Genomic DNA, 115343 nt, shown 5'->3' with positions numbered 1-115343 from the left:
GATGCTGGTGCTCTGGGAATGGCAGGCCACGCCCCCCGAGCTGCCGACGGTCAAGGCGCTGGGGGAACGCCTGGCGCTGGATTCCGGGACCCTGACGCCGTTGCTCAAGCGCCTTGAACAGCTGCAACTGGTGCAGCGCCAGCGATCGTCCCGCGACGAGCGCGAGGTGCACCTGAGCCTGAGCGCGGCCGGCCTGGCGCTGCGCGATCAGGTGCCGCCGCTCAAGGCGGCGCTGTTATGCGACAGCGGGGTCGACCTCGACAGCCTGAGCGAATTGCGCCATGGCCTGGACCGTCTGCTGGCCCAGGTCAAAGCGCTGTCGTAGTCGGCACCCAGAGGTCCAGCAGGGCAATCAGCTCTTCACGGCGGAAGGGCTTGGACAGGTAGTCGCTCATGCCCGCGGCCCGGCAGCGCTCGCGCTCTTCGGGCATGGCATTGGCGGTCAGGGCGACGATCGGCAGGTCCGGCCAGCGGCCGCTGCGGCGGATCTGCCGACTGGCCTCGTAGCCATCCATCACCGGCATGTTGCAGTCCATCAGCACCAGGTCGAAATGCTGGTGCTCCAGCACGTCCAGGGCCTCGGCACCCTGGGAGGCGACCGTCACCTCGCAGCCGAGCTTGCTCAACATGCCTTTGGCCACCAGTTGGTTCACCGGGTTGTCCTCCACCAGCAGGATAAAGGCGCGGCGCAGGGGCGCCAGGGTTTCCAACTGGGTTTCATTGATCACCGCGGTTTCGGCCAGCAGGGCCCGGCGCAGGGTCTGATACAGGGCGTTGCGCGCCAATGGCCGCGCCTGTTGCTGCAACGGCGCCAGGGCGCTGGCTTCTTCGCTGGGCAGGAAACTGCCGTAGGCGGTGACCAGCAGAATCGGCGCGCTGATGCTCGGGCGCAGGCCGAACAGGCATTCCGGGCAGTCGGTGATCAACAGGTCCGGCTTCTGCCCGAGCAGTGACTCATCGAGATCGCAGCGCCGATACTCTAGCCCCCAGAACGGCAACTGCACGCTCAACAGTTCGGCCAGGCCACTGCCTTCGGAGGTAATGGCCAGTACCTGGCCGTGCAGCGGCGGCGGTGGGCTGGCTGGCGTGTGGCAGGGCAGCGGCAGGTCGGCACAGAACTGGCTGCCGAAACCCACCTCCGAGCTGATGCTCAGGCGCCCCTGCATGGCTTCGCAGAGGTTGTAGGTCAGGGCCAGGCCCAGGCCGGTGCCGCCGTATTGCCGGGTGATCCCGGCACCGGCCTGGGTATAGGGCTGGAAGATCTTCACCTGGGCCTCGCGGGCGATCCCGATGCCGGTGTCGCAGACTTCGATCCTGACCCCGTCCTCGAACGTACGCAGGCGCACATCGACACGGCCGAAGCGGGTGAACTTGAGGGCGTTGGACAGCAGGTTGCTGACGATCTGCCGCACGCGCGTGGGGTCGCCGAGGACCAGGGCCGGAAACTCCGGCTCGATCAGGCAAGCCAGCTCGACGCTCGGCGCGGCGTTCTGCGACAGCAGGTTGGCGGTGTCTTCCACCAGTACCCCGAGGTCGAAGGGGATGCGCTCCAGCTCCAGCTGGCCGGCGTCGAACTTGGACATGTCGAGAATATCGTTGAGCAGTTCCACCAGCACTTTGCCGGAGTCGTGGGCGATCGACAGTTGCTGGCGTTGTTCGGCATTCAGCGGGCTGTCCAGCGACAGGGCGATCATGCCCAGCAGGCCGTTGAGCGGCGTGCGGATTTCATGGCTCATGTTGGCCAGGAAGGCGGCACGCGCCTGGGCCATGTCGAGGGCGGTGCTACGGGCGACTTCCAGTTCTTCGTTGGACTGGCTCAGCCGGTCGTTGATCGCCTTGAGCTCGGTGGTGCGCGCCGAGACGATGTTTTCCAGCTGGCCGAGATAGTCGGTCAGGCGGTTTTCGGCATTGCGCCGTTGCTGGATCTCGGTGGCCATGTTGTCGAACTGCTGGTTGGCGACCTTGACCAGCACGCCGATCTCGTCCTGTTCGTGGCTGGGCGGGAAGTCCAGCCGGGTCTGGTCGGGGCTGCGCGGATCGCGCCCGCTGAGTTCGCGAATGACGCCGACCAGGGGTTTGGTCAGCATCACGTAGAACAGCGCCAGGAGCAGCCCGGTGAGGATCAGGCTGCGCACGAAACCGTTGATCAGGGTGATTTCCGCACGGCGCAGGAAGCGGCTGCCGAATGAGTAGGTGTCGACTTCCAGGTGCAGGACGCCGAGGGATTCCGAGGGCAGGTGATCGAGGTACAGGCGGTCCTGGAACTCGCGCTTGGCGCCGAACAGGAAGTCGCTGAGCATCCGGTAGGAGCTTTGCTGGGCCGGCCGGGTGACGTTGGCCAGCAAAGTGTCGTTGTTGTCGACCAGCCGGGCGCGGATGATCGCCGGCGAGCGCAGCAGGCCGAGCGTCAGCTCCTGGGCGAGCTCGGCGTCGATGTTGTAGGCGATACGCGAGGCCGGATTGTGGCTGATTTCCAGGAGTGCGTTGATTTCCCGGTTGATGGAGGCATCTTCACTGGCATAATCGATGCCGATTTGCAGCAGACTGAGCGCCGTCCCCAGGACAAAACCGACCAGCACAGTGAGCCTGGCTTGCTTGTAAGACAGGCGGTTGGTGAACTTGATGTCCATGGGGTGTTGAACCAATTTCCGTTTCCCTTCGCTGGGCAAGCATAGCTGATCATCAGTGTGTGCCGGCAGGGCCCGGCGCCGTTCGCCTGCGGTAGACCTGGCATGCGCAAGGTCGTTGCGTCTGCGTGCCACATCATTACTGGGAACCTGCCCGAGGAGAAGTCGTGGAATCTCGATTGAATGCTTTTCTTGAGCGCGCCGATGCGGTTCTGGCGCGTATCGAGCCGCTGTTGCCCGCGCCGCGACAAGCCATCGACTGGACCCAATGCCTGGCCGCGCGCTGGCAGCGTGAGGGCCGCAGCGGTTTCCTGCTGCCGCTGGACGTCAGCCTGGACATGCGCCTGTCCGACCTGATCGGGGTCGATAACCAGCGCGACCAGCTGGGGCGCAATACCCGGCAGTTTCTCGACGGCCTGCCGGCCAACCACGCCTTGCTGTGGGGCTCGCGCGGCACCGGTAAATCGTCGCTGGTCCGCGCGCTGCTGGCCGAGCATGCCCAGCACGGCCTGCGCCTGATCGAGATCGAGCGCGATCACCTGGCCGACCTGCCGCGGGTGGTGGAGCAACTGGTCAAGCTGCCGCAGCGTTTCGTGCTGTTCTGCGACGACCTGTCGTTCGAGTCGGGCGAGGGCGACTACCGGGTCCTCAAGAGCGTGCTCGACGGCTCGCTGGAGCAGGCCCCGGACAATGTGCTGCTGTACGCCACGTCCAACCGCCGGCACCTGGTTCCGGAGAAGGAAAGCGACAACGAGAACTGGAAGCGCGTCGATGGCGAGCTGCACCCGAGCGAAGCGGTGGAAGACAAGATTGCCTTGTCGGACCGTTTTGGCCTGTGGTTGTCGTTCTACCCCTTCACCCAGGAGCACTACCTGAACGTGGTCGAGCACTGGATCGGCGAGTTGGGACGCAAGGCGGGCCTGCAATGGCAGCGTGATGAAGCCCTGGACATCCTCGCCGTGCGCTGGGCCACCGGCCGTGGCAATCGCAATGGTCGCTGCGCGTATCAGTTCGCGCGCTACTGGGTAGGTTTGAAGTTGTTGGAGCAAAAAGCATGATCGATCTGCAGAACACCGGCAAAGGCCTGGACGGCTATGCCTTGCTTTGCGCCCAGCTGGAATCGTTGCTGGCCGACGAGCGCGATTTCATCGCCAACGCCGCGCAATTCTCGGCGTTTCTATTCAACCAGCTGGACGACTTGAACTGGGCCGGGTTCTACCTCAATCGCAACGAGGAACTGGTGCTCGGCCCGTTCCAGGGCCAGATCGCCTGTGTGCGCATTCCCTTCGGTCGTGGTGTGTGCGGCGCGGCCGCGGCGAGCCTGCAGACCCAGCGGGTCGAGGATGTGCACGCGTTCCCCGGGCATATCGCCTGCGACAGCGCTTCCAACAGTGAGCTGGTGGTGCCCCTGGTCAAAGACGGGCGGCTGATCGGCGTGCTGGACCTGGACAGCCCGAAAATCGCCCGCTTCACCCTCGAGGACCAGGCCGGCATCGAGCGCCTGGCGGCGATCTTCCTGCGCCTGACCGACTGCTGAGCCTCGTCAGACCCTGAGCCCGGCCTTGCCCAGCACGGCCTCGGGGTCTACCCCGTCGATCTGCTGCGGTTCCATGAAGCGGTCAGCGTACTGCTGGTAGATCCCGGTCTGGATGAACAGCTCGAACAGTTCCGGATCGATATGGGCAGTGCGGCACATGGTTGCCATGATGCCCAGCGCTTCGCTCAGGGTCTTGCCTTTCTTGTAGGGACGGTCCGCCGCCGTCAGGGCTTCGAAGATATCGGCGATCGCCATCATCCGCGCCGGCAGGCTCATCTGCTCCCGTTTCAGCTGCTTGGGATAACCGCTGCCATCCATTTTCTCGTGATGGCCGCCGGCGATCTCGGGAATGCTGCTCAAGTGGCTGGGGAAGGGCAGATGGTTGAGCATCAGGATGGTCTGCACCATGTGATGGTTGATCACGTAGCGCTCTTCCCGGGTCAGCGTGCCTTTGCCAATGCTCAGGTTGTACAGCTCGCCACGGTTGTATTTGTAAGGCGGCACATCGAGCTTGAAGCCCCAGGGATTGTCCGCCGGGATCAGCTCGGCGGGGTTGCGTTCGATCAGTTGCTCGGGCTTGTCGGCCAGCAACTGTTCGGTGACCGGCAGGGTCGGCGCCGGTGTGCGTTGCTGGCGGTGGTTTTCTTCCCATGACACGCCCAGGCGGTCGTCCAGCGTCCGGCTCCAGGTGCGCTGGGCGATCCTCGCCAGCCGTTGCAGATCGGCCTCGCCCATGGCTTCGGTGCCCAGGTTGCAATGGGCGATAAAGGCAAAGTCGTCGTCCAGTTCCACCAGGCTTGCATCGCGGGTCGCGGCCAGGGAAACCTCATCGCCACCCTGGGCGCGAGCCTGCCAGTAGTCGATCCAGGCATCGCGCTTGAGTACCTCGACGCGGGTGCGGATTTCATGGATACGGTCGTTCAGGGTTTCCAGCTTGGTGGCCTTGTCGACCACGTACTCGGGGGTGGTGATCTTGCCGCAGTCGTGCAACCAGGCGGCGATATGCAAGGCCTCCCACTCATCTTCGCTGGGCTGGTAGGCGCTGAACGCCGGCTGCTGGCTGGCCGCGGCGGCCTGGGCGAGCATTAGTGTAAGCGCCGGCACCCGCTGGCAATGCCCGCCGGTGTACGGGCTCTTGGCGTCGATCGCGCCGGCCAGCAGTTGGATGAAGGCGTCGAGCAATTGTCTTTGCCGGTTCTGCAGGCGCTGGCTGTCGATGCTGACCGCCGCGGCGCCGGAAACCGCCTGCAGGAACGCGACGCGGTCCGGGCCGAGTTTTTTCAGGTCGGCTTCCTGGCCGCTGTCGGCCAGCAGCAGCACAAGGATGCCGACGGTTTCGTTGTGGCGATTGTGCAGGCGGATACCGATCAGGTGCACGCTGGGGCACTTCATCGCCAGCAACACGCCTTGCAGGTCGGCCGCCTGCTCGAACCCCAGGGTCGTGACCAGGCTCTCGCCGTTCGCCAGTTGCCGCAGCCATGCGGGGCTTGCCTCGTGCTGGATGTCCTGGCTGCGTACATCGAATGCCTGCAGGTCCTGGACAACATCGGCGATGATCAGGCCGTGGGGCTTGAGGTTCATGCCATCGTTTTCGCGCAGGTAGATCAGCCCGGCCTGGGCCTGGCCGATCTTCATGGTTTCAACCAGCACCCGTTGCAGCAGCGGGTCGAAGCGGGTTTCCGCGGAAAGGCTGGCGGTGATCTCGAAAAAGCTGGCCAGGGTGTCCTTCATGCGGGCCATCGACACGCTCAACTGGTCGATTTCCAGCACGGGCGAGCGGCGCGTCAGCGGGTAATCGAAATCGAAGCTGCGGATGGCATCGGCTTCCTGCACCAGGGCGCGCAGCGGCCTGACCAGAACGCGCGAGGTCAGCCAACCGAGCGGCAGGCACAACAGCAGAATGCCCAAGGTGATGAGTGCGCCTTGCCAGCGCAGGCGATAGGCGTCCGTCAGCAACTCGTCCTCGGGCACCAGCAGCGCCAGCTGCAACCCACCGGGTCCACCTTCCTGCAGGTGCCGGCTGGCAACTATCCATTGGCGATCCCCGAGCCGCAGGCGGTTGCCCTGGGCCTTGCCTTGCAGCAACGCGTCGAGAGCCGGGTTCAGGTCGTTGGCGCGGATCAGCCGGGCGCTCTGTTCTTCGACGATCAGGCGACGGCTGTCCGGGTAGGCCACGGCATCGCCGTGGCCATCCACCAGGGCGATTTCGGTGCTGGGCGTGACCCGATGCTTGGCCAGGGTCGCCGAGAGTTGTTCCAGGGTCAGGTCGGCCCCGATCACCGCCTGGTTGCCGCTGCGGCGGGCGAGGGTGGTGCCGACGTTGCGGGTCGAGAAAAAGACGTAGGGCTCGGTGGTGATCTGATCGGTGTTGTCCTTGGCGCCCGCAAACCAGTTGCGGGCGCTCGGGTCGTAGGATTCCTGGGGGTTGTCGCGGCGGCTGACGGGGTCGAGGCTGGCGTCGTAGAACAGCGACTGCGAATGCAGTTGCCCGGTGTGGCGGTCTCGCTCGATGCTCCAGACTTCGTAGGCCGCGGCTTCAGGGGCCTGGCGAGCTTGTTTCAAAGCCTGGGTGCGCAAGGGCCGGACCATGAAAAAATCCCCATCGGCATAACCCACATAGAGTGAGGCCAGGTCGGGGTTGTCCTTGAGCGATTGGCTGAAAGGCCCAAGCAGCGCCAGGCGTTGCTCGAGGTCGCCGGTCTGGATGGCCGGGTTGCCCACCAGCAGGCTGAGCAGATGGCGAATCGGTTCGTAGGTCGCTTTCAGGTCCAGTTGCACGTCCTGTTCGATGCGCTGGAACAGTTTTTCACTGCTGGAAAGGATGATGCGGGTGGTCTGCTGGTAATTGAAAAAGCCCAGCACCACGCCGGTCAGCAGAAGCAGACAGGTGAACATCACGCTGATATGCACATGGAGAGGAAATCGGCGTTTATCGAACGACAGCGTGCTTGGCATTGCAGCTCTCTCCAGGGGGCGCGTGATGCGCAACTCAACGTTTGAGCATAGTTAAGGCAGGTGCATTGCGCTCAGGGGAGGCAGCTCCGGGGGGCGTTGCGAATTGCATTGCCATGAGGCTTTTGGGGTCGACTGACAGGATAGTGGCTTTTTGATATTTGCCTGGCAACTAGCCGCACCACAAGTTGCTGCGCTGGTGATGGGGATCAGGTCGTAGCCGGGCTGTGCTGCTGATCGATTTGCCACAGCAGGGCCCGTTCGAGCTTGAGCATGGCCTGTTCCAGGGCGGTTCTGCGCTGCATCAGGGTTTGCCTGTCCGCGTCTTGCAAAACAGCCTGCTCAAGGGCTTCGCACTGCGTTTCAAGGTCTTTTGCCTGCACCATCAGGGCCGAGCCCTTGATCTTGTGGGCGAGTTCCGCCAGTGCCTGGGGCGGGGGCTCGCAGGGCAGGGCCATCAGTTGCTGGCGGTCCCGGTAGCTGCAATGCAGCAGTTCGGTAAGGATGCGCAGGGCGAACTGCGGTTTGCCGCGGGACAGGGTGCGCAGCGCCTTCAGGCTGAACACGCCATTCCAGGGCCGCGGTTGCAGGCCCGCCAGTTTATGGCCGAGGGTCGCCAGGCCGACAGGCTTGAACAGGCAGTCATCGATGCCGGCCTGTTCGCACTGCTGCCTCTCTCGCGGCCTGGGGCTGGCGGTCACCCCCAATACCCGGCAAGCCGCGCGGGACTCCAGGCGTTCATGCTCGCGGATGGCGCGGACCAGGTCGTAGCCGTGCATGCCCGGCATGTTGCAATCGACGATGAGCAAGTCAAAGAACCCCTTGCACCAGAGCTCGAAGCCTTGCTCGACGTCTTCGGCGGTGCGGCAACGGTGCCCGAGAAAGTGCAGTTGTTCGCTCAGCAGCAGGCGGTCCGCCGCATGGTCATCGATCACCAGTACGTTCAAGGCCCGGGTGGCAGGGGCAATGAGTGGTTCGACGAGGGGCGCGGGTTTTCGCGCTGGCTGACAGGCCAGCGGCAACAGGACCCGGACTTCCGTGCCTATGCCCGGCTGGCTGGTCAGTTGCAGCGTGCCCTGCATGAGCTCGCAGAGGTGGCGGCAAATAGTCAGGCCCAGCCCTGCGCCGTCAGGTCTGGATGGGGTGCGAGCCTGGGCCTGGAAGAAGGGTTCGAACAGCCTGTGCTGATCCTGCTCGTCGATGCCGATGCCGCTGTCCGTCACTTGCAGCATCAGCCGCACCTGTTGCGGCTGCGTGGCCGCTTGCAGGTCGAGATGGATTTTGACCTGACCCTGTTCGGTGAACTTGATCGCGTTGTGCAGCAGGTTGCCCAGAACCTGCTTGAAACGCAGTGGGTCGAGCAGCACATCGACCGGCTCGACGCTGGAGTGGAAGGTCGGTAGCAGCTTGAGGTGCTTCTCCCGGGCCTGGCTGTCGAACTCCCTGACGATGGATTCGACAAGGGCGCGCGGTTCGAGCCATTCGGGCGCCAGGTCCAGGCACCCCGATTCGATGCGGGCGATATCGAGGGTGCCGTCGACCAGGCCCTGCATCGCCCGGGCCGAGCGATAAGCCATTTCAATGACCGGACGATCCTGGGACTGGCTGTCGGAGCGCTGCCGCAGCAGTTCCAGCGCACCGATCAGGGCATTCATGGAGCGGCGCAGTTCGTGGCTGGTGCTGGCCAGGAAAGCGCTTTTCGCCAGGCTGGCCGCTTCGGCCTGTTGTTGGGCGGCCTTGAGGCTGTCGCTGAGCCGATGGCGTTCGCTGATATCGACCCAGCCGCCAATGATGCCCTGGACCTCGCCGTTCGCGTCCCGGTAGGGCAGGACCCAGTGCTGGACGGTCAGTTCCTCTGCGTTCAGGCGCAGTGGCCGGTCACGCAGCAGCGGACGGTCTTGCGCCATGACGCGCTGGTAGTCGGCATGATATTCGCGGGCCTGCTGGGGATCGTCCAAAAGTCCCTGCAACAGGCTTTTGCCGATGACCTCTTCGCGCCGGGCGGCGAAGCTTTCCAGGTAGCTGGCATTGCAGCTTTGCAGCAGGCCCTGGCGGTCGCGCACGTAAGTCGGATGCGGCACGCCGTCGATCCAGGCCTGCATGAATGCGAGCTGCTGCCTGAAGTCATGGGTGGCCTGTTGCTGCTGGGTCAGTCGCCGGTGCAGCCAGGCATTCCAGCCCAGGGACGCCAGCAGCGGCACGCCGAGCACCAGGCCTGCGAGCAGGAGCAGCCCGCGATGGCCGTTATCGAGAGGCGGGGCGGTGGCCGATTCAAGACAAGGCGCCGTGTCAGGGCACTGAGGGAGGGATGTCATTGCGGACTCTGGTTGCCCGGCCTCGACCAGGCCAAACAACAGGAACAGCGAAACTGCCGTGGCCGTCAGGGTTAAATAATAAAGAATGGGTTTGAACATCCTGTTTCTCACACCAGTTCGTGACGTTGTGCCAACTCGATAAGTTCCGCCATGGAAGTCGCGCGAAGTTTGTGCATGATTCTTTTTTTATAGGTACTGACGGTCTTGCCACTGAGAAATATGCTGTTGGCTATTTGCGTACTGGTGCTGCCCTTGGCAAAAAGTTGCAACACCATCAATTCCCGATCGCTGAGCAACATCAAGCGGCTCAGTTCGTTGTTTGCCGTTTCATCCTGACGCGGCGTTTGCAGGGCATGACTCGGAAAGTAGTTGTAACCACATAGCACCGCCTTCATGGCGCTGAGCACTTCGCTCAGGTCTTCCTGCTTGCACACATAGCCGCAGGCCCCGGCCTGCATGCAGCGCGCGGCGAACAGGGCCGGCGATTGCGCCGTCAGCACCAGCACCCGCAAGGACTTGTCCAGGGCGCCGAAACGCAGCAGCAGTTCCAGCCCGTCGAGCTTGGGGATGCTGATATCGAGCACGATCAGGTCCGGCATGCTGTCGCGAACCATTTGCAGGGCATCGACACCGTTATCGGTTTCGCCGACGACTTTATAACCCTCATGTTCCAGCAACATGCGGATGGCCAGTCGGATAACGGGATGGTCGTCGATGATGAAAACAGAACTCATGGTCAAACCCGTGGAAATAAATACAGGTCTGGACCTTAGCGCAGGCAGGACAGTGGATATATGCGGGTTAAGGCGGGGTTGGGGACAATAAGGCAGTTCTTACATGAAAGACGGTTTCGGATTACAGCAGTTTTTCAGTTGAAAGTAGGAATGAGTATCCAGCCATGTAAAAGGTAAGGAGATGTTGGAGGTTTAGTGCACTTTTTCGCAGGGCAATAAAGGGCGCTGAGAAGAGAAGGGAGCCAGGCAAGGCTGCCCCCCGTTCATGGGGGGCAGCCGCTCACGGAGCGCTTGCCTCAGGGCGCTTTCTGATCGATGCCGGCCTGCAGCAGCTGGCTGTCGCTATGGCCACCGACGCGCAGCGGCCCCAGGTTGAACGCCTGGTCGTTGCGGGTGGCGTCGTCCTGCTTGCGGGTCAGCTCATCCTTGGCGCCGAGGACCAGGTTGACCGGCGACTTCGACAGGTTGAGCCCGACGTCGGCGCGGTAATCCGTGCCCGCCAGTGCGGTGCTCTTGACGGTCGAGCCGCCGAGGTCGACCTTGCCTTCGCTGGCGCCGATCCGTGCACCGCTGAGCTGGGTTTCACCCGACACCTGCAGGTTGACCCCGCGGCTGCCACTGATGCCAGAAGCCTCTGCCACGCTGTCCTTGCTCTGACGGCTGACATTCAGGTTCAGGGTCGGCGTGTAGGAGGTGTTGCCGCTCTTGTCGCCGAACAGCACGCCTTGCGCGGTGTTGGTCAGCTTGCTGCCAGCGCCGGTTTTCTCGCTGACGGCGTAGCTGTCGCTGGTTTTCGGCCAGACCCGTTCCTTGAGGCTGGAGAAGCGATCGCCCAAGGCTTCGGTCTTGTCGGCGAGGTAGCTCTTGGCTTTGTCTACGCCGCGACCGAAGGCGCCCTTGGGTTCCGGGTTGACGTCATAGCTGCCGCTGCGGGTGAATTTCTCGCCCAGGCGTTCCTTGGCGATTTCGGCCTTGTTCACCAGGTTGTCCTTGGCCGCAGTCAGGCGTTCGGTGCCTTTGTCGACGACGTTTTCCAGCTTCTCGCGGTGCTTGTCGAAACCGCCTTCGGCCTTGGCCTGCAGCTTGTCCTTGAGCGGGCCGGTCTGTTTGGTCAGCTTATCGACCACGCCAGGCTGGTTTTTCTCGGCATCCAGGCGGGCGTCGAGGTTGACCGTGGTGCTGCTGAGTTGGTCCTTGCGGCTCTCTACCTTGAGATCGCCACCGATCCGCCCATCGACCTGATTGGCGTCGATGCGCGCCCCCGCCAGATGGGTGTCGCCGTTGCTATTGAGCGTCACCTGGTCGGCCTTGATCAGGCTGTTGTGCTGGGTGGTGCTGTGCAGTTGCTCGACATCGATCTTGGCCCGGGCGTGGATACCGCGATCGGTTTTCGGCGAGTCGTGTTCGCCGGCGTCGGCCCGGGTGGTCTTGCCGCCGTTGCCGCCGGCACCCAGGGTCAGGCCCCAGTTGTTGTGGGCCTGGGTGGACTGCGCCGACTCCTGGTAGATCCCGCCCTGGTCGGCGCTGAGGGTGACACCCTTGGCCTCGATCTGGGTGCCCTGCAGGTGCAGCGCGGTAGTGCTGTCGGAGCCGCTGGCGAGTGTTACCTGGCCATTGCTGTGCAGTTGCCCGCCGGTCTGGTTCTGGTCCTGTTCCGAGACCCGGCCGATGTTGAAGTTGGCGCTCAGGTTGGCGCTCTTGCCGCTGCTCTGCTCGCTGCTGGTCTTGCTGGCGCCGCCCGTCAGGCCGCCACCGAGGTTGCTGCCCTGGCTGCTATGGGTATCGACCGCGGCCTGCAGGTCGAGCTTGCCGCCGGCGTTCAGGTTGATGTCGCCGGTCTTGGCGGTCTTGCTGCCGATGGTGGTGCCCTGGAGGATCAGGTCGCCGCCGCTGGTCAGCTCGATCGGGCCCTTGCCCTGGATAGTCGCCACCCGCGCCTGGCTGTCCTGCTGATCCAGGCGCTTGTGGTCCAGTTGTACGCCGGCGCCGAGGTTGAGGTTATTGCCGTTGGCGCCCGGTGCGCTGCCGACGGTGAGCGAGGCATCGCCGCGCAGACTGGAGTCGCTGCTGTTCTGGCGGTCATTGGCCTGGTTCAGCGCCAGTTCGCCGCCGCTGTGCAGCTTGACGCCGGCGTCGCCGCCATCGAACCGGCTGCCTTCGTACTGGCCATCGCCGTTCAGCGCGATGTCCACACCCTGTTTGCCCACATAGCTGCCGACTACCGCCTTGCTGCTGTCGCTGCGCTTGTCGCTGCTGCCGCCGGCGCCGCTGCCACGCACGTTCACGTCCTCGCCAGTGGTGGTGTAGACCCGCACGCCGGCCTTGGCGTCCAGTGCCTGCTCGCTGCTGCTGTGGGTATCGCTGGCGGCCTTGGCCACCTGGCTGCCGGCGTCGATCTTCAGCGCACCTTGAGTCGCCTCGTAGCGGCTGCCTTCATCCTGCAGCTGGCCGGCGACCTTGACCTCGACCTGGCCACCCGTGAACTGGCTGACCACCGCGGTGCTGCCTTGCTCGGTGCGCTGTTTGTTCTGGTGGCCGACTTCCACGTCCAGGCCAACATTGGGTTGTTCCAGGGCATCGAGCAGGCCCGGTTGATGGAACTTGCGTTGGGCCACGCCTTCGATGGCTTTTTCCACCGGGCGGGTCAGGCCCTTGTATTCGACGTTGGCGCCGATATCGGCGCTCCAGGTGTTTTCCTTGTGGCTGGTGGACTCACTGTCGTGCGCCGCGCGGTTGTCGACCTGCTCGGCCTTCACCAGCAGCTTGTCGCCGGCCTTGACCTGTGCACCCTCGGTCACCAGGGCGTTGCCGGCCTTGATGGTCAGGTTGCCGGTGGCATTGATGCCGGTGGTGTTGGCGGTGCGGGTATCGCGGGTGTCCTGGGTACTGCTGTGGGCGAACTCCACACCGTTGCCGGCGCGGTCCAGGCCGCCGGTGTAGTAGAAGCCGCCGCCGGTGGTGCGGGTGTCGGTGCTGCTGCTCTTTTGGTCGTGATCGGCCAGCAGCTCGACCTGCTGGCCGCTGAGGCTGGCATCGCCGTGGGTGGCTTTCAGGTCGCCGCCCTTGACGCTCAGGTTGCCCCCCGCTGCGACTTGCAGGCTGCCGCCGCTGAGGCTCGAACCCTGTTGCTGGGTGTCGTCGGTCTTGACCGTTTTCTGCTGGTCTTCGTAACGCACGCCGGCGCGGTATTGCCGGGTGCCCGGGGCATTTTCCTTGGCATAGGCGTCGAAGCCACGGGTGTGGGTGGTGCTTTCGCTCTGCGAGCTGTTTTGCGCCGAGTCGATCTTGATGTCACCGCTGGCCTCGGCCTTGAGCTCGCCGGTCGCGGCCACGTACGCGCCGCTGATGGCGATGTCCTTGGCACTTTCGAGCTTGAGGTTGCTGTCCGAGCGCAGGTCGCTGGTGACGGTGGTGCTGTCTTTGCGGTTCTGCCGGCTTTCGTCCTTGGTGATACCGAAGAACTTGCTGTCCTTGCTGTAGCTGTTGTCGTGAGAGCGGTCCTGCACGCCGTCGATGGTCAGCGAGCCTTTTTCGCTGATCACGCTGGCCTGCTTGCCGCCGCGGGCCTGGCTGCCGCTGATGCGGACCTCGTCGGCCTTGACGATCAGGTCGCCCTTGGCATTGACCTTGCTGCCCTTGTTCAGGGTCTTGCCCTTGTCGCCGTCGCCGTTCTTGCCGAAGAAGCTGCCACCGACCAGGTCGCCGGAATAGGACTTGTCGCTGTTGCTCTGGGTGCGGCTGGCGCTGGTGATGTCCACCTGGCGCCCGGTCAGCTGGATATTGGTGCTGGCCAGTTCGGCGCCCTGCAGTTGCAGTTGCTTGCCGCTGGTCAGGTGCAGGTCGTCGCCAGCCTCCAGTTGGCTGGTGATGCTGCGTTGCTCGCTGCTGGACTTGTCCCAGTCGGCTTTCCACAGGTGCTTGCGGTGCCGGCCCTGATCGCGTTGTTCGTGGGTTTCGGTGGCGGCGGTCAGGCGCAGGTCGGCACCGCTGTCGACTGTCAGCTTGTTTTTGGCCTTGATCTGGCTGGCCTGGATTTCGGTGTTGGCGCGGGCCTTGAGCTCGGCATCGCGGCGGGCAGTCAGTTGGTTGCCGTGCTGACGGCTGTCGCTGTCGGTCAGGGTACGGTCGTAGGTTTCCCAGGTGATGCCGATGGTGCTGTTGTGCCACTGCTCGCGCTTTTCCTGGAGCTTGCGGCTTTCGATGGCGCTCAGGGTGAGGTTGCGCCCGGCGTCGAGCTTGATATCGCGAGCGCTGACATCGGTGGCGGCGAGGGTCAGGTCCTGGCCGCTGCGCAACTGCACGTCGCCCTGGCTGCTGTGCACGCCGGCACGGATGGCGTCGAGGCTGTCGGGCCTGGCCTGGCCGCTGATGTGCAGGTCGCCGGCGGAGGCGATATCCACCCCGTCGCGGCCTTTGACCTGCACCGCGCCGACCCGCACGCCCGCGCCTTCGGCGGTGCTGACAATGTTGATGCGTCCGGCCTGCATGGCGCCGAACAGGCTGGCGTCGATGCGCTGCTCCTGGGTGTTGCCGGCCGGGTCGGTGCTCAGCACCTTGCCGCTGGCCGGGTCCACGCGGTTGCGCCCGACGGTGAGGTTGAGCTGGTCGCCGGCCGTAAGGTCGCCCTGGCTGTCGATGCGTGGGGCGATCAGGTTGATGCTGCCCTTGGTGTTGCTCAGGCCTCGGCCCTCGACCGTCAACTGGCCCTTGGCGTCACGGGTGCTCAGGGCTTGCAGCTTGCCGTCGTTGAGCTCGGGGCGGCCGACCAGCAGGCTGGCGTTCGGCGTATTGATGAAGCTGCCGCCGTTGACCGAGATACCGTTGGGGTTGGCCAGCACATAGTCGGCGGCGCGGCCGAAGATCTCCTGGGTGCCGTTGAGCGCCGAGGCGTTGCGGCTGATCACCTCGTTGAGAATCACGCTGGCGTCCTGGCCGTGGAACTGCGGGTTGGCAGCCAGCTGCCCGGCCAGTTGCGAGGCGCCGGCTTGCAGGGAGTTGTTCAGCACCACGCCCTGGCGATCGACGTTGTAGTCGAGGAACTGGTTATGGGAGAGCCCGGCGCCATTGGGCGCGACGATGTTGACGATAGGCACGCCGTTCTGGTTCTGCAGCTGCGGGATGCCGCCCGGGCCCGGGGCCACGGTGATGCCGCCGGCCAGCGCCTGCGGCAGATGGGAGACCAGAAGCAGGCTGGCGATGGCCAGGCGCAGTTTGCCCCTGGGGGACAGGTGAAACACAGATGTGTTGTCGGGCATAAGAAGCTCTCTATGTGTGGGCCGAGTGGCAGTGCGCGTTGTTCGTTGCAACGCTGCTGTGGTGTTCAGGCTCGGCTGTTTTTTTCAGGCTGATGCACGGTTCGCGGAACCTCAGATCTGCACACTCAGGCGGGTCAGCCAGGTGGGCGATTCATGGTGGAAACGGTCGGGTGTTTCCAGGCTGTGCTGGTAGTCGACGTCGACTTGCACGTTCTTCCAGCTCAGGTTCAGGCCGATGCTGGCGCTGCTCAGGCGCTCGCTGCTGGCGCCCTCTTGCGCCTTGATCCGGCCGTGGTCGAAGGCCAGGCGCGGGGTCAGCTTGACCGGCAGGTCGTTCTGCAACGGCAGGCGCAGGGTGTTGCGCCAGATCCCGCCGATGGCGCCCGAGGCGCTGTTTTCGCGATAGCCGCGCACGGCGGAGTCGTCGGTGCCCAGCAGTTGTTCGATGGCCGGCAGCGGGTCGGGGCTGTACTGCAGCGACAGCTGGCTCTGCCACTGCCAGGGCTGGCTGCCGAAGCGGCCATTGCGCCATTGGCTGAGGCTGGCGCGGTACTTGCGGAACTGCGCCTGCGGCAGGTTTTTCTGCACCTGTTGCGAGTCGCGGTCGGCGCCGAACCAGGTCAGGCCCTGGGCATAATTGATGTCGAGGTTCCACACCGCGCTGTCGAGCCAGAACAGGTTGAGCCCGGCTTCGGCCACGGTCAGGGTCGGGCTCTGGATGCCCAGGCGGACCTTCTCCAGGTAGCTGTCGACATCCTTGTGGGCCAGTTGCAGGTTGGCGCTCAACTGGTGGCCCTGGTCGCGCCACAGCACGCGGTCGGCGCGCAGGCTGAGCAGGTCGGTGCGCCCGCTGTTGTAGAAGGTCACGCTGCTGAGCTTGAACGGCGCACGGTACTCGGCATGGCTGGCGAACAGGCTGTAGGTCCAGTAGCCGTAGGGGATCGAGTAGAAAACGCTGGCGCTGCGGCTGTAGCGCGGACCGTGATTGAGGGTGTCGCTGAAGTTCAGGTTGAGCGCGTCGTTGAGTTGCAGTGGGCTGTCGAGGCTCAGGTTGACGGAGTTGCGATCGCGCCCGGTACTGGCGCTGCCGAGGTTATCCACACCCAGCCCCAGGGCCCAGCGCGAAGCGCCGCTGCTGCGCGAGCGCAGGATGATCCGCGAGGCGCCGGGCTGGCTGCCGGGGGCGATATCGGCGGTCAGGTCGAGGGAGCGCAGGCGATTGAGCTGGTCCAGGCCCTGTTCCAGGTCGCGCAGGTTCAGCGGTTCGCCGAGCATGCCGGGAAAGGCCCCGGCCAGGGAAACCGGCAGGCTCTGGTCGGCCAGTTCGACGGCCTCGACATACCCTTCGTCGACCACGATGTCCAGCGAATGGCCGGCGGCGGGGGCGCTGCTCAGGTAAGGGCGGCTGGCGATGTAACCGGCCTCGACATAGATCCGGGTGATCTGCGCCAACAGGCGGTTGATCCCGTTCACGCCCATGCAGGGCGCGATATAGGGTTCGAGCTGGCGGTTCAGCCGGTCTTTCTTGAACAGCGTGACACCGGCGATCCGCGTGCCGCTCAGGGCCCAGCACTGTTCATCCTCGCTACCCTGGGCGGTTTCGGCGGGAGCCACCGCCGGCGTACCGAAGCTGCCGCGCTGCAACTGGCGCTGGCGCTGTTCCAGCTGCAGTTGTTGCAGGTCGCGCTGTTGCTGTTGCTGCAGGCGCAGGGCTTCCTGACCCGGTTGTGGCATATCGGCGGCCACCACGGGCAGGGCCCCGGCCAGCAGCGAGAGCAGCAACCAGCCGCGCAGGCCAGGGTGACAGCTTGGGTGACTTGAGGACGTATAGGGCACTCGACATCCTTAATAGTGGAAAACGGATGAGGAAGTGCGGGAACAACTTATCGACACGGATTCATTCCGTGTACTCACTTCCATTTTGACGCTTGAGTCCTGGGCGCGCTCTTTGTTACAGCGAGAGGTGAAATTATTTTGCAAATGCCTGCTGAACTAACAGGTGAAGCCGAAGTTTTAGTGTAGGTACTTAGTTCGCTTGCTATTTGTTTTTTGCACCGATCACTCGGGCAGGGTCATGAAAGGGGAACGATCTGTCGCGGAGTGAAATTAATCCTGGTTAACCCATTACGGTTCGAGACTAGCGGAAACGATAAAGTTGATTTGTACGGAATTTGTAATCGTGGTGGATCCGTAGGGGCCTTGTGCTGCAAGGGTTTCTGCCTGAAGGCTAGGCAGATGTATCGAAAGGTAAAGGTAGGATGTTTGGTTGTGGCGTTAACGATCTGTTTAATTCAGCCTAGTTGGCTTGCTTGTCGGGCGGCATGTATCGGTCAATATCGCTAGTTATAGAGCAAGTGCTCTAGCTGGGCGCGGTTGCGTGGAATATTGTCGATCTGGATGGTGTCTGGCGAACTTGCTGGAAGTGAACGGCACTCTCAATGCAGTGTGAAATGGCCGGGATCTCAAAGTTGAAGTAACGACGGTGTCCGGTTACTGCCTTACAACAGACTAGGGGAATCCCTTAGTTGTCGACTCACGAGAAACCGCCCGAACGGCCACCTCGATAACGCGAGGTAGCCGCTCGACGGCGGGTCATTGCGGGCTGGAACGCCCGGTCATTTCCCGGGCCATTTCGCTGGCGTAGCTGTCGGTCATGCCGGCGATGAAGTCGATCATGCGCAGGAAGGAGGCATGCAGCGAGCCGTTCGGATCCGGCGCGTTGTTGCCCAGCAGGTCGAGAATCCGCCGGTTCTTGAACGACGGCGTGCGTCCGCCGTGTTGTTCCAGCGCGGCGCCGCAGAACGAATTAAGGAGGATTTCCAGGGTGGTGTAGGCGCCGATCTCGTGCAGGGTCTTGCGCTTGTCCTGGAAGATCTTCTTGCGCGCAATGTCCTTGGCATTGAGCACGCAACGCTTGGCCGGGCCGTGCATATGCTCCACCAGATCGCCCGGCAGGGTGCCGCTGAGCAGGGCGTCCTGCTGTTCGACGAAGGCCCGGGCGGCGGCGTTGGTCAGGTGCTCGATGGCCTTGCCGCGCAGGATCGCCAGCTTGCGCCGGCGCGAGTCCCGCGGGCCGAGCTGGCGATAGGTTTCCGGCAGGTCGTCGCCCACCAGCCCGAGCAGCAGCGACTCGACTTCGGCATAGTCGAGCAGCTCCATCTCCAGCCCGTCCTCGAGGTCGATCAGGGCATAGCAGATGTCATCGGCGGCCTCCATCAGGTACACCAGCGGATGGCGGGCCCAGCGTTGTTCCTCGAGTTGCGGCAGGCCGAGCTTGGTGGCGATCTGTTCGAGCAACGGCAACTCGCTCTGGTAGCAGCCGAACTTGTGCTTCTTGTAGCCCAGGGAGTCGGCGTGGCGCGCGGTCCAGGGGTACTTCAGGTAGGTGCCGAGGGTGGCGTAGGTCAGCCGCGTGCCGCCGTCGAACTGGTGGTATTCCAGTTGGGTCAGCACCCGGAACCCCTGGGCATTGCCTTCGAAGTTGAGGAAGTCGTTGCGCTCGTTTTCGTGCATGGCGTCCAGCCAGCCGCGCCCGGCGGCCTGCTGGAACCAGTGGCGGATCGCATCTTCGCCGGAGTGGCCGAACGGCGGATTGCCGATGTCGTGGGCCAGGCAGGCCGATTGCACCACCATCCCCAGGTCGCTGGGTTCGCACCACTCGGGCAGGGCGTCGCGAATGGTCTCGCCGACCCGCATGCCCAGGGAGCGACCGACACAGCTGACTTCCAGGGAGTGGGTCAGGCGCGTGTGGATGTGGTCGTTGCTGGACACCGGGTGCACCTGGGTCTTGCGGCCCAGGCGGCGAAAGGCACCGGAGAAGATGATGCGGTCGTGGTCCTTGTGGAAGGGGCTGCGGCCCAGTTCTTCAGGGCTGTGCAGCGGCTTTCCGAGGCGTTCGCGGGTAAGCAGGGTATGCCAATCCAAGGCGGGGTCTCTCCGTCGAATGACTGATGGGCTAGCTTCCCGGTTCACGCCAGCGCCTGCAAGGGGAACAGGTTGAATAACGGGGCTGACCACGCACGCCACTAAAGCCCCGCGGCATCGATATCGATCAGCAGCAGGCGCTGGCCATTGTCGAAGAACTGCCCGGCGGTCAGGCAGTACTGGTTGCTGGTGGCGTCGCGGTAGGTGTTCGACAGGGTCAGCCGCCGCTCGTCCCAGCCCTCGGCCAGCAGGTGGTAGAAGTACGGACGCCACGACCAGTTGTGGCCGACGTAGCTGTGGTCGGCCTGCCAGCGGTCGTGGCGCCATTCCAGGTTCGGTGTCAGCTGGGTGCCGTGGCGATCGCATTGATAGAAGCGCAGCAACCAGGGAAAGGCATCCAGCTGGGGCAACCGTTCGATCGGGGCCCGGGCCTGGGCCCAGTCCTGCAGCAGGGTCATCAGCTCCGCGAGTTGCTGGCGCATCTGCATCAGGCGTCCGCGCTCGGCCAGTTTCTGTTGCACATAGCGCTGGCGCACCCGGGCAAAAGGCGCGACGAAAGCGTCGCTGGCGAAGAACGCCTGCTCGGCCCGGGCAAACAGGAAGCCCTGGACATACCGCGAGCCGCATTCCAGGGCGAAGTTGAGTTCGGTTTCGCTCTCGACCCCCTCGGCGATGATCCAGCAGCCGGTTTTCTCGGCCATTTGCGCCAGGGCCTTGACCACGTCGCTGCTGGGCCCGCCACGGGCCGCGGCCTGGAACAGGCGCATGTCGAGCTTGAGAATGTCCGGTTGCAGGGCCAGCACCCGGTCGAGCTGGGAGTAACCGGCACCGAAGTCGTCGATGGCGATCCGCACGCCGGCTTCGCGGTAGCGCGCCACCACTTCGCTCAGGCGCTGGCTGTTGCCGCTCAGTTCGGTGATTTCGAAGACCACGCGCCGCGGATCGACGCCCTGTTGCTGCAATTGCCTGAGGCTCGGCAAGGGCTGGCCGGCGCGCAGGCGGCTGATCCAGCGGGGCGAGATGTTGATGCTCAGGAACCAGTCGGCGGGCGCTTCATGCAGGCGGCCCAGGGCGTCGGCGCGAATCAGCCGGTCGAGCCGCCGCAGGGCACTCGAGGAGGTCCGGGGATCGTTGAACAATGGGCCGACCGATAGCAGCTGGCCGTTCGGTTGGCGCAGGCGGCCCAGGGCTTCGACACCGGCAATACGGCCGGTGGCGGTGTCGATGAAGGGTTGAAAGCAGGCAAGCGGTTGCCCGTCGATCACGGGGCCTCCTTGGTTGATCTTGTTGATTCTGGCGCTGCGCCGACGCAACAGGCAGGCACGACCCGACCTCTCGCGGGAGAGGTCGGGTGCGCAGCTATTGCGGGAATGATTGCAAGAATGCAGCCAGATGGCGCCGGCTCAGTGCTTGTTCGAAGAGCCTTGCATGACCAGCTTGATCAGCGGCAACAGGCCGGCGCTGAGCCGCACCAGCCGGGCGAAGCTTCTGACGCTGCCGCTCTTGGCGCCTTTGCCGGTGAGAAAACCCAACAGGGTCACGGCAGCCACGCCCCACAACGGCGCGTGCTTGATGCCCAAGCCCTGTTGCCAGCTCTGGCCAAGGCCACGGACCCGCTGCAAGGGTTGCAACAACTGTTGGGATTCGTGGCGGATTTCCTGGCGATGCATTTCCATGCGCAGGCGGATCAGCGCCTTGCGCATCTCGCGCCGGGAGTTGGTTTGCGGGATGTCAGGCAGGCTCATGGCAGCAGGCGCTCCCTGTCGTTGGCCAGCTCTTCAAGGGTGGCGTGGAAGGGCGAGGACTCGTCGAAAATCGCCGCCTTCAGGCGCAGGGCGCAGAACAGCGCCGCCAGCGTATAGAAGACGCACAGCCCGATGATGGCGGTCAGGCGATAGGTGTCCCAGAACAGGATCAGCACCAGCGCCGATAGTCCTATCAACAGCAGCAGGGCGAACACCAGGGCCAGCCCGGCGAACAGCAGCAGGCTGACGGTTCTGGCTTTCTGTTCCTGCAACTCGATGCCGAACAGTTCGACGTGGCTGTGCAACAAACCCAGGAAAGCAGCACCCAGGCGCCGCGTTGAAGAGCCTTGGCCCGCCGTGGAGCCGGATTCATCGATAGCCATATCAGCGCCGGGTCGCCAGCAGGCCGATCAGGAAGCCCACACCCGCCGCGATACCCACTGCTTGCCAGGGGTTGCTCTGCACATAGTCTTCGGTGGCGGTGACTGCCGCCTGGCCGCGTTCGCGCAGCGATTGTTCGGTCAGTTGCAGGGTCTCGCGGGCGCGCAGCAGGCTGTCGTGAATCTGTGTGCGTAATTGGTCTGCCTGGTCGCCAGCCAGGGTGGCGGTGTGTTCCAGCAGACGTTCCGTGTCACTGACCAGTGCCTGAAAGTCCGCCATCAGTGTTTCTTGAGCTGTCTTGGTGGTTTTGCTGGCCATGGTTATCTCCGTAGTGGCGTTCTGAAGGGTTCGAGTATGAGCCTTGCGCGAAGGTTCAGTGCAATTGTCTGGTACAGCTTTTGCTTTGTCCTGGTGCGTAAACACGGGTGGTTGCGCCGAAAGCGCGCAGGATGCGCTGCCTGGCAGCTAAAACCTTACCCTAAAAAATCAACACTTATGGAAACACCCCGAGCGATACATCCCTCTCGCAAAAGCGTCGCGCCAAAATGGGTCGTAATACCTGGGTCGACAGGACCTTCGGTGCCAAGTTGGTGCAAAAAAGCGTTCGAGCGGCTCGCGGCTTTTTCCTGAATATCAGGTCTGCCCATTCCATGGAAAATCTGCAAAGCGCTGTGGACACTCTGGTCCATGGTTCCAATACCCTGTTCATCCTTATCGGTGCGGTTATGGTCCTGGCCATGCATGCCGGCTTCGCCTTTCTCGAGGTGGGCACGGTGCGCCAGAAAAACCAGGTCAACGCCTTGTCGAAGATCCTCAGCGACTTCGCGGTCTCGACCCTGGCCTATTTCTTTATAGGCTATTGGATCTCCTACGGCGTCAGCTTCCTGCAACCGGCGGCGGTGATCAGCGCCGATCACGGCTACGGACTGGTGAAGTTCTTCTTCCTGCTGACGTTCGCCGCGGCCATCCCGGCGATCATTTCCGGCGGCATCGCCGAGCGTGCGCGGTTCGTCCCGCAGCTCTGCGCCACGGCGCTGATCGTGGCCTTTATCTATCCCTTCTTCGAAGGCCTGGTGTGGAACGGTAACTATGGCCTGCAAGCCTGGTTGCTGGCGAGCTTCGGCGCGAGCTTCCATGATTTCGCCGGCTCGGTGGTGGTGCATGCCATGGGCGGCTGGCTGGCGCTGGCCGCGGTGCTGTTGCTCGGGCCGCGCAACGGTCGTTATCGCGACGGCAAGCTGGTGGCGTTCGCGCCGTCGAGCATCCCGTTCCTGGCCTTGGGGTCGTGGATCCTGATTGTCGGCTGGTTCGGCTTCAACGTGATGAGCGCGCAGACCCTGCAGGCGGTCAGCGGGCTGGTGGCGGTGAATTCGCTGATGGCCATGGTCGGCGGCACCGTGGCGGCGCTGATCGTCGGGCGCAACGACCCGGGCTTCCTGCACAACGGCCCGCTGGCCGGGCTGGTGGCGATCTGCGCCGGCTCCGACCTGATGCACCCGGTGGGCGCGCTGATCACCGGGGCGATTGCCGGCGCGCTGTTCGTCTGGTGCTTTATCGCCACCCAGACCCGTTGGAAGATCGACGATGTGCTGGGTGTCTGGCCACTGCACGGGCTGTGCGGCGTGTGGGGCGGTATCGCCTGCGGGATCTTCGGCCAGAGCACCTTGGGCGGCCTGGGCGGCGTCAGCCTGGTCAGCCAGTTGATCGGTACCGGCCTGGGCGTGCTGGTGGCGCTGGTCGGCGGCTTTATGGTGTACGGCGCGATCAAGGCGCTCTGCGGCCTGCGCCTGACGCAGGAGCAGGAGTACTACGGCGCCGACCTGTCGCTGCACAAGATCGGCGCGGTCAGCCAGGACTGAGCCCATGCGGCCCTGGCTGGAGTACCCGGCCAGGGCTGCTTGCCGCTGATCATTGGCCGCCGAGCAGGCGCGCCTCCGACGCTTCGATGGCCGCCAGCGGGCCGGACATCAACACCGTATCACCGGCTTGCAGCAGGGTGCCGGCGGCCAGCTCCAGGTCGCGGCCATCGCGTTGCACGCCTTGCACATCCACGCCCAATTGCTCCAGCGCCAGCTCGCCGAGGGCCAGGTCGCAGGCGTGGGCCGCGCTGCCGAGATTGACCGCATGCATCAGCACCCGCGGCTGGCCGCGATTGTCCAGCAGGTCGGTCTGCGCCCCATGGTAGAAACCATGCAGCAGGCGATAGCGGTTGTGGCGAACCTCATCGACCTTGATCTGTACCTGGTGTTCCGGCAGCCCGAGCATCACCAGCGCATGGGACGCCAGCATCAGGCTCGACTCCAGTAGCTCCGGCACCACTTCGCTGGCACCGGCGGCTTTCAGTTCGGCCAGTTGGCTGTCGTCCCGGGTGCGCACCAGGATCGGCACTTCGCTGTTGATCCGGCGCGCGCTTTTCAGCACGTTGAGGGCGATGTCGGTCTTGTCCACGGCAATCACCAGCAGGCGCGCGCGTTCGAGGCCGACCGCCGCCAGCAGCTCGGCGCGGCGGGAGTCGCCGTAATGCACGCAGCTTTCGCCGGCCGCGGCTTCCTGGACCCGCACCGGGTCGTCGTCCAGGGCAATGAAGCGCTGCTGTTCGCGGCGCAGGAAACGGCCGATCGACTGGCCGACGCGGCCATATCCGCAGATCACCACATGGTCCTGCAATGTGGCGTTGAGGGCGCTGATTTCTTCCAGGTGGGCCTCCTGGTTCGGCTTGCGGTGCAGGTGCGCGGCAATCTCCGGCGCGGCGCGCAGCAGCAGGGGCGTCAGCAGCATCGAACAGAAGGTCGCGGCCAGCAGCAGGCCGCTCAGCTCGGCTGGCATCAACTGGCTCTGCTGCATCTGCGCCATCAGCGCAAAACAGAACTCGCCGCCCTGGGCCAGGGCCAGGCCACTGCGCCAGGCCGTCTCGCCGTCGCTGCCGCGCAGCTTGAGCAACAGTGCCACCACGGCGCCCTTGATCAGCATCAGGGCCAGGGTCAGGCCGATGACCAACAGGGCATGGCTGGCGAACAATTGCAGGTCGATCAGCATGCCGATGCTGACGAAAAACAGCCCCAGCAGAATGTCGCGGAACGGCCGGATATCGGCCTCGATCTGGTGCCGGTAACGGCTTTCCCCCAGCAGCATGCCGGCGAGGAACGCACCAAGGGCGGGGGACAGGCCGAGCAGGTGGGTCAGCCAGGCGGTCAGCAGGACGATGACCAGGGCCAGCAGCACGAACAGCTCGGCGGAATGGGAGGCGGCCACCTCGTGGAACAGCCGTGGCAGCAACCAGCGGCTGGCCAGCGCCAGGCCGATGAACAGCAGGGCGGTCTTGCCCAGCGTCAGGGGCAGGGCCCAGTACCAGGCCTGTTCGGTGTTGCCGGCGAATACCGGCACCAGGGTCAGCAACAGCACGGCCACCACGTCCTGGAACAGCAACACGCCGATCGCATTCTGCCCGTGGCTGCTGAAGATTTCCCCGAGGCTGCCCAGCTCCTTGCTGACAATGGCGGTGGAGGACAGCGCCAGGCCCGCGCCGAGCAGCAGCGCCGGGATCGGCGGCACACCGGCGAGGATCAGCAGGCCGCCGAGGATGGCGCCGCTGCATAGCACTTGCAGGCTGCCCAGGCCGAACACCACCTGGCGCAGGGCCAGCATTTTCGATACGGAAAACTCCAGTCCCAGGGAAAACAGCAGAAACACCACCCCCAGCTCCGCCAGATCAGGCAGGTTTTCGTTGTCGTTGACCCAGCCGAAGGCGGTCGGCCCCACCAGCAGGCCTACGCACAGGTAGCCCAGCACGGGCGGCAGGCGCAGGCGGCGGAACAGGGCGATCACCACCAGGGATGAAGCGAGGATGATCAACAGATTGGCGAACACAGACATCTCCGGGCGGCGGGTTGTAATGACAGAGCGTAGAGGCAAAAAAAGCCGCGAGGGTCGCTCAACCGCAAGTTGGCGGCGCTGACCTGCATCAGCTGTTTGGCAGAATGCTTGTCGATGATTGCTGCTGACCGCAGGGTGCTGCGTTCATCGGTCGACGGCTTTTTCCCGCGGGCCTAGAATAAGCGCCTGTCTCTTTTCGGTCTGTATGTCATGCCTCCTGAATGTCAGCTGTTCGGCACCCTGGGCTGCCACCTGTGCGAACTCGCCGAGGCGGAGTTGATGCCGCTGGTGGAGCACGGGCTGATGGTCGAGCTGGTGGATATCGCGGAAGACGAAGCCCTGTTCGAGGCGTATGGCCTGCGTATCCCGGTCCTGCGCCGGGTGGACAACGGCGCCGAGCTGGGCTGGCCGTTCGATGCCGAGCAGGTGGTGGCCTTCCTGCGCTGAGCCGGCCTGTCGCTGGCACGACCCTTTCCGTTTGTCGCCTGCGCTGCAATCCCTTGGCGGGATCCCGATTATTCGGTTACTGTATATGCGTACAGTTATCGGGATGGTTCGTCATGTCTCTCACAATCCTCGCCCGCGCCGAGCGTTTGCAACACCTGTCGCCCGAGCATGCAGGGCACGACGGATTTGCCGCCGGGCTCACGTTCGAAGGCGGTTTTTCCCTGGATCGTACCGTGGGGCTCGGAGCGCCGCAGATCCGCGCGGTGCTGGTGGATGACGACAGCCTGCTGGGCTTCGGGATCTACCCCGGCGACCGGCTGATCGTCGATCGTTCGGCGGCCCCGGCGGTGGATCAGTATGTGGTGGCCCATCTCGATGGCGAAGACGCCTATGGCGTGCGCCTGCTGGCGCCCGATCCCAAGGGTGGGCTGCTGCTCAAGGCGGCGCGACCTTCGATTGCACCGATCCCCCTGGACGATCGGGACTCGGCGCAAATCTGGGGCGTGGTGTTGTGGGTGGTCAGTTATGTCGGCCGTGGCTGATATCGATGCGCAGGGCGTGTGCTCAGTGGATGAATGAGAGGGTAGAAGGACTGATGATGGTCAATGTCGAACAATTGAAGAGCAGTGTGAACCGCATGTCCGCCGATGTGGTGCGCGAAGCGGTACTCGAACTGCGCCTGGACGGCCTGGTCACGGAAGGCAAGACGCCGTTCAACAAGCTGCATTTCAATACCTGCTTTGCCGAAATCGAAGCCCTGTTCCAGCGTGCGGGTTATCACCGGCAACTGGACGTGGTGGGGTACCAGGGGTTGTTGTATGCGCTGTATGACCCGGCTCGCTGGGAGGCGGTCGATGTGCTGCGCTGGCTGAAGGAGTTCACCGATGCCGCCGCGCAAGCCGGCGTGGCCCGGGCTTAGTCGCAGGTTCCGGAGGGGGAAACTCTCCTAGGCTCCCAGGGACCCATGTTGGATAATGCCGCTCTGCATTGTCCGCTCGAGCTTTTGTATGTCTTCCGTACCTTTTTTTGCCACACAGCATCAGGCCAGCACCCTGTACCTGCCCCCCGGTTCATGGCCAACCGTACTGGATTGCCTGTGTGACCATTTCAGCACTATCAGCCGCGAGCAGTGGCTGAGCCGGATCGCCCGTGGCCGGGTGCTCGATGGACAGGGACTACCGATCGGTGTCGACCTGGCGTACCGCGAAGGCCTGCGCATTCATTATTTTCGCGAAGTGCCCGACGAAAAGATCATCCCGGTGCAGGAGTCGATTCTTTACGTCGATGAGCACCTGGTAGTGGCGGACAAGCCGCATTTCCTGCCGGTCACCCCAGCGGGGGAGTATGTCGAGCAAACCTTGCTGCGCCGCTTGATCCGCAGCCTGGACAATCCCCACCTAGTGCCTCTGCATCGCATCGACCGGCATACGGCGGGCCTGGTGTTGTTTTCGGCCAATCCGCAAAGCCGCTCGGCCTATCAGTCGCTGTTCCCTACGCGCAGGATCGACAAGCGCTACGAGGCCATCGCACCGGCCTTGCCCGGTCTTGAGTTTCCACGGGTGCATAAAAGCCGCCTGGTCGATGGCGAGCCCTTTTTCCGCATGCAGGAAGGACCTGGTACGCCTAATACGGAAACGGCACTGGAGGTCCGGGAAAAGAACGGTGACCTCTGGCGTTATGGGCTGTATCCGGTGACCGGCAAAAAGCACCAGTTGCGGGTGCACATGAGTGCGCTGGGGGCGGCGATCTGCAACGACCCGTTTTATCCCAATGCGCTCAAGGATGTGGAGGACGATTACGCCAAGCCGCTCAAGCTGCTGGCCCAGGGCCTGCGTTTTACCGACCCGCTGACAGGGGAGGAGCGCGAGTTCGAGAGTCGGATCACCTTGCAGTGGTAATCCAGGCAACTGCTTGCTGCTGCCAGAAACGATAAAGCCCGCGAAAGCGGGCTTTATCGTTCGAGGCTGTAACGGTATGGATTACAGCTCTTTTACCGTACGAACCTGATCCTTGTTGATGCGGGTTTGTTTGCCGTCCAGTTGTTCGAACTCGTAGAAACCGGAATCCTCATCGTATTTCGGCGTATCGACGGCCTGGATTTCGCGACCGTCATTCAGGGTGATCACAGTAGGCGATGCGCAACCGGCGAGAGTGGCAAGGCCCAGTGCAAGCATGAGAGTGGCGAGAGTCCGCTGAATCATTATGTGTCTCCGAGATGAATACTTTTAGTTGCTGTGCTTGAGACGTATACAACGCCTGCAAGTTCCTTGAGTTAAGGGCATTCTGACACGCCGTGCTGCTGGCTTAACAGCTCTGGTGTATTCAGATTAGCCAATCGGGGATCGTTTGCCGGACATTGCAGGGCCTGAGCATCCAGCCCGCGCATGATACGTCCGGGGCTGCGCTCACCGTTCTGCCAGGCTCCGTCGAAGGTGCCGAGCAGCGTGCGCGGAATGATACACAGCAAGGGTTCCCAGTGCTCGCCATGGCGCAGCATCAGTGGTTTGTCCGGATGCAGGGCGGCGCTTTGCCGCATGGCGTCGATCAGTTGCGCATCGATGCGCGGCACGTCGCAAGGCAACACCAGCAGTCGGGCATGCCGGGCGACGGCCAATCCGGCACGAATACCTGCCAACGGCCCCGGGAAGTCATTGCTTTCGTCCTGCACCAGTTGGTCGGCATAAGGCGCGTACTGCCGGCGATTGCGGTTGCAGGAAATGATCAGGTCATCGCTCAGGCCGCGGGTCAGTCGATGCAGGTGGGCGATCAATGGCCGGCCCTGCCACTCGATCAGCCCCTTGTCCCTTCCGCCCATGCGTTGGCCGCGTCCACCGGCCAGGAGCAGAATGGAGCAGGGTGGCAAATCTGTGCGCGAGGTCATGGCACGTCTCCACAGGGGCGGTCAAAGAGAGCGCTGTGATATAACACCGGGCTGTTTCTCCTACAACTGGATCGAGCCTATGAAAGCCAAGGCTGATGTACCTTTTGCACCCTTGAATATCGCGGTGCTGACTGTCAGTGATACCCGGACCCTGGAGACCGACACCTCCGGCCAGGTCTTCGTCGATCGTCTGAGCGCTGCAGGCCATAACCTGGCCGCGCGCGTCCTGCTCAAGGACGATCTCTACAAGATTCGCGCACAAGTGGCGACCTGGATCGCTGACGACCTGGTCCAGGTGGTGCTGATCACTGGCGGCACCGGTTTTACCGGCCGCGACAGCACCCCGGAAGCTGTGTCTTGCCTGCTCGACAAACAGGTCGACGGTTTTGGCGAGTTGTTCCGTCAGATCTCGGTGGCCGACATCGGTACTTCCACCGTGCAGTCGCGGGCCCTGGCCGGGCTGGCCAACGGCACGCTGGTGTGCTGCCTGCCGGGCTCGACCAACGCGGTGCGTACCGGTTGGGACGGCATCCTCGCCGAGCAGCTGGACTCGCGGCACCGGCCGTGCAATTTCGTCACGCACCTGAAACAGGCGGCACCTTGTGAATCCCGTGGGTAAGCCGGGCAAGGCCGGTGCCTTGATGCCGGTCGAGGCCGCATTGGCCCGTTTGCTGGAGATGGCCGAGGCTACTCCCATTCTCGAGCACGAGCGGCTGCCGCTGGCGGCAGCTCAAGGCCGGGTCTTGGCCGACGATTTGATTTCCACCCTGGATCTTCCGCCCTGGCCCAACAGCGCCATGGATGGTTATGCCTTGCGTGCCGCGGATTGGAGTGGTGAGGCCCTTGTGGTCAGCCAGCGCATTTTCGCCGGCCAGGCGCCCGAGCCTTTGGCGCCTGGTACCTGCGCACGCATCTTCACCGGGGCGCGGGTCCCGGCGGGAGCCGACTGCGTGGAAATGCAGGAGAACGCCGAGGTTCAGGCCGATGGGCGGGTGTCCTTTACCGAGCCGCTCAGCGCCGGGCAGAACATTCGTCCCCAAGGCCAGGAAACCAAGGTCGGCGAGTGTGTATTGGTGGCCGGAACGCAGCTGGGGCCGATCGAGCTGGGGCTCGCTGCTTCCTTGGGGTGCGCGGAACTGGAGGTGGTGCGTCGAGTGCGGGTCGCCGTGCTTTCCACCGGCGACGAACTGGTAGAACCCGGGCAAGCGCTGGGTCCAGGGCAGATCTACAACAGCAACCGTGTCCTGCTGTGCAGTTGGTTGCAGCGGCTGGGCTGTGAAGTGGTCGACGGCGGGATCCTGCCCGACGATCTGCCCACGACCCGGCGGCGCCTTGCCGAACTGGCGGATGTGGACCTGATCCTGTCCACCGGTGGTGTATCGGTGGGCGAGGCGGATTTCCTGGGCATCGCCTTAAGGGAAGAGGGCGAGCTTGCGCTCTGGAAGCTGGCGATCAAGCCGGGCAAGCCATTGACCTTCGGGCATTTCCGCGGCGTGCCGGTGATCGGCCTGCCGGGTAACCCGGCCTCGACACTGGTGACCTTTGCCTTGCTGGCTCGCCCCTATATTTTGCGGCGCCAGGGAGTGAAGGAGCTGCAGCCCTTGCAGTTCCAGGTTCCAGCCGGGTTTGCCTGGTCGAAACCGGGGAATCGACGAGAGTATCTGCGTGGGCGTCTGGAGCAGGGCAGGGCAATCATCTACCGGAACCAGAGTTCCGGGGTCTTGCGCAGTGCCGCCTGGGCCGAGGGGCTGGTCGAGGTACTGGAAGAGCGAACGCTGGTTGAGGGCGATTGGGTCAACTTCATCCCATTGAGTGAAGTCCTGGGCTGACTCCAGGGGAGGCGGACCTGGTTGGCAGCGCCGGGTCCATCCTCCAGGGCCCTGCCTATCAACGCAGGAGTAAAAGGATCAGCAAGCCAAAACGGCTGTTCAGTCCCCAGGACAGCAGTGCCGATAGAAACCCGGCATAGGCCAACACCCACGCGAGCTTCTTGAGCAAGGCATGAAGCTTGCTGTCGGGCTTATGCTCGTGGTCACGGGTATGTACTTGATGGACACTCAGTTCCGGGTGTTTGCCTGTACTGAGCAGGATGCTCCCTTCCAGCCGAGTGAGCGCGGAGTTCGAGCGTTCAAAGCATTTCTTGTCATCCATGTGTTTCGCTTCCCTGTTTGAGGCGTCGTTCGCCTGCCATGAACATTCTCCGATTGTCTGTTTCGGGTCAATTCAGGTGATTCTCAATCTGCGGTCAGAAAAGTTACCGGTCAGCCAGCAGACGGCCTGACGGCGACAAATTGATTACATCCCGATCGGACTTTTTCTCATGGACCGAGGGTCAACATCCTTCAATGGCCCTCGAATGACAGGAGTGATGAGCGATGAGCGAACGCAAGGCGATGCTGATACTGCACGGCAAGCAGGCCCTCAACGAAGAGGTCCGCGACGCTGTCGAACGCAAGCGTGAAGAGGGTTGGGAGCTGGCGGTCCGCCTGACCTGGGAGGCGGGCGACGCCCAGCGCCTGGTGGATGAAGCCCTCGTGACTGGTTACACCCGCCTGATCGCGGGGGGCGGTGATGGCACTTTGCGTGATATCGCCGAGGCCATGGCGGCGCAGGCCAACGATGCCAGCCTGGTATTGCTGCCGCTGGGGACGGCCAATGATTTCGCGCGGGCGGCCGGCGTGTCGTTGCTGCCCCATGAGGCATTGAACCTGCTCGACGTGCCGGCACGGGCGATCGACCTCGGCGAGGTCGGTGGCCAGGTATTTCTCAACATGGCCACGGGCGGGTTCGGCAGCCAGGTGACGGCCAATACCTCCGAGGACCTGAAAAAGATTCTAGGGGGCGCGGCCTATCTGTTCACTGGTTTGTCTCGTTTCAACGAACTGCATGCGGCATACGGTGAACTGCAGGGGCCGGATTTCCATTGGCGCGGCGAGCTGTTGGCCCTGGGGATCGGCAACGGGCGCCAGGCCGGTGGTGGTCATCTGCTGTGCCCTGAGGCGATGGCCGATGACGGATTGCTGGATGTCAGTATCCTGCCGGCCCCCCAGGAGTTGGTGGGGACCTTGAAGGACCTGCTGGCCGGCGGCTGGGGGATCGACAACCTGTTTGTGCGCACGCGCCTGCCCTGGGTTGAAATCAAGGTGTCCGAGGGGCTGGATATCAATCTCGACGGTGAGCCCCTGCAAGGCGAAAACCTGCGTTTTCGCGCGCTCCCAGGGGCATTGCGGGTGCATTTGCCGGAAGACTCCCCGCTGTTGGCGGCTTCGGCGTCTTAATCGTCGAGGCTGATGATCTGTTCGCGGACGGCAAACAGGACCAGGCCGGCCACATCATAGATCTGCAGGCGTTTCATGATCTGCGAGCGGTGGGTTTCCACGGTCTTGATGCTCAGGCCAAGCCCATGAGCGATTTCGCGGGTCGATTTGCCGCGAACGATCAGGCGCAGGATCTCCAGCTGGCGTGCGGTCAGGTTATGGGTTTCGACGGGTTCCGGATGGGGCTTCTGCACGCGGATCAGCGCCTGGTTGATCACCGTGTGGGCAATGGCCGGACTGAGATAACGCTCGTTGTTGCGCAAGGCGTCGAGCGCGTGCTCGAGCTCGTTGGCGGTAGTGTCCTTGAGCAGATAACCATGAGCACCGGATTCCAGGGCCTGCATGATCAGCGCCGGATCGGTGTGCATCGAGAGAATCAGTACTTTGCTCTGCGGATGCACCACCTTGAGTCTCTTCAGGGCTTCAAGGCCGCTGATATCCTTCATGGAAATATCCAGAAGGATAATGTCCGGCGACAGCCTCTCGACCATTTCCAGTACTTGTGCGCCATCGTTGGCTTCGCCGATCACGGCATAGCCAGGAATGTCCATGACCAGGGCACGCACGCCAGCCCTGATGAGCGAGTGGTCATCCACCAGAAGTAAATTGCAGGTCAATGTAAAACCTTATTCGTACTGGCCCGTTCGAGTGCGCGAGGCGCCCAGGGGAAGAGTGCTTCGATTTGTGTGCCCTGGTCGGGCTGGCTGGAAACCTTCAGGGTGCCACCCAGTTGCGCGATTCTTTCCGCCATGCCCGCCATGCCGCGTTGTCCTTGCGCGCCAGGATTGGCCGCTGGGGAAAAGCCACAGCCATCATCGCTGATAAACAGCGAAAGGCCCTCGGGCAGGCGTTGCAGGCGTACCAGCAGGTTATCCGCCTGGGCGTGGCGCAGCATGTTGGTGACGGCTTCCTGAGTGATGCGAAAGGCGGCCACCGCCATCTCCTCGGGGATGCCTGCCAGGCGTTGCTTGCATTCCAGGCTCCAGTGCACGGAAGTGTTTTCCAGGGTCTTCAGCAAGTGTGCCCGCAGGCTGGCTTCCAGGCCCAGGCTGGCCAATTGCCGGGGATTAAGAATGGCCGATACATCGCGCACCTTGGCCAGGGTTTCTTCCAATGTGCTTTGAAGCGTCGTGCAATGCTGTTGCAGGTCTTCGGGCAGGCGGCGCTTGAGCCATTCGCTTTGCAGCTTGGCGGCAGTCAACAACTGACCAATATCATCATGCAATTCACGACTGAGGCGATGGCGCTCGTTTTCCTGGACTTCCAGCAAGCGATCCGCCAGTTCCTGAGGTTGGAACTTGATCGAATTGCGCGAATCGCCGTAATAGGCCCAGACACTGGCCAGGGCCGCCAGATTCAGGATCAGCAGGCTGAGGGGAAAGGTCGTCGACAGGCAATAGACGGCCAGACTTCCAAGTGCCGAGCATGAGCACAGCAACAGGTTGAGCCAGCGCAGGTTTATTCGAGAGAGAAGTCTGGTGGCAGTTGACTTGAGGCTGGCGTACATAGCGGATGGAGCCAATGAATGTTCGCTGCGGGGAGACCGGTCAAGTCGACTGACGGGCCCCGGTTTGGAAAACGGTATTATTTGAGTATGCGGCTTCAATTAACGCGGTCTATTCGTTGGGAGCAAGCCTTGCACTGATCAGGTGTGTAACAAGATCAATCTGAAATCACAGTGCCATTAAGGATATCGTTTAGTGGCTGGCATAGTATCAGCTTAGCTACCGTTGGTCGCGTCTCTATATATGTCCAGCGGGTCAGGAATATTGCCTTTTGGGACGTATGTTCCGATTCGCTTGTTTTAACTGGCTCCGCTCAAACAGTGACTGTATCTGGCCTTGGCGAACGGGTAGGCGAGATTCAGAACACTTGAAGTCTCGGGATTGGTTTTATTTAGTTGTGTTAGTTGGTTCTGTCGTTAACAGGCATGAAATATTGGATAACGACATGATGCTGGTCAATGTCACGACATATCTAACGACTGAAGTTAGGTATTAACGACAGGGTCTATGCGTTTCTCTTGGCGATCGAAAAAACTTTGAACGAATTTTGGTGGCAGGACAGGGGGGCGGGCAGAGGGTCGATTTGCACGGCGAGGGATTCGATGAGGGTGGCCTGTTCGTTGCCATCGAGGTTCAACTGCCCAGTCACCGGATCGACGAGTTCAAGCTGCCAGGCCATCAGGCTGAAGCATTCCCCGAGGGTGTCGAGGATCTGCTCGTTCATGTCCGGATGAGGATGGGAGTGATCCAGCAACGCATGAACCTGGCGCGAGAATTCGGCGGTGCTGCGCAGCGCCAGCCCGTCGGTTTTCTCGGCCAGTTTGAGCAGGGTGGACAACATGCAATCGATGGCGTCCTGATCGTTCCTGATCAGGTTGAGATGGTTCAGGCATTCAACAGACTTGGCCAATAGTGCTTCTGCCTCAAGCAGAAAGTCGGGTGACTGGTGCCACTCTTTATCGTCGATCAGCATGCTTGTCTCCACGACGCCACGTCAGATGATGGAATGGTCCGTTTTGTGAGCGGCTGTAAGGTATTACGTCGGTTATGCCGTGGGATATAGGACGAATCTGATTGGTTCTCAATGGACGAAGACGCTGTGCTGGTGTTTAGTCTGCAGGCGACAGACTGCCGAGCACGGTGTGTCGGCCACGCTTGGACAGCGGAGGCGGGGGGGCTCGAAGGGGCACCAGCCCATCTTCCTGCGATCACAAACAAAAGCCTGACTCCATTCATGCAATGAGAATGGCGTCACATTAATGGCTATTGGATATTGCGAATATCAGGTTGGTCCTGATTGCCGATAGGGGATTCCCTTATAAAGGGGAACCAAGCGCTGAAATAGAGGTCGCGGCGGGGAAGTTGTGTGAGTGAAATCGCGAAGCCAGTAAAGCATGATGTTAATGTGACATCAATGCCTTTGCATGGCATTTTGTATGCGGGTCAAGATTCGGTGAATTGCGCCGATAACCCACGTTAGTGAATTCATCAGAACAAGCCCAGGAGTCATTACATGGCCGGCATTCTCGACACGGTAGACCAACGCACACAACTGGTGGGTGAGAATCGCCTGGAAATCCTCATGTTCCGTCTGGCCGGGCGACAGTTGTTCGCGATCAACGTGTTCAAGGTGCAGGAAGTCCTGCAATTGCCGAAGCTGACGCTGATGCCCCAGCGCCATCCGTTCGTCTGTGGCGTGGTCAACCTGCGGGGGCAGACGCTGCCGGTCATCGACCTGTCCCAGGCGATCGGCATACGGCCGCTGGTGCCGGGTCCCAACAGCACCATCATCGTCACCGAGTACAACCGCTCGGTGCAGGCCTTCCTGGTGGGGGGGGTCGACCGCATCGTCAACATGAACTGGGAAGCCATCCTGCCGCCACCGACCAGTGCCGGGCGCCAGCATTACCTGACGGCGATCAGCAAGGTCGACGATCAACTGGTCGAGATCATCGACGTGGAAAAGGTCCTGGCCGAAATCGTTCCGTACAACGCCAAGGTGTCGCGCGACAAGCTCGACGATCCGGTCCTCGAACGTGCCCGCGGCCGTGAAGTGCTGTTGGTGGACGACTCCAACGTGGCGCTGTCGCAATTGCGCGACACCCTGGGTCAGTTGGGGGTGAAGATGCACATTGCCAGCGACGGCCTGAAGGCCCTGAAGATGCTCAAGGCCTGGGCCGATACCGGGGTCGACATGACCGACAAGCTGCTGATGGTGTTCACCGACGCCGAAATGCCGGAAATGGACGGCTATCGCCTGACCACCGAAATCCGCAACGATCCTCGTCTGCGCGGCCTTTATGTGGTGCTGCATACCTCCCTGTCCGGCAGCTTCAACGAGTCGATGGTGAAGAAGGTCGGTTGCGACAACTTCCTGTCCAAGTTCCAGCCGGACAAACTGGTCGACGTGGTGCGCCAGCGCCTGATGCTGGACGAAGTTCCCGCCTGACGGGAGCCGTGGCCGGAGCGACGCCTGCGCGGCAGCTGCTTCTTTGATTCGCGGGCCGGCTCGTATAAGGTTGCTTTTTTTGTCACCCGGGAGCTGGCCATGCGTCTCAGCGCGCTTTATCGATACCCCTTGAAATCCGGCAAGGGCGAGTCCCTGCAACAGGTCGCGCTGGACAGGCTGGGGCTGGAGGGAGACCGACGCTGGATGCTGGTCGATGAGCCCAGCGGACGCTTCCTGACCCAACGTGCGGTCCCGCACATGAGCCAGCTTTCGGCGCTCTGGAACGCCGAGGGAGGGCTGACCCTCAGTGCTCCCGGTTATCAATCCCTCGATGTGCCACTGCCTGGTGCGGATGCCCCGTTACGTGGCGTGACCATCTGGCGCGATACCCTGCGCGTACCGGATGCCGGCGACGAAGCCCATGCCTGGCTGAGCGATTTCATCGGCAAGCCGACCCGCCTGGTACAGGTCCCCCCGGAGCGTGCGCGCACCACTCAGGCCGGTTACGGCAAGGATGACGATCAGGTGGCCTTCGCCGACGGTTTTCCGCTGTTGCTGATTGGCGAGTCCTCCCGGGAAGACCTGTCCAGTCGTGTCGGCCGTCCCCTGGAAATGCTGCGCTTTCGCCCGAATCTGGTGATCGAGGGCTGCCCGGCCTTCGCCGAAGATGGCTGGAAACGCATCCGCATCGGCGATATCGAGTTTCGGGTGGTCAAGCCTTGTGCGCGTTGCATTCTCACCACCATCGATCCGCAGACCGGCGAGCGCAGCGCCGACCGTGAACCGCTGGCCACGCTGCAGCAGTACCGGGCGCAAGAAGGCGGGGCGATGTTCGGGCAGAACATGGTGAACGATGGCATTGGCCGCCTGGAAGTCGGCATGCCGGTCACGGTGCTGGAATAGTCGGTGGCGTAGAAACGAAAAATGCCCGTATCGCCAGATACGGGCATTTTTTATCGCCGACGATTAGTCCCCGGGAGTGGGATCAGCCGCGGTATTCGCACAGGTAGGCGGTGTCGACGGCCACCTTCAGCTGGAACTTGCTGTTGGCCGGTACGTTGAACTGGCTGCCGGCGGCAAAGGTTTCCCAGTCGTTGCTGTCAGGCAGCTTGACGGTCAGGGCGCCGGAAACCACGTGCATGATTTCCCGTTGAGCCGTGCCGAACTCGTATTCGCCCGGAGCCATGACGCCGATGGTGGCGGGACCTTCGGCCGTGCCGAAGGCAATCGACTTGACGGTGCCGTCGAAGTACTCGTTGACTTTAAACATGGGCGATTCCTCAAAAAGGGGTCAAAAAGGCCGGCCAGTATGCACAAGGCCTTCAGATGCGTCACCTGTTGCGCGGACGGATCAGCCGGGAAGAATCAGAGGCAATAAACGCGCCGTATTGCGGGCATCTTCCAGGGCGCGATGCTGCTGGCCGGTGAACTGCAGCCCGGCCAGTTGCAGCGCGCCGTTCAGACCCAGCGGTCGTTCGAGGCGGCGGGCCTTGGCGAAGCGTTGCTTGAGGTTCATGTGCGGCAGTTGGGCGAGGGCGCTATGCAGTTGCGAGCGTTGCCACTCCTGCAGCAGTTGCTTGCGATCGTAGTCGCCCCAGCTGGCCCAGCCCTCCAGGCGCGTGTGATGCTGTCCCAGCCAGCGTTCGAACAGCGGCCAGACTTCGCTCAACGGCTGGGCGCCGTCGATCTGGGCCTGGGTGATGTGGGTCAGTTCACGGCAGAACGGTGTCAGCATCGGCCGCCGCAGCGGGCGCACGAAGCGTTGGAAATGGTCCAGTTCACGCCCTTCGCGGTTCACCAGGGTGGCGCCGATCTCGATGATTTCCATGTCGGTCAGCGGCCAGCCTCCTTCGTCCGTGGTGGCTTCCAGATCAATTACCAACCAGTGGGGCATCACAGGCTCCAGCTTCAACATCCCGATGAGGCTTGAGCGTAGCCAAACCCGACGTCTGCGCCTAGCGGCTTATTCCACCTCCAGCAGAATCTGGCGGTTTTTCACCTGATCGCCGAGATTGACCTGCAGCCGCTTGATCACGCCATCGATCCCGGCCTTCAGCGGATGCTCCATTTTCATCGCCTCCAGCACCAGCAGCAATTGCCCCTTGCTGACGGTCGCGCCCTCGCTGACCAGTACGTCGACTATGGCGCCGTCCATGGGCGCCTTGAGCATGCCGCTGTGGGCGCCGTCCTGGCTGGCGACCGGCGCGTGGCTCAGGTCTTGAAGGTGCAGGCTGCCAGGACGGGTGAACAGCCAGAGCTGCCCGGCTTCCAGGGTGTAGGCGTAGCGGCGGCGGATACCGTCGATGGTCGCGCAGGCCCAGCGGCCATCCGTCTCCAGCAGCTGTACCTCGAAGCCTTGGTCGGCGTGTTGAATCCGCAGCGTTCCGGCCTGGTTATTCAGTTCAAGGTTCCACAGGGTTTCACCCGAGCCCAGGCGATAGTGCAGCGGCACACTGGCGTTGTTGCGCCAACCGGCCAGCGCCGCGCCATGACGCTGGGCCGCGTGCTGATAAAACAGTGCCGCGGCCAGGGCCAGTTCAGCGCCGCTTGGCGGTTGCGGGCGCAGGCTTGGATCGTCGGTGAAATGTTCGGCGATAAAGGCGGTGCTGAATTCGCCGCTGGCAAAGCCAGGGTGGCGAAGCAGGTTCGCCAACAGCTTCTGGTTGCTCGCCACGCCGGTCAGCACCGAGTCCTCGACCGCGCGCAACAGCTTGCGGCGCGCCTCTTCGCGGGTGGCGCCGTGGGCGATGAGCTTGCCCAGCATCGGGTCATAGAACGGGCTGACGCTCTGGCCTTCCAGCAGGCCGTGATCGATACGCACATCGGCACCCAGCGCCGGTTCCCAGCGCCGTACCTGGCCGGTTTGCGGCAGGAAATCCTGCGCCGGGTCCTCGGCATACAGCCGCACTTCGATGGCATGGCCCTTGAGTTCGACCTGTTCCTGGTGCAGTGGTAACGGTTGACCGGCCGCCACCTGCAGTTGCAGGGCCACCAGGTCCAGGCCGGTGATCATTTCGGTGACCGGGTGTTCGACCTGCAGCCGGGTGTTCATTTCCAGAAAGTAGAATTGCCCCCGTGCATCGAGGAGAAATTCCACGGTGCCGGCGCCGACATAATTCACCGCCTGGCCGGCCTTGAGGGCGGCCTCGCCCATGGCCTGGCGCAGCTCGGCGGTCATCACCGGGCAGGGCGCTTCCTCGACGACTTTCTGATGACGGCGCTGGATCGAGCAATCGCGCTCGCCGAGGTAGATCAATTGGCCGTGGCGGTCGCCGAACACCTGGATCTCCACATGCCGCGGTTCGATCAGCGCCTGCTCCAGAATCAACTCGTCGCTGCCGAAGGCGTGCAGCGCCTCGGAGCGCGCGGTACGCACCTGGGCCAGCAGCTCATCGGCTCGCTGCACCAGGCGCATGCCGCGTCCACCGCCACCGGCGCTGGCCTTGATCATCAGCGGGTAGCCGATGCGTTCGGCTTCGCGTTGCAGGGTCGCATCGTCCTGTTCCGCGCCCTGATAACCGGCGATGCAGGGGACGCCCGCCGCGAGCATCGCCAGCTTGGACAGGCGCTTGCTGCCCATCAATTCGATGGCCTCGGCGCTGGGGCCGATAAAGGTGATGCCGGCTGCCTCGCAGGCGCTGGCAAACTCGGCGTTCTCCGACAGAAAGCCGTAGCCGGGATGCAGCGCGTCGGCGCCCGTGCGCCGCGCCGCGTCGAGGATCGCCTGGCTGTTCAGGTAGGACTGTTGGACCGCCGCCGGGCCGATGCGCACCGCTTCGTCGGCCATCCGCACATGCAGCGCATCGGCGTCGGCATCGCTGAACACCGCCACGGTGCGATAACCCAAGGCTTGGGCGGTGCGCTGGATGCGGCAGGCGACTTCACCGCGATTGGCGATCAGGATTTTGCTGAAGGCGGGCATGAGGTGGTTTCCTGAGATCGGTGGTGTTTGGTCGGGCATTTCGCGAGCAAGCTCGCTCCTACAAAGGCGTAGGCCAGTCACGGACCGGTAGGAGCGAGCTTGCTCGCGATGGGGCTCATGAGGCCCACGCCGGTTTGCGTTTCTGCACGAAGGCCATGGTTCCTTCGATGCCTTCGGCACCGGTGACGGCGGCGCCAAACTGTTCCGCCGCGCGATCGAGCAGCGGCGCCAGCGGTTCTTCAGTGCTGGCCAGCAACAGGGCTTTGGTCGCGGCGTTGGCCTCGGGCGCGCAGCACAGCACATGGGCCAGCACCTCATCGAGGCGCTCGGCCAGGGCCTCTGGGCCGTCTTCGACAAAATGCACCAGGCCCAGTCGCTCGGCTTCGTTGCCATCAAAGCGCGCGGCGGTCAGGGCCAGCCGACGGGCCTGGGTCAGGCCGATGCGCTTGACCACAAACGGCGCGATCTGCGCCGGCAGCAGGCCGAGGCTGGTTTCCGGCATGCCGAACTGCGCCTGATGATCGGCGATGGCGATATCGCTGACACAGGCCAGGCCGAAGCCGCCACCCAACACCGCGCCCTGCAGCAGCACGATCAGCACCTGTGGGCTGTGCTGGGCTTCCTCGAGCAGTGTGCCGAACGCCCGGTTCAGTTCCTGATAGGCACTGGCGCCCTGGGCACGGGCATTGGCCATGTCTTTCAGGTCGCCGCCGGCGCAGAAGTGCCCGCCGGCGCCCCTCAGGACCAGGGCGCGAATGCCGCGGTCATCGCGTACCGCCGCCAGCACCGCGCGCAGTTCGGCGACCATGTGCAGGCTCATGGCGTTGCGGCTGTCCGGGCGATCGAGGGTGATGTACAGGACGCCGCCACGGGGCGCCAGCAGCAGGGTTTCGCAGGCGGGCAGGCGGCTCATTTTCTTTTCCCCGGCAGGATGCCCATGAGTTTGCAGATGATGCCCAGCATGATTTCGTCGGCACCGCCGCCGATCGAAACCAGGCGCACGTCGCGGTAGGCGCGGGCCACCGGGTTGTCCCACATGAAGCCCATGCCGCCCCAGTATTGCAGGCAGCTGTCGCTGACTTCGCGGCCCAGGCGCCCGGCCTTGAGCTTGGCCATGGACGCCAGGCGGGTGACGTCCTGACCGCGCACGTATTGCTCGGTGGCCTGGTACACCAGGGCCCGCAGGCATTCGATTTCGGTGGACAGCTCGGCCAGGCGGAAGTGGATCACCTGGTTGTCGATCAGCGCGCTGCCGAAGGTCTTGCGTTCCTTGCAATATTCGATGGTGCTGTCGACGCAATACTCCAGGCCCTTGATCATGTTGGCCGCGCCGAACAGCCGCTCTTCCTGGAATTGCAGCATCTGCATCATGAAACCCGCGCCTTCGTGGCCGATGCGATAGCGCTGGGGCACGCGCACGTTGTCGAAAAACACCTGGGCGGTTTCCGAACTGCGCATGCCGAGCTTGTCCAGGTGCGGGCTGAGGCTGATGCCGGGGCTGTTCATCGGCACCATGATCAGCGACTTGTTGACGTGGGGTTTGTCGTCCGAGGTGTTGGCCAGCAGGCAGATGAAGTCGGCGCTGGGGGAGTTGGTGATCCACATCTTGCTGCCGTTGATCACATAGTCGTCGCCGTCCTTGCGCGCGGTGGTCTTGAGCCCGGCCACGTCGGAGCCGGCACCGACTTCGGAGACACCGATGCAGCCGACCATTTCCCCGCTGATGGCCGGGCGCAGGAACTCCTCGCGCAACTCGTCGGAGCCGAAGCGCGCCAGGGCCGGGGTGCACATGTCGGTCTGCACGCCGATGGACATCGGGATGCCGCCGCAATGGATGGTGCCGAACTCTTCGGCGGCGACGATCGAGTAGCTGTAGTCCAGGCCCATGCCGCCGAATTTCTCCGGCTTGGAAATGCCCAGCAGGCCCAGTTCGCCGGCCTTGCGGAAAATCTCGTGGATCGGAAAGCGCCCGGCCTTTTCCCATTCCTCGACATGCGGGTTGATCTCGCGCTCGACAAAGTTGCGCACCGTGCGCCGCAGTTCTTCATGTTCCTGGGTGAAGATCATTTTTATTGTTCTCCTCAAGTTGAGTGACGCAATCCCTGAACCTTGTTACCCCTGTAGCCGCTGCCGCAGGCCGAAAACACCGTCGTTGCGGAACTGCTCGCTGTCCCTGTAGCCGCTGCCGAAGGCTGCGATCGGCCCCGCAGGGGACGTGCTCTTGAGGCCCTCGAAGACCCTTCGGGCCTTATCGCAGCCTTCGGCAGCGGCTACCGGTCAGAACCGGGCGACGCCGAAGCTATTGGGTTGTAGCTGACGCACCTGCGCCTCGTGGCAGATATCCAGCAGATAACCCAGCAGGGTGCGGGTATCCCGTGGGTCGATCAGCCCGTCGTCCCACAGGTTGGCGCTGCCATACAAGGCCGTGGATTGGCTGTCGAGTTTCTGCGCCGTGACCTGTTCCAGCATATCCAGCATCTGCGGATCGGCCGCCTGGCCCTGCTTGGCGTGCTTGGCCTCGGTGACGATGCGCAGCACCTTGCCGGCCTGGGCGCCGCCCATCACCGCGGTGCGGCTGTTGGGCCAGGCGAAGATGAAGCGCGGGTCCAGGCCGCGGCCGCACATGGCGTAGTTGCCGGCGCCGTAGGAGCCGCCGACCACGATCGTCAGCTTCGGCACCCGGGCATTGGCCACCGCCTGGATCAGCTTGGAACCGTGCTTGATCACGCCCTGCTGCTCCGACTCGGTGCCGACCATGAAACCGGTGGTGTTGTGGAAAAACAGCAGCGGGGTGCCGCTCTGGTCGCACAACTGAATGAACTGCGCGGCCTTGCTTGCGCCTTTCGGGGTGATCGGCCCGTTATTGCCGATAAAACCGCAAGGGCGTCCCTGGATCTGCAAATGGCCGCAGAGGGTCTGCTGGTCGAACTCGCCCTTGAACTCGAGGAAATTCGAGCCGTCGGCGATGCGCGCGATGATTTCCCGGGCGTCGTACGGCTTTTTCGGGTCGTCGGGAATCAGCCCCAGCAGCTCGTCGATCGGGTATAGCGGTTCCGTGTAGGTGCGGGTCGGCTGTAGCGGCAGCCGGGCATTCCACGGCAGGGCTGCGAGGATTTCCCGCACGATGCGCACGCCGTCGCCGTCGTTTTCCGCCAGGTATTCCGCGGTGCCGGCCACCTGCGCATGCATCTCGGCGCCGCCCAGTTCTTCATCGGTGGCCACCTCGCCGGTGGCGGCCTTGAGCAATGGCGGGCCGGCGAGAAACAGCTTGGCCTTGCCGCGCACCACCACCACGTAATCCGACAGCCCCGGTTGGTAGGCCCCGCCGGCGGTGGCCGAGCCATGGACCACGGTGACCTGCGGCAGGCCCATGGCCGACATGCGCGCCTGGTTGGCGAAGCTGCGCGCGCCTTCGACGAAAATCTCCGCTGCGTAATTGAGGTTGGCGCCGCCGCTCTCGGCCAGGGTCACCACCGGCAGTTTGTTTTCCATGGCGATCTGTTGCAGGCGCAGGGATTTTTTCAGGCCGCTGGGAGAGATGGTGCCGCCCTTGATCGCACTGTTGTTGGCCACCACCAGCACCCGCGCGCCGCTGACGTAGCCGATGCCGGCGATCAACCCGCCACCGGCCTGGCTGCCATCCTTGTCGTCGTGCAGCTTGTAGCCGGCCAGGCTCGCCAGTTCGAGAAAGGGCGCGCCGGGGTCGAGCAGCAGATTGAGGCGTTCGCGGGGCAGCAGTTGCCCGCGCTTTTCGAATTTCGCCTTGGCCTCGGCGGCCTTGGCCAGCAGGTTCTGTTCCAGCTGGCGGATCTGCGCGATGCCGGCCAGCATCGCCTCGCGGTTCTGCTGGAACTGCGGGCCGTGGGGATCGAGCTGGGACTGTATGACTGGCATGGCTTATTTCCCGTCCTTGAGTGGCTCGTCCTTAAGCACGTCCGGCAGGTAGGCGCGGTGGAAGCCGTTGTAGGACTCGCTGTGGGACGCCTTGTGCAGCGGCCAGGCACGGCTACCCAGGCTGGCGGCGCCGTCGATGCGCAAGGTGCTGCCGCTGATGAAGGCCGCCGCCGGGCTGAGCAGGAAGACGATGGCGGCGCTGACTTCCGACTCGGTGCCGATGCGCTTGAGCGGTACGTGTTCGCGCAGGGTCGGGATCACCGCCTTGAACGCGCCTTCGTAGGTGTCCATGCCGCTGGAGGCGATCCAGCCCGGCGCCACGGCGTTGACCCGCACCCCGGCATGGCCCCATTCGAATGCGGCGGTTTTGGTGAAATTGTCCATCCCCGAACGCGCGGCGCCGGAATGGCCCATGCCGGGCATGCCGCCCCACATGTCGGCGAGCATGTTGACGATGCTGCCGCCGTGCTTGCTCATGGACTGGTTGAAGACTTCCCGGGCCATGAGAAAGCCGCCCACCAGGTTGGTGCGCAGCACGGTTTCAAACCCTTTCTGATTGATCGAGGCCAGGGGCGAGGGGTACTGCCCGCCGGCGTTGTTGACCAGGCCATGCAAGGGGCCGTGGTCACGGATCAGTTCGCTGACCAGGGCCTTGACCGCTTCCTCGTCGCGGATATCGCAGGCATGCCCGCTGGCCTGGCCGCCGTCTTCGGCGATCTCCGCGGCCACCTTGTGCAGCTTGTCCGCCTTGCGCCCCACCAGCAGCACCCGGGCGCCAAGGGCCGCCAGTTCATGGGCGGTGCAGCGCCCGATGCCGCTGCCGCCGCCGGTGACGACTAGGGTCTGGCCGGCGAACAGGTCGGGTTTGAAAATCGAGTCGTAGCCCACGAAAAGCCTCCTTCAGTTGACGGCATCAGCGATGCTCTGCGGCACCGGGATCTGGATTTCCAGCAACTGCTGGGCGAAGGCCTTGCCCTGCGGGTCGATGCGCAGGCTGGCGACACCGCCGCCACCGAGGGCGTTCTCCAGCAGGAAATTCAGGCTGTGGGTGCCCGGCAGGTACCAGCACTGGACCCGGCCATTTACCGGGTCCAGCACATGGCTCATCCAGTCCACCACGACGGCGGGTGTCAGGGCCTCGGCGATCCACGGCAGGTATTCGGGGGCGCGGGCCATGACCCCGATATTGCTGTGGTTGCCCTTGTCGCCGGAGCGCGCCACCGCCAGCTTGACCAGCGCCACGCTGGCGTCGGCGCGGCCCACGGGGCTGGCCACGGCATGGGGCGCGGGCAGGGCGCTGGCGTCGAGGCTGTCGAGCTCGGGCAGCTCGACCCGGTGGCGCTGGCCGGCCATCTCGACTGCCAGAGTGCAAGCGCTTTTGTCGATCAGGAACGAGAACAGGCGGATCAGCGGATAGACCGTGGGCCGGCCGCCGACGATGCCGGTCAGGCCCGGGGCCATGCCGGTGGCGGCCTGGGCGATCTCCCGGGAAAACAGCACCAGCGCGCGCTTGTCCGGATGGCGCACGGCGAGCTTGATCACCACTTCGCGGCTGTCCTGGCGCTGGCCGTGGGGGCCATAGGTGGCTTCGCTGCCAAGCAGTTCGATATTGACTTCGCTGTAGGGCGCCCAGCCGCGCTGGCCGAACATCTGCGTGGTCTTGTCGATGATCGCCTGGCTGACCCGGCGCGCCTTGGCCACCGCGTCGATGCCGGCGATCAGGCAACTGGCGGTGCAGCGGAAACCGTCCGGGTAAGTGGCGCTGACCTTGTACTGGCCGGTCGGCGGCAGGCCCTTGGCGCCATGCACGCTGACCGCATTCTTGCCCTGTTGGCGCAGTTTGACCTGGGTGAAGTCGCAGACCACGTCCGGCAGCAGATAGGCCCGTGGGTCGCCGATCTCATAGAGCAGTTGTTCGCCGACAGTCAGCGGCGTGACCAGGCCACCGGAACCTTCGGGCTTGCTCACCACGAACTGGCCGTCGGCGCTGACCTCGACGATGGGAAAGCCGATGTGTTCGTAGTCCGGCACGTCGCGCCAGTCGGTGAAGTTGCCGCCGGTGCACTGCGCGCCGCATTCGATGATGTGCCCGGCGAGAGCGGCCTGGGCCAGTTTGTCGTAGTCGTGCCAGGACCAGCCGAATTCATGCACCAGCGCGGCGCTGACCACCGCGCTGTCGACCCCGCGACCGGTGATGACGATGTCGGCGCCCAGTTTCAGGGCTTCGACTATCCCGGGGGCGCCGAGGTAGGCGTTGGTGGACACGCACATCGGCGGCAGCGGCGCACCGCTGAACATTTCATGAATGCCGCTGCCGCTCAGTTGCTTGAAGCGGGGTTGCAGGTCGTCGCCCAGCAGCACAGCGATTTTCAGGGCTACGCCGGCCTGGTCGCAGGCCGCTTGCAGGGCCGCGGCACAGGCCTGCGGGTTGATCCCGCCGGCGTTGCTGATGACCCGGATCTCCTGCCGGGCGATCTCGCCCAGCAGCGGGCTCAAGACCTCGACAAAATCCGTGGCGTATCCGGCAGTGGGATCCTTCATCCGCGCGCCGGCCATGATCGACAGAGTGATCTCGGCCAGGTAGTCGAACACCAGGTAATCCAGGTGGCCGCCCTCCACCAGTTGCGCGGCGGCGCTCGAGGTGTCGCCCCAGAAGGCGCTGGCACAACCGATGCGAAGGGTCTTGGTCATGGGGCTCTCGATAAAAGACTCGATAAAAAGACGCGATGACAGAACTGGATCGAGACTACCAAGCAAGCGCTTGGTTTGTAAACGTCGGAAATATCTTATTCCCAAGCGCTTGCTTGGTTGTCCCCACGGGCTTAAATTGCGCGCGCAAGCTCCCTGTTTCAGGGGGCTGCACCGCATAACGATCGAGCGAATGTAGGAGAGAGGCCGTGGACGAGCAAAAAGCCTTGCTGGTGATGCGCCAGCTGGTCGCCAACGGGCAACTGACCGATCCGGACAGCGCCCGCGGCAAGCTGCTGCAAACCGCGGCTCACCTGTTTCGCAACAAAGGCTACGAGCGCACCACGGTGCGCGACCTGGCCGGCGCGGTGGGCATCCAGTCGGGCAGCATCTTTCATCACTTCAAGAGCAAGGACGACATCCTGCGCGCGGTGATGGAGGAAACCATCCACTACAACACCGCCCTGATGCGCGCCGAACTGGTCGAGGCCGGCAGCGTGCGCGAGCGGGTGCTGGCGCTGATCCGCTGCGAGTTGCAATCGATCATGGGCGGCAGCGGCGAGGCCATGGCGGTGCTGGTCTACGAATGGCGCTCGTTGTCGGCCCAGGGCCAGGCCGACGTCCTGGCGCTGCGCGACATTTATGAGCGGATCTGGTTGCAGGTGCTGGGCGAGGCCAAGGAGGCCGGCTTTATCAAGGGCGATGTGTTCATTACCCGGCGTTTTCTCACCGGGGCGCTGTCCTGGACCACCACCTGGTTTCGCGCCGAGGGCAGCATGACCCTCGAGCAACTGGCCGAGGAAGCGCTAACCCTGGTGCTCAAGGAGCCGTAGGCCTCCTGCAAGTAATTAATTCTTCAGTGGAAAGTTGTTGAAGCCAGGGAAACCGCCTAGTTTTAATGGCATTGCCCTGTTTCTTTATCTTGAGGTGAGTTGCCTTGATGTCTTCGCCAATGCGGACGGCTTTGCGAGTGCTGGTGTGGGGCCTGGCCACCCTGACGGTTTTTCCGGCCTGCGCTGCGCAGTTGGTACGCGTGGGGGCGGCGCATTTTCCCCCTTATACCGTGCGTCCCGAGCAGGGCGCCGACACCGGGCTGCTGCCGCAACTGGTGGACGCCTTGAACGCGCTGCAGAGCGACTACCAATTCGTATTGGTGCCGACCTCGATTCCCCGGCGTTTTCGCGATTTCGAGCAAGGCCGCGTCGACATGGCGATTTTCGAGAACCCGGCCTGGGGCTGGCAGAACATTCCCCATACCAGCGTCGACATGGGCCTGGAAGATGCCGAGATCTTCACCGCCCAGCGCGAGCCCGGCCGCGGCCAGGAGTATTTCGCCGACCTCAAGGGCAAGCGCCTGGCCCTGTTCAGCGGTTACCACTACGCGTTCGCCAACTTCAATGCCGACCCCAAGTACCTGGCCGACACCTACAACGCGACCCTGACCTATTCCCACGACAGCAACCTGCTGATGGTGCTGCGCGGTCGTGCCGACATTGCGCTGGTGACCCGTTCCTACCTCAGTGATTTCCTTTCGCACAATGCCGACACGGCGCAGCAATTGTTCGCCTCCGATCGGATCGATCAGGTCTACCACCACTACGCGCTGATTCGCCCCATGGCGCCGATCAGCGGCGAAGACTTCGCCAAGTTGCTGGGACGCCTGCGCGACAGCGGTGAATTGCTGAAGATCTTCGATCCCTACCGCATCGTGGTCATGCCACCGGCCAAATGAAGCCGCCCGCAGGGCGGCTTGCCTAAATTTCCCTGTGCGGCTCACGTCACTTGGTTGAACACTGATGACGCTGAGTCCGTGCCATGTCCTCTCTCGATACGCTGTCCGCTGTGGCCGTTGCCGATACCTGCCGTTGCGCCGCCGATCCCGCTGGCCTGCAACCGCTGCGCCTGGCCGGTATTGAAACGAGCGGTGCCAGCCGCGGGCCTGGCACGCCACTGCCACCGGCGGGCAGCGAGGTGCTGCAAGCCTTGCGTGGGCAAGAAGGGTGGCGTGACGAGTGGATGGCCGGCTGGTTATCGACCCTGGTGCATTCGTTATGCCTCGACCACGGGCCGAGCGAATGGCTGGCCGAGGACGCTGGCCAGAGGCTCGAGCAGCAGGAGCGTTGCCTGCATTGTGGGAGAGCCTTCGATTTTTCCCACAAGCGCGCCGCCTTGCTGATTCTGGCGCAGGGGCGGGGGGACGGACGGCATCAGGCGGTCGAGAAGATCTGGCGGGAGCCTTCCTGTTCGCGGTAGCGCCGTGGCTGACGGTGGCTATCGCGATCAGGTGCGGGAGTAGCGTGCGGCGCGGATCAGTGGCGGGCGTAGGTGTCGGCGCGGTTGCCCGAGACTTTGCGGCAATGCACCAGCGCATCGCGAATCATGAAGTTCACCAGTGTCGGCGAGACCCCGAGTTCCTTGGCGATGTCCTTTTGCGGCACGCCATGCAGGCGATACATCTCGAAGGCATAGCGGGTGCGGCTGGGCAGCTCCGTCAGCGCGTCGGCAATGTGTTCCAGGGTCGAGAAATTGATGTGTGAGGTTTCCGGCGACGCTCCCTGCACGACCACATTCAGACCCTCTTCTTCAGTGCCCGAATACTTCTGCTCCAGCGCCTGCTTGCGATAGTGGTCAATCGCCAGGTTGCGCACGATCTGGAACAGATAGCTCAACTGCGCCTTGAACGATGAGGTGATCTGCGGCGCCGATTGCAGCCGGAAGAACGCGTCTTGCACCACGTCTTCGGCACGGGAACGACAGCCGGTAATGCGCGCCGCGATCTTGACCAGGATCAGGCGGTTGTCGACAAAGGCCTGGAGTAGCGGTGAATCGCACCTGCTTGTGGATACTTGTTCCGTCATGGAAATCACCTTGCTGCAAAAGGGTTAGTAGGACGACAGAAATTTCAGATTCGTCTTACACATCGAGCGACAAATTATGTTGAATGATAATGATTGTCAATTGAGAAAGAGAATTAATGAGCATCTTTGGTGCAGAGTGAGAACTGCGGCTCGTTGTCGCACGTTGTGAAGGGGTTCGAGGGCAGAGTGCGGACTAATTATTTCAAGACGCCATCCGTTCTCATTGGAGAAAGGTTCCGGGTGGAACATCCCGCCACAGCGCTCTCCAGATGTCCCATTCCGAGGGCAGGGGCCTTTATTTTTCAAAGGTTTATGTAACGGTCGCGGTTTTTTTCCGCGGCTCTACGTGCAAGCACAATCCGCGCAGGAAACCCCATGATGGACGCGTTCGAACTCCCCAGCACTCTGGCTCAAGCCCTTCAACGCCGGGCGGCTCAGACCCCCGATCAAGTGGCCTTGCGCTTCCTTGCCGAAGAGCAGGATCAGAGCGTGGTCCTCAGTTATCGCGACCTGGATCTGCGTGCCCGGACCATCGCCGCCGCGCTGCAGGCCAATGCCGGTCTGGGCGATCGCGCGGTGCTGCTGTTCCCCAGCGGCCCGGACTATGTCGCGGCGTTTTTCGCCTGCCTGTATGCCGGGGTCATCGCGGTGCCGGCCTATCCGCCGGAGTCGAGCCGACGCCATCACCAGGAACGGTTGATCTCGATCATCGCCGACGCCGAGCCGCGGCTGCTGCTGACCAGCAGCGGGCTGCGCGAATCGTTGTCGCAGATGGACGAACTGCAAGGTGCCGACGCGCCGCAACTGCTTTGTGTGGACACCCTGGCGGCGAGCCTGGCCGAAGGCTGGAGCGCCACCGAACTGCGGGGCGACGACATCGCCTTCCTGCAGTACACCTCGGGCTCCACTGCCTTGCCCAAGGGTGTGCAAGTCAGCCACGGCAACCTGGTGGCCAACGAACTGCTGATCCGCCGCGGCTTCGGTATCGACCTCAGCCCCGACGACGTGATCGTCAGCTGGCTGCCGCTGTACCACGACATGGGTCTGATCGGCGGCCTGCTGCAACCGATCTTCAGCGGCGTGCCCTGCGTATTGATGTCGCCGGCGTATTTCCTCGGCCGGCCGTTGCGCTGGCTGGAGGCGATCAGCGAATACGGCGGCACTATCAGCGGTGGCCCGGACTTCGCCTACCGCCTGTGCAGCGAGCGAGTCAGCGAGTCGGCCCTGGAACGCCTGGACCTCAGCCGCTGGCGCGTGGCCTATTCCGGGTCCGAGCCGATCCGCCTGGACACCCTGGAGCGCTTCGCCGAGAAGTTCGCCGCCTGCGGTTTCACCTCGAATCATTTCTTCGCCTCCTATGGCCTGGCCGAAGCCACCCTGTTTGTCGCTGGCGGCACCCGTGGCCAGGGCATCCCGGCCCTGCGCCTGGACGAGCAGGCCCTGGCGCAGAACCGCGCCGAGCCGGGCACCGGCAATGCCATGATGAGCTGCGGCACCAGCCAGCCCGAGCATGCGGTGCTGATCGTCGAGCCCAATACCCTGGCCGAGTTGGAAGAGAACCGGGTCGGTGAAGTCTGGGCTGCCGGCCCGAGCATCGCCCATGGTTACTGGCGCAACCCCGAGGCCACGGCCAAGACCTTCGTCGAGCATGCCGGCCGGACCTGGCTGCGCACCGGCGATCTGGGTTTCATGCGCGATGGCGAGCTGTTCATTACCGGCCGCTTGAAAGACATGCTGATCGTGCGTGGGCACAACCTTTATCCACAGGACATCGAGCAGACCATCGAGCGTGAGGTCGAGGTGGTGCGCAAGGGCCGGGTCGCGGCGTTCGCCGTCACCGAGCAGGGCCAGGAAGGCATCGGCATCGCCGCGGAAATCAGCCGCAGCGTGCAGAAGATCCTCACGCCGGACGCGCTGATCAAGCTGATTCGCCAGACCGTGGCCGAGGCCTATCAGCAAGCGCCGAGCGTGGTGGTCCTGCTCAATCCCGGCGCCTTGCCCAAGACGTCCAGCGGCAAGTTGCAACGTTCGGCCTGCCGCAACCGCCTGGCCGATGGCAGCCTCGACAGTTACGCCCAGTTCTCCGATAACAAGCTCCCCGATCGCCAGGCGGCGGTCGGCGAGGCGAGTGGCGAAGCGACCCGCGAACTGCAAGAGCTGATCGGCCGTATCTGGCGTGAACAGCTGCAAGTCGAGCAAGTAGCGAGCGACGATCACTTCTTCCTGCTGGGCGGCAACTCCATCGCCGCGACCCAGGTCGTCGCGCGTCTGCGTGAAGCACTCGGCCTGGAGCTGAACCTGCGCCTGCTGTTCGAGGCGCCGACCCTCGGCGCGTTCGCTGCACAGGTCGCCCAGTTGCAACAGGATGGCGGCCTGGCCCAGGGCGCGATCAACGCCTTGTCGCGCACCGAGGCGCTGCCCCAGTCCCTGGCGCAGAACCGCCTGTGGATCACCTGGCAGCTCGACCCGCACAGCAGCGCCTACAACATTCCCGGTGGCCTGCGCCTGCGTGGCGAGCTGGACGAAGACGCCCTGCGCGCCAGCTTCCAGCAACTGATCGAACGCCACGAATCCCTGCGCACGCGCTTTTTCGAGCGCGACGGCCAGGCGTTGCAACAGGTCCTGCCGGCCAGCGAATTCAACCTGCAGGTGATCGACCTCAGCGACCTGCCGGCGGCCGAGCGCGAAGCGCAGGCGCAACAGATCCGTGAGGATGAGGCCCGTACCCGGTTCGACCTGGAACAAGGCCCGCTGCTCCGGGTGACCCTGGTGCGCCTCGACGACGAGGAACACCAACTGCTGGTGACCCTGCACCACATCATCGCCGACGGCTGGTCGCTGAATGTGCTGATCGACGAGTTCTCGCGCCTGTATGCCGCCGCCGTGCAAGGCCAGGCGGCGAGCCTGGCGCCGCTGCCGTTGCAGTACGCCGACTACGGCAGCTGGCAGCGCCAGTGGCTGGCCCAGGGCGAAGGCGAACGGCAACTGGCCTACTGGAAACAGCAGTTGGGTGACGAGCACCCGAGCCTGAGCCTGGCCACCGATCACCCGCGTTCGGCGCAACGGCAACACAGCGCCGCGCGGCACAGCCTGCGCCTGGGCGCGAGCTTGAGCGAAGCCATTCGCCAGACCGCCCAGGCCCATGAATCCACACCTTTCATGCTATTGCTCACGGCGTTCCAGAGCCTGCTGCATCGCTACAGCGGCCAGCGCGACATCCGCATCGGCGTGCCCAACGCCAACCGTCCGCGCCTGGAAACCCAGGGCCTGATCGGTTTCTTCATCAACACCCTGGTGCTGCGCGCCGAGGTGGACGGGCGCCTGCCGTTCGTTGATCTGTTGGCGCAGACCCGCCAGGCCGCGCTGCAGGCCCAGGCCCATCAGGACCTGCCGTTCGAGCAACTGCTCGAAGCCTTTCCCCAGGCCCGCGAACAGGGTCTGTTCCAGGTCATGTTCAACCACCAGCAGCGCGACCTCAGCGCCCTGCGACGGCTGCCCGGGCTGCTGGCCGAGGAGTTGCCGTGGCACAGCCGCGAGGCCAAGTTCGACCTGCAACTGCACAGTGAAGAAGACCGCAACGGCCGCCTGAGCCTGTCGTTCGACTACGCCAGCGAACTGTTCGAGGCCGCGACCGTCGAGCGCCTGGCCGAGCATTTCGTCAGCCTGCTGCGCGAAGCCTGCGCGCGTCCGCAAACCGCCATCGCCGACCTGCCGTTGCTCAACCCCTGCGAGCAGGCGCAGCAGCAACAGTGGAGCGAAGCCCCGTGCGCGGCGGCCAGCCAATGGCTGCCCGAGCTGCTCGAGGCACAACTGCAGCAGACCCCGGAACGCACCGCACTGGTGTGGCAGGGCGGTGAGCTGAGCTTTGCCGAGCTGCATGCCCAGGCCAACCGCCTGGCCCATTACCTGCGCGACAAAGGGGTCGGCCCGGATGTCTGCGTGGCCATCGCCGCCGAGCGTTCGCCGCAGCTGTTGATCGGCCTGCTGGCGATCGTCAAGGCCGGCGGCGCCTATGTGCCGCTGGACCCGGACTACCCGGCCGAGCGCCTGGCCTACATGCTGGCCGACAGTGGCGTCGAGCTGCTGCTGACCCAGACCCAGCTGCTCGAGCGCCTGCCCCAGGCCGCGGGCGTCAGCGCCATCGCCATGGACAGCCTCAAGCTCGACGGCTGGCCGAGCCATGCGCCGGGCCTGCACCTGCACGGCGACAACCTGGCCTATGTGATCTACACCTCCGGCTCCACCGGCCAGCCCAAGGGCGTGGGCAACACTCACGCGGCCCTGAGCGAACGCTTGCAGTGGATGCAGAACAGCTACCGCCTGGACGCCAGCGATGTGCTGATGCAAAAGGCGCCGATCAGCTTCGACGTGTCGGTGTGGGAGTGCTTCTGGCCGCTGATCACCGGCTGCCGCCTGCTGCTGGCCGCGCCGGGCGAACACCGCGACCCGCATCGTATCGCCCAGTTGGTGCAGCAATACGGCGTGACCACGCTGCACTTCGTACCGCCGCTGTTGCAGCTGTTCGTCGAGGAGCCGCTGAGCGCCGGATGCAGCAGCCTGCGCCGGGTGTTCTCCGGTGGCGAAGCCTTGCCGGCCGAATTGCGCGACCGGGTGCTGGAGCAGCTGCCGAACGCTCAACTGCATAACCGTTACGGCCCGACCGAAACCGCGATCAACGTTACCCACTGGCATTGCCGCAGTGTCGATGGCCAGCGTTCGCCCATCGGCCGTCCGCTGGGCAACGTGATCTGCCGGGTGCTGGACGCCGACCTCAAACCGGTACCGACCGGCGTGCCGGGCGAGCTGTGCATTGCCGGGGTCGGCCTGGCCCGCGGTTACCTCGGGCGCCCGGGGCTGAGCGCCGAACGTTTTGTCGTCGACCCGCTGAGCAGCGAGGGCGCGCGCCTGTACCGCACCGGCGACCGGGTGCGCTGGGCGGCCGATGGCGCGCTGGAATACCTCGGGCGTCTCGATCAGCAGGTCAAGCTGCGCGGCTTTCGCGTCGAACCCCAGGAAATCGAAGCACGCCTGCTGGCCCAGGAGGGCGTGGCCCAGGCCGCGGTGCTGGTGCGCGAGACCGCGGCCGGTGCGCAGCTGATCGGTTATTACACCGCCAACGCGGATGGGGAAGAGGAGGAGGCGCAGACCGAGCGCCTGAAAACCGCCCTGGCCAGTGAGCTGCCGGAGTACATGGTGCCGGCGCAACTGATGCTTCTTTCGGCCATGCCGCTGAGCCCGAGCGGCAAGCTTGACCGCCGCGCCTTGCCGGAACCGCAATGGCAGGTGCGTGAACACGTCGAACCCGTCACTGAGTTGCAACAGCAGATCGCGGCGATCTGGCGCGAGGTGCTGGGGCAGCAGCGCATCGGCTTGCGCGATGATTTCTTCGCCCTGGGCGGCCACTCGCTGCTGGCCACGCAGATCATTTCCCGCACCCGCCAGGCCTGCGACGTCGAGTTGCCGCTGCGGGCCTTGTTCGAAGCCAGCGAGCTGGGCGACTTCGCCGAGCAGGTGCGGCTGATCCAGGAAACCGGCAAGCGCAACCAGCAGCCGCCGATCGCCAAGGTCGATCGCAGCCAGCCTGTGCCGTTGTCTTATTCCCAGCAGCGCATGTGGTTCCTCTGGCAGATGGAGCCGGACAGCCCGGCCTACAACGTGGGCGGCATGGCGCGTTTCAAGGGCGTGCTGGATGTCGGGCGTTTCGAGGCGGCGCTGCAGGCGCTGATCCTGCGTCACGAAACCCTGCGCACCACGTTCCCTAGCGTCGACGGCGTGGCCCAACAACGGGTGCATGGGGAAACCGGCGTGCGCATGGGCTGGAAGGATTTCTCCATGCTGGATGCAACGGCCCGCGAGCAACGCCTGCAACAGCTGGCCGACGGCGAGGCGCACCGGCCGTTCGACCTGGAAACCGGCCCGCTGCTGCGCGCCTGCCTGGTCAAGGCGGCGGAGCATGAGCACTACTTCGTGCTGACCCTGCACCACATCGTCACTGAAGGCTGGGCGATGGACATCTTCGCCCGTGAGCTGAGCGCGTTGTACGAAGCCTTTATCGACGACCGCGACTCGCCGCTGGAACCGCTGCCGGTGCAGTACCTGGATTACAGCGTCTGGCAGCGCCAGTGGCTGGAGTCCGGCGAGCGTCAGCGCCAGCTGGATTACTGGACTGTGCAACTGGGCAACGAACATCCGCTGCTGGAACTGCCGGGCGACCGTCCGCGGCCGCCGGTGCAGAGCCACCAGGGCGAGTTGTACCGCTTCGACCTCAGCGACGAGCTGGCTGCACGGGTGCGGCGCTTCAACGCCGAACATGGCCTGACCCTGTTCATGACCATGACCGCGACCCTGGCCGTGCTGCTCTATCGCTACAGTGGCCAGACCGACCTGCGCATCGGCGCGCCGGTGGCCAACCGCATCCGTCCGGAAAGCGAAGGGCTGATCGGCGCCTTCCTCAACACCCAGGTACTGCGTTGCCAGCTCGACGGGCAGATGAGCGTCTTTGATCTGTTCGAGCAGGTGCGGCACACCGTGATCGAAGGCCAGTCCCATCAGGACCTGCCGTTCGACCATCTGGTGGAAGCCCTGCAACCGCCGCGCAGCGCCGCCTATAACCCGCTGTTCCAGGTGATGTGCAACGTCCAGCGCTGGGAGTTCCAGCAGAGCCGCAGCCTGGCCGGCATGACGGTCGAATACCTGGCCAACGATGCGCGGGCCACCAAGTTCGACCTCAACCTGGAAGTCACCGACCTCGATCATCGCCTGGGTTGCTGCCTGACCTACAGCACCGACCTGTTCGACGAGCCGCGCATCGCGCGCATGGCGGCGCACTGGCGCAACCTGCTGGAGGCCTTGATCGCGGCCTTGATAGAGAGCCCCGAGCAGCGCCTGAGCGAGTTGCCGCTGCTCGACCGCGTCGAACAACAGCAACTGCTGGACAGCCTGGGCGTCGAGCCCGGCGAACACCGCCTGGACCAGTGCATCCACCACCTGTTCAGCGAACAGGCGCTGCTGCGCCCGGACGCGCCGGCCCTGACGTTCGCCGGGCAGACCCTGAGCTACGCCGAGCTCGACAGCCGCGCCAACCGCCTGGCCTGGATGCTCCGTGAGCGTGGCGTCGGCCCGCAGGTGCGGGTCGGCCTGGCCCTGGAGCGCTCGCTGGAAATGGTCGTCGGCCTGTTGGCGATTCTCAAGGCCGGCGGCGCCTATGTGCCGCTGGACCCGGAATACCCGCTGGACCGCCTGCACTACATGATTGAAGACAGTGGTATCGGCCTGCTGCTCAGCGACGCGGCGATGTTCCAGGCTTTGGGTGAGTTGCCAGCCAGCGTGGCGCGCTGGTGCCTGGAAGAGGACGGCGCGCAACTGGCCAACTACCCGGCCAGCGAGCTGCCCTTTATCAGCCTGCCGCAGCACCAGGCGTACCTGATCTACACCTCGGGCTCCACCGGCAAGCCCAAGGGCGTGGTGGTGTCCCATGGCGAGATCGCCATGCATTGCTGCGCGGTGATCGAGCGCTTCGGCATGCGGCCGGACGACTGCGAGCTGCACTTCTATTCCATCAACTTCGACGCCGCCACCGAGCGTCTGCTGGTGCCGTTGCTCAGCGGCGCCCAGGTGGTGCTGCGGGCGCAAGGGCAGTGGGATGCGCAAGAGATCTGCCAGCTGATCCGTGAGCACCGCATCAACATCCTCGGCTTTACCCCGAGCTACGGCAGCCAGCTGGCGCAGTGGCTGGCGACCCAGGACCAGACCCTGCCGGTGCGCATGTGCATCACCGGCGGTGAGGCGCTGACCGGCGAACACCTGAGCCGCATCCGCGCGGCGTTCAAACCGAGCCTGTTCTTCAACGCCTACGGCCCGACCGAAACCGTGGTCATGCCGCTGGCCAGCCTGGCGCCGGAACAACTGGAAGAGGGCGCTGGCAGCGTACCGATCGGCACCGTGATCGGTGAGCGCGTGGCCTACATTCTCGACGCCGATCTGGCCCTGCTGCCGCAAGGCGCCACCGGCGAGCTGTATGTCGGCGGGGCCGGCCTGGCCCAGGGTTACCACCAGCGTCCGGGCATGAGCGCCGAGCGTTTCGTGGCCGACCCGTTCAGCACCACTGGCGGGCGCCTGTATCGCACCGGCGACCTGGTGCGCCAGTGCGCCGATGGCCAGGTGGAATACATCGGCCGGGTCGACCATCAGGTGAAGATTCGTGGCTTCCGTATCGAGCTGGGGGAAATCGAAAACCGCCTGCTGGAACATGAGGCGGTGCGCGAAGCGGTGGTGCTGGCCCTGGACATGCCGGGTGGCAAACAGCTGGCCGGGTATTTGGTCGTGGATGGGGTGACCGATGTCGCCGAACAGAGTGACGAGCAGCAAGCTGCCCTGCGCGAAGCGATCAAGGCCCAGCTGAAAATCCACCTGCCGGATTACATGGTGCCCACCCACCTGGTCCTGCTGGCGAGCATGCCGCTGACCGCCAACGGCAAGCTCGACCGCCGCGCCTTGCCGGCCCCGGACCTGGAACTCAACCGCCAGCAGTACGTGGCGCCGAGCAACGAGCTGGAGCAGACCCTGGCCCAGGTCTGGTGCGACGTGCTGAACCTGCGGCAGGTCGGCCTGCACGACAACTTCTTCGAACTGGGCGGCGACTCGATCCTGTCGATCCAGGTGGTCAGCCGCGCCCGTCAGCTGGGCATTCATTTCAGCCCGCGGGACCTGTTCCAGCATCAGACCGTGCAGGCCCTGGCCGCGGTGGCCAGCCGCAGCGAGCGGATCGTCGCCGAGCAAGGCTTGCTCAGCGGCGAGTCGCACCTGACACCGATCCAGCACTGGTTCTTCGACAGCGCGATCCCCGAGCGTCAGCACTGGAACCAGGCCCTGCTGCTGGCGCCGACCCAGGTGCTCGATGGGCAGTTGCTGGAGCAAGCGCTGCACGCGGTGCTGGCCCAGCATGACGCCCTGCGCCTGCGCTTCACCCAGGTCGACGGCCAATGGCGGGCCGAGCACCAGCCGCTGTCCGAGGCGCCACTGCTGATGCAACTGCGCGTGGCTTCCATGGAACAATGCCCGGCGCTGTTCGCCGAGGCGCAGCGCAGCCTCGACCTGGCCAACGGACCGCTGTTGCGCGCGCTGTTGGTGGACGGTCCGGATGCGCAGCAACGTCTGTTTATCGCCATCCACCACCTGGTGGTCGACGGCGTGTCCTGGCGGGTGCTGCTGGAGGATCTGCAAAACCTCTACCGTCAGCTTGAAGCTCAGCAGACGCCGCGCCTGCCGGCGAAAACCAGCGCCTTGCGCGATTGGGCGTCACGCCTGCAGGCCTATGCCGGCAGCGAGTCGCTGCGCGAAGAGTTGAGCTGGTGGCAGGACCAATTGGCTGGCCCGGCGGCGACGCTGCCGGTGCAGCACGCCCAGGGCGGGCGGCAGAACAAACATGCGCGGACCGTCAGCGTGAAACTGGATGCCGAGCGCACCCGGCAGCTGCTGCAACAGGCGCCGAGCGCCTACCGCACCCAGGTCAACGACCTGCTGCTGACCGCCCTGGCCCGCGTGCTGTGCCGCTGGACCGGCGAAGCGTCAGCGCTGATCCAACTGGAAGGCCATGGCCGCGAAACCCTGTTCGACGAGATCGACCTGACCCGCACGGTCGGCTGGTTCACCAGCGCTTACCCGCTGCGCCTGACCCCGCTGGCCATCGAAGCGGCGGCCGGGCAGGGCGCCTCGATCAAGGCGATCAAGGAGCAACTGCGCGCCGTGCCGCATAAAGGCCTGGGTTATGGCGTGCTGCGCTACCTGGCCGACGGGGCGATCCAGCAATGCATGGCGGCCTTGCCGCAGGCACCGATCACCTTCAACTACCTGGGCCAGTTCGACCAGAGCTTTGCCAGCGACGCGCTGTTCCGTCCGCTGGACGAGCCGGTGGGCGCCGCCCATTCGCCGGAAGCGCCGCTGCCCAACGAGCTGAGCGTCGACAGCCAGGTCTACGCCGGCGAGTTGGTGCTGCGCTGGACCTTCAGCGGCGAGCGTTTTGATGTGCAGAGCATCGACGCGCTGGCCCAGGCCTACCTCGGCGAACTGCACAGCCTGATCGTCCATTGCCTGGAGGACGATGCCGGCGGCCTGACGCCGTCGGACTTCCCCCTGGCGCACCTGACCCAGGCGCAACTGGACGCGCTGCCGGTGCCGGCCAGTGCCATCGAGGACGTCTACCCGCTGACCCCGATGCAGGAGGGCATGCTGCTGCACACCCTGCTGGAGCCGGGCACCGGCCTGTACTACATGCAGGACCGCTACCGCATCGACAGCGAGCTGGACCCGGCGCGTTTCGCCCAGGCCTGGCAGGCAGTGGTGGCCCGTCACGAAGCCCTGCGCGCGTCCTTCTGCTGGAACGTCGGCGAAGACATGCTGCAGGTTATCCACAAGCCGGGCAGCACGCCGATCGAGTTCCTGGACTGGAGCGCTGTCGCGCAAGACGAGCAGGAACCGAAGCTGCAGGCGCTGCTGAAAAGCGAGCGCGAGGCCGGTTTCGATCTGCTCAACCAAGCGCCGTTCCACCTGCGGCTGATCCGCGTGGGGGCCGCGCGCTACTGGTTCATGATGAGCAACCACCACATCCTGATCGATGCCTGGTGCCGTTCGCTGTTGATGAACGACTTCTTCGAGATCTACACCGCCCTGGGCGAAGGTCGCGAAGCCCAGCTGAGCGTGCCGCCACGCTACCGCGACTACATCGGCTGGCTGCAACGCCAGAGCCTGGCCGAGGCGCGCCAGTGGTGGAAAAACAACCTGCAAGGCTTCGAGCGCACCACGCCGATTCCGAGCGACCGGCCGTTCCTGCGCGAACACGCCGGCGACAGCGGCGGCATGATCGTCGGTGACTGCTACACCCGGCTCGATGCCCGCGACGGCGCGCAATTGCGCGAGTTGGCGCAGCAGCATCAGCTGACCGTCAACACCTTCGCCCAGGCGGCCTGGGCCCTGGTCCTGCGGCGCCTGAGCGGCGATCGAGACGTGCTGTTCGGCGTCACCGTGGCCGGGCGTCCGGTGGAAATGCCCGAGATGCAGCGCACCGTCGGCCTGTTCATCAACAGCATCGCGCTGCGGGTGCAGCTGCCGGAGGACGGCCAGCGCCTGAGCGTGCGTCAATGGCTCAGCAGCCTGCTGGAACGCAACATGGAGCTGCGCGAGTACGAATACCTGCCGCTGGTGGCGATCCAGGAAAACAGCGAACTGCCCAAGGGCCAGCCGCTGTTCGACAGCCTGTTCGTGTTCGAGAACGCACCGGTGGAAGTCTCGGTGCTGGACCGCGCGCAAAGCCTGAACGCCACCTCGGATTCCGGCCGCACCCACACCAACTTCCCGCTGACCGCGGTGTGCTACCCGGGGGATGACCTGGGGCTGCACCTGTCCTACGACCAGCGCTACTTCGAGCAAGCGACCATCGAGCGCCTGCTCGGCGAGTTCAAGCGCCTGCTGCTGGCGCTGGTGCAGGGCTTCCATGGCGACATGGCCGAGCTGCCGCTGCTGGGTGCAGCAGAGCAGGACTTCCTGCTCGCCGGCTGCAACCAGAGCGAGCATGAGTACCCGCTGCAGCGCAGCTACGTCGAACTGTTCGAGGCCCAGGTGGCGGCGCATCCGCAACGCATCGCCGCCAGTTGCCAGGACTTGCACTACAGCTATGCCGAACTGAACCAGCGCAGTAACCGCCTGGGCCACGCCCTGATCGCCAACGGCGTGGGCCTGGACCAGCCGGTGGCCCTGCTGGCCGAGCGCAGCCTGGACCTGCTGGGCATGATCATCGGCAGCTTCAAGGCCGGCGCCGGCTACCTGCCGCTGGACCCGGGCCTGCCGGGCCAGCGCCTGGGGCGGATCATCGAGCTGAGCCGCACGCCGTTGCTGGTGTGCACCGCGGCCTGCCAGGAACAGGCGCGAGCCTTGCTCGACGAATTCGCCTGCGCCAACCGACCACGTTTGCTGGTGTGGGAGGAGGTGCAAGCGGCCGATCATTCGCAGGACAACCCGGGGCTCTACAGCGGCCCGGACAACCTGGCCTATGTGATCTACACCTCGGGTTCCACCGGCCTGCCCAAGGGCGTGATGGTCGAGCAGCGCGGCATGCTCAACAACCAGCTGAGCAAGGTGCCGTACCTGCAATTGAGCGAGGCCGATGTGATCGCCCAGACCGCGTCGCAGAGCTTCGACATTTCGGTCTGGCAGTTCCTCGCCGCGCCGCTGTTCGGCGCGCGGGTGGACATCGTGCCGAACGCCATCGCCCATGACCCGCAAGGTTTGCTGGCCCATGTGCAGGCGCAGGGCATCAGCGTGCTGGAAAGCGTGCCGTCGCTGATCCAGGGCATGCTCGCCCAGGAGTCCATCGAGCTCGATGGCCTGCGCTGGATGCTGCCGACCGGCGAGGCGATGCCGCCGGAGCTGGCGCACCAATGGTTGCTGCGTTACCCGCAGATCGGCCTGGTCAACGCCTACGGTCCGGCCGAGTGCTCGGATGACGTGGCCTTCTACCGCGTCGACATGGCTTCGACCCGTGGCAGCTACCTGCCGATCGGTACGCCGACCGACAACAACCGCCTGTACCTGATGGATGGCGCGCTGGACCTGGTGCCACTGGGCGCGGTGGGCGAGCTGTGCGTCGCCGGTAGCGGGGTCGGCCGTGGTTATGTCAGCGATCCGCTGCGCACCGCACAGGTATTCGTGCCGCATCCGTTCGGTGCCCCGGGCGAACGCCTGTACCGCACCGGCGATCTGGCACGGCGTCGCGCCGATGGCGTGCTGGAGTACGTCGGGCGCATCGACCATCAAGTGAAGATCCGTGGCTACCGCATCGAGCTGGGGGAAATCGAAGCCCGCCTGCACGAACAACCGGAAGTCCGCGACGCGGCGGTCGGGGTGCAGGAAGGGGTCAACGGCAAGCATTTGGTGGGCTACCTGGTTGCCAGCGATTCGGCCCTGAATCCGAACGAACGCCTGGAGCGCATCAAGCAACGCCTGCGCGTCGAGTTGCCGGAATACATGGTGCCGCTGCACTGGCTGTGGCTGGAGCGCCTGCCGCTCAACGCCAACGGCAAGCTCGACCGCAAGGCCCTGCCGGCCCTGGAGATCGGCCAGTTGCACAGCCAGGACTACCTGGCACCGCGCAGCGAACTGGAGCAGACCCTGGCCGCTATCTGGGCCGAGGTGCTCAAGGTCGAGCGGGTCGGGGTCCAGGACAACTTCTTCGAGCTGGGCGGGCATTCGCTGCTGGCCACGCAGATCGCCTCGCGGGTGCAGAAAACCCTGCAACGCAACGTGCCGCTGCGGGCGATGTTCGAGTGCAGCACGGTGGAGGAGCTGGCGCAGTACATCGACGGCCTGGCGAGCAGTGAAATCAGCGAGGAGAAGGTCGATCGCCTGAGCGACCTGATGGCGGAGCTGGAGGGGTTGTAATCAGCGTTGCCAGTGCTGGCCCCATCGCGAGCAAGCTGAACTGGCCTGATAAGCCGGGACACCCCAATCGGGCGCCATGATGGCGCCCAACTCTGAACCTTAACCTGGCAGGGCCTTACCATCGAGGCCCTGCTCACTCCCGGCTGGCCCGAGTGCTACCGTCACCTCCACGGCTATCCGCTGCCCATCTTTGAAGCCGGCTACCGCTCGCGCTTCGAATGCGCCGACAACATCGACGCGGCAGATGTCGCTGTTCTAAAAAACTCGGCCCTTCGGGTCGAATTATTCATCCCTCACCGTGCGAGATTAGAGTCCTTCGCAGAACTGCTCATGGGGCTCGCAATGAATTTTTGAAGTATCTCCGCGACCAAGGCGATTCAGTCTTGCACTTATAGTGATTCGAGTTAATCCATCTTCCAAATTTGACTTTTGACGCTAACTTTAGTGGCTATGCTCTTACAGTGGGTTGACTGTCAAAGTCATTGCCGCGCCAGCAATAATGGCAGATCGTTATTTTGGAGTTTTTATGGACATGGAGCTGTTTGAAGCGAGCCATTACCAAGCCCCCGAGACACCAAAACGCCATTGATGTTCTGCTTGCACGCCTCCAGTTATTTCAACGGCTATGTTTTGGAGAATTAAAATGTCCAATGAAAAGTTTGACCGCGTCACAGCGAATTTGTCTGTTGCCGATATAAGCACTGCAATCGCTACCGGTTTGCAAAGAGCGCTTGATACTCGTGGAGAAGCGTTGCGCGATAAAATCCTTATTTATGGTGGAAGGATTGACTTCAACATTCAAGTGCTCCCCCAAAGCGCGGTAGGCGAACTCAAGGAAGTTGCCAATATTGGCAAGGTCTAGGTTTTTCGGCATTTTTTCGTCAAGCCAATAGGGACAGAAGGAATGCTGGTGGAGGGAATAAAATGCCACCCAAATCGTTGGAAAAATCCCGCCGATTGATTGAGAACGGTCGAAATAAGGCGCTTCTGTGCCCAAGTGCTCAGCCGGAATGGGAAGGAGCGAAAATATTCGGGGTGGTGAATGGCACGGTGGCAGCTCCTGAAGTAGCTTACCTTTCACAAGCAATACCCATGACGAAAGAGCTGGCTGAATCAACAGTCCCTGTCAGTCCGGCAGAGGTATTTCGTATTTCCGCACCCTGTGCGGAAATGCGATGCCAGCACTACAAGGAAGGAGGCTGCCAGCTTGTATCGCGCACCGTAGAGAAATTAAAAACGGTCACAGACAAACTTCCCCGTTGCTCGATAAGAGCCTCCTGTCGCTGGTGGAATGAACAGGGCCCCGATGCCTGTTTCCGCTGTCCGCAAGTTGTAACCAACAGTTTTTCCCAGGACGAGATGATCATTATTGCGGCAACCCCGATATAGCTCAAAGTGTGAGTCATCGTTGAAGATGAAAGGACTCTGATCAACTTGCACTCTCTGATATGAACGTTGAGTCTATTTACCCCTTCTGGAGGGGAGTTATACACATCGTTCAGGCGTTCAGCAGCCTATATGGATTTCATCATCCTTTGTAGGCGCGAGCTTGCTCGCGAAAAAGTCTTACGGCCTGCACGGCCCTTCGGACTTGTCCGATTGACGGCAACCCTTCACTGGCACAGTCTACCGAGGCTTTTTCGCAGCCCACCTGACAGGAGACAGTTGATGCCCTTCGCGACTATTGATGGACAAGCCCTTCACTACCTGGACCAGGGCAGCGGCCCGGCGGTGCTGCTGGCTGGCAGCTACCTGTGGGACCTGAACATGTGGGCGCCGCAGATCGAGGTGCTGTCCCGGCAGTACCGGGTGATCGCCCTGGACCTGTGGGGCCACGGCCAATCTGGCGCGCTGCCGCAAGGCACCACTTCACTGGATGACATCGCCCGGCAGGTGCTGGCGCTGCTGGATCATCTTGAGATCGAACGCATCACCCTGGTCGGCCTGTCCGTGGGCGGCATGTGGGGCGCGCGCCTGGCCCTGGCGGCGCCGCAACGCATCAATGGCCTGGTGCTGATGGACACCTACCTCGGGGCCGAGCCCGAGCCGACCCGCCAGTACTACTTCTCGTTGTTCAAGCAGATCGAAGAGGCGGGGACCATCCCGTCGCCGCTGCTGGACATCGTGGTACCGATTTTCTTCCGTCCTGGCATCGACCCGCAGTCGGCGCTGTACCAGGACTTCCGCGCGGTCCTCGCGGCACTGCCCAGCGAACGCCTGCGCGAAAGCGTGGTGCCCATGGGCCGCATCACCTTCAGCCGCGCAGACCTGCTATCGCGCCTGGACCAGCTGGACCCCAAGACCACCTTGCTGCTGTGCGGCGACCAGGACAAACCGCGCCCACCTGCGGAAACCCGGGAAATGGCCGAGCTGATTGGTTGCCCTTATCAGCTGGTGCCCGAAGCGGGGCATATCTCCAACCTGGAGAACCCGGCGTTTGTCACCGAGGCGTTGTTGAAGTTTTTGGCTGAGCGGCATTCCTGCTGATGCCTCGGCGGCGTTTGGGCTGACGTTATCGCGAGCAAGCTTCGCTCCTACAGAAACCGTATTTCACCTGGTGGATCGCATTCTTCTGTAGGAGCGGCCGGTCGACGCTCGATTGCCCGCGATGCGATCCCACGGCCACCACACGACCCTCTGCTATAGTCGCGCCCGGCGCAGGTCCAAGCACCTGCGCCGGGCGTTTTCATTCAGGGACAGGGGCGATGACGGAACACATTTACTGGCGTGATATCGAGGATCTGGCCGGCAACTGGAACGGCCTCGGGGTGGAGGTCAAGCGCCCGGCCAGCGGCAAGCCGAACTTGCGCCTGCTCAGTGGCAACAACCGCCGCATGCAACTGGTGCTGGGTGACCAGACGCTGCTCTGGGGCACCATGTCCCGCTGCCTTTACGGCGTGTGGCTGGTACGCAATCACCTGCTGGAGCAATGGCCGCAAACCCTGGTGTGCCCCATCGATTCGCCCCAGGTGGAGCAACAGCTACGCCTCGACCCGGCCCTGCGCCTCAAGGCCTGGAGCCGCTTTTTCGTCCAGCAGTTGATGCAGCACCAGCCGGACTTTTTCTACCCCGGCTACTGGCTGGTACGGGCCCTGCGCCCGGAATCCCTCAAGCCGATGCGGCCGTTGCTGAGCGGTACCGAAGCCTGGTACTTCAAGGGCGGCGAAGACGCCCTGAGCCATATGCCGCAGTGGGCGATCTACGGCCGCAACATCCTCGACAACCGGCAACCCGGCGCGGCGCGCTGGGTCGAGTTGGGCGAGAGTGGTGGCGCGGTGGTCGGCCTGCATGCAGTGGACCCGCATTCCGGGCGCCTCAAATGGTGGCGCAAGAAAGCCCGCGAGGGCAGCTTGCCGCCCATCCTGCTGTGGTACGTCAGCGGCCTGAGCTGCCACCTGATTCTCGATGGCCATTACCGCTTGCAGGCGGCCATCGATGAAAACCTTCCACCGGAGTTCCTGGTGCTCAGCTCGCCGCGGCTCTTCAGCTATCGCCCGAACCCGCAAGAGCAGCAGAAGGTGCTGGGGGCTCTGCAGATGCAGATCCAGCGCAAGAACCTGGAAACGGTGCGCTTCAACCAACTGCTGATCAGCACCTTCGATGACCGGCCGTATCACGGCTTCGGCAGCCAGTCGTGGGCCGGGATTGCCTCGGAAAAGGTCTGGGTCGATCAGGTCAGCGCCGTCCTCAACGAACGGGCAGACACCGGCGAGCTGGAAAACATCCTCGCCCGCGAAGCGCCGGACGAGTTCGCCTGAGCCTTACGCACAAATGCCGAATGTTGACGCCCCTGTAGCCGCTGCCGAGCTCCGCGAGGCTGCGATCGACTGCGCAGCAGGCGCCAAACCTGCCAACGTGGTGTGTCAGGCGAAACACCGGCGCCTGGTTTGCGGCCGCTTCGTCGGAATGCCGCCCAGCCCGATCGCAGCCTCGCAGGCTCGGCAGCGGCTACAGGGGGCTGATTCGCTTTCTTTTGTAAGGTATTTCCTAGAAACTTCTGCGCGCTTGAGTGCGCCTGTATGCGGGGCTAGGCTGCCTGGGTCATCGCCAAATCGATGACTCGGATGTGCAAGTCCGAATTCTGCAAAGACGCATAAACGCTCAGAGTTGATTGAGCGTTTTCATGTCCGCGGTGTTATGGCGGCCGTGCGCGGGAGATCTTCGGATCTGCCGGGTGTTCTTGCAGACTCGGTCTTGCACACCTGCGTACGGCTGCCACCTTAATTCGTGTGCAAGCGAACGGTGTCAGTTCCTTTTCTCTGCAAGGAACTCAACCATGAAAAAGCTAGTTCCCGATCCACCCAGCGATTCCCCAGCACCTACCGTTTTCCCGAACTGAAACGGGCCAATCAGACCCTGCGCCAGTCCTTGGCCGAGCAGTCTGTCGAGGCTGTGCCGTTTGCATCTCTGCCTGCCACTTCGTCGGTACGCGTCACCCCGGATTCCTTGTTCCACGTGCGCGAAGGCATCAGCGCCGAAGAAGCCCTGGTGCATGTCTCGCTCTTGCTCAAATGCGCTGAAGAAGTCAGCGATGAAATCACCGAACGCGGCAGTGGCCTGGAGCGTGGGCTGATCTGGTCGATGGTCCATTCCGTGGAAATGGCCAGGGCGGTGGTGGATGCGTTGCTGGATGGGCGCGGTGCCCGTTGAACCGATACTGTTTTTTGAAGCGCGCATCGTGAGCGGGCTCGCCCCCACGGGGGCCTGATGGTCGTTTCACAATCAGGTATCCGTGGGGGCGAGCGCTCAGGTCAGCGTCAGGCGCTGACGGTGTTCAACTTTAGGCCTGTTCTTCCAAAGCATTCAGTTTTGCCAGAAAGGCAGCAGGCCCCATTCTTTGCAGCGGGAATTTGCCGCGACTCACCGCATCGAAGTAGCGCAGCGACCCCCACAGTTCAAAATCCCCCACCAGATAGACCCGACGTTTGGCCCGGGTGAGGGCAACGTTCAGCAGGTTAGGCTTGGAGGCGGCCCACTGCGCCGCTCCCGCATGCTCGGTGTCTGCCCCCAGCAGCATGAACACGGTGTCTTGTTCTTTACCCTGGAAGGTATGCACGGTGCCGATGGAGGCTTTCAACCACTGCTTCAACTCGCCCGCAGGTAATTTCGAGCGATGGTTGGGCCGGGCCCAGGCCGCCATGCGTATGGCTTTTTGCAGGGCCAGGCGCACGGCCTTGAACGGCGAGATCACGTACAGCTGCGGCAGCTCTCTATCGCGTGAGTAGAGTTGTCCGAGAAGATCGACCATGAACTCGATCTGCTGGGGGACAACCTGTTTGTGTTCGACATTGCCAGGGATATCGACCCAGCAACTGGAGCTGTACACAGGGGCGTCCTGTTCGGCGTGGGCATTGGGCAGGCCAAAGACCATCTTGTTACCGTAGGCGATCTGATTCGACAGGCTGAACATGGGTTCGATGCAGCGTCTGTGGACCCGCAACGGGCTGCCGATCCACAGCTCTTGATCGGTGTCGTTCTTGAACACGCTGCCATACAGATTGTTGTGGTCCGCCAGGCTTTGCACCGACACACGATTGGGGGCGAAGGCATCGTTCGCCGTGTGTACCGATAGCTGGCCCAGGGTCTTGACCAGGCGTTGCGGCAGGGTGAAGACCGGCTCGATTTGCAGGGGGTCGCCCACCACCATGGCTCTTTGCGCCCGCCACAAGGCACCGACGGCGGCCTGGGGCACGGCCTGTCCCGCCTCGTCGATGTACAGCCAGCCCAAAGAGCCAGCACCCAACCCACGGAACTGGTTGGCAAAGGAGGCAAAGGTGCTCGAGACCACCGGGATCACCATGAACAGGCTTTGCCAGAGCACCTGGGTCAGTCGCTCATCCTCGGGTGTCTTGTTGCTCAGCAACAGGCTGATGGCGGCGAGGTTGGCGCTGAAGCCCTTGCCGTTCGAGCCCGAGGGCGCCACCTCGGCCAGCCAGGCTTCATGCAGGGTCAAAGCCGCGGCGAACAAGGTCGAGCGCAAGCGATTGAGTGCTTCATCATGCCAAAGCCCATTGATCTGGAACTCGCTGTTCTCCAGCTCACTGAGCTGACTTGGCAAATCCGGACGGCCCAGGCGGCTGGCGAAGTCGTCCAGGCATCGGCACTTGTCTTGCCATTGCGCCAGACGGGTATCGAGTTCGCTTCTACAGAACAGCAATGCGGTTTGCGCGCTTTCAAGTTCTGGTCTGAGGCTTTTGTTCAGAAGGCTTTTCGCGCGGTTGATCTCTTCATGCGCCAGACGCTGAAGCCGGGCATTTTCCAGTTGTTCGTCACGGTGGGTTTTAGCTGCTTGAGTATTGAACAAGCGCTTCCACCAGACCGGACGGCTGCGATCTATCAGGCGCTCCAGTTCCTGAAGGCTGCTCAGATGTTGCGCCGTTGCTTGAAGTTGCTGTTGCTGTTGGTCGAGGGCTTGCTGGGCGGACGCCCTGGTCTGTTCGGCCTGATCGAATGACTGTTGCTGAAGGTGCAGGAAGGCCTGTTCATCGGTAGCCGCCATTTCTTCCAGCAGGCTGGCGTAACGGGCTCGTTCCTCCAGTGCTTTGCTGACCGCCTCATCGGCTTTTTTGAAGGCTGCGCTGGCATCCTTGAAGGTGGGGCCTTTGTATTCATCCACCCATTGCCGAATCGTCAGTGGCCGATTGGGCTCGGTGGAGTCTACCGGGGCGAAGAACATGCGTTCCTGCAGGACCTTTCGGTTGTTGCTATTACCGAGTGCGGCGCAGATCAAGCCCCAGGGTTTGTCCTCGTCGGACAGGTCGCTGATGCTGCCATCGCTTTTTTGTGCGGCAATCTTATGGGCGACCGGTTGCAGGTACTGCACGTCGTTCCAGCATTTTCCCAGGGATTTGCGTTTGGGCAGGTCTCGGGAAATGTTTTCCACGGCGGCATTGTTGGAGGAGGCCACCACCATTTCATAGCCGGTCAACTCAGGTTTGAGCGCGCGGATGGTGTAGGTATTCGGCATGCCCTTGAAGGTGACCTGCGGTTTTTTCCCGCCGACGAAAGCATCTTCCGCCTCGCTGTATCCCGCCAATACCCGCGCCCGACGCACGATGTTCTCGGCGAACATGTCGCGCAATAGCGTCGTTTTGCCTGTCCCGGGTGGTCCGTTAACGGAGAACACCCCACTGTTTTCCAAGGTGCCGAGCGCGGTATTGATCGCGAACTGTTGCATCAGGCTCATGGCATGGCCCGGCTCATCCGGCCAATGCCCGGGGTTTATGCATTGCGGTTGCAGGGCCTGGTAAATGGCCTTGCGGCCATTGTCGGTATACAGGTCGATTCTTTTGCCCGGGTCGGCTTCGCCCAGGTATTGAAGCAAAGGCAGCGGCTGTTCTGCGCGTTGCAGGCTGGCGATCGCACGCTCGATGTCTTTTATGAAAAAGCTGTTGAGGATGTCGATCTCGGTATCGGGCTCCTCTTCGTCCTCGACTTCCGTTGCCTGTGCCGCAGAGGGTTGCGTGAGTGGTTTCTCGACCTTGGGTTGGGTCAGCACTTGAAGCAATGCGACCGAGCTACCGCTGTTTTGCTCAGGCGTGAAACTGGCCCAGTTGCACAGCAGTTGATGCAGATGCATGACTTCCTCAGCCATCAAGGCTGGGTCATCGTTTTGCTGACGCTGTCCGTGGAAGTTGTGCAGCAGTTTGATCAACTGCTCCTTGGCGTCCTCGAAGGCTTGATGGCCAAGCGCACCAAGCCCTTTGCTCACCGTTTGCCCCAGGGCCCAGGGAGCCGTCGACAGTGACACGGCATCCAGTTGCGGGACGGCTTGCGCATTGAGCTTGATCTTGGCGAAGCAGGTAAAACCTTCAAGCTCCACCCGTTCCTGCTCTTCGTAGAAGGTGTTCTCGTCTACCGATAAAGCGGCCAGATACGGTTCGCAAAGAGTCGCAATGACGGAGGCGTCAAAGACCCCGATATAGAGATTGAAGCCTTTGACTTGAAGGTCTTCAGGTATGGAAAAGTTGCGCCAGTGGCTGTCCTTGCTCTGCTGGAGAATTTCCTGGGAGAGCCATCGGGTCTCCCATTTCTTGAAGTCCTCAACATATTTCCCTAGGGCATAAGGTAGAAAGAATTCCACCTTGTGCCAGTAGTCGAGAATGTCTAAAAGCCTAGCTTGTCCTTGAGCTGTCAAAACGTCACATCCCTGTCTGCGTGAATAAAGGCAGTAGTGTAACGCTGTCGGTAAGGCTAAAGGCCATTAGTGGTCAGGTCGTGGCGCATCTCATTTATTTGGGCCCGAAAATCTTGCCCAGCTTGTCCGGCGCGGGCGCGCCTTGTTGCTGTTGCAGCTCGCCCTTGTCGTCCATGTAGAAGATCGCCGGGGTGGTGGACAGCTCCAGTTCGTCCATCAGCGCCATGTTGGCGTCGAGCTTGGCCTGGACTTCGGCGGGGATCTTGGCCAGGGGCTTGAGGCTGCTGCCCTTGCCGGCTTTCTCGTGGTCCTGCAGGGCTTTCTGCGGGTCTTTGGCGGCCAGCAGGGCGGCGGATTTGCCCGGGCTGTCTTCGCGGATGATGCCGACCATGATGTGCCGCAGCTGGACCTTGCCGGCGTTCACCCAGGGCCGCGCCTGTTCCCAGAACATGTTGCAGTAAGGGCAGTTGGGGTCGCTGAACAGGTAGACCACGCGCGGCGCGTCGGCCTTGCCATCGGCGATCCAGTGGCTCTTTTCCATCTTGGCCCAGACGGCCTTGGCCATTGGCGCGTACACCAGTTTCTGCAGCGGCTCGGCGCTCAGGTCCTTGCCGTCGGCGTCGTACAGATTGCCCAGCAGCACATGCTTGCCGTCCGGCGTCAGGTACAGGGCCATGCCGCGGTTCTGGTACTGCGCGGCATAGCCCTTGAGGCCGTCCGGGGCATCGAAGCTGCCGACGATCTTGGCGCCTTTGGCTTCGATGTTCTTGATTGCTAGTGGCAGTTCTTCGGCGTGCAGCAGCGGGGCCTGGAGCAGGGCGGCGCCCAGGGACAGGCTCAGCAGGTGGCGGATGAAAGGCATGGCAATTTCCTTGAAGGGGCGGCCTGCGTGGCCGTGGTCGAATGCGCTGAGTCGAAATGTTCCAGGGCGCGGGCCAGGCTGGCCTCGGACAGCTCGCCCAGGTGGCTGCCGAGCAGGCGCCCGTCGGCGCTGTAGAACAGCGTAGTCGGTAGCGCCATGGAGCCCACGGCCTTGCCCAGGCGGCCGCTGCCGTCGAACAGCACGTTGTTCAGGTTCAACTCCTGGGTAGCCAGGAAGGTGCTGACGCTCTGCATGCTTTCGGCCTGGTTGACGAACAAGAAGGTCAGGTCCGGGCGCTGCTGCTGGGCTCTTTCCAGCACCGGCATTTCCCGGCGGCAGGGCGGGCACCAGGTGGCCCAGAGGTTGATCACCAGGGGTTTGCCCTGGTAGCTGGTCAGTTGCACGGTGGCGCCGTCGGGGTTGCGCAGGGCGATTTCCGGCAGCCGCGTGCCTTGTTCGAAAAGGCTCAGGGACAGGGTGGCGAGCAGCCAGAACGCCAGGCCGCTGCCGACCCCGGCGCCCAGCGGCTGGCGCAGGGCCGGGCGGCGCCAGCCCCAGGCGAGGGCGGCCAGCAGCAGGACAATGGCCCCCGGCCAGGCGAGGAAACCGCCGTCGCGCAGGTCGATGATCTGCCACAGGTCGTGGCGATAATGCTTCCAGTAGGCGACCACGAAGCCGATGCGCGCCGCCAGCATGCCCAGCAGGAACAGGCCGAACAGCACCGATTCCGGGTTCTCGCCACCACGCTTGGCGACTCGCCAGCCGACCAAGGTGGCCAGCGCCAGGGCACTGATCAGCAGCAGGTGGTTGAGCGCGATGGCAAAGGTGCCGATGGTAAAGGTCAGCATCAACGGGCTTCTCGGGTAGCGGTCCAGCGTTGCAGGAAGGCAGCCGCGTCTACCTCACCGGTAATCCGCTGGCTGCGGCGTTCTTCGCCGTCCGGGCCGATCCACAGCAGGCTCGGCGGCCCCGGCACTTTATACCGGTTGAGCAGTTCGCGGCTGGCCGCGTTGTCGGCCGTCACGTCCAGGCGCAGCAGGCGCACGTCTTTCAGGGCCGCGAGGACCTGGGGTTGGCCGAACACCTGTTTTTCCATGATCTTGCAGGACACGCACCAGTCAGCGTAGTAGTCCAGCAGCACCCACTGGCCCTGGGCCCTGGCGATGTCGAGGGCGCCTTGCAGGGCGGCCGGGTCGTTGACGGTGGTGAAGGCGTCGTGGGCGCTGACGGTCGCCACGCCATTGCCGCCGCTGTAGACCTTCAGCGGTCGCCACAGGTCGTCGCTGCCACCGGCGGCGCCCACCAGCAGCAGGCTGCCCCACAGGCCGAACACCACTGAGCCTGCGCCGAACAAATGACCGGCGCGCCCGGCGCCGCGCATCTGCTGCCAGGCGGTGTAGGCCAGGACCAGCGCCAGCGCGCCCCACAGGCCGATCCACAGCGATTCGTCGAGCACCGGGCGCAGCAGCACGATGGCGGTGCCGAGAAAGAGGAAGCCGAACACGCCCTTGAGCAGGTTCATCCACGGGCCGGGCTTGGGCAGGAAGCGGTTGCCCACGGTCACCAGCAGCAACAGCGGCAGGCCGATGCCCAGGCCCATGACGAACAGGATCAACCCGCCGTGCAGGGCATTGCCGCTCTGGGCGATGTACAGCAGGGCGCCGGCCAGCGGCGCGGTCATGCACGGGCCGACCAGCAGGCCGGACAGGGCGCCGAGCACCCCAGCGCCGACCAGACTGCCGCCGCTGCGCGAGCGGCTGGCGTTTTCCAGGCGATCGCGCAGGGCCGCCGGCAATTGCATCTCGAAGAAGCCGAACATCGGCAGTGCGAGGATCACGAACACCGCGGCAAAGCTGCCCAGCAGCCAGGGCTGTTGCAGCAGGGCTTGCAGGTTGGCGCCGAGCAGCGCGGCCAGCACGCCCATCGCGGCATAGACCAACGCCATGCACACCACATAGCTGCCGGCCAGGGCGAAGCCGCGCCGCGGGCTGGCGCCGCTGCCCACCACCAGGCCAGCGAGGATCGGCAGCATCGGCAGCGAGCAGGGGGCGAAGGCCAGCAGCAGGCCGAGGCCGAAGAACACCAGCAGGCTCCAGCCCAGGGCCCGCTGTTGCAGGCCGCTGGCCAGGGCCTGGTCGCTGGCTTCGGTGGCATTGGCGGCGGCCGGACTGCCACCCAGGTCCACTTCCAGAGATTGCGGCGGGTAGCACAGGCCGGCGTCGGCACAGCCTTGCCAGCCGACCTTGACCTTGCCGGTGGCGCCGGCGGGGATTTTCAGTTCCAGGCCTTGGCGATACACCTGCTGCGCACCGAAGAATTCGTCGCTGTGGGCCTCGCCCTCGGGCAGCGCCGGTGTGTGCGCCTCCGCCAGGCCGTCGAATTTCAGCCGTTGCTGATACAGGTAATAGCCGTCGGCGATCTGCCAGAACAGCTGGGTTTCCCCGACGCCAGGCGTTCGGAGGTGAAGACGAAGGCTTTGCCGACCGGGAGAAAGTCGGGTTTGACCTCGAACGGGTTGTTACCCGCCTGGGCCAGGCCCGACAGCAGCATGAACAACAGGATGAACAGACGACGCATGGAAAAGCCTTAAACCGGTGCAAGTGACCGCACAATGGCCGATGGCGATTAACCGATGATTAACCCTGCACGCCTTGTGGCACTGGCGGTGCAGGCATAATGTCGGCTTAATCGGCGCTCGATTTAATGCACCCCTTTTCTACAGGTTCCACCATGCACGTACTTGTCTGTGAAGATGATGAGCTGATTGCCAGCGGGATCGTGGCCGGCCTCACGGCCCAGGGCCTGACGGTCGAGCACGTGGCCACCGCCTCGGCGGCGCGGGCCATGCTCGGCGTGGCGGAATTCGACGTGATGGTGCTCGACCTCGGCCTGCCCGACGAAGACGGCCTGAAACTGCTCAAGCAACTGCGCCACAACGGCCTGGAAATCCCCGTGCTGATCCTCACCGCGCGGGACTCGGTCACCGACCGGGTCGACGGCCTGCAGGCCGGCGCCGACGATTACCTGCTCAAGCCCTTCGACCTGCGGGAACTGGCGGCGCGCCTGCATACCCTGTTGCGCCGGGTGGCGGGGCGCAGCGTCAACCTGATCGAGCACGGCCGCCTGACCTACGACCCAAGCACCCGCGAAACCCAGCTCGGCGGCCAGCCGGTGGACCTGTCGCGACGCGAGCAGGCGCTGCTCCAGGCGCTGCTGCACAACCGCGGCCGGGTGCTGTCCAGCGAGCAGCTCAAGGACAGCGTCTACGGTTTCAACGACGAACTGGAAAGCAACGCCCTCAACGTGCATATCCACCACCTGCGGCGCAAACTCGGCAACGGCATCGTCGAGACCGTGCGCGGCCTGGGCTATCGCCTGGGGCCGGCGGATGGCGGGGAGGAGTCGTAAGTGATGAGCCTGCGTTTGCGCCTGAGCCTGACCATCGGCGCGGCCTTCGTGCTGATCTGGGCGCTGGCCGCGGCCTGGATGTTCAGTGACCTGCGCAACCAGATGATGTTTTCCCTCGACCAGCGCCTGGTGGCGTCGGCGCGCATGGTCGCCGGCCTGCTGGAACAATTGCCGGCCTTGCCGAGCAAGGGCGAGGGCACCCATTTCAGCGCCGAACAGCTGAACATTCCCGGGGGCATGGCCTGCCAGGTCAGCTCCCTGCGCGGCGAGATCCTCGCCCGCAGCCATAACCATCCCGACGAAAAGCTCGAAGCCGAGCGCATGGGCTTTCACGACCAGATGATCGACGGTGTGCGCTGGCGCAGTTTCACCCTGGCCCGGGGCGACCTGCGTATCACCACCGCCGATCGCCAGGTCGAGCGTGAAGCGCTGAACATGTCGGTGCTGCTGGCCGCCTCGGTGCCGGTCGGCGTGGCCTTGCTCGGTTGCCTGTGGTTGTTGTGGCTGGGGATCGGCCAGGGCCTGGCGCCGCTGAACCGCATGCGCGATGCCCTGATGCGCCGCAGCGCCGACTCCCTGGAGCCGTTGCAGATCCAGCCGCTGCCCAGCGAGCTGCGGCCATTGCTGGAAACCCAGAACCAACTGTTCCAGCGCATCGGCAAGACCCTCGAACGCGAGCGCCGCTTGACCGGTGACGCCGCCCACGAATTGCGCAGCCCGCTGACGGCGATCAAGACTCACCTGCAAGTGGCGCGGATGACCGACGGCGCGGCCCGCGATCAATCCCTGGCGCGCGCCGAAGAAGGCGCCGACCGCTTGCACCGGACCCTGGAGCAGCTGCTGTTGCTGGCGCGGGTCGAAGGCAGCCTGTCGTTCGAGGACGGCGTGCAGTGCAGTGCCGAACAGGTGGCGAAAACCGCGATCCAGGACGCCGCCAGCGGCGCCCGGCAGCGGGTCAGGTTGCACATCGACGAGCGGGTGTCGGCGGCGCCGCTGGAAATGCCCTCGGTGCTGGCCATCGCTGCGCTGCGCAACCTGCTGGACAACGCCCTGCGCCACACCCCGAGCGATGCACCGGTGGAGCTGAACCTGGAAACCATCGGCAATCGCGTGCGTTTCCAGGTGCGCGACCACGGTGACGGCATTCCCGAGGACGACTTGCAGCACCTGACCCAGCGCTTCTGGCGCAATGGCCAGAGCACCGGTTGCGGCCTGGGTCTGGCCATCGTCCAGGCGATTGTCCAGCGCTGCGGTTGCGTGCTGCATTTCGACAGCCGGCCCGATGGCTTGCGGGTCGAGCTGACCATGCCGCTGCAAGCGGCCTGAGGGCCTATCGCGAGCAAGCTCGCTCCTACAGAAGTGATATCTGTAGGAGCGAGGCTTGCCCGCGATGGCATTCTCATGTTCGCCACAACCTTTATGGTTGATACGCAATAAACCTCTCCGGGGTGTAAATCCTCTCGTCGCTGATGCGTTTCCAGAACAGGAAAACCTGCGAGTGCGCGCTGAACCGGCTGCGTACCTGTGTGGTGTGCGGTTTCGCTCAACTCATCAGCGTGAGGATTCGAGAGATGTCAGTTGCTACCAGCCTTGTCGACGATCAGCCCGCGCGGACCAGTCCCGCGCCTGCCGAGACGCTTTACCAGTTCACCGAATCGCCGTTGCTGGCCCGGCAGAACCAGCAGGAATCCAATGCCCGCAGCTATCCGCGGCGGATCCCGCTGGCGCTCAAGCGGGCGAGCGGGATTCATGTCGAGGACGTCGAAGGCCGGCGTTTCATCGACTGCCTGGCCGGTGCCGGGACCCTGGCCCTGGGCCACAACCACCCGGTGGTGATCGAGGCCATCCAGCAGGTGCTGGCCGATGAGCTGCCGCTGCTGACCCTGGACCTGACCACCCCGGTCAAGGACCAGTTCGTCCAGGACCTGTTCGGCCTGTTGCCGCTGGCCCTGGCCGCCGAGGCGAAAATCCAGTTCTGCGGCCCCACCGGCACCGACGCCGTGGAAGCGGCATTGAAGCTGACCCGTACCGCCACCGGCCGCAGCACCGTGCTGTCGTTCCAGGGCGCCTACCACGGCATGACCCAGGGCGCCTTGAGCCTGATGGGCAGCCTGGGGCCGAAGCGCCCGCTGGGTGCGCTGCTGACTACTGGCGTGCAGATCCTGCCGTTCCCTTACGACTACCGCTGCCCGTTCGGCCTGGGTGGCGAAGCGGGGGTCAAGGCCAACCTGAGCTACCTGGAAAACCTGCTGAGCGATCCGGAAGCCGGAGTGCAACTGCCGGCGGCGATCATCGTCGAGGCGGTGCAGGGCGAGGGTGGGGTGATTCCCGCGGACCTCGACTGGTTGCGCGGCGTACGCCGGATCACTGAAAAGGCCGGGGTGGCCTTGATCGTCGATGAGATCCAGAGCGGTTTCGCTCGTACCGGCAAGATGTTCGCCTTCGAACACGCCGGGATCATCCCGGATGTGGTGGTGCTGTCCAAGGCCATCGGCGGCAGCCTGCCGATGGCGGTGGTGGTCTACCGCGACTGGCTCGACACCTGGCTGCCGGGCGCCCATGCCGGCACCTTCCGTGGCAATCAGATGGCCATGGCCACCGGTTCCGCGGTGATGCGCTACCTCAAGGAACACCAGGTGGCCGAGCATGCCGCCGCCATGGGCGAGCGTTTGCGCGAGCACCTGCGGATCCTGCAGCGCGACTATCCGCAGATGGGCGACATTCGTGGGCGCGGCCTGATGCTGGGGATCGAGCTGGTGGACCCGGCCGGCGAGAAAGACGCCTTGGGCCATCCGCCGCAGTTCAGCCGCCTGGCGCCGCTGGTGCAGCGTGAATGCCTCAAGCGCGGGTTGATCCTGGAAATGGGTGGGCGCCATGGCAGCGTGGTGCGTTTCCTGCCGCCCCTGGTGATCACCGCGGCGCAAATCGACCAGGTGGCGGATATTTTCAGCCGCGCGTTGGCGGCGGCGGTCGCCAGCCTCTAATTTTCCACGGGCCTTGAACGTTCCTTATTCACAACCGCTGCGCGTTCAGCGCAGCGAGCCTTATAGCGATGGAGACACGTAATGACTTCAGTATTCGACCGCGAGGACATCCTCTTCCAGGTAGTGGTCAACCATGAGGAGCAGTATTCGATCTGGCCGGACTACAAGGCTGTGCCACAGGGCTGGCGCACCGTGGGCAAGAGCGGCTTCAAGAAGGAGTGCCTGGCCTACATCGAAGAGGTGTGGACCGACATGCGTCCGCTGAGCCTGCGGCAGAAGATGGACGCCCAGGCGGCGGCCAACTGATTACCGCGTACTGACGTTGACCTGTAGCCGCTGCCGCAGGCTGCGATAAGCCCGCCAGGGCTTCGGCGCTCTTAAGATCGCTGACGACCGTTCCGGTCGATCGCAGCCTGCGGCAGCGGCTACGTACCTGGGTAGGAGCGAGCTTGCTCGCGATAGCGACCCACCAGCCAACGCCGATGTCGAGGCGGATAACGCTATCGCGAGCCAGCTCGCTCCTACAGGTAGTTTGATCAGGTGCCGTTAGCAAAAAGCCCCGCCCTCGTGAGAGAAGCGGGGCTTTTTTGTGGGCGTCAGCCCAGGCGTTTGACGGCCTGCAAGGTGTAGCTCAATGGCAGGCGCCAAGGGGCGTGTTGCAGGTGCCATTCGCCTTGTTCGTCACAGCGCATCTGCCCGGGAAGGGCTTCCCAGGGGATGCTCTGGTGTTCCACCAGGCCGCTGATGTCCAGGCCGTGCTTGAGCAGCGCGCTGACGATTTCCCCCAGGCCGTGGTTCCACGCATGGGTCACCGTGGCCTTGAGCGGTCGGTCGGTACTGACGTAGGTGCTGTCGTCGTCCCACACCAGCGGTTCGCTGCGCTCGAAGTAGGGCAGGTCGACCACCAGCGCATCCTCGCGGCTTTCGTCCAGGGCCCAGAGCATCGGGTGGCCTTCGCGGATAAACAGCCGGCCGCCGGGCTTGAGCAATTGGCTGACATTACGCGCCCAGGTGTCGACGCTGGGCAGCCAGCACAGAGCGCCGATACCGGTGTAGACCAGATCGAACGCGCCTTTGGGCAGCACCTCGCAGGCCTTGTAGACGTCGGACTCGACGAACTCGATGGCGCTCCCGGTGCGCGCCGCCAGGCTGCGGGCTTCGGCCAGGGACGCGGGGGAGAAGTCCAGCCCGGTCATCCGCGCGCCGAGGCGGGCCAGCGACAGGGTGTCGGTGCCGATATGGCATTGCAGATGCACACCGCGCAGGCCGCTGATATCCCCCAGCAGTGGCAGGTCGAAACGCACCACCTCGGACAGGTGCCGCGGGTCGTCGACAAACATTTGCGCCTGGTAGTCCGGCGAGGCCGCGTGCAGCGGTGCGCGCTCGTCCCAGTTGGCCTGGTTGAGCTTGAGGTAGTCACTCATGGCGGGCTTCCTGTCCGTTCAATGGGAGCAGCAGGCTAGCACCGCCGAGGCGGGCGATTCTTGGGGGAATTTGTAAGCCGCGCCATTTCTCCTGTAGGAGCGAGCTTGCTCGCGATAAATGCAAGAACAACGCGTCCACTCAGGCAATACGCGTCATCGTTGACGTTCATCGCGAGCAAGCTCGCTCCTACAGAGGGAGTGGCGGGTCAGGTTTTCGGGGCGAGGGCACTGGTGATCTGGCCGATGCTGTTCTCCAGCTCCGCCAGCGGGTCGGCGCTGTCGGTTTGCAGCACCAGCAACTGGCTGCCGGCGGCGCTGATGGCGGCCTTGATCGCGTCGGACGGCTGGCGGTGATGCAGGACGATGGCCACGTCGTTGTCCTTGAGCCGGGTTTGCAGTTGCTGCAGGGCTTCGGGCGTCCACTCGTTGTCGGCGCGGGCGTCGACCTCCAGCAGCTCCAGGTTGAGCCCGCTGACCAGGTAACCGAAGTGGTCGCTGAGGCTGAGCACGCTGAGGTTGTCGGCATTGGCCAGTTGCCCCTCGCTATCGGCGCTGAGCTTGAGCAGGCGTTGCTTGAGGCTGGCCAGGTTGGCGTCGATCTTCGGCTTGGCGGCGGGGGCCAGGCGCACCAGGTCGGCGGCCAGCACATCGGCCATGCGCCCCAGGTTATTGCTCGACAGCCACGGCTGGCTGTTCAGGCCGTCGCTCTTGCCGGGCTGCAGGGCGACCCCGGGCAGGGCGCCGTCCACCGGGCGCGCGGCATCGACTTCGACGATGCGGATATTGCTGCGCCGCGCATTGGGGTACAGCGGGTCGTCCGGCCAGATCGAGCGCAGGCCGATCACCGCATCGGCGTCGAGGGCCAGCTTGTGCAGCGCCGGGGCGCCGCGGCCGGTGAAGTAGGCGGTCTGGCGCGAGCCCGGCAGGTTGTCGGGGGCGGCGCGTTCGAGTCGCACATCGGTGCCTTGCAGCAGCCACTGGCCGAGGCCGAAGGTCACCGGCAGCGAGGCCAGCACGGTGAGCGGCTTGGGTGAGCTGGCGCTGTGCAGCGCCGTGGTGCCCAGGCTCTGGTTGGCGGTGACGCGCATCGGTTCGAAACGGTCCGGCTGGGCCAGGGCCGGCGCGCTGCTCAGCCCGCCGAGGGCCAGGGCCAAAGTCAGGGGGCGTGTCAGGTGACGTAATGAACTGTGCATTTATCCGATATTCCCTTTGAGGCTGGGGACAATGCCGCGGGCAACGGCGGCCAGGGCGAAGGCGACACCGGCCACCAGGATGATCGCGGCGCCGGAGGGGACGGGCAGGTCGAAGAGGATCGGCAGCAGGATGCCGCACAGGGTGCTGACCGTGGCGATCAGCACCGAGATCCAGAAAAAGCCCTTGAGCGACTGGCTCAGCAGGCGCGCGGCCGCCGCCGGGATCACCAGCAGGGCGCCGACCAGGATCGCGCCTATGACTTTCACCGCGGCCACGGTGATCAGGGTCACCAGGATCACGAACAGGTAGTCCAGGGTTTTCACCGCGACACCGCGCACCGCCGCCAGTTGCGGGTTGAAGCTGGCCAGCATGATGCGGTTGTACAGCGGCAGGCTCAGACCCACCACCAGGGCACCGACGATCAGCAGCACCAGCAGATCGTTGCCGTTGACCGTGAGCACCGAACCGAACAGCACGTTTTCCAGGATGTGCACGTTGATCTTGCCGGCGAGGATCAGCAGCAGGCTGGCGCCCAGGGCCAGGGACACCGACAGGAACACGCCGATCAGGGTGTCCGGCGCCAGGCCGGTGCGGTTGCGCAGGTAGTTGAGCAGGATGCCGAACAGCAGGCAGTAGCCGAACAGGCTGCCGTACGGGCCGGTGTAGGGTTCGCCGAGCAGGATGCCGATGGCCACGCCGGTCAGCGCCGCGTGGCCCACCGCTTCGGAGAAGAACGCGAAGCGCTTGACCACTACCAGGGTGCCGAGGCCGCCCAGCACCGGGCCGATCAGCAAGCCGGCGAGCAGGGCGTTGACCACAAACCCATAGGCCAGGGCTTCTGGCAGGTAACCGGAGGAGGCCCAGCCCTGGATCATCAGACGAAAGGCTTCGTAACTCATCAGGCAACACTCCCGCTGACGATATCCGCGCTGCGCGGGTGGGTGGAAAACAGCGTCAGCAGGCGTTCCGGGGTCAGCGCCTGCTGCGGGTGGGCGTCGAACAGCACGCGGCGATGCAGGCCGGTGACCCGGTCCGCCAGGCGGCCGACCGCTTCCAGGTCGTGCTCGATCCACAGCAGGGTGATCCCGGCCTGGCGCCAGTCGCCGAGCAGGCGCTCGAAGACCTGGATGCCGGCTTCGTCGAGGGCCGACATCGGTTCGTCCAGCACCAGCAGTTGTGGCGCCGGGATCAGCCCCTGGGCCAGCAGCACCCGCTGGCGTTCACCGCCGGACAGGGCGCCCATGCGCCGCTTGCGTTTGTCCTGCATGCCGACCCGCTCCAGGGCTTCGCCTATGGCCGCGGCGTAATGCCGGCTGAGGCCGAGGAAAGCCGGGCGGCGCTGGCACATGGCGGCCATGAAGTCGTCGACGGTCATCGGCAGGCCGCGGTCGAATTCCAGGGCTTGCGGCACATAGCCGATCACCCCCGGCTCGCCCGGCCATTGCAGGCGCAACTGGCCCTGGTGGGGCATCTGCCCGAGCAGGGTCTTGATCAGCGAGCTCTTGCCGCCGCCGTTGGGGCCGACCAGCGCATGCACGGTGCCGGGTTGCACCTTGAAGCTGACGTTGTCGAGGATGGTGGTGCGACCCAGGGTCAGGCTGACCTGGTCGAATTCGATGGACGGGCCGCGGGCCAGGCTGTGCAGGGCGGTCATGCGCCGGCCTCCTGGATCGCCCGGACCACGGTGTCGAGGTTGCCGGCCATTTCCTTCTCGTATTTCTCGGCGCTGTAGTCGCCGTAGGAAATGTGCGACAGCGGGTACAGCTTGACCCCGGACTCGCGCTGGATGGTGTCGACGTAGGTGGACGGGAAGTCCATCTCGGAGAAGATCACCTTGACGTCCAGTTCACGCAGCTGGTCGATGGTCTTTTTCAACTGGCTCGGGCTGGGCTCGATGCCATGGGCCGGCTCGACCACGGCGGTGACTTCCAGGCCGAACTCGCGCAGCAGGTAGTCGTAGGCGGCGTGCACCGTGGCCACCCGCAGGTCGGCGTTGGGCGCCTTGGTCAGCTTGGCCAGGGCGTCGGCGCGCATCTGCCGCAGGCGTTTGCCGTAGGCGCGGGCGTTCTGGGTGTAGGTTTTGGCGTTGGCCGGGTCCATCTTGCCCAGCTCGCGGGCGATGTTGTTGACCTGGGCGATGGAGGCGCTGATGGACAGGAAGGTGTGCGGGTTGACCACTTTGCCGGCGCCGCGCGCGGCGATGCCGGTGGCGGCCAGCAGCGGCACGTTCTGGTTGGCCTCGATCACCGGGATGTCCGGGCGTTCGCTGGCCTCGATCATGCGGTCGGCGAAGTCGTCGTGGCCGACGCCGTTGAGCACGATCACGTCCAGGGTGCCGATGCGCTTGATGTCTTCGGCGCGCGGTTCATAGGCGTGGGGGTTGAAGCCGGCGGGAATCAGCGGCACGACCTCGGCCTTGTCGCCGACGATGTTGGCCACGTAGCTGTAGTAGGGGTGCAGGGTGATGCCGATACGCAGGCGCTTGGCCTGGTCGGCCGTGGCGAGAGGGCTGAGCAACAGGGCGAACAGGCTGACCAGCAGCACCCGCAGGAGCGGGCGGCGTTGAGATGAAATAGGCATGGGCTAGCGGTCTTCTCTCGGGTGAATGCGTGGGTTCAGTGGCGATGCTGGCGGGTCACTCCGGCATCGAATTGCGCGACCACCTGCTGCCAGCCGGCACTGGCCAGGGCGGCGTCGCTGAGGTCGTCGGGGGCGGCGAGGGACGGGCCGCGGTTGAGCCAGATGTCCGGGGCGGCGGCCGGATCGGCGGCGATGCGCATCAGGAAGGAGCCGGCCACTTGATTGTTCTGGCTGAGGCCGACATAGGCCTGTTGCCGCAGTTGCCAGGCATGCCCGCCACGGCTCACCGAACTGGCGTCCTGGGCAAAGGGCGCGAAACCTTCCTCGGCCAGTTGTTCGGGCGTCGGCAGGGCCTGGGCTTCTTCGCGCAGCAGGCGGATTTCGTCGAGGGTCACCCGCAGGTCGGCGTACAGGCCCTGTTCGCCGGCGGTGAGGTCGCGGCGGGCGTCCAGTTGCTGGCTGTCGATGCTGGCTACTTCGCTGGTTTCGCCGCGCCAGAACACCACGGTGCCGGCCACGCTGAGGATCAACAGGCACAGCAGCAGGACGTAGAGGGTTTCATGGCCGGCGCCGGCCGGGCGCACAACTTGGTGGGTGGAGGTGCTCATGGGGCCTCGATGTCGGCTTGGTCGATCTCGACCACGTGGCCGGGGCCGGCGTCGAACAGCACGTAGAACTCGGCGTCGGGTTTCTTGAAGGTCAGGGTGGAGTCGGCGCCCAGCTTGCCGGGCACCAGGATGGTTTCGTCGTAGCCGATCACGTCCAGGGTCACTCCCGGGGCGCCGCTGCCGTCGGAGAAGCCGCCGGTGCAGCGGATCTGCTCGCCGTCGATCTGCTTGCACTCGCACATCGGGTTATGGGCCAGGGCGCCGCCGCTGAACAGGGCGCTGGCCAGCAGGAGTGCGCCGGCACCGAGCAGGCGCAGGCGGGCGGTGGGTACAGCAATCATGGTTTGCCTCCTTGTTGGTTCAGCCAGGCGAGGGTGGCCGGGGATGCCTGGCCCAGGGGGATGGCTGCCTGGTGCAGGCTGCCGTCCCAGCCTTCCATGGTTATCCACAGCTCGGCGTCGGCCTTGGTCTTTTCCGGAACGGGCAGGCTGGCCCCCATGCGGTACGGGGTGCCGAAGAAGATCACCCCGGCGGCGCGCAGGCTGCGGGGTTTGCCGATGCGCAGGTAGGTGGCCTTGACCTGGTCGATGCAGGCGTCGCACAGGGCGGCATTGAAGCCCTTCATATAGCCGGCTGGCCCCTGAAGTTGCGGTGCTTGGTTGCGCAGTTCGGCCAGACGCAGGCTCCAGGGCCCGACCTGCACCTCGCCCACCTCGCGTTCGCCCAGGCCGCTGTCGCCACGGGCCAGCGCCGCGTCGGCGAAGTACTTGGGCATGAAGCCGAGGGGGACCAGCAACAGCAGGATGTTCAGGTGGAAACGCCATTTCAGCCAGAATTGGCGCAGGGGCGAAACCGGCATTGGGTTGTCTGTCTTGCTCACAGGTTGCCCTCCGGCGTGTCGCTGTGCAGGGCCGCAACCGGGCGCTGGGCGAGGGTGGGGCGCGGTGTCTTGTGGCTGCGCTTGATGGTCGCGGCGGTGGCCAGGGCGGTGCGCTTGGTCCAGATCAGCAGGCCGCTGAGCACCATCATGCTCAGCAGCAGGCCGAAGAAGCACCAGATCAGCTTGATCCAGATGCCGCCGAAATCACCGGTGTGCAGCGGACGCATGGACTCGGTGACGAACTCCAGGGCCGAGCGATGGGACAACAGGTGCATGGTATCGACCGAGCCGCTGTAAGGGTTGAGGTTGGCGGTCTGGTACATCAGCGGGTACCAGCCGCGGCCGCCAATGAACAGGTGGCTGTAGGCATTGCTCGGCAGCATGACGAAGCTGACCTCGAACCCCGGGATCTGCTGGGTGGCGATGCGGATGGCTTCATCGACGCCGATCATCGGCGCCGGGCTGCCGTCGGCGGAGGTCGGCACGCTTTCGCGAGCGATCACCGGAACTATGGGTTCGCTGGAAAGGGTGATCTGGTTGTCGCCAAGAATCGCCTGGATCAGGAACCAGGTGCCGGTGATGGAGATCACCGCGATGAACCAGATCGACCAGATGCCGCTCAGGCGATGGAAGTCGCCCCAGAAAATCCGCGCGCCATGGCGCAGGCGCAGGGTCGGCTTGAGGAAACCCTTCCAGAACTTCTTGTAGACCACCAGGCCGGTGACCAGCGAGGCCAGCATCGGCAGGCCGAGCAGCGATACCAGGTACCAGCCCCAGCTGTAGCCGTTGGTGAAAGGCACCAGCCACCAGCCGTGCAGGGCGCGGGTGAAGGCTTGGAAGTTGAATTGCGGGCTGACGCCCTGGATGACGCCGGTGTACGGGTTGACATAGACCTCGACGGAACGGCCATCGGGGTAGCTGACGCCCACGGTCAGGGCAAAATGCGCTTCGTCGGGGGTGCTGATGCTTTCGACCAGGGTCTGCGGTTCGGCCTGCTTGATGGCTTTGACGATCTGGTCGTAGCTCAGCGGTTGGGCGTCGCCTGTGGGTTTGCTGGCGCGGATGTCGGGGTTGGCCAGCCAGACGATTTCCTGGCTGACCACGGCCAGGGTGCCGGTGACGCAAACGATCAGCACAAAGAACCAGATGGGCAGGGCCAGCCAGCTGTGAACGAGAAACCAGATTTTCGAGCGGGACTTCTTCGACATTGAGCACGCGTCTTGATTCGAGGAGTGGAGCCGCGGGCGGCTGGTAAGCTCGGAGAGAAACCCGCGGCGTAACCTTCGCCAACGCGACCTGCTGCATCTAATTAAGACGAATGAGAATCGTAAATCCCGAAAGACGATATGAAAGTAAATGTTTCCGCGCGACCAATGGCAGGGGGACGGTCCGGGGGAGGCTATCGCGGGCAAGTCGGATCGCCGCCCGCTCGCTCCTACAGAAGCACGCGCGTCTGTAGGCGCGAGGCTTGCCCGCGATCAACGGTTTTCAGGCACAGGGCTTATCCCTGCTGTTTAAACATCTCCATGGCCCGCTGCTTGATCTGCTCTTCGCTCAGGTCTTCCTTGCGGGTGGCGAGAAACCACAGGTGGCCGAACGGGTCTTTGAGGGTGCCGCTGCGGTCGCCGTAGAACTGGTCCTTGACCTCGGACACCACCTGGCCACCAGCGGCGATGGCCTGGGCGAACTGTTTGTCGACATCGTTGACGTACAGGTGCAGGCCGACGGCGGGTGATTGGTCGGGATTGCTCAGTGGCCCCTGATCGCAGGGCGTTCCCAGCATGATCGGGCAGTCGCCGATGCGCAGCTCGGCATGGCCGACGCTGCCGTCGGGCATGTCCAGGCGCATGACCTGGATGGCGCCGAAGGCATTCTTGTAGAACTCGATAGCCTCGGCAGCCTGCGTAATCCCCAGGTAGGGCGTGATGCTGGGGTAACCCTCGGGGATGGGTTTGACGCTCATCTCGGTTCTCCTTTCTTGTCATGGGTTTGTCGAAGTGAACCTGGCCGGTTTTCCGGTCGGTTCACTATAGGCCCGGGCAGTCCACTGCCTGGCTTGAGCTGACGAGGTGTTCGCCTGGCAACAGTGAGCCAGCGATCAGGAGAAGAGGTGCAGCCGCTGCCACAGGCTGCGGTCTGGCTGGGGAAACCGATGGGCCGCCCGCTCAATCGGTTTCCAGCAATCGCGCGCCCGGGCCGCGTTCGCCCAACTGATCGCCCTGGTTGCGCAGCGGGCAGTCTTGCATCGACAGGCAGCCGCAGCCGATGCAGCCGTTGAGGCGGTCGCGCAGCAGGGTCAGTTGCTTGATCCGCTCATCCAGCTCCTGGCTCCACTGCTCGGACAGCCGCCTCCAGTCGGCGGCCGTCGGTGCGCGGTGGTCCGGTAGGCTGCGCAGGGCCTGGCCGATCTCGGCCAGGGGAATGCCCAGGCGCTGCGCCACCTTGATCAGCGCCACCCGGCGCAGCACTTCCCGCGGATAACGGCGCTGGTTGCCGGCGTTGCGGTTGCTCTTGATCAGCCCCTTGGTTTCATAGAAGTGCAGGGCGGTGACCGCTACGCCACTGCGGGCGGCCACTTGGCCGACGGTGAGTTCCTTGTGCACGGTTTCGGGGCTGGGCATGCAGCGCTCCTGCGGGTGGGGAATGAGCAAAAGTCGCTTGACCTTTACTTAACTGGAGGTTTTACCCTGCGGAACTTCGAATCACAAGATTCCGTTTATCCGTCAGTGGGGACTTGCCATGCACGCGTTTGCGCAAAACCGCAGCTTTACGCAATTGATCGAATTCGAAACCGAACCCCATCAACAATCCGGCCTGGTGTCGGCGCTGTCCGAGCAGACCGAACGCCTGGCCCAGGGCTACCCGGGTTTCCTGAGTGGCAGCGTGCAGGCCAGCGAGGACGGCCGGCGGGTGCTCAACTACCTGCAATGGCAAACCCGGGAAGCCGGCGAGGCGGCCTTCCAGAGTTTCGAGAAGGGCGAACAGGACTTCTGGCAACTGCTGCGTGCCTATCAGGCCAAGACCGTGACCTTTGGCTCGTTCCAGGTGGTGCGCAGCATCGAGCGCAGCCCGGACAACGCGTTGCACTGCCGTCTGGCCAGCTAGATCGACAGTTGCAGGGTGCGCTCGTGCTGGCCGGGTTTTTCCGGCGGGCGGCGCTTGTTCACCGCCAGTTCGCCGATCTTGATCAGCCGGGTGCGGGTGACGTTGCGGCTCAGGCCCAGCAGGTTGGCGGTGTGCACCTGGTTGTAATGGCTGAAGCGGTAGGCCGCGCGCAGCAGCGCGTCCTCGACCTTTTCATGCAGGGCGCCGGCCTGCTCTTCGAAGAGTTTGTGAAAGGCCCGCTCCAACAGGGCTTCGGCTGAGTCGTCGTGGCTGTGGTGGCTGTCGTCCTGGCGTTCGATGCGCATGTTCGACAGGCGCAGGTCGTCGCGCTCGATCACTCCGTCGCGGCAGATCAGCAGGGTGTGGTGGATGACGTTTTCCAGTTCGCGGATATTGCCCGGCCAGCTGTAGCTGCGCAGCTTGTGCTCGGCCTCGCTGTTGATGGTCACGGCGCCGTAGCCCAGGCGCTGGCTGTAGGCTTCGATAAAGTGCCGGGTCAGCGGCAGGATGTCGCCGGGGCGCTCGCGCAGTGGGCTCAGTTCCAGGCTGACGACGTCGAGGCGGTAGTACAGGTCCTCGCGAAAATGCCCGGCGTTGATGGCTTTCTCCAGTTGCACGTTGGTCGCCGCCAGCACCCGCACATCGATGGGAATGCTTTTGCGCGAACCCAGGCGCACCACTTCGCGTTCCTGCAGCACCCGCAGCAACTTCACCTGGATCGCCATCGGCAGGTCGCCGATTTCGTCGAGGAACAGGGTCCCGCCATTGGCCTCTTCGAACCAGCCGGCCTTGGCGCTCAGGGCCCCGGTGAAGGCGCCTTTTTCATGGCCGAACAGCTCGGCCTCCACCAGTGACTCGGAGAACGCGCCACAGTTCACCGCCACGAAGGGCCGGTTGCGCCGGGCGCTGAGGTTGTGGATATGGCGCGCCACCAGCTCCTTGCCGGTACCGGTTTCGCCGATGATCAACACGCTGGCCTCGCTCGGCGCGACCTGCTGCAGATGCGCCAGCAAGGCCTGGGATTTCGGGTCTTCGAACACCTGGGCGGTGGCCCGGATCGAGGTGGCCAGGGCCGGCGAGGGCGGTAGGGTCAAAAGCTGCATGGACAAGCTCCGGGAGCAGAAGGCTAGGAATAGAAAGTCGGGGTCGGCAGGGACTGGTTCAGGGCCCAGTCACCCAACTCATGGAGTTTGTAATCCACCGGGTCGTGCAGGGTTTGCGTGCGCAGGTTGCGCCAATGCCGGTCCAGGCGCAGGGAGGCGTGGGTGGAGCGGGCGCCGGTGACCTCGAACAGGCGGCTGCACAGCTCCAGGCCCTGGCGCGTGGTGGCGACCTTGGCGGTGGCGATGGCCGTGGCCAGGTGGCCGCGTTCTTCGGCGCTCAGGTTCGGCCCCTTGGCCCAGGCCTTGTCCAGCAGCTCCGCGGCGCGCTCCACCAACAGGCGCATGCCTTCCAGGGCCACCCAGAAATCACCGTAATGACCCAGCACATAAGGGTCCTGATAGGCCTCCTGCGCGCTGGACTTATGCCAGGGCCGGGTTTCGGTGAGGGTGTATTGGCGAGCTTCTTCAAAAGCCCCTTCGGCGATGCCGAGGAACATGTGGGTGAAGGTCAACTGGGCGATCAGTGGGCGCAGACAGGCGAAGGGCGTGCTCAAGGGGCCCGGGTCCAGCAGCAGTTCCGATTCCTCGACCCGCACCCGCTCGAAGCTGGCGCTGCCGCTATCGGTCTGGCGCTGGCCCATGTTGTTCCAGTCGTTGTGCAGGGTGATGCCGCTGCGGCCGCTGGGGATGGCGGCGATCAGCAGCTTGCCGCCGTTGCTTTCGTCGACCGCCGAGGCGATGAGCATTTCCGAATCGCTGGCGCCGGAGCAGAAGCTCTTCTTGCCGGAGAACTCGCGCCAGCCGCCGAGGTTCTTCACCACGGTACGGGTGTCCAGCGGGTTGAGGGCGTTGCCCCAGAACCAGTTCTTGCGCGCGGTCTGTTCGAACCAGGGTTGCCATTGTTCCGGGCGGGCGAACAGGCGCACGGTGGCCAGCATCAGGTGGTGGAAGCCGAAGACGTGGGCGATGGAGCTGTCGACCTTGGCGAACTCGCGGACGATGTTCAGGGTCTCGCTCCAGCTGGCGCCGAGGCCGCCGTACTGGGTGGGAATGCTCAGGGCCAGCAGGCCGCTCTGGCGCAGGGCGTCGCGCTGGGCTTTCGGGGTACCGCCGCGTTCGTCGCGTTCGACGGCGGTCAGGGCAAACTCGGCCGCCAGCTGGCGGGCGGTCTGCAAGGGGGACAACAAGGCGCTTTGCGGCTTGGCAGTCACGCGGTGTTCCTCGTTTGGGGCCGGTTGCGCGGCCGTGAAATCGGTGGGGCTGTGAGGCGAGCGCGGGGCGCTCGATCGCGAGCAAGCTCGCTCCTACAGGGTGCAGGTGGTTTCTGTAGGAGCAGGGGGGGACGCCCAGTTCTTGCCCGCGATAGCGTTCCGGCAGGCGACCCATGGCATGGGGTCGCCATGCTGGTTAGCCTCCAGCCGCTTTTTTGCTCGGCAGCACGTCATTGGCAATCATTTCGCCAAACGGCCCGGTGAGGTTGGTCACGCCACGTCCGGCCAGGCTGGCGTAGGGCTCCGGCAGCAGCGGGAACACCAGCTCGGCAAAGCGGTAGGCTTCTTCCAGGTGCGGGTAGCCGGAGAAAATGAAGCTCTCGATCCCCAGGTCCGCGTATTCCCTGATCCGCGCCGCCACCTGTTCGGGGTTGCCCACCAGCGCGGTGCCGGCGCCGCCACGCACCAGGCCGACGCCGGCCCAGAGGTTGGGGGCAATTTCCAGGTTGTCGCGCCGCCCGTCGTGCAAGGCGGCCATGCGCCGCTGGCCCTCGGAGTCGAAGCGCGAGAAGGATTGCTGCGCGGCGGCGATGGTGTCGTCGCTGATGTGTTCGATCAGCTTGTCCGCGGCCTTCCAGGCCTCTTCCGCGGTTTCGCGCACGATCACATGCAGGCGGATACCGAACTTCACCGTGCGGCCGTGGCGGGCGGCCCGTTCGCGCACGTCGGCGAGTTTCTCGGCGACCGCGGCCGGTGGTTCGCCCCAGGTCAGGTAGACGTCCACCTGTTCGGCGGCGAGGTCATGGGCGGCGTCCGAGGACCCGCCGAAATACAGCGGCGGGTAAGGTTTCTGCACCGGCGGGTACAGGGCCTTGGCGTTCTGCACATGCAGATGCTTGCCTTCGAAGTCCACGGCTTCGCCTTGCAGCACCCGGCGCCAGATCCTCAGGAATTCGTCGGTGACTTCATAGCGTTCGCTGTGGCTGAGGAAGCTGCCGTCGCCACGGTTCTCGTCAGGGTCGCCGCCGGTCACCACGTTGATCAGCAGGCGCCCGTTGGACAGCCGGTCGAGGGTCGCGGCCATGCGCGCCGAGACGGTCGGCGAGATGATCCCCGGGCGGATCGCCACCAGGTAGCGCAGGCGTTCGGTCAGGGGCACCAGCGCCGAGGCGATCACCCAGGAGTCTTCGCACGAACGCCCGGTGGGGATCAGTACGCCGTGATAGCCCAGGCTGTCCGCGGCCTGGGCCACTTGCTTGAGGTAGTTGAGGGTGACCGGACGCGCGCCCTGGGTGGTGCCCAGGTAATGGCCGTCGCCGTGAGTCGGAAGAAACCAGAAAACATCCATGACAGGTCCTTAAGCGATTTTCAGCAGATTTTTCGGATGCACGCCGAACAGCGGCGCGGCGCGTTCTGCCGCAAGGCGAATGCGGGCCTTCAAGGGCTCGCTGGTGATCTGGTAGTTGGCGAAGTCGGCCTCGGTGGCATAGACCCCTATGGGCAGGGTCAGGGCCTGGAAGAAACTGAACAGCGGCCGCAGCTGGTGATCCAGCACCAGGGCATGACGCTCGCTGCCACCGGTGGCGGCCAGCAGCACCGGGGTGTCGATCAGCGCGTTGAGGTCGATCAGGTCGAACAGGTGCTTGAGCAGGCCCGGGTAGGAACCGCGGTACACGGGCGCTGCGACGATCAGCAGGTCGGCGCTTTCGATGGCTTGCAACTGCGCTTCGACTTCCGCCGCCAGCTCCTGGCGGGACAGGGCCGCGCCCAGGGGGCGGGCGATGTCGCCCAGTTCGATGAGCGTGCTCTCGATCGGCAATTGCCCCGCCAGTTCGGCGAGCAGCGCCTGGGTCAGCACCAGGGTGCGCGAGGGGCGCCAGGTTCCACCGGACAGGGCAACGACTTTTAATGGACGCGACATGATCAGTTCCTTTGTTGAACAGGGCTCAACGAGCAGTGAGTAGTCCCAGGGCTTGAGCAAGAGCTGTACCAGCGCCGCAAAGCCTTGAGTGGCGGGGCTTGTGGCGCTGTTGCAGGAGCAGGCTGTTGTTGGGAAGACACTGTTTTGTTGATTGGCTGTTGCCTGGCGAACAGTTGCTCAGGCAACAGCAGGCGGCGCGATGGACCTGTTATAAAGGCTTACTGATATTCCTAAAAAATACTTTATTTCCATATTTATAGGTCTTTTAGGAATATGTGCGCCTGCGATGGGCTGCGATAGGGGGAATCGATAGCCACTATCGAGCGTGATGATTTCTGCCCCGGGAAGGGCGACGGTAGCCTGTGTCCATTGCCTTGCAGCCCAGATCCAGGAGCTTTGCCATGAACCGTTCGCTTGTCTTTTCCTTGCTTGTCGCCACTGCGGTGCTGGCCGGTTGTGCCAGCCAGCCTGGCCCGGAGTCGCGTCCCTATACCGCCGAGGAAACCCGCGAACTGGCGCTGGAAGCCCTGAACCGGCGCGGGCTGTCCTTTGACGAATACCAACAGAAGAAGGTCGAGCTGCTTGCCCCGCAACGGACCTTCGGTTTCGACCGGCAGGGCGAAATGAACGCCGAGCACAGCGTGACCCTGCATGGCCGGGCCAGCTGATTTGTCGATCTGCCACGGCCTTGCCTGCGCAGGCTGACGGACTGCCGGTGAGCATCGGCAAAATCCTGTGATGATTTTCCCCGCCTTGCGCCTTGTTCTTCGGCCCCCTGGCCGAACCTCGCTTAACCCGGCTCCCGGAGCCTGTTAAGCTGCCCCTCGGGAGCGTTCCTACGCACTTTTAAATGAAGTTGTCCTTCTTTAACTGCATCCGATCGGGTATTGCTGACGGTCTGCCATTTTTGCGTTGCCGAAAGGGCGCGTATCAGCGTTCGGCACCGAGCGAACCTTGATCCTGGAACAGGCTCTGCGGGTATTTTGCGATGAATAAACGTCCTCTCTATTTCGACTACGCCGCCACCACGCCGGTGGACGAGCGAGTCATTCAGGTGATGGTGGAATGTCTGGGGTTCAACGGTAACTTCGGCAATCCGGCGTCCAGTTCCCACGCCTTCGGCCAACAGGCCCGGCGCAGCGTCGAGCTGGCGCGCCAGCAGGTCGCCCAACTGGTGGGCGCGGCGCCCGAGCAGATCGTCTGGACCTCCGGCGCCACCGAATCCAACAACCTGGCGCTCAAGGGCGTGGCCCAGGCCCGGGGCATCTCCGGCGGGCACATCATCACCAGCCAGATCGAGCACAAGGCCATTCTCGACACCGCCAGCCAGTTGCAGGCTGCCGGCGTGGCGGTGACTTACCTGGTGCCGGACAGCGACGGGCTGATCACGCCCGAGGCGGTCAGCGAGGCCCTGCGCGACGACACCTTCCTGGTGTCGCTGATGCTGGTCAATAACGAACTGGGCACGCTCAACGACATCCCGGGCATTGGCCGTGTGGTCCGCGAGCGCGGGGCGCTGCTGCATGTCGACGCGGCCCAGGGCGCGGGCAAGGTGGCGATTGACCTGGCGCAGTGGCCGGTGGACCTGATGTCCTTTTCCGCCCACAAGATTTACGGCCCCAAGGGCATCGGCGCGCTCTACGTCGGCCCGCGCGCGCAGCAGCGCTTGCAGGCGCAGATCCACGGCGGCGGCCATGAAGGCGGCTTGCGCTCCGGGACGCTCGCGACCCATCAGATTGCCGCCATGGGCGCCGCCTTTGCCCTGGCCGCCGAACATTTTGACGAAGAAGCGGCGACCATCGCCCGTCTGCGCGAGCGTCTGCTCGAACAATTGGCCGACGTGCCGGGGCTGCGCCTGAACGGCAGCCCGGCCCAGCGCATTCCCCACACCTTGAGCCTCACCTTCGGTGAAGGGGCGTTCAACCCGGCGGCCCTGAGTGCCTCCATCGCGTTTTCCGCGACCTCGGCCTGCAACTCGGCGAGCAATGCGCCGTCCCATGTGTTGCTGGCGCTGGGGCTCGACGCCCGGGCGGCGGGGCGGACCATCCGCCTGAGCCTGGGGCGTTTCACCACCGAGCAGGACATCGATCAGGCCGTCCAGCTGATCAAGGCTTCATCCGCCAGTGCACCGGCGTTCTGGGCGGTTGCCCAACCCTGAGGGTCGATGCCCTCGGTATCCAATAACAATGATTGACCTGGTAGCAGGAGACACAATGAGTACGCAGCCCTTGACCAATGGAGTGGTCCCCCAGCGCCTGGCGCGCACCCGCGAGCTGATGAACCGCGAGGGCATTCATGCCCTGCTGGTGCCGTCGGCCGACCCGCACCTGTCGGAGTACCTGCCCGGTTACTGGCAAGGCCGGCAGTGGCTGTCGGGTTTTCACGGTTCGGTCGGCACCCTGATCGTGACGGCGGATTTCGCCGGGGTCTGGGCCGATAGCCGTTATTGGGAGCAGGCGACCAAGGAACTCAAGGGCAGCGGCATCGAGTTGGTCAAACTGTTGCCGGGCCAGCCCGGCCCGTTGGACTGGCTGGCCGAGCAGACCCCGGAAGGGGGCGTGGTCGCGGTCGACGGCGCGGTGATGGCGCTGGCTTCGGCGCGTACCCTGGGCAACAAGCTGCAGGAGCGCGGTGCTCGCCTGCGCACCGATATCGATCTGCTGAACGAAGTCTGGAGCGACCGCCCGAGCCTGCCGGACCAGCCGATCTACCAGCATTTGCCGCCCCAGGCCACGGTCGACCGGGTCGAGAAGCTCGGCAAGCTGCGCGAAACCCTGAAAGAGCGAGGCGCGGACTGGCATTTCATCGCCACCCTCGACGACATCGCCTGGCTGTTCAACCTGCGCGGCGGTGACGTCTCGTTCAACCCGGTGTTCGTCTCTTTCGCCCTGATCAGCCAACAGCAGGCGACGCTGTTCGTGGCGCTGAGCAAAGTCGATGATGCCTTGCGTGCCGTGCTGGAACAGGACGGCATCGCCCTGCGTGACTACAGCGAAGTGGCCGCGGCCCTGAGTGCGATTTCCGATGGCGCCAGCCTGCTGGTGGATCCGGCGCGGGTTACCGCCGGTTTGCTGGATAACCTTGGGGATGGTGTGACGCTGCTGGAAGGCCTGAATCCGACGACCTTGGCCAAGTCCCGTAAAAGCCTGGCTGATGCCGAGCATATCCGCCAGGCCATGGAGCAGGACGGTGCGGCGCTCTGCGAATTCTTCGCCTGGCTGGAGTCGGCCTGGGGCCGTGAACGCATTACTGAGCTGACCATCGACGAGCACCTGACCGCGGCGCGCACCCGTCGCCCCGGTTACGTATCCCTGAGCTTCAACACCATCGCCGCGTTCAACGCCAATGGCGCGATGCCGCATTACCACGCCACCGAAGAAGAGCATGCGGTGATCGAAGGCGATGGCCTGCTGCTGATCGATTCCGGCGGCCAATACCTGGGCGGTACCACGGACATCACCCGCATGGTCCCGGTCGGTACCCCGAGCGCCGAGCAGAAGCGCGATTGCACGCGGGTGCTCAAGGGCGTGATCGCCTTGTCCCGGGCGCAATTCCCGCGGGGCATCCTGTCGCCGTTGCTGGACGCCATCGCCCGCGCGCCGATCTGGGCCGAAGGCGTGGATTACGGGCACGGCACCGGTCATGGCGTGGGGTATTTCCTCAATGTCCACGAAGGCCCGCAAGTGATCGCCTATCAGGCGGCGCCAGCACCGCAAACCGCGATGCAGCCAGGGATGATCACCTCGATCGAGCCGGGTACTTATCGTCCGGGCCGTTGGGGCGTGCGCATCGAAAACCTGGTGATGAACCTTGAGGCAGGCACTAGCGAATTCGGCGAGTTCCTCAAGTTCGAAACCCTGACCTTGTGCCCGATCGACAGCCGCTGCCTGGAACCTTCGCTGCTGACCCAGGACGAGCGTGAGTGGCTCAACGCCTACCACGCTGAAGTGCGTCGGCGCCTGAGTCCGCTGCTGCAGGGCGCGGCGCTGGAATGGCTGAATACCCGTACCGCAACTCTCTGAACGTGAATCGCGCTGCCGGCTTTGGGCCGGCAGCGCGAATTGCGTTGTTTGTCTTACCGAAGCTTTGACTTAGCTCAGGGCTTCGAGGACAAAGTCCAGACGATCCTGGCCGAAGAACAACTGGTTATCGACGAACATGCTCGGCGCGCCAAAAACGCCGCGCTGCAAGGCTTGTTCGGTCTTGTCCTTGAGGGCGTTCTTGACCTCTTCATCGTTGGTCAGGGCCAGCACCTCTTGCGGATCGAATCCCCCCTCACTGAGTACTGCCGCAACGGCGGCCTGATCGTTCAGGTTGCGCTTCTCGACCCAGAGTGCGCGAAACAGACAGTCGATAAAGGCAACAAAACGCTGTGGATGTCGCAGTTGCATGCCGGTCACCGCGCGCATCAGCAGCAGGGTGTTGATCGGGAAGTGCGGGTTGAATGCCAGTGGTACCTCATAACGTTTGGCATAACGCGCCAGGTCCTGAAGCATGTAGCGTCCTTTGGCGGGGATGCTGATCGGGGAGGCATTGCCCGTGACCTTGAACACGCCACCGAGCAACATGGGTTGATAAATCAGCTGGCTGCCTGTCTGGGCACAGATCTTTGGCAATTGGGTGTAGGCCAGGTAAGAGGTCGGACTGCCCAGGTCGAAAAAGAACTCGACGGTTTTGCTCATCGGTGATGCTCCCTTTTTGTTGTTGTGGCGCAGGGTTTACCAGCGTTCGTTCCAGGGCCGCAGATCCAGTTCGAAGGTCCAGGCATCCCGGGGCTGGCTGTGCAGATACCAGTAGTTGTCGGCGATGTGTTCGGGGTTGAGGATGCCGTCCTCATCCTTGAGCGCATACTTTTCCGGGAAACTGTTGCGGATGAAGTCCGTGTCGATGGCGCCATCGACCACCACATGAGCAACGTGGATATTCAACGGCCCCAGCTCCCGGGCCATGCTTTGCGCCAGTGCGCGAATGCCATGCTTGGCTCCGGCAAAGGCGGCAAACCCCGCAGCGCCGCGCAAGCCCGCGGTGGCGCCAGTGAACAGGATGGTCCCGCGTTTGCGAGTGACCATGCGCTTGGCCACTTCTCGCGCATTGAGGAAACCTGAGAAGCAGGCCATCTCCCAGATCTTGAAGTACTTGCGCGCTGTTTCTTCAAGGATGCTGCAGGGCACGTTGGCGCCGATATTGAACACCAGGGCTTCGATCGGACCGATCTCGCGCTCGATCTGTTCGATCAAGGCAATCACTTCTTCCTCTTTTCGAGCGTCGCAGGCGAACCCATGGGCTTCGCCTCCCGATTGCTGGATGGCCTCCACCAGGGGTTGCAACTTGTCCGCGCTGCGTCGGGTGACACAGGCGACAAAACCTTCCCGGGCAAAACGCTTGGCAATTGCACCGCCTGTGGCATCGCCGGCTCCGACGACCAAAACGACTTTCTTGTTCTCTGTGGCTGTAGTCATGGTGGGATCGCTCTATTGGTAAACGGTCGTTAACTAAACGAACGTTATGCTACGATCCGCCGAGCGTCAAGACGAAGAGAGGAGAGGGGCGTCATGCGTTATTCAGCCAGTCACAAGCAGGAAACCCGGGAACGGCTGCTGCAGAGCAGCGCAGTGTCAGCGAAAAAAGAAGGATTTTCGACTGTGGGGGTCGATGGCCTGATGAAAGCGATCGGGCTGAGTGGTGGGGCGTTCTACAGCCACTTTTCATCCAAGGATGAGCTGTTCGGTTCTATTGTCGAACGGGAGCTGAGCCAGAGCCTTGAACGTCTGGGGGGCGATGGTGAGCAAAACCGGATGCGGCTTGAGCGCTGTCTCAAGCGCTACTTGAGCATGGCGCATGTCGAGAGCCCTGAAACGGGCTGCGCCTTGCCAACCTTGGGCGCGGAAATCTCACGGGCGGACGAGGTGGTTCGACAGCAGGCGCAAGATTGGATTTGCCGTTTGCAGCAGAGTTGGGCGCGCACCCTGGGCAGCGACAGCCTGGCCTGGTCGATTCTGTCGCAATGTGTGGGGGCGTTGGTGGTGGCGCGAATGCTGGTCAGTCCGGACATTCAGCGCCAGGTCCTGAAGTCGAGCCATGACGAAATTGTTCGTCAATTGCCAATGCAGGATGTGCAGTAGGCAGGTGCTGCCTACTTGCAGATGACGATCATGCTGCGGCTGGTATAGCCGGCGGGATTCAGGCCGAAGGGATAGTCGCCCGGGTCCTCCACTGCATCTCCGGATTTGGCGATCACCTTGTAGCCTTTGGGGCCGCAGGAGGTAGCAGCGCTGGCGTAGCATTTGTCCCAGGAGGAGGACAGGCCGGAGCAGTTGATATGCAGGCCCTTCTTTCCGCGCTTGACCTCGGTTTTCGAAGTTGCGGCGCAACCTGCGATGGCCAGTACGGCTAACAGAATCAAAAAACGTTTCATTCCTGTCCCTATTGCTGATCCCGGATCTGTTGTCCGGGTTCGACTGCGTTAGCTGTCACTTTGGCGTCTGTGCGGTCCTTGCCTGAAAAATCCATGACTGGCGCTGAGTTACAGCGCCTAAACATGGCCTAATTGAGCGGCAAATACCAGAGCTATGTACAATCAGGAATCAATCCGCCGCGACCAAAGGTTTCGATTCGCTGCGCATGGTCAGGGTCGCACCCACTGACGCCAGGATGATGCAGGCAATAGCCAGCCACTGCGCGAGCGACAGGAATTCGTGGAGGAACAGCAGCCCGGACAAGGCACCAAAAGCAGGCTCGATACTCATCAGCGTGCCGAAGGTTCTCGCCGGCATTCGGGTCAGGGCGACCATCTCCAGGCTGTAGGGAAGGGCGGTGGAGAGAATGGCCACGCCGATGGCGATGGGGATCAGGCTGGGCGTCAGCAAGGCAGCCCCGGCATGCACGATGCCGATAGGCGCAACGAACAAGGCAGCAATCATCACGCCCAGCGCTGCAGTCTGGATGCCATTGTCGGCCCCGGCCTTTTGCCCGAACAGAATATAGAGCGCCCAGCACACCCCGGCTCCCAAGGCATAACCCGCGCCGATCAGGTCGATACCAGCGCTCGTATCGCTGGTTGGAATCAACAGCAGCAGACCGATAATCGCCAGGGCGATCCAGAGAAAGTCGATGGCTTTTCGCGAAGCATAAATGGCCACGGCCAGTGGGCCGGTGAATTCCAGGGCCACGGCGATTCCCAGAGGAACGCTGCGTAGCGACATATAGAAGAGAAAGTTCATTCCACCCAGCGCCATGCCATAGACGATGACGGTGCGCAGGGACTTGGCGGTGAGCTTCGCGCGCCATGGGCGCAATAGCAGCAGCATGATGATGCTGGCGAAAATCAGGCGCAGTGTGGTGGTGCCCTGTGCGCCCACGATCGGGAACATGCTTTTGGCCAGGGAGGCGCCGGACTGGATGGAGGCCATGGCAATAAGCAGCAGTCCCACCGGGAACAGGGTCGAGGCTAGGCTGCGGGGCTGGTCATTCATGGCAAGGCATCATCCGGGTCAAGAGGAGGGTTTGGTGCGCCGACATGATGCTCAACTAAAAACGCTTGAGCAATATATTGCTCATGATGTTTCTGCTCTTCTTATATAGAGAAGGATTCATCCGTTTTTGCAGGTTATTGATAGAAAAGACAAATTAGGGGTTGACGGCAGATTCTGGAAGTCTATAATTCGCCCCACTTCCGGCGCAGTCGAAACGGAAAACTCCTTGAGATTCAACGAGTTACGCGGTTTTCGACAGTGGTTACGCTTCAGTTCATCGAAGCCCGAAGGAGTTGATTCGGCAGTAAGTTTTCGCCGAGTTAACGATTCGATCTTCTCGGTCGAAAGCGGAGAAAAAGAGGTGTTGACAGCAGCGTGTAACGCTGTAGAATTCGCCTCCCGCTGACGAGAGGTCGGAAGCGCAAGTGGTTGAAGTTGCAAAGGAAACTTTGAAAACTTCTTAAAATAACCGCTTGACAGATACAGAGGCTGCTGTAGAATGCGCGCCTCGGTTGAGACGAAAGGCTTAACCAACCGCTCTTTAACAACTGAATCAAGCAATTCGTGTGGGTGCTTGTGGAGTCAGACTGATAGTCAGAAAGATTATCAGCATCACAAGTTACTCCGCGAGAAATCAAAGATGTAACCAACGATTGCTGAGCCAAGTTTAGGGTTTTCTCAAAACCCAAAGATGTTTGAACTGAAGAGTTTGATCATGGCTCAGATTGAACGCTGGCGGCAGGCCTAACACATGCAAGTCGAGCGGTAGAGAGGTGCTTGCACCTCTTGAGAGCGGCGGACGGGTGAGTAATGCCTAGGAATCTGCCTGGTAGTGGGGGATAACGTCCGGAAACGGACGCTAATACCGCATACGTCCTACGGGAGAAAGCAGGGGACCTTCGGGCCTTGCGCTATCAGATGAGCCTAGGTCGGATTAGCTAGTTGGTGGGGTAATGGCTCACCAAGGCGACGATCCGTAACTGGTCTGAGAGGATGATCAGTCACACTGGAACTGAGACACGGTCCAGACTCCTACGGGAGGCAGCAGTGGGGAATATTGGACAATGGGCGAAAGCCTGATCCAGCCATGCCGCGTGTGTGAAGAAGGTCTTCGGATTGTAAAGCACTTTAAGTTGGGAGGAAGGGTACTTGCCTAATACGTGAGTATTTTGACGTTACCGACAGAATAAGCACCGGCTAACTCTGTGCCAGCAGCCGCGGTAATACAGAGGGTGCAAGCGTTAATCGGAATTACTGGGCGTAAAGCGCGCGTAGGTGGTTCGTTAAGTTGGATGTGAAATCCCCGGGCTCAACCTGGGAACTGCATCCAAAACTGGCGAGCTAGAGTATGGTAGAGGGTGGTGGAATTTCCTGTGTAGCGGTGAAATGCGTAGATATAGGAAGGAACACCAGTGGCGAAGGCGACCACCTGGACTGATACTGACACTGAGGTGCGAAAGCGTGGGGAGCAAACAGGATTAGATACCCTGGTAGTCCACGCCGTAAACGATGTCAACTAGCCGTTGGGAGCCTTGAGCTCTTAGTGGCGCAGCTAACGCATTAAGTTGACCGCCTGGGGAGTACGGCCGCAAGGTTAAAACTCAAATGAATTGACGGGGGCCCGCACAAGCGGTGGAGCATGTGGTTTAATTCGAAGCAACGCGAAGAACCTTACCAGGCCTTGACATCCAATGAACTTTCCAGAGATGGATTGGTGCCTTCGGGAGCATTGAGACAGGTGCTGCATGGCTGTCGTCAGCTCGTGTCGTGAGATGTTGGGTTAAGTCCCGTAACGAGCGCAACCCTTGTCCTTAGTTACCAGCACGTCATGGTGGGCACTCTAAGGAGACTGCCGGTGACAAACCGGAGGAAGGTGGGGATGACGTCAAGTCATCATGGCCCTTACGGCCTGGGCTACACACGTGCTACAATGGTCGGTACAGAGGGTTGCCAAGCCGCGAGGTGGAGCTAATCCCACAAAACCGATCGTAGTCCGGATCGCAGTCTGCAACTCGACTGCGTGAAGTCGGAATCGCTAGTAATCGCGAATCAGAATGTCGCGGTGAATACGTTCCCGGGCCTTGTACACACCGCCCGTCACACCATGGGAGTGGGTTGCACCAGAAGTAGCTAGTCTAACCTTCGGGAGGACGGTTACCACGGTGTGATTCATGACTGGGGTGAAGTCGTAACAAGGTAGCCGTAGGGGAACCTGCGGCTGGATCACCTCCTTAATCGACGACATCAGCTGCTTCATAAGCTCCCACACGAATTGCTTGATTCATTGAAGAAGACGATTGGGTCTGTAGCTCAGTTGGTTAGAGCGCACCCCTGATAAGGGTGAGGTCGGCAGTTCGAATCTGCCCAGACCCACCAATTACTGGTGCACCCTGTAGCGATACGGGGCCATAGCTCAGCTGGGAGAGCGCCTGCCTTGCACGCAGGAGGTCAGCGGTTCGATCCCGCTTGGCTCCACCATTACAGATTGGTGTCCATCGTTTAAAGCTTAGAAATGAGCATTCCATCAAGTTGATGATGAATGTTGATTTCTGATCTTTATCAGAATCGTTCTTTAAAAATTTGGGTATGTGATAGAAAGATAGACTGGATAGCACTTTCACTGGTGTTGTTCAGGCTAAGGTAAAATTTGTGAGTTTAATCGCGAATTTTCGGCGAATGTCGTCTTCACAGTATAACCAGATTGCTTGGGGTTATATGGTCAAGTGAAGAAGCGCATACGGTGGATGCCTTGGCAGTCAGAGGCGATGAAAGACGTGGTAGCCTGCGAAAAGCTTCGGGGAGTCGGCAAACAGACTTTGATCCGGAGATGTCTGAATGGGGGAACCCAGCCATCATAAGATGGTTATCTTGTACTGAATACATAGGTGCAAGAGGCGAACCAGGGGAACTGAAACATCTAAGTACCCTGAGGAAAAGAAATCAACCGAGATTCCCTTAGTAGTGGCGAGCGAACGGGGACTAGCCCTTAAGTGGCTTTGAGATTAGCGGAACGCTCTGGAAAGTGCGGCCATAGTGGGTGATAGCCCTGTACGCGAAAATCTCTTAGTCATGAAATCGAGTAGGACGGAGCACGAGAAACTTTGTCTGAATATGGGGGGACCATCCTCCAAGGCTAAATACTACTGACTGACCGATAGTGAACTAGTACCGTGAGGGAAAGGCGAAAAGAACCCCGGAGAGGGGAGTGAAATAGATCCTGAAACCGTATGCGTACAAGCAGTGGGAGCAGACTTTGTTCTGTGACTGCGTACCTTTTGTATAATGGGTCAGCGACTTATATTCAGTGGCGAGCTTAACCGAATAGGGGAGGCGTAGCGAAAGCGAGTCTTAATAGGGCGTTTAGTCGCTGGGTATAGACCCGAAACCGGGCGATCTATCCATGGGCAGGTTGAAGGTTAGGTAACACTGACTGGAGGACCGAACCGACTACCGTTGAAAAGTTAGCGGATGACCTGTGGATCGGAGTGAAAGGCTAATCAAGCTCGGAGATAGCTGGTTCTCCTCGAAAGCTATTTAGGTAGCGCCTCATGTATCACTGTAGGGGGTAGAGCACTGTTTCGGCTAGGGGGTCATCCCGACTTACCAAACCGATGCAAACTCCGAATACCTACAAGTGCCGAGCATGGGAGACACACGGCGGGTGCTAACGTCCGTCGTGAAAAGGGAAACAACCCAGACCGTCAGCTAAGGTCCCAAAGTTATGGTTAAGTGGGAAACGATGTGGGAAGGCTTAGACAGCTAGGAGGTTGGCTTAGAAGCAGCCACCCTTTAAAGAAAGCGTAATAGCTCACTAGTCGAGTCGGCCTGCGCGGAAGATGTAACGGGGCTCAAACCATACACCGAAGCTACGGGTATCACGTAAGTGATGCGGTAGAGGAGCGTTCTGTAAGCCTGTGAAGGTGAGTTGAGAAGCTTGCTGGAGGTATCAGAAGTGCGAATGCTGACATGAGTAACGACAATGGGTGTGAAAAACACCCACGCCGAAAGACCAAGGTTTCCTGCGCAACGTTAATCGACGCAGGGTTAGTCGGTCCCTAAGGCGAGGCTGAAAAGCGTAGTCGATGGAAAACAGGTTAATATTCCTGTACTTCTAGTTATTGCGATGGAGGGACGGAGAAGGCTAGGCCAGCTTGGCGTTGGTTGTCCAAGTTTAAGGTGGTAGGCTGGAATCTTAGGTAAATCCGGGGTTCTAAGGCCGAGAGCTGATGACGAGTTACCTTTCAGGTGACGAAGTGGTTGATGCCATGCTTCCAAGAAAAGCTTCTAAGCTTCAGATAACTAGGAACCGTACCCCAAACCGACACAGGTGGTTGGGTAGAGAATACCAAGGCGCTTGAGAGAACTCGGGTGAAGGAACTAGGCAAAATGGCACCGTAACTTCGGGAGAAGGTGCGCCGGTGAGGGTGAAGGACTTGCTCCGTAAGCCCATGCCGGTCGAAGATACCAGGCCGCTGCGACTGTTTATTAAAAACACAGCACTCTGCAAACACGAAAGTGGACGTATAGGGTGTGACGCCTGCCCGGTGCCGGAAGGTTAATTGATGGGGTTAGCTAACGCGAAGCTCTTGATCGAAGCCCCGGTAAACGGCGGCCGTAACTATAACGGTCCTAAGGTAGCGAAATTCCTTGTCGGGTAAGTTCCGACCTGCACGAATGGCGTAACGATGGCGGCGCTGTCTCCACCCGAGACTCAGTGAAATTGAAATCGCTGTGAAGATGCAGTGTATCCGCGGCTAGACGGAAAGACCCCGTGAACCTTTACTATAGCTTTGCACTGGACTTTGAATTTGCTTGTGTAGGATAGGTGGGAGGCTTTGAAGCGTGGACGCCAGTTCGCGTGGAGCCATCCTTGAAATACCACCCTGGCAACTTTGAGGTTCTAACTCAGGTCCGTTATCCGGATCGAGGACAGTGTATGGTGGGTAGTTTGACTGGGGCGGTCTCCTCCTAAAGAGTAACGGAGGAGTACGAAGGTGCGCTCAGACCGGTCGGAAATCGGTCGTAGAGTATAAAGGCAAAAGCGCGCTTGACTGCGAGACAGACACGTCGAGCAGGTACGAAAGTAGGTCTTAGTGATCCGGTGGTTCTGTATGGAAGGGCCATCGCTCAACGGATAAAAGGTACTCCGGGGATAACAGGCTGATACCGCCCAAGAGTTCATATCGACGGCGGTGTTTGGCACCTCGATGTCGGCTCATCACATCCTGGGGCTGAAGCCGGTCCCAAGGGTATGGCTGTTCGCCATTTAAAGTGGTACGCGAGCTGGGTTTAGAACGTCGTGAGACAGTTCGGTCCCTATCTGCCGTGGACGTTTGAGATTTGAGAGGGGCTGCTCCTAGTACGAGAGGACCGGAGTGGACGAACCTCTGGTGTTCCGGTTGTCACGCCAGTGGCATTGCCGGGTAGCTATGTTCGGAAAAGATAACCGCTGAAAGCATCTAAGCGGGAAACTTGCCTCAAGATGAGATCTCACTGGAACCTTGAGTTCCCTGAAGGGCCGTCGAAGACTACGACGTTGATAGGTTGGGTGTGTAAGCGCTGTGAGGCGTTGAGCTAACCAATACTAATTGCCCGTGAGGCTTGACCATATAACACCCAAGCAATTTGCGCTTAACAGCCAGATTGCGGTGTGTGAAGACGAAACGAACCGAAAGTTCGAGAAAACACACAAACTATCGCATACCCAATTTGCTGAAGCGTCGAAAGACGAGTCGGCACACCGAATTTCTTGACGACCATAGAGCATTGGAACCACCTGATCCCATCCCGAACTCAGCAGTGAAACGATGCATCGCCGATGGTAGTGTGGGGTTTCCCCATGTGAGAGTAGGTCATCGTCAAGATTAAATTCCGAAACCCCAATTGCGAAAGCAATTGGGGTTTTGTTTTTGCGCGCGGAAAAACCTTTCCAGTCACCGGAGAGCAGTGCGCTTCGACTCAAGAACTACCTCAAGCCGAAGGCACCCTTGACGGGCGTTAACGTCCCAGGCTGCTGTGCGTTAGCCGGGCTACCCACTTGCCATGCTGCTCGCCATTCTTCAATGCCCGCAGTTTCTCCGGCAACTGGTTGAAGTCGAACTCAATCAGCGGCGCAGGTTGCAGCAGACCCGATACAGCCCAGCTCATCAGTTGCTCGGCGTACTGACGTAGCTGTTGCCAGTCGGCCCGGCTGCCGTAAGCGTGAATACTGTTGAGGGCCACCTCGTGGAGTGAGATCGCGGTGCTGAACGCCGGCAATGGCGCTGCCTCCTGACGATCCTGAATACACACCAGGTGCCCGTTGTAACCCAGCAGTGCTGCCAGGTTGTGCGCCTGAGCCCCGCTGACGGTATCGAACAGCGCATGCAGGCGACGTTCCCCCAGTCGTGATTGCAGCTCGGTTTGCCAGGTGCCTGCACGATAGTCGAAAACCCCGACCGCGCCCTGCGCCAGCAACCGCGCATTTGGCATGGTGAAACCTCGGTAGTACGAATTCGGCAATTTCCTCGATGGCCTCGGCCACCGGGCGTTCACTGCGGCGCAGATGCAGGCCGACATGCTGCACGCCTGCCTCTCGCAGGGCCTGCAGTTCCTCAATCAGTGCCTGGCGCCCACAGCAGCCACCAAAGCGCAGGCGCTGCATGGGTGCATGTGGGTCAGCGGCAAGGTCCAGGTGGACGAAGCTGATATAGGGTTTGTCGCCACCGACCTCACGCCAGAGCGCGACGCGTCGGCGATGTTCGTCCGGGGTGCCCGGGTAGGCGAGCCAGCCGTCCATGTGTTCACCGATCCAGGCCGGCGATTGCTGGCCCAGCCCGGCCACCAGCAGCGGTGCGGCTTCAGGACGCTGTGGCAGCAGATGAGCGCCCTCGGGCAAGCGATCCTGTCCCTGGCTGTGCAACAGCTCGACAGCATCGCGAAAGAGTTCTCCGCGCTGGGCGTAATCGACACTGAACAGCGGATACTCCATCGGCCGGTCACCACTGGCGACCCCCAGCAGCAAGCGACCATCGCTCAACTCGTCGATGCTGTTGGCGGCCTTGAGGGTCAGCCACGGCTGACGCAACGGCAGGACCACCGCGGCGGTTCCGAGCATGATGTTCTGCGTGATGCCGGCCAGATAGCCGAGGTAGGAAAAGGTTTCGAAGACCTGAGCGGCATCGCCGAAATTCGGGTCGTACACCGGTACGTCACGTACCCATAGCGCGCGAAAGCCGGCCTGGTCCGCCAGGCGGGCGAGGGTTGCGTGCTGCTTGAGGTCCGGCATGCCGAAGGGGCGACCTTCGATCTGGCGCAGGCGTTGGCCATCGCTGGACCAGTCGTTATCGAGCGGCAGTTCCAGGCCGACGGAAAAGTTGTTCCTGCCAAGCAGGCGTTGAAAACGAGGGTGCATGAAGGGCTCCGGCGTCTCGCCCGTGGCAAGACGGTCATAGGGATCACAGCGCAGCAGTATCCCCAGACCCGGCCCACGGAAAAATGCATGAATCGGCACAACAATCTTGAGTGGGCATCACGAATCGGCCGAATTCTTCATGAAAGCGCCGGGACGGTTTTTGGTATGGTGCAGCTCGTTTTTCAAGGGACCGACATTCACCCGCACGGATCAGCGTTCACTATTCCACGAGAAGCTGTAGCAATGCCTGAACCGATACCGATCAAGGACCACGAAAAAGAGACGCGTCTGGTCAACAAAAGGCTGTTGGCCTGCGCGCTCCTGGTGGTCGCCATCACCTGCACCCTGATCGGGCGCCTGTACTTCCTGCAGGTGGTCGAATTCGACTATCACTCGACCATCTCCGAAAACAATCGTGTGCACGTGCTGCCCATCACCCCGACTCGCGGCCTGATCTACGACCGCAACGGCGTGCTGCTGGCCGACAACCGTCCCAGCTTCAACCTGACCATCACCCGCGAGCGCACCACCGATCTGAAAGGCGAGCTGGACCAGGTGGTCAGCCTGCTGCACCTGCCCGCTGAAGACCGCGCGCTGTTCGACAAGGCGCTGAAGCAGTCACGCCACCCGTTCGTGCCGGTCACCCTGTTCTATGAGCTGACCGAAGAGCAGATCGCCGTGCTGGCGGTCAACGAGTACCGCTTGCCGGGGCTGGAGGTCGAGGCCCAGTTCGTGCGGCACTATCCGATGGGCGCGCACTTCGCCCATTCCATCGGCTATGTCGGGCGCATCAACGAGAAGGAAGCCAAGGTCCTGGACTCGGTGGAGTACCGCGGCACCCAGTCGATCGGCAAGACCGGGATCGAGCGCTTCTACGAGTCCGAACTGCATGGCCATGTCGGCTATGAAGAGGTGGAAACCAACGCCCAGGGCCGGGTCATGCGGGTGCTCAAGCACACCGATCCGATCCCTGGGAAAAACATCGTGCTCAGCCTCGACGTGAAGTTGCAGGAGGCGGCCGAGGCGGCCCTGGGCGACCGTCGCGGATCGGTGGTGGCCCTCGATCCGCAGACCGGCGAAGTGCTGGCCATGGTCAGCAAGCCGAGCTTCGACCCGAACCTGTTCGTCACCGGCATCAGCTTCAAGGAGTACAGCGCGTTACGCGACTCCATCGACCGGCCGCTGTTCAACCGGGTGCTGCGCGGCCTGTATGCGCCGGGTTCGACCATCAAGCCGGAGGTGGCGATCGCCGGGCTGGACTCCGGGGTGGTCAACGCCTCGACCCGAGTGTTCGATCCGGGTTACTACCAACTGCCGGACGTCGACCACAAATACCGGAACTGGAACCACAGCGGCGACGGCTGGGTGGACCTGGACGCGGCGATCATGCGTTCCAACGACACCTACTTCTACGACCTGGCGCACAAGCTCGGTATCGATCGCCTGCACGATTACCTGGCGATGTTCGGCCTGGGCGAGAAAGTCTCCCTGGACATGTTCGAGGAGGCGTCGGGACTGATGCCGTCCCAGGCCTGGAAGCGCGCCACCCGGCGTCAGCCGTGGTTCCCTGGCGAGACGGTAATTCTCGGCATTGGCCAAGGGTATATGCAGGTCACGCCGCTACAGCTGGCCCAGGCGACGGCGCTGATCGCCAACAAGGGCGTGTGGAATCGCCCTCATCTGGCCAAGACCGTCGATGGCGTGGCGCCGGTGGACGAACACCCGATGCCGAACATCCGGCTCAAGGACCCGGTCGACTGGGACCTGGTCAGCCACGGCATGCAGATGGTGATGCACGCGCCCCGGGGCACCGCGCGCGACGCGGCGGCCGGCGCGCAATACCGCATCGCCGGCAAGAGCGGTACGGCGCAGGTGGTGGCGATCAAGCAGGGCGAGCGTTACGACCGTCTCAAGACCCGCGAGCGCCATCGTGACAATGCTTTGTTCGTCGGCTTCGCGCCGGCCGAGCACCCACAGATCGTGGTGGCGGTGATGATCGAGAACGGCGAGGCCGGCGGCCGGGTTGCCGGCCCCGTGGTACGTCAGGTCATGGATGCCTGGCTGCTCGATCAGCAAGGCCACCTGAAGCCGCAGTACGCCAGCCCCGGCAAGGGGCCGGACGTTCCCCACGCCTGAGTCATTTGAACATCAGGCTGTCCGGCACCTGCTCACGAATACTGAGCATGTGCTGGATGCTGTCCAGGAACAGGGTTTCGGCCTGGCTCATTTTCTGCTCCCGGTGCCACAGCAGCTGGATATCGAAATCCACCACGCCCTCGTCCGGCGGCAAACGCCAGAGCAGCCCTTGCTCGACATCCCGCCTGACCAGGTGGATCGGCAGGCAGCCGATCCCGAACCCTGCGCAGATCAGGCGGTAAATCTCCTCGAAACTGGTGGAGGAGGCGACTATCTTGCCGGTAAAGCCCTGCTGGTCGCGAAACAGCGTCAGCGGTGACAGGTTGCCCCCCAACTGGTCGCTGGTGAAGCTGACGAAGTTCTCGTTGGCCAGCTGTTGCAGGCTCAGGTCCTGCTGGCCGAACAGCCGGTGGCGCTGGCTGCAGAAGTAGGCATACCGCTCGCGAAACAACACCCGCTGTTCCAGCCTGGGTTGTGGCAGGCGGCACAGCCCGACCCCCAGGGTCGCGGTCTTTTGCAGCAGCGAACTGATGATGTCCGAGCTGCCCATCACCTCGACTTCCAGCTCGATTTTCGGGTGGGCCTCATGGAAATCGGCGAGGAACTCGTCGTAATGCGGCGCCTGCACACCGCTGACGGTGAGGATGCGGATCTTGCCCACCACGTCGTCGTTGCGGCTCTCCAGCACCGTGCCCAGGCGCGAGATATCGCCGTAGATATCGGTGGCGATACGCAGCACTTCCTCCCCGGTTTCCGTCAGCTCGAAGCGCCGTCCGCTGCGCGCGATCAACACGCAATCGAGCTGTTCCTCCAGGCGCTTGAGGGCCTGGCTGGCCGCCGACTGGGTGATGTGCAGGCGTGCGGCGGCCCGGCTCATGCTGCCTTCCTGGCCGATTACCAGGTAGGTGCGCAGCAGGTTCCAGTCCAGGCGATCGTTGAGGAAACGCCGACCGACCCAGGGGTTGGAGGTGGAGAGCGGTGCGGGCATGGCGGCTCCATGTAGTAGCGGTGCTAATAGCAAAGATAAGGATTTGAAAATTGACTAATCCTGGCATGACGGCGATAAAGCCCACAAGCGCCAGAGAGCGCCGCGTGATCAGCCTTCCGCACCTGCCCAAAACTACAAATACACAGGGTCCTTGCATGCACAGCACTCCTCAGCCGCGCCGAGCCGCGGCGGCGGCCTTTATCGGCACGACCATCGAGTTCTACGACTTCTACATCTACGCCACGGCCGCGGCCCTGGTCCTCGGCCAGGTGTTCTTTCCCAGCAGCGACCCGGTGATGAGCACCCTGGCAGCCTTCGGCAGCTTCGCCGTGGGCTTCATCGCCCGGCCCATGGCCGGCATGGTGTTCGGCCACCTCGGCGATCGCCTCGGGCGCAAGAAAATGCTGCTGGTGACCATGGCGCTGATGGGCCTGGCCACCACCGGCATCGGCCTGCTGCCCAGCTACGCCAGCGTCGGCATCTGGGCGCCCATCAGCCTGATCGTGCTGCGCATCATCCAGGGCATTTCCGTGGGCGGCGAGTGGGGCGGGGCGGTGCTGATGGCCAGCGAACATGCCCCGGCCAAACGCAAGACCTTCTACGCCTCCTTCGCCCAGCTCGGCAGCCCGGCCGGCCTGCTGCTGGCGTTGATCGCCTTCCGCCTGGTGACCAGCCTGGACCAGCAGAACTTCCTCGACTGGGGCTGGCGCCTGCCGTTTCTCGCCAGCGGCGTGCTGATGATGTTCGGCCTGATGATCCGTTCCGGCGTGCATGAGTCGCCGGAGTTCGCCAAGGCCCGGGACAACAACGAAACCGCCCAGTACCCGGTGATGGAAGTGCTGCGCAGCTGCTGGAAGCAGATCCTGTTCGCCGCCGCCGCGGTGACCATCGGCTCGGCCGGTTTCTTCTTCACCAACACCTTCATGATCACCTACGTGACCCAGTACCAGGGCATTTCCCGGGCGACTATTCTCGATTGCTTGTTCCTGGTGACGATCATCCAGCTGCTGTCCCAGCCGGTCTCCGCGCTGCTGGCCGAGCGTATCGGCGAGGGGCGTTTCCTCAAGTGGGTGGCGTTGCTGTGCATGGCCACGCCGTACCCGATGTTCCTGTTGGTCGGCACCCAGAACATTGTGCTGATGACCCTTGGCATCGCCCTGGCGGTGGTGATTCTCTCGGCGCTGTACGCGGTGATCGCCGGCTACATGACCCAGGCCTTCCCGGTGCACCTGCGCTACTCGGGGATCTCCATCGCCTACCAACTGGCGTGCGCGGTCGCCGGTGGCAGCACGCCGCTGATCGGCACCCTGCTGGCCAGCCAGTTTTTCGGACAGTGGCTGCCGCTGGCGATGTTCTTCAGCCTGCTGTCGGCCCTGTCATTGATCGGCGTCTGCGGCCTGGCCCGGCTGCGCGCCAACCCGACTGTCCACCACGCTGCCAAAGAGGTGTATTCGTGAGCAAACCCGAACACATGAGCCCGATTGAATGGCAGGCCCGCTGCGAGCTGGCGGCCCTGTATCGACTGGTCGCGCACTTTCGCATGACCGACCTGATCGACACCCACATCACCCTGCGCATTCCAGGGCCCGAGCATCATTTTTTGATCAACCGCTACGGGGTGATCTTTGACCGCATGCGTGCCAGCGACCTGGTGCGCATCGACCAGGAGGGGCGCATCGTCGACCCGCACTACGCCGGGCACCGGGTCAACGCCGCCGGCTTCGTCATCCACTCGGCGATCCACATGGCGCGCCCGGACCTCAACTGCGTGATCCACACCCACACCGCCGCCGGCATCGCAGTGGCCGCGCAGAAACAGGGGCTGTTGCCCATCAGCCAGCACGCGCTGAAGTTCTACGGCAAGCTGGCGTACCACACCTATGAAGGCATCGCCCTGTCCCTGGACGAGCGCGAGCGCCTGATCGCCGACCTTGGCCCGCACAAGGCGATGATCCTGCGTAACCACGGCCTGCTGGTGGGCGGTGCCAGCGTCGCCCATGCGTTCCAGGAGATTCATTTTCTCGAGCGTGCCTGCCAGGCCCAGGTCCAGGCGCTGGCCGGCGGTTGCGAGCTGAACTACCCGTCGCCGCAGGTCTGCGCCCACACCGCCGAACAGTTCGAACGCGACGACGCCGACCACATCATCGAGCTGGCCTGGGAGGCCGCCCTGACCTTGATCGAGTCCCAGCGCGAGTCCTATCTGTCATGAGCATCGTGGTGCTGCTGTCCCGCGACAGCCTGTTGCTCAAGCAATTGCAGGCCGCCTTCGCCCGCTGCGCGCCACAGGTCCAGGCGGTGCTGGCCGACGATCCGCGTGCCGCTCAGGCGCAGGTCGCCGCTTGCTGGTTTCCACCCGCCGGCAGCCTGGGGCGCTTGCCCAGCCTGCAAGTGATTCATTCGGTGGCGGCGGGCATCGACCACCTGGAACACGACCCTTCGTGCCCGGACCTGCCGGTGTGCCGGGTGGTGGACCCGGGGCACCGCCAGGGCATGACCGAGTACCTGCGCTGGGCGGTGATCCACTATCACCGCGGCTTCGACCGGGTGCTGCAGCAGCAGTGCGAACGGCACTGGGAGCGGCCGCTGCAACGGCCGGCGCGGCAGTTCAAGGTCGGGGTCATGGGCCTGGGTTCCCTGGGCAGCGCCATTGCCCTCGACCTGGCCGCCGCCGGCTACGACGTGCGCGGCTGGGCCCGCAGTGCCAAGAGCCTGGCGGGGGTACACACCTTCGTCGGGCCGGGGCAGTTGGAGCCCTTTCTCGACCAAGTGGAACTGCTGATCAACCTGCTGCCCCTGACCGCCGAGACCCGCGGCATTCTCGGGCGCGACAGCTTTGCCCGGCTGGCCCATGGCGCGGCGCTGGTCAATGTCGGGCGCGGCGGCCACCTCAACCTCGACGACCTGCAACAGGCCCTGGCCAGCGGCCAGTTGCGCGGCGCTTTGCTCGATGTGTTCGAACAGGAGCCGCTGCCGGCCGATCATCCGCTGTGGACCACCCCCGGGGTCACTCTCACCCCGCACATGGCCTCGGCGGCCTCCCACGATTGCATCGCCGAGCAGGTGGCGGACAACCTGCGGCGCCTGCAAGCCGGCGATGCGCTGTTGAACGAGGTGGACAGCGCCCAGGGTTACTGAGCACCCAGGCCGGCCTGCAAGGCCTCGATAAAGACCGTCTCGGCGCGGCTCATGCGCTGTTCTCGGTTCCACAGCAGATGGATATCGACGTCGGCGATGCCTTCGTCGGGCGGCAGGCGCCACAGCAGCCCGGCTTCGACATCGGCCGCCACCACATGCTCGGGTAGGCAGCCGATACCGTAGCCGGCGATCACCAGGCGCCGCACTTCTTCCAGGCTCGGCGACGAGGCGACGATGCGCCCGCTGAAGCCCTGCTGGTCGCGAAAGATGGTCAGCGGCGAGAGCATGCCGCCGATCTGGTCGCTGGTGAAGCTGACGAAATTCTCCCGCTGCAAGTCGCCCTCGGCCACCTTCTGCTGGCCGAACAGCCCATGGTGCTTGCCGCAGAAAAACGCATAGCGCTGGCGTAGGAACAACCGCTGTTCCAGGCGCGGTTGGGGCCGGCGGTTGAGGCTCAGGCCGAGGGTCGCGGTTTTCTCCTGCAAGGCGCTGACGATGTCCGAGCTGCGCAGCACCTCGATCTCCAGGTCGACCCGCGGATGCTGGCGGTGGAAGTCGGCGAGGAAGTCATCGAAACGCGCGGAAAAGATCCGGCTGATCATCAGCAGGCGCACCTTGCCGATCACCTCGTCGGCCGGCTGCTCCAGCACGCCGCTGACCTGGGACATCTGCCCGTAGATCTCGCCGGCCAGGTGGAAGATCTGCTCGCCGACTTCGGTCAGGGCAAAACGTGGTCCGCGCCGGGCGATCAACTGGCGGCCCAATTGTTCCTCCAGGCGCTTGAGGGCCTGGCTCACCGCCGGCTGGGTCAGGTGCAGGCGGGCGGCCGCGCGGCTGATGCTCAGCTCCTGGCCGATCACCCGAAAGGTGCGCAGCAGGTTCCAGTCCAGGCGGTCGTTGAGCAGGCGGTCGGGCAGGCGGTTGGACATGGCGCGGGGCTCTGGGTCGAAGGACAGGGCTGATAATAAGCAGCGATAATAATTAGCATAATAAATAGAAAATTGACTAATTATAGCCTCGCGACGATAAATCCCTCCCAGACAGGCGCCGTCAGAGCGCCTCGGCATTCCCGTTCTCTCCTGCCAGAAAAATAATCAAAGGAGCACGATCCATGAAGCCTTCAGCTTCGCCACAGCCGCGCCGTGCGGCCGCCGCCGCCTTTATCGGCACCATGATCGAGTGGTACGACTTCTACATCTACGCCACCGCCGCGGCGCTGGTGTTCGGCGCCTTGTTCTTTCCCTCCGACGACAAACTGTTCAGCACCATGGCGGCCTTCGGCACCTTCGCCGTGGGCTTCTTCGCCCGGCCATTGGGCGGCATCGTGTTCGGCCATATCGGCGATCGCATCGGGCGCAAGAAATCCCTGGTGATCACCCTGCTGATGATGGGCGTGGTCACGGTGTGCATCGGCCTGCTGCCGACTTATGCACAGATCGGCGCGGCGGCGCCGGTGCTGCTGATCCTGCTGCGCATCGTCCAGGGCATCGCCGTCGGTGGCGAGTGGGGCGGGGCGGTGTTGATGGCCGGCGAGCATGCGCCCAGGGGCCGGCGCACCTTCTTCGCTTCCTTTGCGCAGTTGGGCAGCCCGGCCGGGTTGATCCTGTCGCTGCTGGCCTTCAGCGCGGTCACCCGCCTGCCCGAAGAAGACCTGATGAGCTGGGGCTGGCGCCTGCCGTTCCTCGCCAGTGCGCTGTTGCTGGTGGTGGGCCTGGCAATTCGCCTGGGGGTCAATGAGTCGCCGGAATTCCTCGCCAGCCGCGAGCAGGCGCACAAGAGTCTGCGCAAGGAACAGGCGCCAGTGATGGAGGTGCTGCACAGCGCCTGGCGCCCGCTGCTGCTGTGCATCGGCGCCAACACCTTAGGCATCGCCGGGGTGTATTTCACCAACACCTTCATGATCGCCTACAGCACCCAGCAACTGGGCTTGCCGCGCTCGCTGATCCTGGAATGCTTGTTCGTGGTGGCGATCATCCAGTTCTGCATCCAGCCCCTGGCGGCCTGGACCGCCGAGAAGATCGGCGCCACGCGCTTCCTGTGCCTGGTGTCGTTGCTGGCCATGGCCTC

Annotated in this window: 87 protein-coding genes, 2 tRNA genes, 3 rRNA genes and 3 pseudogenes (2 of these 95 only partly in view); 41 read left to right on the top strand and 54 right to left on the bottom strand. The window is 63.2% G+C overall.

Annotation, left to right across the window (positions count from 1 at the left end; translation table 11 throughout):
• On the top strand, positions 1-325 hold the 3' portion of the coding sequence (locus PMI20_RS24240) for a MarR family winged helix-turn-helix transcriptional regulator (RefSeq protein ID WP_007931441.1). 137 nt of this gene lie to the left of the window's left edge; 325 of the gene's 462 nt are visible here — the last part of the coding sequence; its start codon lies off the left edge, out of view; the stop codon is at positions 323-325.
• Here PMI20_RS24240 and PMI20_RS24235 read toward each other — a convergent pair.
• The gene (locus PMI20_RS24235) at positions 309-2630 is read right to left on the bottom strand and encodes a hybrid sensor histidine kinase/response regulator (RefSeq protein ID WP_007931442.1); all 2322 of its coding nucleotides are present in this window, start codon (positions 2628-2630) and stop codon (positions 309-311) included. The genes PMI20_RS24240 and PMI20_RS24235 overlap by 17 nt on opposite strands.
• Positions 2631-2794: 164 nt before the next feature.
• Between PMI20_RS24235 and PMI20_RS24230 the strand changes: the two genes are divergently transcribed.
• The gene (locus PMI20_RS24230) at positions 2795-3685 is read left to right on the top strand and encodes an ATP-binding protein (protein ID WP_007931443.1); all 891 of its coding nucleotides are present in this window, start codon (positions 2795-2797) and stop codon (positions 3683-3685) included.
• On the top strand, positions 3682-4164 hold the full coding sequence (msrC, locus tag PMI20_RS24225) for a free L-methionine (R)-S-oxide reductase MsrC (RefSeq protein WP_007931444.1): 483 nt from the start codon (positions 3682-3684) through the stop codon (positions 4162-4164). The genes PMI20_RS24230 and msrC overlap by 4 nt, the downstream gene beginning before the upstream one ends.
• Positions 4165-4170: 6 nt before the next feature.
• On the opposite strand, the gene PMI20_RS24220 is transcribed toward msrC, so the two are convergent.
• The 10 genes from PMI20_RS24220 to PMI20_RS24175 all read right to left on the bottom strand — a co-directional run bounded on the left by PMI20_RS24220 (position 4171) and on the right by PMI20_RS24175 (position 21788).
• Positions 4171-7119, bottom strand: coding sequence for an HD domain-containing phosphohydrolase (locus PMI20_RS24220; RefSeq protein WP_007931445.1), 2949 nt, complete (start codon positions 7117-7119; stop codon positions 4171-4173).
• 206 nt (positions 7120-7325) lie between these two features.
• Complete coding sequence (locus tag PMI20_RS24215) at positions 7326-9431, bottom strand: ATP-binding protein (RefSeq protein ID WP_238543463.1); 2106 nt, start codon at positions 9429-9431, stop codon at positions 7326-7328.
• A gap of 107 nt (positions 9432-9538) precedes the next feature.
• Positions 9539-10165 carry a response regulator transcription factor gene (locus tag PMI20_RS24210; RefSeq protein WP_007931447.1) on the bottom strand — a complete coding sequence of 209 codons (627 nt, stop codon included), beginning with the start codon at positions 10163-10165 and terminating at the stop codon, positions 9539-9541.
• A gap of 296 nt (positions 10166-10461) precedes the next feature.
• Positions 10462-15420, bottom strand: a complete 4959-nt coding sequence (locus tag PMI20_RS24205; protein WP_007931448.1) for a hemagglutinin repeat-containing protein — start codon at positions 15418-15420, stop codon at positions 10462-10464.
• Positions 15421-15531: 111 nt separating this feature from the next.
• A complete protein-coding gene (locus PMI20_RS24200; RefSeq protein WP_256593491.1) occupies positions 15532-17154 on the bottom strand; it encodes a ShlB/FhaC/HecB family hemolysin secretion/activation protein in 1623 nt (540 codons plus the stop codon).
• Between the two features lie 858 nt (positions 17155-18012).
• Positions 18013-19344: a deoxyguanosinetriphosphate triphosphohydrolase gene (locus tag PMI20_RS24195; RefSeq protein ID WP_007923253.1), complete on the bottom strand. Its 1332-nt coding sequence runs from the start codon at positions 19342-19344 to the stop codon at positions 18013-18015.
• A 101-nt stretch (positions 19345-19445) separates the two neighbouring features.
• Positions 19446-20609: an EAL domain-containing protein gene (locus PMI20_RS24190; protein ID WP_007923254.1), complete on the bottom strand. Its 1164-nt coding sequence runs from the start codon at positions 20607-20609 to the stop codon at positions 19446-19448.
• 138 nt (positions 20610-20747) lie between these two features.
• On the bottom strand, positions 20748-21089 hold the full coding sequence (locus PMI20_RS24185; protein WP_007923255.1) for a hypothetical protein: 342 nt from the start codon (positions 21087-21089) through the stop codon (positions 20748-20750).
• Positions 21086-21472, bottom strand: coding sequence for a phage holin family protein (locus PMI20_RS24180; RefSeq protein ID WP_007923256.1), 387 nt, complete (start codon positions 21470-21472; stop codon positions 21086-21088). The genes PMI20_RS24185 and PMI20_RS24180 overlap by 4 nt, the downstream gene beginning before the upstream one ends.
• Before the next feature lies 1 nt (position 21473).
• Positions 21474-21788, bottom strand: a complete 315-nt coding sequence (locus PMI20_RS24175; RefSeq protein ID WP_007923257.1) for an ElaB/YgaM/YqjD family protein — start codon at positions 21786-21788, stop codon at positions 21474-21476.
• 332 nt (positions 21789-22120) lie between these two features.
• Between PMI20_RS24175 and PMI20_RS24170 the strand changes: the two genes are divergently transcribed.
• The gene (locus tag PMI20_RS24170) at positions 22121-23329 is read left to right on the top strand and encodes an ammonium transporter (RefSeq protein ID WP_007923259.1); all 1209 of its coding nucleotides are present in this window, start codon (positions 22121-22123) and stop codon (positions 23327-23329) included.
• Positions 23330-23378: 49 nt separating this feature from the next.
• Here PMI20_RS24170 and PMI20_RS24165 read toward each other — a convergent pair whose 3' ends face one another.
• A complete protein-coding gene (locus PMI20_RS24165) occupies positions 23379-25337 on the bottom strand; it encodes a monovalent cation:proton antiporter family protein (RefSeq protein WP_007923261.1) in 1959 nt (652 codons plus the stop codon).
• A 216-nt stretch (positions 25338-25553) separates the two neighbouring features.
• On the opposite strand from PMI20_RS24165, the gene PMI20_RS24160 reads away from it, so the two are divergent.
• From PMI20_RS24160 to PMI20_RS24145, 4 genes are all read left to right on the top strand, one after another.
• A complete protein-coding gene (locus tag PMI20_RS24160) occupies positions 25554-25790 on the top strand; it encodes a glutaredoxin family protein (RefSeq protein ID WP_007923263.1) in 237 nt (78 codons plus the stop codon).
• Positions 25791-25903: 113 nt separating this feature from the next.
• Complete coding sequence (locus PMI20_RS24155) at positions 25904-26332, top strand: S24 family peptidase (RefSeq protein ID WP_007923264.1); 429 nt, start codon at positions 25904-25906, stop codon at positions 26330-26332.
• Between the two features lie 56 nt (positions 26333-26388).
• On the top strand, positions 26389-26709 hold the full coding sequence (locus tag PMI20_RS24150; protein ID WP_007923266.1) for a hypothetical protein: 321 nt from the start codon (positions 26389-26391) through the stop codon (positions 26707-26709).
• An 88-nt stretch (positions 26710-26797) separates the two neighbouring features.
• Positions 26798-27688: a pseudouridine synthase gene (locus PMI20_RS24145; RefSeq protein WP_007923268.1), complete on the top strand. Its 891-nt coding sequence runs from the start codon at positions 26798-26800 to the stop codon at positions 27686-27688.
• A gap of 81 nt (positions 27689-27769) precedes the next feature.
• Here PMI20_RS24145 and PMI20_RS24140 read toward each other — a convergent pair whose 3' ends face one another.
• Positions 27770-27991, bottom strand: coding sequence for a YgdI/YgdR family lipoprotein (locus tag PMI20_RS24140; protein ID WP_007923269.1), 222 nt, complete (start codon positions 27989-27991; stop codon positions 27770-27772).
• 71 nt (positions 27992-28062) lie between these two features.
• Positions 28063-28671, bottom strand: a complete 609-nt coding sequence (gene mobA / locus PMI20_RS24135) for a molybdenum cofactor guanylyltransferase MobA (RefSeq protein ID WP_007923270.1) — start codon at positions 28669-28671, stop codon at positions 28063-28065.
• 79 nt (positions 28672-28750) lie between these two features.
• On the opposite strand from mobA, the gene moaB reads away from it, so the two are divergent.
• Positions 28751-29290, top strand: a complete 540-nt coding sequence (gene moaB / locus PMI20_RS24130; protein WP_007923271.1) for a molybdenum cofactor biosynthesis protein B — start codon at positions 28751-28753, stop codon at positions 29288-29290.
• A gap of 22 nt (positions 29291-29312) precedes the next feature.
• Complete coding sequence (locus tag PMI20_RS24125; protein ID WP_284173459.1) at positions 29313-30500, top strand: molybdopterin molybdotransferase MoeA; 1188 nt, start codon at positions 29313-29315, stop codon at positions 30498-30500.
• A gap of 58 nt (positions 30501-30558) precedes the next feature.
• Here the strand turns inward: PMI20_RS24125 and PMI20_RS24120 are convergent, their stop codons facing one another.
• Complete coding sequence (locus tag PMI20_RS24120; protein WP_007929992.1) at positions 30559-30822, bottom strand: hypothetical protein; 264 nt, start codon at positions 30820-30822, stop codon at positions 30559-30561.
• Positions 30823-31046: 224 nt separating this feature from the next.
• On the opposite strand from PMI20_RS24120, the gene yegS reads away from it, so the two are divergent.
• A complete protein-coding gene (yegS, locus tag PMI20_RS24115; RefSeq protein ID WP_007929994.1) occupies positions 31047-31949 on the top strand; it encodes a lipid kinase YegS in 903 nt (300 codons plus the stop codon).
• Here the strand turns inward: yegS and PMI20_RS24110 are convergent.
• The 3 genes from PMI20_RS24110 to PMI20_RS24100 all read right to left on the bottom strand — a co-directional run bounded on the left by PMI20_RS24110 (position 31946) and on the right by PMI20_RS24100 (position 34466).
• Complete coding sequence (locus tag PMI20_RS24110; protein WP_037035568.1) at positions 31946-32605, bottom strand: response regulator transcription factor; 660 nt, start codon at positions 32603-32605, stop codon at positions 31946-31948. The two genes, yegS and PMI20_RS24110, sit on opposite strands and share 4 nt — an antisense overlap.
• Positions 32602-33495 (bottom strand): sensor histidine kinase, encoded by an 894-nt coding sequence (locus PMI20_RS24105; protein WP_007929997.1) that lies wholly within the window; start codon positions 33493-33495, stop codon positions 32602-32604. Before PMI20_RS24105 ends, PMI20_RS24110 begins: the two co-directional genes overlap by 4 nt.
• Before the next feature lie 503 nt (positions 33496-33998).
• Positions 33999-34466, bottom strand: a complete 468-nt coding sequence (locus PMI20_RS24100) for a hypothetical protein (RefSeq protein ID WP_007929998.1) — start codon at positions 34464-34466, stop codon at positions 33999-34001.
• Between the two features lie 540 nt (positions 34467-35006).
• On the opposite strand from PMI20_RS24100, the gene PMI20_RS24095 reads away from it, so the two are divergent.
• A complete protein-coding gene (locus tag PMI20_RS24095) occupies positions 35007-35942 on the top strand; it encodes a chemotaxis protein CheV (RefSeq protein ID WP_007929999.1) in 936 nt (311 codons plus the stop codon).
• 99 nt (positions 35943-36041) lie between these two features.
• Positions 36042-36845 carry an MOSC domain-containing protein gene (locus tag PMI20_RS24090; protein ID WP_007930000.1) on the top strand — a complete coding sequence of 268 codons (804 nt, stop codon included), beginning with the start codon at positions 36042-36044 and terminating at the stop codon, positions 36843-36845.
• A gap of 82 nt (positions 36846-36927) precedes the next feature.
• On the opposite strand, the gene ppnP is transcribed toward PMI20_RS24090, so the two are convergent.
• From ppnP to PMI20_RS24050, 8 genes are all read right to left on the bottom strand, one after another.
• On the bottom strand, positions 36928-37212 hold the full coding sequence (gene ppnP / locus PMI20_RS24085; protein WP_007930001.1) for a pyrimidine/purine nucleoside phosphorylase: 285 nt from the start codon (positions 37210-37212) through the stop codon (positions 36928-36930).
• 81 nt (positions 37213-37293) lie between these two features.
• Positions 37294-37836 (bottom strand): 3'-5' exonuclease, encoded by a 543-nt coding sequence (locus PMI20_RS24080; protein WP_007930003.1) that lies wholly within the window; start codon positions 37834-37836, stop codon positions 37294-37296.
• A gap of 69 nt (positions 37837-37905) precedes the next feature.
• The gene (locus PMI20_RS24075; protein ID WP_007930004.1) at positions 37906-39864 is read right to left on the bottom strand and encodes an acetyl/propionyl/methylcrotonyl-CoA carboxylase subunit alpha; all 1959 of its coding nucleotides are present in this window, start codon (positions 39862-39864) and stop codon (positions 37906-37908) included.
• Positions 39865-39979: 115 nt separating this feature from the next.
• Positions 39980-40777: an enoyl-CoA hydratase/isomerase family protein gene (locus PMI20_RS24070; protein ID WP_007930005.1), complete on the bottom strand. Its 798-nt coding sequence runs from the start codon at positions 40775-40777 to the stop codon at positions 39980-39982.
• Positions 40774-41931 carry a citronellyl-CoA dehydrogenase gene (atuD, locus tag PMI20_RS24065; protein ID WP_007930006.1) on the bottom strand — a complete coding sequence of 386 codons (1158 nt, stop codon included), beginning with the start codon at positions 41929-41931 and terminating at the stop codon, positions 40774-40776. The genes PMI20_RS24070 and atuD overlap by 4 nt, the downstream gene beginning before the upstream one ends.
• A 210-nt stretch (positions 41932-42141) precedes the next feature.
• Positions 42142-43758, bottom strand: coding sequence for a geranyl-CoA carboxylase subunit beta (atuC, locus tag PMI20_RS24060; protein WP_007922899.1), 1617 nt, complete (start codon positions 43756-43758; stop codon positions 42142-42144).
• 3 nt (positions 43759-43761) lie between these two features.
• Complete coding sequence (locus PMI20_RS24055; protein WP_007922898.1) at positions 43762-44646, bottom strand: SDR family oxidoreductase; 885 nt, start codon at positions 44644-44646, stop codon at positions 43762-43764.
• 12 nt (positions 44647-44658) lie between these two features.
• The gene (locus tag PMI20_RS24050; RefSeq protein WP_007922897.1) at positions 44659-46449 is read right to left on the bottom strand and encodes an acyclic terpene utilization AtuA family protein; all 1791 of its coding nucleotides are present in this window, start codon (positions 46447-46449) and stop codon (positions 44659-44661) included.
• A gap of 206 nt (positions 46450-46655) precedes the next feature.
• Between PMI20_RS24050 and PMI20_RS24045 the strand changes: the two genes are divergently transcribed.
• The 3 genes from PMI20_RS24045 (at position 46656) to PMI20_RS24035 (ending at position 48699) form a co-directional block, all read left to right on the top strand.
• Complete coding sequence (locus PMI20_RS24045) at positions 46656-47279, top strand: TetR/AcrR family transcriptional regulator (RefSeq protein ID WP_007922896.1); 624 nt, start codon at positions 46656-46658, stop codon at positions 47277-47279.
• 107 nt (positions 47280-47386) lie between these two features.
• Positions 47387-48178, top strand: a complete 792-nt coding sequence (locus PMI20_RS24040; protein ID WP_007922895.1) for a substrate-binding periplasmic protein — start codon at positions 47387-47389, stop codon at positions 48176-48178.
• Between the two features lie 83 nt (positions 48179-48261).
• Entirely contained in the window at positions 48262-48699 is a 438-nt protein-coding gene (locus PMI20_RS24035; RefSeq protein ID WP_007922893.1) for a hypothetical protein, read from the top strand.
• Positions 48700-48755: 56 nt separating this feature from the next.
• Here the strand turns inward: PMI20_RS24035 and PMI20_RS24030 are convergent, their stop codons facing one another.
• Positions 48756-49304 (bottom strand): RNA polymerase factor sigma-70, encoded by a 549-nt coding sequence (locus PMI20_RS24030; RefSeq protein ID WP_007922891.1) that lies wholly within the window; start codon positions 49302-49304, stop codon positions 48756-48758.
• A gap of 375 nt (positions 49305-49679) precedes the next feature.
• Between PMI20_RS24030 and PMI20_RS24025 the strand changes: the two genes are divergently transcribed.
• From PMI20_RS24025 to PMI20_RS24000, 6 genes and pseudogenes are all read left to right on the top strand, one after another.
• Positions 49680-62735 (top strand): non-ribosomal peptide synthetase, encoded by a 13056-nt coding sequence (locus tag PMI20_RS24025; RefSeq protein WP_007922889.1) that lies wholly within the window; start codon positions 49680-49682, stop codon positions 62733-62735.
• A gap of 643 nt (positions 62736-63378) precedes the next feature.
• Positions 63379-63597, top strand: a complete 219-nt coding sequence (locus tag PMI20_RS24020; protein ID WP_007922888.1) for a hypothetical protein — start codon at positions 63379-63381, stop codon at positions 63595-63597.
• 62 nt (positions 63598-63659) lie between these two features.
• A complete protein-coding gene (locus PMI20_RS24015; protein WP_081502420.1) occupies positions 63660-64124 on the top strand; it encodes a hypothetical protein in 465 nt (154 codons plus the stop codon).
• Positions 64125-64403: 279 nt separating this feature from the next.
• Entirely contained in the window at positions 64404-65222 is an 819-nt protein-coding gene (locus PMI20_RS24010; protein WP_007922886.1) for an alpha/beta fold hydrolase, read from the top strand.
• Positions 65223-65440: 218 nt separating this feature from the next.
• On the top strand, positions 65441-66493 hold the full coding sequence (locus tag PMI20_RS24005) for a hypothetical protein (protein ID WP_007922883.1): 1053 nt from the start codon (positions 65441-65443) through the stop codon (positions 66491-66493).
• A gap of 518 nt (positions 66494-67011) precedes the next feature.
• A pseudogene (locus PMI20_RS24000) lies at positions 67012-67385 on the top strand (DUF6124 family protein).
• Positions 67386-67515: 130 nt separating this feature from the next.
• Here PMI20_RS24000 and PMI20_RS23995 read toward each other — a convergent pair.
• The 4 genes and pseudogenes from PMI20_RS23995 to dsbD all read right to left on the bottom strand — a co-directional run bounded on the left by PMI20_RS23995 (position 67516) and on the right by dsbD (position 74311).
• Positions 67516-70872, bottom strand: a complete 3357-nt coding sequence (locus PMI20_RS23995) for a DEAD/DEAH box helicase (RefSeq protein ID WP_007922878.1) — start codon at positions 70870-70872, stop codon at positions 67516-67518.
• A gap of 94 nt (positions 70873-70966) precedes the next feature.
• On the bottom strand, positions 70967-71734 hold the full coding sequence (gene dsbG / locus PMI20_RS23990; protein ID WP_007922876.1) for a thiol:disulfide interchange protein DsbG: 768 nt from the start codon (positions 71732-71734) through the stop codon (positions 70967-70969).
• A complete protein-coding gene (locus tag PMI20_RS23985; RefSeq protein ID WP_007922874.1) occupies positions 71710-72582 on the bottom strand; it encodes a TlpA disulfide reductase family protein in 873 nt (290 codons plus the stop codon). Before PMI20_RS23985 ends, dsbG begins: the two co-directional genes overlap by 25 nt.
• Positions 72582-74311, bottom strand: a pseudogene (dsbD, locus tag PMI20_RS23980) (protein-disulfide reductase DsbD). The gene PMI20_RS23985 and the pseudogene dsbD overlap by 1 nt, the downstream one beginning before the upstream one ends.
• 153 nt (positions 74312-74464) lie before the next feature.
• Here dsbD and PMI20_RS23975 point away from each other — a divergent pair.
• From PMI20_RS23975 to PMI20_RS23960, 4 genes are all read left to right on the top strand, one after another.
• Entirely contained in the window at positions 74465-75142 is a 678-nt protein-coding gene (locus tag PMI20_RS23975) for a response regulator (RefSeq protein ID WP_007922871.1), read from the top strand.
• 3 nt (positions 75143-75145) lie between these two features.
• The gene (locus tag PMI20_RS23970; RefSeq protein ID WP_007922870.1) at positions 75146-76468 is read left to right on the top strand and encodes an ATP-binding protein; all 1323 of its coding nucleotides are present in this window, start codon (positions 75146-75148) and stop codon (positions 76466-76468) included.
• A 245-nt stretch (positions 76469-76713) separates the two neighbouring features.
• Complete coding sequence (locus tag PMI20_RS23965) at positions 76714-78126, top strand: aspartate aminotransferase family protein (protein WP_284169518.1); 1413 nt, start codon at positions 76714-76716, stop codon at positions 78124-78126.
• Positions 78127-78207: 81 nt separating this feature from the next.
• A complete protein-coding gene (locus PMI20_RS23960) occupies positions 78208-78432 on the top strand; it encodes an MbtH family protein (RefSeq protein WP_007923760.1) in 225 nt (74 codons plus the stop codon).
• A 290-nt stretch (positions 78433-78722) separates the two neighbouring features.
• On the opposite strand, the gene PMI20_RS23955 is transcribed toward PMI20_RS23960, so the two are convergent.
• The 11 genes from PMI20_RS23955 to soxR form a co-directional block, all read right to left on the bottom strand.
• Positions 78723-79550: a class I SAM-dependent methyltransferase gene (locus tag PMI20_RS23955; protein WP_007930427.1), complete on the bottom strand. Its 828-nt coding sequence runs from the start codon at positions 79548-79550 to the stop codon at positions 78723-78725.
• Positions 79551-79756: 206 nt separating this feature from the next.
• Entirely contained in the window at positions 79757-80743 is a 987-nt protein-coding gene (locus tag PMI20_RS23950; RefSeq protein ID WP_007930426.1) for a metal ABC transporter solute-binding protein, Zn/Mn family, read from the bottom strand.
• Entirely contained in the window at positions 80744-81643 is a 900-nt protein-coding gene (locus tag PMI20_RS23945; RefSeq protein WP_007930425.1) for a metal ABC transporter permease, read from the bottom strand.
• The gene (locus PMI20_RS23940; RefSeq protein ID WP_007930424.1) at positions 81643-82398 is read right to left on the bottom strand and encodes a metal ABC transporter ATP-binding protein; all 756 of its coding nucleotides are present in this window, start codon (positions 82396-82398) and stop codon (positions 81643-81645) included. The genes PMI20_RS23945 and PMI20_RS23940 overlap by 1 nt, the downstream gene beginning before the upstream one ends.
• Positions 82395-83324, bottom strand: coding sequence for a metal ABC transporter substrate-binding protein (locus PMI20_RS23935; protein WP_007930423.1), 930 nt, complete (start codon positions 83322-83324; stop codon positions 82395-82397). The genes PMI20_RS23940 and PMI20_RS23935 overlap by 4 nt, the downstream gene beginning before the upstream one ends.
• A gap of 35 nt (positions 83325-83359) precedes the next feature.
• Positions 83360-83932 carry a DUF6162 family protein gene (locus PMI20_RS23930; RefSeq protein ID WP_007930422.1) on the bottom strand — a complete coding sequence of 191 codons (573 nt, stop codon included), beginning with the start codon at positions 83930-83932 and terminating at the stop codon, positions 83360-83362.
• Complete coding sequence (locus PMI20_RS23925; protein ID WP_007930420.1) at positions 83929-84273, bottom strand: hypothetical protein; 345 nt, start codon at positions 84271-84273, stop codon at positions 83929-83931. The genes PMI20_RS23930 and PMI20_RS23925 overlap by 4 nt, the downstream gene beginning before the upstream one ends.
• Complete coding sequence (locus tag PMI20_RS23920; protein ID WP_009044891.1) at positions 84270-84791, bottom strand: PA2404 family protein; 522 nt, start codon at positions 84789-84791, stop codon at positions 84270-84272. The genes PMI20_RS23925 and PMI20_RS23920 overlap by 4 nt, the downstream gene beginning before the upstream one ends.
• Before the next feature lie 17 nt (positions 84792-84808).
• Positions 84809-86020, bottom strand: a complete 1212-nt coding sequence (locus PMI20_RS23915) for a PepSY-associated TM helix domain-containing protein (protein WP_007930418.1) — start codon at positions 86018-86020, stop codon at positions 84809-84811.
• Between the two features lie 293 nt (positions 86021-86313).
• Entirely contained in the window at positions 86314-86775 is a 462-nt protein-coding gene (locus tag PMI20_RS23910) for a VOC family protein (protein ID WP_007930417.1), read from the bottom strand.
• Between the two features lie 202 nt (positions 86776-86977).
• On the bottom strand, positions 86978-87433 hold the full coding sequence (soxR, locus tag PMI20_RS23905) for a redox-sensitive transcriptional activator SoxR (protein WP_007930416.1): 456 nt from the start codon (positions 87431-87433) through the stop codon (positions 86978-86980).
• Between the two features lie 118 nt (positions 87434-87551).
• Here soxR and PMI20_RS23900 point away from each other — a divergent pair, with 118 nt between their 5' ends.
• Positions 87552-87917: an antibiotic biosynthesis monooxygenase gene (locus PMI20_RS23900; protein ID WP_007930415.1), complete on the top strand. Its 366-nt coding sequence runs from the start codon at positions 87552-87554 to the stop codon at positions 87915-87917.
• On the opposite strand, the gene PMI20_RS23895 is transcribed toward PMI20_RS23900, so the two are convergent.
• From PMI20_RS23895 to msuE, 4 genes are all read right to left on the bottom strand, one after another.
• A complete protein-coding gene (locus PMI20_RS23895; protein ID WP_007930414.1) occupies positions 87914-89020 on the bottom strand; it encodes a sigma-54 interaction domain-containing protein in 1107 nt (368 codons plus the stop codon). The two genes, PMI20_RS23900 and PMI20_RS23895, sit on opposite strands and share 4 nt — an antisense overlap.
• A gap of 23 nt (positions 89021-89043) precedes the next feature.
• Positions 89044-90231: an acyl-CoA dehydrogenase family protein gene (locus tag PMI20_RS23890; protein ID WP_007930413.1), complete on the bottom strand. Its 1188-nt coding sequence runs from the start codon at positions 90229-90231 to the stop codon at positions 89044-89046.
• A 196-nt stretch (positions 90232-90427) separates the two neighbouring features.
• Positions 90428-91579 carry an FMNH2-dependent alkanesulfonate monooxygenase gene (gene ssuD, locus PMI20_RS23885; RefSeq protein ID WP_007930412.1) on the bottom strand — a complete coding sequence of 384 codons (1152 nt, stop codon included), beginning with the start codon at positions 91577-91579 and terminating at the stop codon, positions 90428-90430.
• Between the two features lie 9 nt (positions 91580-91588).
• Positions 91589-92152 carry an FMN reductase gene (gene msuE, locus PMI20_RS23880; RefSeq protein WP_007930411.1) on the bottom strand — a complete coding sequence of 188 codons (564 nt, stop codon included), beginning with the start codon at positions 92150-92152 and terminating at the stop codon, positions 91589-91591.
• 401 nt (positions 92153-92553) lie between these two features.
• Between msuE and PMI20_RS23875 the strand changes: the two genes are divergently transcribed.
• From PMI20_RS23875 to PMI20_RS23865, 3 genes are all read left to right on the top strand, one after another.
• Positions 92554-92820 carry a hypothetical protein gene (locus PMI20_RS23875; protein ID WP_007930409.1) on the top strand — a complete coding sequence of 89 codons (267 nt, stop codon included), beginning with the start codon at positions 92554-92556 and terminating at the stop codon, positions 92818-92820.
• A gap of 320 nt (positions 92821-93140) precedes the next feature.
• Positions 93141-94310, top strand: coding sequence for a cysteine desulfurase family protein (locus PMI20_RS23870; RefSeq protein ID WP_007930408.1), 1170 nt, complete (start codon positions 93141-93143; stop codon positions 94308-94310).
• A 55-nt stretch (positions 94311-94365) separates the two neighbouring features.
• On the top strand, positions 94366-96174 hold the full coding sequence (locus tag PMI20_RS23865; RefSeq protein WP_007930406.1) for an aminopeptidase P family protein: 1809 nt from the start codon (positions 94366-94368) through the stop codon (positions 96172-96174).
• A 69-nt stretch (positions 96175-96243) separates the two neighbouring features.
• Here PMI20_RS23865 and PMI20_RS23860 read toward each other — a convergent pair whose 3' ends face one another.
• Both PMI20_RS23860 and PMI20_RS23855 read right to left on the bottom strand, forming a co-directional pair.
• Positions 96244-96834: a 2-hydroxychromene-2-carboxylate isomerase gene (locus tag PMI20_RS23860; RefSeq protein ID WP_007930404.1), complete on the bottom strand. Its 591-nt coding sequence runs from the start codon at positions 96832-96834 to the stop codon at positions 96244-96246.
• 36 nt (positions 96835-96870) lie between these two features.
• On the bottom strand, positions 96871-97611 hold the full coding sequence (locus PMI20_RS23855) for an SDR family oxidoreductase (protein WP_007930403.1): 741 nt from the start codon (positions 97609-97611) through the stop codon (positions 96871-96873).
• Between the two features lie 93 nt (positions 97612-97704).
• On the opposite strand from PMI20_RS23855, the gene PMI20_RS23850 reads away from it, so the two are divergent.
• Positions 97705-98274, top strand: a complete 570-nt coding sequence (locus PMI20_RS23850; RefSeq protein ID WP_007930401.1) for a TetR/AcrR family transcriptional regulator — start codon at positions 97705-97707, stop codon at positions 98272-98274.
• 11 nt (positions 98275-98285) lie between these two features.
• Here PMI20_RS23850 and PMI20_RS23845 read toward each other — a convergent pair whose 3' ends face one another.
• Together PMI20_RS23845 and rhtA are read right to left on the bottom strand one after the other, a co-directional pair.
• Positions 98286-98567, bottom strand: a complete 282-nt coding sequence (locus PMI20_RS23845) for a hypothetical protein (protein WP_007930399.1) — start codon at positions 98565-98567, stop codon at positions 98286-98288.
• A 169-nt stretch (positions 98568-98736) separates the two neighbouring features.
• Positions 98737-99624 (bottom strand): threonine/homoserine exporter RhtA, encoded by an 888-nt coding sequence (gene rhtA / locus PMI20_RS23840; RefSeq protein ID WP_007930397.1) that lies wholly within the window; start codon positions 99622-99624, stop codon positions 98737-98739.
• Between the two features lie 697 nt (positions 99625-100321).
• Between rhtA and PMI20_RS23835 the strand changes: the two genes are divergently transcribed.
• From PMI20_RS23835 to rrf, 5 genes are all read left to right on the top strand, one after another.
• Positions 100322-101858: ribosomal RNA gene (locus tag PMI20_RS23835) — 16S ribosomal RNA — on the top strand.
• 65 nt (positions 101859-101923) lie between these two features.
• A tRNA-Ile gene (locus PMI20_RS23830) sits at positions 101924-102000 on the top strand.
• Positions 102001-102026: 26 nt separating this feature from the next.
• Positions 102027-102102: transfer RNA gene (locus tag PMI20_RS23825), tRNA-Ala, on the top strand.
• 239 nt (positions 102103-102341) lie between these two features.
• Positions 102342-105233, top strand: a 23S ribosomal RNA gene (locus tag PMI20_RS23820).
• 139 nt (positions 105234-105372) lie between these two features.
• A 5S ribosomal RNA gene (rrf, locus tag PMI20_RS23815) occupies positions 105373-105488 on the top strand.
• Together the 16S, 23S and 5S rRNA genes with 2 tRNA genes alongside form the textbook arrangement of a ribosomal RNA operon.
• Before the next feature lie 133 nt (positions 105489-105621).
• Here the strand turns inward: rrf and PMI20_RS23810 are convergent.
• Positions 105622-106095 carry a zinc-binding dehydrogenase gene (locus tag PMI20_RS23810; protein WP_007928199.1) on the bottom strand — a complete coding sequence of 158 codons (474 nt, stop codon included), beginning with the start codon at positions 106093-106095 and terminating at the stop codon, positions 105622-105624.
• A gap of 1 nt (position 106096) precedes the next feature.
• Positions 106097-107017: pseudogene (locus tag PMI20_RS23805) on the bottom strand (TIGR03571 family LLM class oxidoreductase); the annotation flags it as partial.
• A 243-nt stretch (positions 107018-107260) separates the two neighbouring features.
• On the opposite strand from PMI20_RS23805, the gene mrdA reads away from it, so the two are divergent.
• A complete protein-coding gene (mrdA, locus tag PMI20_RS23800; protein ID WP_007928203.1) occupies positions 107261-109153 on the top strand; it encodes a penicillin-binding protein 2 in 1893 nt (630 codons plus the stop codon).
• Position 109154: 1 nt separating this feature from the next.
• Here mrdA and PMI20_RS23795 read toward each other — a convergent pair whose 3' ends face one another.
• The gene (locus PMI20_RS23795; protein WP_007928206.1) at positions 109155-110141 is read right to left on the bottom strand and encodes a LysR family transcriptional regulator; all 987 of its coding nucleotides are present in this window, start codon (positions 110139-110141) and stop codon (positions 109155-109157) included.
• A gap of 155 nt (positions 110142-110296) precedes the next feature.
• On the opposite strand from PMI20_RS23795, the gene PMI20_RS23790 reads away from it, so the two are divergent.
• Genes PMI20_RS23790 through PMI20_RS23780 form a run of 3 tightly spaced genes read left to right on the top strand, consistent with a single transcriptional unit; the run spans position 110297 to position 113276 of the window.
• Entirely contained in the window at positions 110297-111598 is a 1302-nt protein-coding gene (locus PMI20_RS23790) for an MFS transporter (protein WP_007928207.1), read from the top strand.
• Positions 111595-112350 carry a class II aldolase/adducin family protein gene (locus tag PMI20_RS23785; RefSeq protein WP_007928209.1) on the top strand — a complete coding sequence of 252 codons (756 nt, stop codon included), beginning with the start codon at positions 111595-111597 and terminating at the stop codon, positions 112348-112350. The genes PMI20_RS23790 and PMI20_RS23785 overlap by 4 nt, the downstream gene beginning before the upstream one ends.
• On the top strand, positions 112347-113276 hold the full coding sequence (locus PMI20_RS23780; RefSeq protein WP_007928211.1) for a 2-hydroxyacid dehydrogenase: 930 nt from the start codon (positions 112347-112349) through the stop codon (positions 113274-113276). The genes PMI20_RS23785 and PMI20_RS23780 overlap by 4 nt, the downstream gene beginning before the upstream one ends.
• Here PMI20_RS23780 and PMI20_RS23775 read toward each other — a convergent pair.
• On the bottom strand, positions 113270-114205 hold the full coding sequence (locus PMI20_RS23775) for a LysR family transcriptional regulator (protein WP_037035213.1): 936 nt from the start codon (positions 114203-114205) through the stop codon (positions 113270-113272). The genes PMI20_RS23780 and PMI20_RS23775 overlap by 7 nt on opposite strands.
• Positions 114206-114387: 182 nt before the next feature.
• Here PMI20_RS23775 and PMI20_RS23770 point away from each other — a divergent pair, with 182 nt between their 5' ends.
• Positions 114388-115343 carry the 5' portion of an MFS transporter gene (locus PMI20_RS23770; RefSeq protein WP_007928217.1) on the top strand. The gene runs 349 nt beyond the window's last position, so 956 of the gene's 1305 nt are visible here — the first part of the coding sequence; its start codon is at positions 114388-114390; its stop codon lies off the right edge, out of view.

The sequence above is a fragment of the Pseudomonas sp. GM17 genome (assembly GCF_000282175.2).
In the GTDB taxonomy this organism is placed as follows: domain Bacteria; phylum Pseudomonadota; class Gammaproteobacteria; order Pseudomonadales; family Pseudomonadaceae; genus Aquipseudomonas; species Aquipseudomonas chlororaphis.
This window is presented reverse-complemented; position numbering and strand designations above follow the sequence as displayed.

Excerpts from the sequence above, each read along its gene's own strand:
- PMI20_RS23950 (WP_007930426.1), bottom strand. The coding sequence starts at position 80,743 with ATGCACAGTTCATTACGTCACCTGACACGCCCCCTGACTTTGGCCCTG.
- PMI20_RS24180 (WP_007923256.1), bottom strand. The coding sequence starts at position 21,472 with ATGGCTATCGATGAATCCGGCTCCACGGCGGGCCAAGGCTCTTCAACG.
- atuC (WP_007922899.1), bottom strand. The coding sequence starts at position 43,758 with ATGCCAGTCATACAGTCCCAGCTCGATCCCCACGGCCCGCAGTTCCAG.
- PMI20_RS23955 (WP_007930427.1), bottom strand. The coding sequence starts at position 79,550 with ATGAGTGACTACCTCAAGCTCAACCAGGCCAACTGGGACGAGCGCGCA.
- PMI20_RS23925 (WP_007930420.1), bottom strand. The coding sequence starts at position 84,273 with ATGATTGCTGTACCCACCGCCCGCCTGCGCCTGCTCGGTGCCGGCGCA.
- PMI20_RS24160 (WP_007923263.1), top strand. The coding sequence starts at position 25,554 with ATGCCTCCTGAATGTCAGCTGTTCGGCACCCTGGGCTGCCACCTGTGC.
- PMI20_RS23920 (WP_009044891.1), bottom strand. The coding sequence starts at position 84,791 with ATGCCGGTTTCGCCCCTGCGCCAATTCTGGCTGAAATGGCGTTTCCAC.
- PMI20_RS24090 (WP_007930000.1), top strand. The coding sequence starts at position 36,042 with ATGCGTCTCAGCGCGCTTTATCGATACCCCTTGAAATCCGGCAAGGGC.
- PMI20_RS23985 (WP_007922874.1), bottom strand. The coding sequence starts at position 72,582 with ATGCTGACCTTTACCATCGGCACCTTTGCCATCGCGCTCAACCACCTG.
- PMI20_RS23930 (WP_007930422.1), bottom strand. The coding sequence starts at position 83,932 with ATGAGCACCTCCACCCACCAAGTTGTGCGCCCGGCCGGCGCCGGCCAT.
- PMI20_RS23965 (WP_284169518.1), top strand. The coding sequence starts at position 76,714 with ATGTCAGTTGCTACCAGCCTTGTCGACGATCAGCCCGCGCGGACCAGT.
- ssuD (WP_007930412.1), bottom strand. The coding sequence starts at position 91,579 with ATGGATGTTTTCTGGTTTCTTCCGACTCACGGCGACGGCCATTACCTG.
- PMI20_RS24070 (WP_007930005.1), bottom strand. The coding sequence starts at position 40,777 with ATGAGCCGCCTGCCCGCCTGCGAAACCCTGCTGCTGGCGCCCCGTGGC.
- mrdA (WP_007928203.1), top strand. The coding sequence starts at position 107,261 with ATGCCTGAACCGATACCGATCAAGGACCACGAAAAAGAGACGCGTCTG.
- PMI20_RS23855 (WP_007930403.1), bottom strand. The coding sequence starts at position 97,611 with ATGACTACAGCCACAGAGAACAAGAAAGTCGTTTTGGTCGTCGGAGCC.
- msuE (WP_007930411.1), bottom strand. The coding sequence starts at position 92,152 with ATGTCGCGTCCATTAAAAGTCGTTGCCCTGTCCGGTGGAACCTGGCGC.
- PMI20_RS24215 (WP_238543463.1), bottom strand. The coding sequence starts at position 9,431 with ATGACATCCCTCCCTCAGTGCCCTGACACGGCGCCTTGTCTTGAATCG.
- rhtA (WP_007930397.1), bottom strand. The coding sequence starts at position 99,624 with ATGAATGACCAGCCCCGCAGCCTAGCCTCGACCCTGTTCCCGGTGGGA.
- PMI20_RS23960 (WP_007923760.1), top strand. The coding sequence starts at position 78,208 with ATGACTTCAGTATTCGACCGCGAGGACATCCTCTTCCAGGTAGTGGTC.
- PMI20_RS23775 (WP_037035213.1), bottom strand. The coding sequence starts at position 114,205 with ATGTCCAACCGCCTGCCCGACCGCCTGCTCAACGACCGCCTGGACTGG.
- PMI20_RS24095 (WP_007929999.1), top strand. The coding sequence starts at position 35,007 with ATGGCCGGCATTCTCGACACGGTAGACCAACGCACACAACTGGTGGGT.
- soxR (WP_007930416.1), bottom strand. The coding sequence starts at position 87,433 with ATGCCCAGCCCCGAAACCGTGCACAAGGAACTCACCGTCGGCCAAGTG.
- PMI20_RS24200 (WP_256593491.1), bottom strand. The coding sequence starts at position 17,154 with ATGCCACAACCGGGTCAGGAAGCCCTGCGCCTGCAGCAACAGCAACAG.
- PMI20_RS23970 (WP_007922870.1), top strand. The coding sequence starts at position 75,146 with ATGAGCCTGCGTTTGCGCCTGAGCCTGACCATCGGCGCGGCCTTCGTG.
- PMI20_RS24175 (WP_007923257.1), bottom strand. The coding sequence starts at position 21,788 with ATGGCCAGCAAAACCACCAAGACAGCTCAAGAAACACTGATGGCGGAC.
- PMI20_RS24075 (WP_007930004.1), bottom strand. The coding sequence starts at position 39,864 with ATGCCCGCCTTCAGCAAAATCCTGATCGCCAATCGCGGTGAAGTCGCC.
- atuD (WP_007930006.1), bottom strand. The coding sequence starts at position 41,931 with ATGATCTTCACCCAGGAACATGAAGAACTGCGGCGCACGGTGCGCAAC.
- dsbG (WP_007922876.1), bottom strand. The coding sequence starts at position 71,734 with ATGCCTTTCATCCGCCACCTGCTGAGCCTGTCCCTGGGCGCCGCCCTG.
- PMI20_RS24170 (WP_007923259.1), top strand. The coding sequence starts at position 22,121 with ATGGAAAATCTGCAAAGCGCTGTGGACACTCTGGTCCATGGTTCCAAT.
- PMI20_RS24050 (WP_007922897.1), bottom strand. The coding sequence starts at position 46,449 with ATGACCAAGACCCTTCGCATCGGTTGTGCCAGCGCCTTCTGGGGCGAC.
- PMI20_RS23945 (WP_007930425.1), bottom strand. The coding sequence starts at position 81,643 with ATGAGTTACGAAGCCTTTCGTCTGATGATCCAGGGCTGGGCCTCCTCC.
- PMI20_RS24010 (WP_007922886.1), top strand. The coding sequence starts at position 64,404 with ATGCCCTTCGCGACTATTGATGGACAAGCCCTTCACTACCTGGACCAG.
- PMI20_RS24080 (WP_007930003.1), bottom strand. The coding sequence starts at position 37,836 with ATGCCCCACTGGTTGGTAATTGATCTGGAAGCCACCACGGACGAAGGA.
- PMI20_RS24105 (WP_007929997.1), bottom strand. The coding sequence starts at position 33,495 with ATGTACGCCAGCCTCAAGTCAACTGCCACCAGACTTCTCTCTCGAATA.
- PMI20_RS24120 (WP_007929992.1), bottom strand. The coding sequence starts at position 30,822 with ATGGATGACAAGAAATGCTTTGAACGCTCGAACTCCGCGCTCACTCGG.
- PMI20_RS23860 (WP_007930404.1), bottom strand. The coding sequence starts at position 96,834 with ATGAGCAAAACCGTCGAGTTCTTTTTCGACCTGGGCAGTCCGACCTCT.
- PMI20_RS24025 (WP_007922889.1), top strand. The coding sequence starts at position 49,680 with ATGATGGACGCGTTCGAACTCCCCAGCACTCTGGCTCAAGCCCTTCAA.
- PMI20_RS24030 (WP_007922891.1), bottom strand. The coding sequence starts at position 49,304 with ATGACGGAACAAGTATCCACAAGCAGGTGCGATTCACCGCTACTCCAG.
- PMI20_RS23850 (WP_007930401.1), top strand. The coding sequence starts at position 97,705 with ATGCGTTATTCAGCCAGTCACAAGCAGGAAACCCGGGAACGGCTGCTG.
- msrC (WP_007931444.1), top strand. The coding sequence starts at position 3,682 with ATGATCGATCTGCAGAACACCGGCAAAGGCCTGGACGGCTATGCCTTG.
- PMI20_RS23790 (WP_007928207.1), top strand. The coding sequence starts at position 110,297 with ATGCACAGCACTCCTCAGCCGCGCCGAGCCGCGGCGGCGGCCTTTATC.
- PMI20_RS24220 (WP_007931445.1), bottom strand. The coding sequence starts at position 7,119 with ATGCCAAGCACGCTGTCGTTCGATAAACGCCGATTTCCTCTCCATGTG.
- PMI20_RS24015 (WP_081502420.1), top strand. The coding sequence starts at position 63,660 with ATGCCACCCAAATCGTTGGAAAAATCCCGCCGATTGATTGAGAACGGT.
- PMI20_RS23870 (WP_007930408.1), top strand. The coding sequence starts at position 93,141 with ATGAATAAACGTCCTCTCTATTTCGACTACGCCGCCACCACGCCGGTG.
- yegS (WP_007929994.1), top strand. The coding sequence starts at position 31,047 with ATGAGCGAACGCAAGGCGATGCTGATACTGCACGGCAAGCAGGCCCTC.
- PMI20_RS23810 (WP_007928199.1), bottom strand. The coding sequence starts at position 106,095 with ATGCCAAATGCGCGGTTGCTGGCGCAGGGCGCGGTCGGGGTTTTCGAC.
- mobA (WP_007923270.1), bottom strand. The coding sequence starts at position 28,671 with ATGACCTCGCGCACAGATTTGCCACCCTGCTCCATTCTGCTCCTGGCC.
- PMI20_RS24155 (WP_007923264.1), top strand. The coding sequence starts at position 25,904 with ATGTCTCTCACAATCCTCGCCCGCGCCGAGCGTTTGCAACACCTGTCG.
- PMI20_RS24205 (WP_007931448.1), bottom strand. The coding sequence starts at position 15,420 with ATGCCCGACAACACATCTGTGTTTCACCTGTCCCCCAGGGGCAAACTG.
- PMI20_RS24125 (WP_284173459.1), top strand. The coding sequence starts at position 29,313 with ATGCCGGTCGAGGCCGCATTGGCCCGTTTGCTGGAGATGGCCGAGGCT.
- PMI20_RS23845 (WP_007930399.1), bottom strand. The coding sequence starts at position 98,567 with ATGAAACGTTTTTTGATTCTGTTAGCCGTACTGGCCATCGCAGGTTGC.
- PMI20_RS23910 (WP_007930417.1), bottom strand. The coding sequence starts at position 86,775 with ATGAGCGTCAAACCCATCCCCGAGGGTTACCCCAGCATCACGCCCTAC.
- PMI20_RS24100 (WP_007929998.1), bottom strand. The coding sequence starts at position 34,466 with ATGCTGATCGACGATAAAGAGTGGCACCAGTCACCCGACTTTCTGCTT.
- PMI20_RS23940 (WP_007930424.1), bottom strand. The coding sequence starts at position 82,398 with ATGACCGCCCTGCACAGCCTGGCCCGCGGCCCGTCCATCGAATTCGAC.
- PMI20_RS23975 (WP_007922871.1), top strand. The coding sequence starts at position 74,465 with ATGCACGTACTTGTCTGTGAAGATGATGAGCTGATTGCCAGCGGGATC.
- moaB (WP_007923271.1), top strand. The coding sequence starts at position 28,751 with ATGAAAGCCAAGGCTGATGTACCTTTTGCACCCTTGAATATCGCGGTG.
- PMI20_RS24035 (WP_007922893.1), top strand. The coding sequence starts at position 48,262 with ATGTCCTCTCTCGATACGCTGTCCGCTGTGGCCGTTGCCGATACCTGC.
- ppnP (WP_007930001.1), bottom strand. The coding sequence starts at position 37,212 with ATGTTTAAAGTCAACGAGTACTTCGACGGCACCGTCAAGTCGATTGCC.
- PMI20_RS24005 (WP_007922883.1), top strand. The coding sequence starts at position 65,441 with ATGACGGAACACATTTACTGGCGTGATATCGAGGATCTGGCCGGCAAC.
- PMI20_RS23895 (WP_007930414.1), bottom strand. The coding sequence starts at position 89,020 with ATGCAGCTTTTGACCCTACCGCCCTCGCCGGCCCTGGCCACCTCGATC.
- PMI20_RS23865 (WP_007930406.1), top strand. The coding sequence starts at position 94,366 with ATGAGTACGCAGCCCTTGACCAATGGAGTGGTCCCCCAGCGCCTGGCG.
- PMI20_RS23875 (WP_007930409.1), top strand. The coding sequence starts at position 92,554 with ATGAACCGTTCGCTTGTCTTTTCCTTGCTTGTCGCCACTGCGGTGCTG.
- PMI20_RS24210 (WP_007931447.1), bottom strand. The coding sequence starts at position 10,165 with ATGAGTTCTGTTTTCATCATCGACGACCATCCCGTTATCCGACTGGCC.
- PMI20_RS24140 (WP_007923269.1), bottom strand. The coding sequence starts at position 27,991 with ATGATTCAGCGGACTCTCGCCACTCTCATGCTTGCACTGGGCCTTGCC.
- PMI20_RS23780 (WP_007928211.1), top strand. The coding sequence starts at position 112,347 with ATGAGCATCGTGGTGCTGCTGTCCCGCGACAGCCTGTTGCTCAAGCAA.
- PMI20_RS24235 (WP_007931442.1), bottom strand. The coding sequence starts at position 2,630 with ATGGACATCAAGTTCACCAACCGCCTGTCTTACAAGCAAGCCAGGCTC.
- PMI20_RS23915 (WP_007930418.1), bottom strand. The coding sequence starts at position 86,020 with ATGTCGAAGAAGTCCCGCTCGAAAATCTGGTTTCTCGTTCACAGCTGG.
- PMI20_RS24150 (WP_007923266.1), top strand. The coding sequence starts at position 26,389 with ATGGTCAATGTCGAACAATTGAAGAGCAGTGTGAACCGCATGTCCGCC.
- PMI20_RS23900 (WP_007930415.1), top strand. The coding sequence starts at position 87,552 with ATGCACGCGTTTGCGCAAAACCGCAGCTTTACGCAATTGATCGAATTC.
- PMI20_RS24020 (WP_007922888.1), top strand. The coding sequence starts at position 63,379 with ATGTCCAATGAAAAGTTTGACCGCGTCACAGCGAATTTGTCTGTTGCC.
- PMI20_RS24185 (WP_007923255.1), bottom strand. The coding sequence starts at position 21,089 with ATGAGCCTGCCTGACATCCCGCAAACCAACTCCCGGCGCGAGATGCGC.
- PMI20_RS23795 (WP_007928206.1), bottom strand. The coding sequence starts at position 110,141 with ATGCCCGCACCGCTCTCCACCTCCAACCCCTGGGTCGGTCGGCGTTTC.
- PMI20_RS24145 (WP_007923268.1), top strand. The coding sequence starts at position 26,798 with ATGTCTTCCGTACCTTTTTTTGCCACACAGCATCAGGCCAGCACCCTG.
- PMI20_RS23935 (WP_007930423.1), bottom strand. The coding sequence starts at position 83,324 with ATGCCTATTTCATCTCAACGCCGCCCGCTCCTGCGGGTGCTGCTGGTC.
- PMI20_RS24040 (WP_007922895.1), top strand. The coding sequence starts at position 47,387 with ATGTCTTCGCCAATGCGGACGGCTTTGCGAGTGCTGGTGTGGGGCCTG.